This window comes from Acinetobacter sp. AOR01_HL (genome assembly GCF_027855455.1).
Taxonomy (GTDB): Bacteria; Pseudomonadota; Gammaproteobacteria; order Pseudomonadales; family Moraxellaceae; genus Acinetobacter; species Acinetobacter baumannii.
On the sequence record NZ_JAKTIM010000053.1, the window covers coordinates 1 to 102,956 of the forward strand.

90 protein-coding genes, 3 tRNA genes, 3 rRNA genes and 1 riboswitch are annotated in these 102,956 nt (G+C 40.1%); of the genes, 49 read left to right on the top strand and 47 right to left on the bottom strand.

Annotated elements, in window-relative coordinates:
• Positions 1–174: 174 nt before the first annotated feature.
• From MKL62_RS16670 to rrf, 5 genes are all read left to right on the top strand, one after another.
• Positions 175–1,711 (top strand): 16S ribosomal RNA (locus tag MKL62_RS16670).
• Positions 1,712–1,770: 59 nt separating this feature from the next.
• A tRNA-Ile gene (locus MKL62_RS16675) sits at positions 1,771–1,847 on the top strand.
• 55 nt (positions 1,848–1,902) lie between these two features.
• Positions 1,903–1,978 (top strand) — tRNA-Ala (locus tag MKL62_RS16680).
• A gap of 340 nt (positions 1,979–2,318) precedes the next feature.
• A 23S ribosomal RNA gene (locus tag MKL62_RS16685) occupies positions 2,319–5,211 on the top strand.
• A 185-nt stretch (positions 5,212–5,396) separates the two neighbouring features.
• Positions 5,397–5,511 (top strand): 5S ribosomal RNA (gene rrf, locus MKL62_RS16690).
• Together the 16S, 23S and 5S rRNA genes with 2 tRNA genes alongside form the textbook arrangement of a ribosomal RNA operon.
• Before the next feature lie 209 nt (positions 5,512–5,720).
• Here the strand turns inward: rrf and MKL62_RS16695 are convergent.
• The 3 genes from MKL62_RS16695 to MKL62_RS16705 all read right to left on the bottom strand — a co-directional run bounded on the left by MKL62_RS16695 (position 5,721) and on the right by MKL62_RS16705 (position 9,061).
• Entirely contained in the window at positions 5,721–7,094 is a 1,374-nt protein-coding gene (locus tag MKL62_RS16695; RefSeq protein ID WP_030423625.1) for a dihydrolipoyl dehydrogenase, read from the bottom strand.
• Positions 7,095–7,180: 86 nt separating this feature from the next.
• On the bottom strand, positions 7,181–8,374 hold the full coding sequence (locus tag MKL62_RS16700; protein WP_000779309.1) for a hypothetical protein: 1,194 nt from the start codon (positions 8,372–8,374) through the stop codon (positions 7,181–7,183).
• 351 nt (positions 8,375–8,725) lie between these two features.
• On the bottom strand, positions 8,726–9,061 hold the full coding sequence (locus tag MKL62_RS16705) for a protein tyrosine phosphatase family protein (protein ID WP_001293924.1): 336 nt from the start codon (positions 9,059–9,061) through the stop codon (positions 8,726–8,728).
• Between the two features lie 192 nt (positions 9,062–9,253).
• Here MKL62_RS16705 and MKL62_RS16710 point away from each other — a divergent pair, with 192 nt between their 5' ends.
• From MKL62_RS16710 to MKL62_RS16720, 3 genes are read left to right on the top strand one after another with little or no spacing between them, the layout of a single operon-like run.
• On the top strand, positions 9,254–10,150 hold the full coding sequence (locus MKL62_RS16710) for an alpha/beta hydrolase (RefSeq protein ID WP_000543478.1): 897 nt from the start codon (positions 9,254–9,256) through the stop codon (positions 10,148–10,150).
• Complete coding sequence (gene trxC / locus MKL62_RS16715) at positions 10,151–10,588, top strand: thioredoxin TrxC (RefSeq protein ID WP_000587649.1); 438 nt, start codon at positions 10,151–10,153, stop codon at positions 10,586–10,588.
• A 1-nt stretch (position 10,589) separates the two neighbouring features.
• On the top strand, positions 10,590–11,012 hold the full coding sequence (locus tag MKL62_RS16720; protein ID WP_005127942.1) for an acyl-CoA thioesterase: 423 nt from the start codon (positions 10,590–10,592) through the stop codon (positions 11,010–11,012).
• A 40-nt stretch (positions 11,013–11,052) separates the two neighbouring features.
• On the opposite strand, the gene MKL62_RS16725 is transcribed toward MKL62_RS16720, so the two are convergent.
• The gene (locus tag MKL62_RS16725; RefSeq protein WP_002046687.1) at positions 11,053–11,547 is read right to left on the bottom strand and encodes a DUF4442 domain-containing protein; all 495 of its coding nucleotides are present in this window, start codon (positions 11,545–11,547) and stop codon (positions 11,053–11,055) included.
• A 35-nt stretch (positions 11,548–11,582) separates the two neighbouring features.
• On the bottom strand, positions 11,583–12,071 hold the full coding sequence (locus tag MKL62_RS16730) for a YajQ family cyclic di-GMP-binding protein (protein ID WP_001138893.1): 489 nt from the start codon (positions 12,069–12,071) through the stop codon (positions 11,583–11,585).
• 91 nt (positions 12,072–12,162) lie between these two features.
• Between MKL62_RS16730 and MKL62_RS16735 the strand changes: the two genes are divergently transcribed.
• The gene (locus MKL62_RS16735; protein ID WP_000619820.1) at positions 12,163–12,477 is read left to right on the top strand and encodes a rhodanese-like domain-containing protein; all 315 of its coding nucleotides are present in this window, start codon (positions 12,163–12,165) and stop codon (positions 12,475–12,477) included.
• Positions 12,478–12,528: 51 nt separating this feature from the next.
• On the opposite strand, the gene mnmC is transcribed toward MKL62_RS16735, so the two are convergent.
• Genes mnmC through MKL62_RS16755 form a run of 4 tightly spaced genes read right to left on the bottom strand, consistent with a single transcriptional unit; the run spans position 12,529 to position 15,859 of the window.
• On the bottom strand, positions 12,529–14,400 hold the full coding sequence (gene mnmC, locus MKL62_RS16740) for a bifunctional tRNA (5-methylaminomethyl-2-thiouridine)(34)-methyltransferase MnmC2/FAD-dependent 5-carboxymethylaminomethyl-2-thiouridine(34) oxidoreductase MnmC1 (RefSeq protein ID WP_005127945.1): 1,872 nt from the start codon (positions 14,398–14,400) through the stop codon (positions 12,529–12,531).
• Between the two features lie 23 nt (positions 14,401–14,423).
• Entirely contained in the window at positions 14,424–14,903 is a 480-nt protein-coding gene (locus tag MKL62_RS16745) for an SH3 domain-containing protein (protein ID WP_001175201.1), read from the bottom strand.
• Positions 14,904–14,907: 4 nt separating this feature from the next.
• Positions 14,908–15,210 (bottom strand): YciI family protein, encoded by a 303-nt coding sequence (locus tag MKL62_RS16750; protein ID WP_001115787.1) that lies wholly within the window; start codon positions 15,208–15,210, stop codon positions 14,908–14,910.
• Between the two features lie 34 nt (positions 15,211–15,244).
• The gene (locus MKL62_RS16755) at positions 15,245–15,859 is read right to left on the bottom strand and encodes a septation protein IspZ (protein WP_000645707.1); all 615 of its coding nucleotides are present in this window, start codon (positions 15,857–15,859) and stop codon (positions 15,245–15,247) included.
• A gap of 44 nt (positions 15,860–15,903) precedes the next feature.
• Here MKL62_RS16755 and MKL62_RS16760 point away from each other — a divergent pair, with 44 nt between their 5' ends.
• The gene (locus tag MKL62_RS16760; RefSeq protein WP_005127949.1) at positions 15,904–16,755 is read left to right on the top strand and encodes a PHP domain-containing protein; all 852 of its coding nucleotides are present in this window, start codon (positions 15,904–15,906) and stop codon (positions 16,753–16,755) included.
• Between the two features lie 7 nt (positions 16,756–16,762).
• Here MKL62_RS16760 and MKL62_RS16765 read toward each other — a convergent pair whose 3' ends face one another.
• Together MKL62_RS16765 and radC are read right to left on the bottom strand one after the other, a co-directional pair.
• Positions 16,763–17,674 carry a bestrophin family protein gene (locus MKL62_RS16765; protein WP_000637023.1) on the bottom strand — a complete coding sequence of 304 codons (912 nt, stop codon included), beginning with the start codon at positions 17,672–17,674 and terminating at the stop codon, positions 16,763–16,765.
• Positions 17,675–17,736: 62 nt separating this feature from the next.
• Positions 17,737–18,456 (bottom strand): RadC family protein, encoded by a 720-nt coding sequence (gene radC / locus MKL62_RS16770; protein WP_085920667.1) that lies wholly within the window; start codon positions 18,454–18,456, stop codon positions 17,737–17,739.
• Between the two features lie 100 nt (positions 18,457–18,556).
• On the opposite strand from radC, the gene coaBC reads away from it, so the two are divergent.
• A complete protein-coding gene (gene coaBC / locus MKL62_RS16775) occupies positions 18,557–19,810 on the top strand; it encodes a bifunctional phosphopantothenoylcysteine decarboxylase/phosphopantothenate--cysteine ligase CoaBC (RefSeq protein WP_000006958.1) in 1,254 nt (417 codons plus the stop codon).
• A 63-nt stretch (positions 19,811–19,873) separates the two neighbouring features.
• Here the strand turns inward: coaBC and secF are convergent, their stop codons facing one another.
• The 7 genes from secF to queA all read right to left on the bottom strand — a co-directional run bounded on the left by secF (position 19,874) and on the right by queA (position 27,413).
• A complete protein-coding gene (gene secF / locus MKL62_RS16780; RefSeq protein WP_001984787.1) occupies positions 19,874–20,839 on the bottom strand; it encodes a protein translocase subunit SecF in 966 nt (321 codons plus the stop codon).
• A gap of 8 nt (positions 20,840–20,847) precedes the next feature.
• Positions 20,848–22,749 (bottom strand): protein translocase subunit SecD, encoded by a 1,902-nt coding sequence (gene secD, locus MKL62_RS16785; RefSeq protein ID WP_002061384.1) that lies wholly within the window; start codon positions 22,747–22,749, stop codon positions 20,848–20,850.
• A 51-nt stretch (positions 22,750–22,800) separates the two neighbouring features.
• Positions 22,801–23,130, bottom strand: a complete 330-nt coding sequence (yajC, locus tag MKL62_RS16790; RefSeq protein ID WP_000051669.1) for a preprotein translocase subunit YajC — start codon at positions 23,128–23,130, stop codon at positions 22,801–22,803.
• A 98-nt stretch (positions 23,131–23,228) separates the two neighbouring features.
• Positions 23,229–24,362 carry a tRNA guanosine(34) transglycosylase Tgt gene (gene tgt, locus MKL62_RS16795; RefSeq protein ID WP_000667229.1) on the bottom strand — a complete coding sequence of 378 codons (1,134 nt, stop codon included), beginning with the start codon at positions 24,360–24,362 and terminating at the stop codon, positions 23,229–23,231.
• Positions 24,363–24,537: 175 nt separating this feature from the next.
• Positions 24,538–25,107: a LemA family protein gene (locus MKL62_RS16800; RefSeq protein WP_002061425.1), complete on the bottom strand. Its 570-nt coding sequence runs from the start codon at positions 25,105–25,107 to the stop codon at positions 24,538–24,540.
• Between the two features lie 86 nt (positions 25,108–25,193).
• The gene (locus MKL62_RS16805) at positions 25,194–26,222 is read right to left on the bottom strand and encodes a hypothetical protein (RefSeq protein ID WP_005127950.1); all 1,029 of its coding nucleotides are present in this window, start codon (positions 26,220–26,222) and stop codon (positions 25,194–25,196) included.
• Between the two features lie 153 nt (positions 26,223–26,375).
• A complete protein-coding gene (queA, locus tag MKL62_RS16810) occupies positions 26,376–27,413 on the bottom strand; it encodes a tRNA preQ1(34) S-adenosylmethionine ribosyltransferase-isomerase QueA (protein WP_005127951.1) in 1,038 nt (345 codons plus the stop codon).
• A 182-nt stretch (positions 27,414–27,595) separates the two neighbouring features.
• Between queA and MKL62_RS16815 the strand changes: the two genes are divergently transcribed.
• The 12 genes from MKL62_RS16815 (at position 27,596) to rfbC (ending at position 40,601) form a co-directional block, all read left to right on the top strand.
• Positions 27,596–27,682, top strand: a tRNA-Leu gene (locus MKL62_RS16815).
• A 533-nt stretch (positions 27,683–28,215) separates the two neighbouring features.
• A complete protein-coding gene (locus MKL62_RS16820; RefSeq protein WP_000194111.1) occupies positions 28,216–29,484 on the top strand; it encodes a sensor histidine kinase in 1,269 nt (422 codons plus the stop codon).
• Between the two features lie 68 nt (positions 29,485–29,552).
• Complete coding sequence (gene glnE / locus MKL62_RS16825; RefSeq protein ID WP_004737041.1) at positions 29,553–32,303, top strand: bifunctional [glutamate--ammonia ligase]-adenylyl-L-tyrosine phosphorylase/[glutamate--ammonia-ligase] adenylyltransferase; 2,751 nt, start codon at positions 29,553–29,555, stop codon at positions 32,301–32,303.
• A gap of 24 nt (positions 32,304–32,327) precedes the next feature.
• Positions 32,328–33,254: a branched-chain amino acid transaminase gene (locus MKL62_RS16830; RefSeq protein WP_001046506.1), complete on the top strand. Its 927-nt coding sequence runs from the start codon at positions 32,328–32,330 to the stop codon at positions 33,252–33,254.
• 67 nt (positions 33,255–33,321) lie between these two features.
• The gene (locus tag MKL62_RS16835) at positions 33,322–34,209 is read left to right on the top strand and encodes a mitochondrial fission ELM1 family protein (protein WP_005127957.1); all 888 of its coding nucleotides are present in this window, start codon (positions 33,322–33,324) and stop codon (positions 34,207–34,209) included.
• A gap of 13 nt (positions 34,210–34,222) precedes the next feature.
• The gene (locus tag MKL62_RS16840; protein ID WP_000499405.1) at positions 34,223–35,032 is read left to right on the top strand and encodes a polysaccharide deacetylase family protein; all 810 of its coding nucleotides are present in this window, start codon (positions 34,223–34,225) and stop codon (positions 35,030–35,032) included.
• Positions 35,033–35,034: 2 nt separating this feature from the next.
• On the top strand, positions 35,035–36,018 hold the full coding sequence (locus MKL62_RS16845) for a glycosyltransferase (RefSeq protein WP_005127960.1): 984 nt from the start codon (positions 35,035–35,037) through the stop codon (positions 36,016–36,018).
• Positions 36,019–36,030: 12 nt separating this feature from the next.
• Positions 36,031–37,074, top strand: coding sequence for an ELM1/GtrOC1 family putative glycosyltransferase (locus MKL62_RS16850; protein WP_000193718.1), 1,044 nt, complete (start codon positions 36,031–36,033; stop codon positions 37,072–37,074).
• Between the two features lie 135 nt (positions 37,075–37,209).
• Positions 37,210–38,277 (top strand): dTDP-glucose 4,6-dehydratase, encoded by a 1,068-nt coding sequence (gene rfbB, locus MKL62_RS16855; RefSeq protein WP_270899795.1) that lies wholly within the window; start codon positions 37,210–37,212, stop codon positions 38,275–38,277.
• 2 nt (positions 38,278–38,279) lie between these two features.
• Positions 38,280–39,173 carry a dTDP-4-dehydrorhamnose reductase gene (gene rfbD, locus MKL62_RS16860; protein ID WP_000698332.1) on the top strand — a complete coding sequence of 298 codons (894 nt, stop codon included), beginning with the start codon at positions 38,280–38,282 and terminating at the stop codon, positions 39,171–39,173.
• On the top strand, positions 39,170–40,060 hold the full coding sequence (gene rfbA / locus MKL62_RS16865; protein WP_000054001.1) for a glucose-1-phosphate thymidylyltransferase RfbA: 891 nt from the start codon (positions 39,170–39,172) through the stop codon (positions 40,058–40,060). The genes rfbD and rfbA overlap by 4 nt, the downstream gene beginning before the upstream one ends.
• A complete protein-coding gene (gene rfbC, locus MKL62_RS16870) occupies positions 40,050–40,601 on the top strand; it encodes a dTDP-4-dehydrorhamnose 3,5-epimerase (protein ID WP_001195721.1) in 552 nt (183 codons plus the stop codon). The genes rfbA and rfbC overlap by 11 nt, the downstream gene beginning before the upstream one ends.
• Before the next feature lie 27 nt (positions 40,602–40,628).
• Here rfbC and MKL62_RS16875 read toward each other — a convergent pair whose 3' ends face one another.
• The 5 genes from MKL62_RS16875 to MKL62_RS16895 all read right to left on the bottom strand — a co-directional run bounded on the left by MKL62_RS16875 (position 40,629) and on the right by MKL62_RS16895 (position 45,697).
• Complete coding sequence (locus tag MKL62_RS16875) at positions 40,629–41,648, bottom strand: glycosyltransferase family 2 protein (RefSeq protein WP_000498151.1); 1,020 nt, start codon at positions 41,646–41,648, stop codon at positions 40,629–40,631.
• Between the two features lie 37 nt (positions 41,649–41,685).
• A complete protein-coding gene (locus MKL62_RS16880; protein WP_001170031.1) occupies positions 41,686–42,624 on the bottom strand; it encodes a CgeB family protein in 939 nt (312 codons plus the stop codon).
• Positions 42,624–42,842: a hypothetical protein gene (locus MKL62_RS16885; protein WP_001251491.1), complete on the bottom strand. Its 219-nt coding sequence runs from the start codon at positions 42,840–42,842 to the stop codon at positions 42,624–42,626. Before MKL62_RS16885 ends, MKL62_RS16880 begins: the two co-directional genes overlap by 1 nt.
• 141 nt (positions 42,843–42,983) lie before the next feature.
• Positions 42,984–44,762, bottom strand: a complete 1,779-nt coding sequence (gene aspS / locus MKL62_RS16890; RefSeq protein WP_000986451.1) for an aspartate--tRNA ligase — start codon at positions 44,760–44,762, stop codon at positions 42,984–42,986.
• Positions 44,763–44,932: 170 nt separating this feature from the next.
• Positions 44,933–45,697: a DUF4184 family protein gene (locus tag MKL62_RS16895; RefSeq protein ID WP_001116945.1), complete on the bottom strand. Its 765-nt coding sequence runs from the start codon at positions 45,695–45,697 to the stop codon at positions 44,933–44,935.
• A 135-nt stretch (positions 45,698–45,832) separates the two neighbouring features.
• Here MKL62_RS16895 and znuD point away from each other — a divergent pair, with 135 nt between their 5' ends.
• The gene (znuD, locus tag MKL62_RS16900; RefSeq protein WP_005127962.1) at positions 45,833–47,893 is read left to right on the top strand and encodes a zinc piracy TonB-dependent receptor ZnuD; all 2,061 of its coding nucleotides are present in this window, start codon (positions 45,833–45,835) and stop codon (positions 47,891–47,893) included.
• 75 nt (positions 47,894–47,968) lie between these two features.
• Positions 47,969–49,432 carry a phospholipase D family protein gene (locus tag MKL62_RS16905; RefSeq protein ID WP_005127964.1) on the top strand — a complete coding sequence of 488 codons (1,464 nt, stop codon included), beginning with the start codon at positions 47,969–47,971 and terminating at the stop codon, positions 49,430–49,432.
• A gap of 194 nt (positions 49,433–49,626) precedes the next feature.
• Here the strand turns inward: MKL62_RS16905 and MKL62_RS16910 are convergent, their stop codons facing one another.
• Entirely contained in the window at positions 49,627–50,073 is a 447-nt protein-coding gene (locus MKL62_RS16910; protein WP_001290061.1) for a hypothetical protein, read from the bottom strand.
• Positions 50,074–50,237: 164 nt separating this feature from the next.
• Between MKL62_RS16910 and MKL62_RS16915 the strand changes: the two genes are divergently transcribed.
• Positions 50,238–50,621 carry an RcnB family protein gene (locus MKL62_RS16915; protein WP_000743009.1) on the top strand — a complete coding sequence of 128 codons (384 nt, stop codon included), beginning with the start codon at positions 50,238–50,240 and terminating at the stop codon, positions 50,619–50,621.
• 37 nt (positions 50,622–50,658) lie between these two features.
• On the opposite strand, the gene MKL62_RS16920 is transcribed toward MKL62_RS16915, so the two are convergent.
• The 4 genes from MKL62_RS16920 to MKL62_RS16935 form a co-directional block, all read right to left on the bottom strand.
• Positions 50,659–51,141, bottom strand: coding sequence for a phosphate-starvation-inducible protein PsiE (locus MKL62_RS16920; RefSeq protein WP_001113293.1), 483 nt, complete (start codon positions 51,139–51,141; stop codon positions 50,659–50,661).
• A gap of 118 nt (positions 51,142–51,259) precedes the next feature.
• The gene (locus MKL62_RS16925) at positions 51,260–53,041 is read right to left on the bottom strand and encodes an acyl-CoA dehydrogenase C-terminal domain-containing protein (RefSeq protein ID WP_001123422.1); all 1,782 of its coding nucleotides are present in this window, start codon (positions 53,039–53,041) and stop codon (positions 51,260–51,262) included.
• 167 nt (positions 53,042–53,208) lie between these two features.
• Positions 53,209–55,011, bottom strand: coding sequence for an acyl-CoA dehydrogenase C-terminal domain-containing protein (locus tag MKL62_RS16930; RefSeq protein WP_001136744.1), 1,803 nt, complete (start codon positions 55,009–55,011; stop codon positions 53,209–53,211).
• A 289-nt stretch (positions 55,012–55,300) separates the two neighbouring features.
• Positions 55,301–55,681: a hypothetical protein gene (locus MKL62_RS16935; protein ID WP_000784269.1), complete on the bottom strand. Its 381-nt coding sequence runs from the start codon at positions 55,679–55,681 to the stop codon at positions 55,301–55,303.
• Positions 55,682–55,812: 131 nt separating this feature from the next.
• On the opposite strand from MKL62_RS16935, the gene baeS reads away from it, so the two are divergent.
• Together baeS and MKL62_RS16945 are read left to right on the top strand one after the other, a co-directional pair.
• Positions 55,813–57,471 (top strand): sensor histidine kinase efflux regulator BaeS, encoded by a 1,659-nt coding sequence (gene baeS, locus MKL62_RS16940; RefSeq protein WP_031945781.1) that lies wholly within the window; start codon positions 55,813–55,815, stop codon positions 57,469–57,471.
• A 19-nt stretch (positions 57,472–57,490) separates the two neighbouring features.
• On the top strand, positions 57,491–58,177 hold the full coding sequence (locus MKL62_RS16945) for a response regulator (RefSeq protein ID WP_000680578.1): 687 nt from the start codon (positions 57,491–57,493) through the stop codon (positions 58,175–58,177).
• Between the two features lie 63 nt (positions 58,178–58,240).
• On the opposite strand, the gene MKL62_RS16950 is transcribed toward MKL62_RS16945, so the two are convergent.
• Positions 58,241–59,683, bottom strand: a complete 1,443-nt coding sequence (locus MKL62_RS16950) for a protein adenylyltransferase SelO (protein WP_001160219.1) — start codon at positions 59,681–59,683, stop codon at positions 58,241–58,243.
• Positions 59,684–59,796: 113 nt separating this feature from the next.
• The gene (locus MKL62_RS16955) at positions 59,797–60,969 is read right to left on the bottom strand and encodes an acyl-CoA desaturase (RefSeq protein WP_000199593.1); all 1,173 of its coding nucleotides are present in this window, start codon (positions 60,967–60,969) and stop codon (positions 59,797–59,799) included.
• A gap of 208 nt (positions 60,970–61,177) precedes the next feature.
• On the opposite strand from MKL62_RS16955, the gene MKL62_RS16960 reads away from it, so the two are divergent.
• Positions 61,178–61,708 carry an META domain-containing protein gene (locus MKL62_RS16960; RefSeq protein WP_000701693.1) on the top strand — a complete coding sequence of 177 codons (531 nt, stop codon included), beginning with the start codon at positions 61,178–61,180 and terminating at the stop codon, positions 61,706–61,708.
• A 22-nt stretch (positions 61,709–61,730) separates the two neighbouring features.
• Here the strand turns inward: MKL62_RS16960 and MKL62_RS16965 are convergent, their stop codons facing one another.
• The 3 genes from MKL62_RS16965 to MKL62_RS16975 form a co-directional block, all read right to left on the bottom strand.
• On the bottom strand, positions 61,731–62,450 hold the full coding sequence (locus MKL62_RS16965) for a glycerophosphodiester phosphodiesterase (protein WP_001220098.1): 720 nt from the start codon (positions 62,448–62,450) through the stop codon (positions 61,731–61,733).
• 72 nt (positions 62,451–62,522) lie between these two features.
• Positions 62,523–63,101: a cob(I)yrinic acid a,c-diamide adenosyltransferase gene (locus tag MKL62_RS16970; RefSeq protein ID WP_000509981.1), complete on the bottom strand. Its 579-nt coding sequence runs from the start codon at positions 63,099–63,101 to the stop codon at positions 62,523–62,525.
• Between the two features lie 96 nt (positions 63,102–63,197).
• A complete protein-coding gene (locus MKL62_RS16975; RefSeq protein WP_000045373.1) occupies positions 63,198–65,069 on the bottom strand; it encodes a TonB-dependent receptor plug domain-containing protein in 1,872 nt (623 codons plus the stop codon).
• A gap of 36 nt (positions 65,070–65,105) precedes the next feature.
• A riboswitch (cobalamin riboswitch) is annotated at positions 65,106–65,312 on the bottom strand.
• 126 nt (positions 65,313–65,438) lie between these two features.
• On the opposite strand from MKL62_RS16975, the gene MKL62_RS16980 reads away from it, so the two are divergent.
• Genes MKL62_RS16980 through MKL62_RS16995 form a run of 4 tightly spaced genes read left to right on the top strand, consistent with a single transcriptional unit; the run spans position 65,439 to position 68,866 of the window.
• Positions 65,439–66,098: a phosphoribosylanthranilate isomerase gene (locus MKL62_RS16980; RefSeq protein ID WP_000083551.1), complete on the top strand. Its 660-nt coding sequence runs from the start codon at positions 65,439–65,441 to the stop codon at positions 66,096–66,098.
• A complete protein-coding gene (gene trpB, locus MKL62_RS16985) occupies positions 66,082–67,311 on the top strand; it encodes a tryptophan synthase subunit beta (protein WP_000372737.1) in 1,230 nt (409 codons plus the stop codon). Before MKL62_RS16980 ends, trpB begins: the two co-directional genes overlap by 17 nt.
• A gap of 9 nt (positions 67,312–67,320) precedes the next feature.
• Complete coding sequence (locus tag MKL62_RS16990) at positions 67,321–67,833, top strand: DUF1543 domain-containing protein (protein WP_001139541.1); 513 nt, start codon at positions 67,321–67,323, stop codon at positions 67,831–67,833.
• A 37-nt stretch (positions 67,834–67,870) separates the two neighbouring features.
• The gene (locus tag MKL62_RS16995; RefSeq protein WP_000364279.1) at positions 67,871–68,866 is read left to right on the top strand and encodes a DUF2804 domain-containing protein; all 996 of its coding nucleotides are present in this window, start codon (positions 67,871–67,873) and stop codon (positions 68,864–68,866) included.
• Between the two features lie 8 nt (positions 68,867–68,874).
• Here the strand turns inward: MKL62_RS16995 and MKL62_RS17000 are convergent, their stop codons facing one another.
• Positions 68,875–69,750: a metal-dependent hydrolase gene (locus tag MKL62_RS17000; protein WP_000991228.1), complete on the bottom strand. Its 876-nt coding sequence runs from the start codon at positions 69,748–69,750 to the stop codon at positions 68,875–68,877.
• 120 nt (positions 69,751–69,870) lie between these two features.
• Between MKL62_RS17000 and MKL62_RS17005 the strand changes: the two genes are divergently transcribed.
• From MKL62_RS17005 to MKL62_RS17025, 5 genes are all read left to right on the top strand, one after another.
• Positions 69,871–70,920, top strand: coding sequence for an AraC family transcriptional regulator (locus tag MKL62_RS17005; RefSeq protein ID WP_001155165.1), 1,050 nt, complete (start codon positions 69,871–69,873; stop codon positions 70,918–70,920).
• Positions 70,921–71,164: 244 nt separating this feature from the next.
• Entirely contained in the window at positions 71,165–71,968 is an 804-nt protein-coding gene (gene trpA, locus MKL62_RS17010; protein WP_000088561.1) for a tryptophan synthase subunit alpha, read from the top strand.
• The gene (gene accD / locus MKL62_RS17015; protein ID WP_001071168.1) at positions 71,965–72,861 is read left to right on the top strand and encodes an acetyl-CoA carboxylase, carboxyltransferase subunit beta; all 897 of its coding nucleotides are present in this window, start codon (positions 71,965–71,967) and stop codon (positions 72,859–72,861) included. The genes trpA and accD overlap by 4 nt, the downstream gene beginning before the upstream one ends.
• Positions 72,858–74,144, top strand: coding sequence for a bifunctional tetrahydrofolate synthase/dihydrofolate synthase (gene folC, locus MKL62_RS17020; RefSeq protein WP_005127966.1), 1,287 nt, complete (start codon positions 72,858–72,860; stop codon positions 74,142–74,144). The genes accD and folC overlap by 4 nt, the downstream gene beginning before the upstream one ends.
• On the top strand, positions 74,135–75,205 hold the full coding sequence (locus MKL62_RS17025) for an SPOR domain-containing protein (RefSeq protein WP_004833953.1): 1,071 nt from the start codon (positions 74,135–74,137) through the stop codon (positions 75,203–75,205). The genes folC and MKL62_RS17025 overlap by 10 nt, the downstream gene beginning before the upstream one ends.
• Before the next feature lie 19 nt (positions 75,206–75,224).
• Here the strand turns inward: MKL62_RS17025 and MKL62_RS17030 are convergent, their stop codons facing one another.
• The 3 genes from MKL62_RS17030 to MKL62_RS17040 all read right to left on the bottom strand — a co-directional run bounded on the left by MKL62_RS17030 (position 75,225) and on the right by MKL62_RS17040 (position 77,558).
• Complete coding sequence (locus MKL62_RS17030; RefSeq protein WP_000714606.1) at positions 75,225–75,803, bottom strand: dual specificity protein phosphatase family protein; 579 nt, start codon at positions 75,801–75,803, stop codon at positions 75,225–75,227.
• Positions 75,800–76,612, bottom strand: coding sequence for an MBL fold metallo-hydrolase (locus MKL62_RS17035; RefSeq protein WP_023060604.1), 813 nt, complete (start codon positions 76,610–76,612; stop codon positions 75,800–75,802). Before MKL62_RS17035 ends, MKL62_RS17030 begins: the two co-directional genes overlap by 4 nt.
• A 304-nt stretch (positions 76,613–76,916) precedes the next feature.
• The gene (locus tag MKL62_RS17040; protein ID WP_000175334.1) at positions 76,917–77,558 is read right to left on the bottom strand and encodes a peroxiredoxin; all 642 of its coding nucleotides are present in this window, start codon (positions 77,556–77,558) and stop codon (positions 76,917–76,919) included.
• Positions 77,559–77,965: 407 nt separating this feature from the next.
• On the opposite strand from MKL62_RS17040, the gene secA reads away from it, so the two are divergent.
• Together secA and MKL62_RS17050 are read left to right on the top strand one after the other, a co-directional pair.
• Positions 77,966–80,689, top strand: a complete 2,724-nt coding sequence (gene secA / locus MKL62_RS17045; RefSeq protein ID WP_000881342.1) for a preprotein translocase subunit SecA — start codon at positions 77,966–77,968, stop codon at positions 80,687–80,689.
• A gap of 130 nt (positions 80,690–80,819) precedes the next feature.
• Positions 80,820–81,263: a hypothetical protein gene (locus tag MKL62_RS17050; protein WP_000757176.1), complete on the top strand. Its 444-nt coding sequence runs from the start codon at positions 80,820–80,822 to the stop codon at positions 81,261–81,263.
• A gap of 66 nt (positions 81,264–81,329) precedes the next feature.
• Here the strand turns inward: MKL62_RS17050 and MKL62_RS17055 are convergent, their stop codons facing one another.
• Positions 81,330–82,640 (bottom strand): MFS transporter, encoded by a 1,311-nt coding sequence (locus MKL62_RS17055; RefSeq protein ID WP_000446415.1) that lies wholly within the window; start codon positions 82,638–82,640, stop codon positions 81,330–81,332.
• Positions 82,641–82,774: 134 nt separating this feature from the next.
• Positions 82,775–83,416: a PAQR family membrane homeostasis protein TrhA gene (trhA, locus tag MKL62_RS17060; protein ID WP_001984806.1), complete on the bottom strand. Its 642-nt coding sequence runs from the start codon at positions 83,414–83,416 to the stop codon at positions 82,775–82,777.
• Positions 83,417–83,542: 126 nt separating this feature from the next.
• Here trhA and MKL62_RS17065 point away from each other — a divergent pair, with 126 nt between their 5' ends.
• On the top strand, positions 83,543–84,754 hold the full coding sequence (locus MKL62_RS17065; RefSeq protein WP_025469988.1) for a class I SAM-dependent methyltransferase: 1,212 nt from the start codon (positions 83,543–83,545) through the stop codon (positions 84,752–84,754).
• A 12-nt stretch (positions 84,755–84,766) separates the two neighbouring features.
• Entirely contained in the window at positions 84,767–85,186 is a 420-nt protein-coding gene (locus tag MKL62_RS17070) for a GNAT family N-acetyltransferase (RefSeq protein ID WP_000278746.1), read from the top strand.
• A 29-nt stretch (positions 85,187–85,215) separates the two neighbouring features.
• Here the strand turns inward: MKL62_RS17070 and MKL62_RS17075 are convergent, their stop codons facing one another.
• The 5 genes from MKL62_RS17075 to MKL62_RS17095 form a co-directional block, all read right to left on the bottom strand.
• Positions 85,216–86,076 (bottom strand): patatin-like phospholipase family protein, encoded by an 861-nt coding sequence (locus MKL62_RS17075; protein WP_004739882.1) that lies wholly within the window; start codon positions 86,074–86,076, stop codon positions 85,216–85,218.
• Between the two features lie 15 nt (positions 86,077–86,091).
• On the bottom strand, positions 86,092–86,346 hold the full coding sequence (locus MKL62_RS17080; RefSeq protein ID WP_001280986.1) for a hypothetical protein: 255 nt from the start codon (positions 86,344–86,346) through the stop codon (positions 86,092–86,094).
• A gap of 164 nt (positions 86,347–86,510) precedes the next feature.
• Complete coding sequence (locus tag MKL62_RS17085; RefSeq protein WP_005127969.1) at positions 86,511–88,646, bottom strand: 3-hydroxyacyl-CoA dehydrogenase NAD-binding domain-containing protein; 2,136 nt, start codon at positions 88,644–88,646, stop codon at positions 86,511–86,513.
• A 20-nt stretch (positions 88,647–88,666) separates the two neighbouring features.
• On the bottom strand, positions 88,667–89,872 hold the full coding sequence (locus MKL62_RS17090; RefSeq protein ID WP_005127970.1) for an acetyl-CoA C-acetyltransferase: 1,206 nt from the start codon (positions 89,870–89,872) through the stop codon (positions 88,667–88,669).
• A gap of 171 nt (positions 89,873–90,043) precedes the next feature.
• A complete protein-coding gene (locus MKL62_RS17095) occupies positions 90,044–91,054 on the bottom strand; it encodes an AraC family transcriptional regulator (RefSeq protein WP_000085721.1) in 1,011 nt (336 codons plus the stop codon).
• 210 nt (positions 91,055–91,264) lie between these two features.
• Between MKL62_RS17095 and MKL62_RS17100 the strand changes: the two genes are divergently transcribed.
• The 6 genes from MKL62_RS17100 to MKL62_RS17125 all read left to right on the top strand — a co-directional run bounded on the left by MKL62_RS17100 (position 91,265) and on the right by MKL62_RS17125 (position 99,073).
• Positions 91,265–92,383, top strand: a complete 1,119-nt coding sequence (locus MKL62_RS17100) for a CaiB/BaiF CoA transferase family protein (RefSeq protein ID WP_005127971.1) — start codon at positions 91,265–91,267, stop codon at positions 92,381–92,383.
• Positions 92,384–92,538: 155 nt separating this feature from the next.
• The gene (locus tag MKL62_RS17105) at positions 92,539–93,771 is read left to right on the top strand and encodes a carbohydrate porin (protein ID WP_079377343.1); all 1,233 of its coding nucleotides are present in this window, start codon (positions 92,539–92,541) and stop codon (positions 93,769–93,771) included.
• A gap of 173 nt (positions 93,772–93,944) precedes the next feature.
• Entirely contained in the window at positions 93,945–96,350 is a 2,406-nt protein-coding gene (locus MKL62_RS17110) for a glucose/quinate/shikimate family membrane-bound PQQ-dependent dehydrogenase (protein WP_001075596.1), read from the top strand.
• Positions 96,351–96,516: 166 nt separating this feature from the next.
• Positions 96,517–98,160: a nitrite/sulfite reductase gene (locus MKL62_RS17115; RefSeq protein WP_000281766.1), complete on the top strand. Its 1,644-nt coding sequence runs from the start codon at positions 96,517–96,519 to the stop codon at positions 98,158–98,160.
• Positions 98,153–98,638, top strand: coding sequence for a DUF934 domain-containing protein (locus MKL62_RS17120; RefSeq protein WP_000935248.1), 486 nt, complete (start codon positions 98,153–98,155; stop codon positions 98,636–98,638). The genes MKL62_RS17115 and MKL62_RS17120 overlap by 8 nt, the downstream gene beginning before the upstream one ends.
• Before the next feature lie 81 nt (positions 98,639–98,719).
• Entirely contained in the window at positions 98,720–99,073 is a 354-nt protein-coding gene (locus MKL62_RS17125; protein WP_000457779.1) for a DMT family transporter, read from the top strand.
• A 42-nt stretch (positions 99,074–99,115) separates the two neighbouring features.
• On the opposite strand, the gene MKL62_RS17130 is transcribed toward MKL62_RS17125, so the two are convergent.
• The 3 genes from MKL62_RS17130 to MKL62_RS17140 form a co-directional block, all read right to left on the bottom strand.
• On the bottom strand, positions 99,116–99,559 hold the full coding sequence (locus MKL62_RS17130; RefSeq protein WP_001176580.1) for a VOC family protein: 444 nt from the start codon (positions 99,557–99,559) through the stop codon (positions 99,116–99,118).
• Between the two features lie 126 nt (positions 99,560–99,685).
• A complete protein-coding gene (locus MKL62_RS17135) occupies positions 99,686–100,861 on the bottom strand; it encodes a thiolase family protein (RefSeq protein ID WP_000129968.1) in 1,176 nt (391 codons plus the stop codon).
• A 108-nt stretch (positions 100,862–100,969) separates the two neighbouring features.
• Entirely contained in the window at positions 100,970–101,485 is a 516-nt protein-coding gene (locus tag MKL62_RS17140) for a GspH/FimT family pseudopilin (protein WP_000477151.1), read from the bottom strand.
• A gap of 381 nt (positions 101,486–101,866) precedes the next feature.
• Between MKL62_RS17140 and omp38 the strand changes: the two genes are divergently transcribed.
• The gene (omp38, locus tag MKL62_RS17145) at positions 101,867–102,928 is read left to right on the top strand and encodes an outer membrane protein Omp38 (RefSeq protein WP_005127972.1); all 1,062 of its coding nucleotides are present in this window, start codon (positions 101,867–101,869) and stop codon (positions 102,926–102,928) included.
• Positions 102,929–102,956 lie beyond the last annotated feature (28 nt).

The following is a 102,956-nucleotide window of genomic DNA, read 5'->3' on the forward strand; positions in this document are numbered from 1 at the left end:
ATCATTAAGAGAATTGAAGAACAACTTGTGTGGATTTTTACTGATTGATTAATCGAAATAATTTTCATTGATTGATTGGTTTAAATTACTCGAAGTTTATTTGAGCGAAATTTAAGTCAGTAATTGATGAGCCAGAATTGGTACCTTGTCTATAAATAAGGTGCAAAATGATTTTAACTGAAGAGTTTGATCATGGCTCAGATTGAACGCTGGCGGCAGGCTTAACACATGCAAGTCGAGCGGGGGAAGGTAGCTTGCTACTGGACCTAGCGGCGGACGGGTGAGTAATGCTTAGGAATCTGCCTATTAGTGGGGGACAACATCTCGAAAGGGATGCTAATACCGCATACGTCCTACGGGAGAAAGCAGGGGATCTTCGGACCTTGCGCTAATAGATGAGCCTAAGTCGGATTAGCTAGTTGGTGGGGTAAAGGCCTACCAAGGCGACGATCTGTAGCGGGTCTGAGAGGATGATCCGCCACACTGGGACTGAGACACGGCCCAGACTCCTACGGGAGGCAGCAGTGGGGAATATTGGACAATGGGGGGAACCCTGATCCAGCCATGCCGCGTGTGTGAAGAAGGCCTTATGGTTGTAAAGCACTTTAAGCGAGGAGGAGGCTACTTTAGTTAATACCTAGAGATAGTGGACGTTACTCGCAGAATAAGCACCGGCTAACTCTGTGCCAGCAGCCGCGGTAATACAGAGGGTGCGAGCGTTAATCGGATTTACTGGGCGTAAAGCGTGCGTAGGCGGCTTATTAAGTCGGATGTGAAATCCCCGAGCTTAACTTGGGAATTGCATTCGATACTGGTGAGCTAGAGTATGGGAGAGGATGGTAGAATTCCAGGTGTAGCGGTGAAATGCGTAGAGATCTGGAGGAATACCGATGGCGAAGGCAGCCATCTGGCCTAATACTGACGCTGAGGTACGAAAGCATGGGGAGCAAACAGGATTAGATACCCTGGTAGTCCATGCCGTAAACGATGTCTACTAGCCGTTGGGGCCTTTGAGGCTTTAGTGGCGCAGCTAACGCGATAAGTAGACCGCCTGGGGAGTACGGTCGCAAGACTAAAACTCAAATGAATTGACGGGGGCCCGCACAAGCGGTGGAGCATGTGGTTTAATTCGATGCAACGCGAAGAACCTTACCTGGCCTTGACATACTAGAAACTTTCCAGAGATGGATTGGTGCCTTCGGGAATCTAGATACAGGTGCTGCATGGCTGTCGTCAGCTCGTGTCGTGAGATGTTGGGTTAAGTCCCGCAACGAGCGCAACCCTTTTCCTTACTTGCCAGCATTTCGGATGGGAACTTTAAGGATACTGCCAGTGACAAACTGGAGGAAGGCGGGGACGACGTCAAGTCATCATGGCCCTTACGGCCAGGGCTACACACGTGCTACAATGGTCGGTACAAAGGGTTGCTACACAGCGATGTGATGCTAATCTCAAAAAGCCGATCGTAGTCCGGATTGGAGTCTGCAACTCGACTCCATGAAGTCGGAATCGCTAGTAATCGCGGATCAGAATGCCGCGGTGAATACGTTCCCGGGCCTTGTACACACCGCCCGTCACACCATGGGAGTTTGTTGCACCAGAAGTAGCTAGCCTAACTGCAAAGAGGGCGGTTACCACGGTGTGGCCGATGACTGGGGTGAAGTCGTAACAAGGTAGCCGTAGGGGAACCTGCGGCTGGATCACCTCCTTAACGAAAGATTGACGATTGGTAAGAATCCACAACAAGTTGTTCTTCATAGATGTATCTGAGGGTCTGTAGCTCAGTTGGTTAGAGCACACGCTTGATAAGCGTGGGGTCACAAGTTCAAGTCTTGTCAGACCCACCATGACTTTGACTGGTTGAAGTTATAGATAAAAGATACATGATTGATGATGTAAGCTGGGGACTTAGCTTAGTTGGTAGAGCGCCTGCTTTGCACGCAGGAGGTCAGGAGTTCGACTCTCCTAGTCTCCACCAGAACTTAAGATAAGTTCGGATTACAGAAATTAGTAAATAAAGATTGAGATCTTGGTTTATTAACTTCTGTGATTTCATTATCACGGTAATTAGTGTGATCTGACGAAGACACATTAACTCATTAACAGATTGGCAAAATTGAGTCTGAAATAAATTGTTCACTCAAGAGTTTAGGTTAAGCGATTAATCTAGATGAATTGAGAACTAGCAAATTAACTGAATCAAGCGTTTTGGTATGTGAATTTAGATTGAAGCTGTACGGTGCTTAAGTGCACAGTGCTCTAAACTGAAATGTTGAAGTTACTAACTTGTAGGTAACATCGACTGTTTGGGGTTGTATAGTCAAGTAATTAAGTGCATGTGGTGGATGCCTTGGCAGTCAGAGGCGATGAAAGACGTGATAGCCTGCGAAAAGCTCCGGGGAGGCGGCAAATATCCTTTGATCCGGAGATGTCTGAATGGGGGAACCCACCTACTTTAAGGTAGGTATTGCAACATGAATACATAGTGTTGCAAGGCGAACGAGGGGAAGTGAAACATCTCAGTACCCTTAGGAAAAGAAATCAATTGAGATTCCCTCAGTAGCGGCGAGCGAACGGGGATCAGCCCATTAAGTTATGTGTGTTTTAGTGGAACGCTCTGGGAAGTGCGAACGTAGAGGGTGATATTCCCGTACACGAAAGGGCACACATAATGATGACGAGTAGGGCGAGGCACGTGAAACCTTGTCTGAATATGGGGGGACCATCCTCCAAGGCTAAATACTCCTGACTGACCGATAGTGAACCAGTACCGTGAGGGAAAGGCGAAAAGAACCCCTGTGAGGGGAGTGAAATAGATCCTGAAACCGCATGCATACAAGCAGTGGGAGCACCTTCGTGGTGTGACTGCGTACCTTTTGTATAATGGGTCAGCGACTTATATTCAGTAGCGAGGTTAACCGTATAGGGGAGCCGTAGAGAAATCGAGTCTTAATAGGGCGTTTAGTTGCTGGGTATAGACCCGAAACCAGGCGATCTATCCATGAGCAGGTTGAAGGTTGGGTAACACTAACTGGAGGACCGAACCCACTGTCGTTGAAAAGCCAGGGGATGACTTGTGGATAGGGGTGAAAGGCTAATCAAGCCTGGTGATAGCTGGTTCTCCCCGAAAGCTATTTAGGTAGCGCCTCGGACGAATACCATAGGGGGTAGAGCACTGTTTCGGCTAGGGGGTCATCCCGACTTACCAAACCGATGCAAACTCCGAATACCTATGAGTACTATCCGGGAGACAGACTGCGGGTGCTAACGTCCGTAGTCAAGAGGAAAACAATCCAGACCGCCAGCTAAGGCCCCAAAATCATAGTTAAGTGGGAAACGATGTGGGAAGGCATAGACAGCTAGGAGGTTGGCTTAGAAGCAGCCACCCTTTAAAGAAAGCGTAATAGCTCACTAGTCGAGTCGGCCTGCGCGGAAGATGTAACGGGGCTAAAACTATGTGCCGAAGCTGCGGATGTATACTTTGTATACGTGGTAGGGGAGCGTTCTGTAAGCCGATGAAGGTGTGTTGAGAAGCATGCTGGAGGTATCAGAAGTGCGAATGCTGACGTGAGTAACGACAAAACGGGTGAAAAACCCGTTCGCCGAAAGACCAAGGGTTCCAGTCCAACGTTAATCGGGGCTGGGTGAGTCGACCCCTAAGGCGAGGCCGAAAGGCGTAGTCGATGGGAAAATGGTTAATATTCCATTACTTCTGTGTAATGCGATGAGAGGACGGAGAAGGCTAAATCAGCCTGGCGTTGGTTGTCCAGGTGAAAGGATGTAGGCATGTATCTTAGGCAAATCCGGGGTACTCTATGCTGAGATCTGATAGCAAGCTGTACTTGTACAGCGAAGTGGTTGATGCCATGCTTCCAGGAAAAGTCTCTAAGCTTCAGTTACACAGGAATCGTACCCGAAACCGACACAGGTGGTCAGGTCGAGTAGACCAAGGCGCTTGAGAGAACTCTGCTGAAGGAACTAGGCAAAATGGTACCGTAACTTCGGGAGAAGGTACGCTGTTGTTGGTGATGGAACTCGCTTCCTGAGCTGACGACAGCCGCAGAAACCAGGCCGCTGCAACTGTTTATTAAAAACATAGCACTCTGCAAACACGAAAGTGGACGTATAGGGTGTGATGCCTGCCCGGTGCTGGAAGGTTAATTGATGGGGTTAGCGTAAGCGAAGCTCTTGATCGAAGCCCCAGTAAACGGCGGCCGTAACTATAACGGTCCTAAGGTAGCGAAATTCCTTGTCGGGTAAGTTCCGACCTGCACGAATGGCATAATGATGGCGGCGCTGTCTCCAGCAGAGGCTCAGTGAAATCGAAATCGCTGTGAAGATGCAGTGTACCCGCGGCTAGACGGAAAGACCCCGTGAACCTTTACTGCAGCTTGACACTGAACTTTGACCTTACTTGTGTAGGATAGGTGGGAGGCTTTGAAGCTGGAACGCTAGTTCCAGTGGAGCCGTCCTTGAAATACCACCCTGGTAATGTTGAGGTTCTAACTCTGTCCCGTGATCCGGGACGAGGACCGTGTCTGGTGGGTAGTTTGACTGGGGCGGTCTCCTCCTAAAGAGTAACGGAGGAGTACGAAGGTGCGCTCAGCGTGGTCGGAAATCACGCGTAGAGTATAAAGGCAAAAGCGCGCTTAACTGCGAGACCCACAAGTCGAGCAGGTACGAAAGTAGGTCTTAGTGATCCGGTGGTTCTGTATGGAAGGGCCATCGCTCAACGGATAAAAGGTACTCTGGGGATAACAGGCTGATACCGCCCAAGAGTTCATATCGACGGCGGTGTTTGGCACCTCGATGTCGGCTCATCTCATCCTGGGGCTGAAGCAGGTCCCAAGGGTATGGCTGTTCGCCATTTAAAGAGGTACGCGAGCTGGGTTTAGAACGTCGTGAGACAGTTCGGTCCCTATCTACCGTGGGCGCTGGAAATTTGAGAGGATCTGCTCCTAGTACGAGAGGACCAGAGTGGACGAACCTCTGGTGTACCGGTTGTGACGCCAGTCGCATCGCCGGGTAGCTATGTTCGGAAGGGATAACCGCTGAAAGCATCTAAGCGGGAAGCCTACCTCAAGATAAGATTTCCCTAGGACTTTATGTCCTCTAAAGAGCCGTTCGAGACTAGGACGTTGATAGGTTGGATGTGGAAGCATAGTGATATGTGAAGCTGACCAATACTAATTGCTCGTGAGGCTTGACTATACAACACCCAAGCAGTTGTATATGAAGCATCAATCGATTCTTAAATATGCAAGACAACTTGATTTAGTTATACCTCTAGCTAAAATGAACAGATAAAGTAAGATTCAATTCAGCCCAGTCTGTTACAGATTTGGAAAACGCTTCGGCATCAAGTAAGACCTAAGCAAGTATCCATAAACAGTTGTGCTGGCGACCATAGCAAGAGTGAACCACCTGATCCCTTCCCGAACTCAGAAGTGAAACCTCTTAGCGCTGATGGTAGTGTGGGATTACCCATGTGAGAGTAAGTCATCGCCAGCTCATTATTCTAAACACCCCAATCTCAAAAGAGGTTGGGGTGTTTTTTTATATGGGAAAGGGGTAAAAGTGGCTAGGTAATAAAAATAAACTGTGTATTATCTAGCTGAACAAGCTTAGCCTCAATCAAGCAAAAATGTAGCACTCAACAGAAGAAGGCTTCTTGAAGTATAAAGAGCTAACTTTGCAAGAAAGCTCTCTTTTAATAATAATTATTTCAACTGCCTGCGAGCATGTTTAAGAGCAGTACGCAGGCCTTCTTCTAGTGTTGGATGATAAAAAGGTTTCTCTAAAATATCATTTAAAGTTAGCTCTTCTCCAATAATCCAGCTTAATAGATGAGCCATATGTTCTGTAGCTTCGGTAAATAACTCTGCACCAAGCAATTTCTGACTTTCTCGCTCTATATAAACTTCAATAGCACCCTTATTTTTCCCGAGTACGATAGCTCTACCTTGTCTTTCATAAGATGCTTCACCTGTAACAAAATCTACTCCATTATCTTTAAGTTGTTTATAATTTTGTCCCACAATTGCCATTTCTGGATGACTAAATACAATTCCTAAGGGAGGGAGGGTCTTAACTGCGTTTACCTGTGGATAATTTAAACAGTTATGAACAACTTTTTTACCTTCATGGGCAGCTTCATGTTGTAAAGGAGTAGAAGTGTATGCATCACCAGCAATAAAAATTGGATAGTTATCTAATTGTTTAGTTTTTGCATTTACAGGTAGTAATTTAATATCTTTAAAAGACTTATCAATATTTTCTAGCTTTAGCGTGTCAAGTAAGCTCGAACGACCTGTTGCAGATAACACGTACTCAGTTTGGATAGACTCCTCTTTTTCATTAATTTTATAATTCAAAATAACGCCATCAGAAGTAGACTTAACCTCAAGAGGCAATGTCTCAAATAAAAAATTTAACTCTTTACTCAGTTCTTCTTGAGCGAGTTGTTGTAGCTTAGGACTAGTAAATATCCCAATTCTTTTACTACGAGCGAATATAGTGGTTTCTACACCCAAGCGATGCATGGCTTGAGCAATTTCTAGGGCAATTACTCCACTTCCAATAATAGCGATAGACTTGGGTAGGGTGCTTAATTCAAATATTTGATCTGTAGTAATAAGACGATCACCTAATTCTTGTTTCCAAGTTTGATTATAATTAGGTGTAGAGCCTACTGCTAAAATAAAACTTTTTGACTGATATCGTTTACCATTTACTTCAATAGTTTTTGCATCAATAAAATAAGCTTTACCCGAAATTTTATGTTCAGTGGGCCATTGTTCGACATCTTTTAATGTGGCCTTAGTAAAACGATCACGTAAGGTTCTCACATGCTCCATAACCTGATCAGTATTAATATCTGCTGAAGCACTTAGCCCAACCTCTTGAGCATTTTGTATATCATGCATACGGTTTGCAGTAGAGATTAAGACTTTACTTGGCATACATCCTACACGTGCGCAAGTGGTATCCCAAGGGCCATCATTTATAATTAAAAGATTATTAGTGTATTTTACTGCTTCTTTATAAGCGCTAATACCAGCCGTACCCGCGCCAATGATAATAAGATCGAACATTCTTAATGGGCTGTTTTTTAGAGATAGACATATAGAATATATAGAAAAACCCTCCTAAGCAGAGGGTTTGTTTTGCTTATTTTGACTTAAAATGTAAATTTTTGCGCGAATGGTGATTTTAAGGTAGTTGAAACAACTCCATTTTGATTAGTAGATTGACCTTCAATACTTACGCCATTAATTACATGTTTAAAGTCTAAAGTACTTCCATTCAAATCTTGTTTAAAAGTAAAAATATTTTGTCCTTCTAAATAAATACTACCATTAAACTTCTGTATATTCGTCGTTGGAGCCTCATTCTCAACTCTACTTCCTTCAATACCAGTAATATTTGGTAAGCTTAATACTTGATTCTTACCTAATCTCACTCTATATGTTGCGTTATTCGTATTGCCAGGAGTTGAGTTTACAACAAATGATATTGGTTCTGCGAAAGGAACATTAGGATTATCATTGATAAGTACATTGAAACCAGAACCACCTTGGATTACATAGAGATCGCCATCAGTTGAGGTATTATCTTTATATACGCTCATTGCGCCTGTGGTAACTTCTTTTTCATTTGGCTGGCCTGTCTGTGGATCTTGGACCATGGTAGTTGTAGTAATTTTATAATCGCTTGTGGTTGAGTTAATTAAGACAAATCTTTTTTGTTTAGTTTGTTGAAGTCCCCATGACTGTTGGAATGGATATGCAAAGGCTCCAGTAATAGTCACATCCTGGAAGTTTTTATCCTTATTTTCATTCTCAAAAATATAAATTCTGGTATTAGATTGATATTCCTGTAAATTTGGAGAAATATTATCAGAAGCAAGCTTAATATTCTTTAAATCATCTGCTGTAATATCAAAATCCCAATCATTATAACCTGTAAGTAATGATTTAATTTCTTCACCTTTAAATACGTAGCAAGCGCGATAATCTGTAGTACTATTAATAAAACATTTTTCACGATAATGATCAGTATATTTAGTAAGGTCCACTTTTCTAATATCTAAAGTTAACTTGAGCGGGCCTTGTGCAAAAGTATCTAATGCATGATCGATATAACCTTTTGATAAGCTTTCATTATTAAGATCATATGCACCAAATAAATATTTTCCTTCTTGCTTTACACTATTTAAAACAGAATTGGCAAGTTCTTGATCGGTTGAAGGTGTAGTTGGTGTTGTCGTTGAACCCGAGTCTGAGTTTTGATTATAGTAGCCATCACCACCTCCACCACAAGCTGATAAGAAAACAGCTAAAGTAAGCCCACATACCCCTTGAGTAAGTTTCATCATTATCCCCATTAAAATGATAAGTTATTTAAAATAATTTTTAGTTTTACAAAATAACATATATTTCATGAGCTTGCTCAGGATATTTACATCAAGAAAATTTAATTAAATGCTTGTTCCCATACTTACCCCGACAGTAGGGCGTACTTGCATAGATGAACACGCGCTGAGAATAAGGCAGCTTACTAATAACAAAATCAATTTATTCATAAAATAACTAAGTAAATAAAAAGTGATTTCACAACTTTAGCTGAAGACTGTTTGTATATCTGTTGAATTGATGCAGTTGTATATATTTTTTTATTAAAAAAAAGCTCTATCTTTAAATAAAAATAGAGCTTATGAATTTATTTAATCGTCTAACAAATCCATTTGTTTGGCTAATTGATAAAGATTATTTGAACGGTTTCCAGTACGGCAGAACATGAGGACCGGTTTTGGAAGTTCATTATAGTGATTTGCAAAAGTACGAACATCAAGTTCAGTAATCTGGCCAGCTACAACAGGCTGATAAACATAATCTAGGCCAGCTTGGCGTGCTGCTTCTTCAATTTGAGCACTGGTAGGTTGTTCTGGACCACCTTCCATGTCAGGACGGTTATTAATAATAGATTTAAAGCCTTTTTCTACAACTTGACCCACATGTTCTGGGCCAATTTGACCTGCGAAACCAACATTCTCTGACATTTCGTCACTCCAAAATTTAATAAAACCTCTTATGCTGTATCATAGCATTAAGCTTAACCTGAGATACAAGACACTAAAACGTTGTTCCTACATAGATAAAATTTATGTAAAAGAACAGCTCTAGATTTTTAAAAGGCGATCAGGATGTTTTTTGTAAATTCATTACTTCGACCATAATGCCACGGAGCACATATGCACGCTTATACGGTTGAGCCTTTATATGTTCCATGTGATCAGGAAATGATCGCAGCTGACTTTTATATTCCAAAAACAAATAATAAATCTGCGGTAATTATCATGGCACATGGTTTTGCCGGATTGCGTCAATTCAAACTCATCCAATATGCCCAGCGTTTTGCTCAAGCTGGCTATGCGGTTATTTTATTTGATTACCGATATTGGGGCGGAAGTACAGGTAAGCCCCGAGAGATGATTTCTATCAACTCTCAACTAGAAGACTGGAAGACCATGATCCAATATGCTTCTACGTGTAAATTTATAGATAACCGAAGAATTGTATTGTGGGGAACATCCTTAAGTGGGGGATATGCTTTAAGCCTAGCTTCTGAATTAAAGAATATTCAGGCCATTATGGTACAAATTCCATATGTTGATGGTGCGGAAACAGCAAAATTATATCCACTACAGCGTTATCCCCAAGCTTTAAAGTTGTCGAGCCAAGATTATATGGGTTCAAAAATGGGCCTTAACCCTAAAAGGTTGCCTGTGGTAGATCAATATAAATTGTGCTTTATGCCAACAGCAGATAGCTATTATGGTTATTTATCGATTGTGAATCCGGATTATTACTGGAGTGGAGAAGTCCCGGCACGCGTGTTTTTTAATTTGATGCGTTATCGCCCAATTCAACTTGTACGTCAAATTAATATTCCAGTTTTATTTATTGCGGCTCAGCATGATTCTTTGATTCCAATTGAGTCTAGTCGTGAAGCTGCGACTAATATTGCTCCTTTTGTGAGTTATCATGAATGGGATATGAAACATTTTGATATCTATCACGGTTCATGGTTTGAAAAAGCAGTGACGACCCAATTAGAATTTTTACATCAGCATATAGGAGTGATGTAAATGATTATTGTATGTGCATCGTGCGGTGCAAAAAATAGAGTACCAGAGGAAAAACTTACCGCTCAACCGAGTTGTGGACAATGTCATCAGCCATTACTCCCGCTTGCGCCAATTGAGTTAAATGAACAAAACTTTAGCAACTACATCACAAATAGTGATCTGCCTATTTTGATAGATTTATGGGCAGAATGGTGCGGACCTTGTAAAATGATGGCGCCACATTTTGCACAAGTTGCAAAACAAAATCCACGTGTCATTTTTGCCAAGATTAATACCGAAGAGTCTCCTCGCTTAAGCCAAGCATTTAATGTGAGAAGTATTCCTACCCTTGTATTAATGAATAAAACCACAGAAGTTGCTCGAATGAGCGGAGCATTACGCGCGCCTGAATTGCAACAGTGGCTAGATCAACAACTTCAAACGAATTTCGGGAGCTAAGGTGTCAGAAGCTTATATCAAACCAGAAGGAATTTTATCCTTACAAACGATTGCCATGCCAGCAGATACAAACTGGAGTGGTGATGTGTTTGGTGGGTGGATCGTGTCACAAATGGACTTGGCTGGAGCAATTCACGCGGAGCGTTTTAGTCGTGGTCGCTGTGCTACGATTTCCATTAATCAGATGACCTTTTTGGTTCCGGTAAAAGTAGGCTTTGTCATTAGCTGCTATACCAAAATCCTAAAAGTGGGTAATACCTCTATTCAAATGCAAATTGAAGTTTGGGATAGCCATGATGACTCTCGTGCCCCAATTCGTATTACTGAAGGGGTCTTTACCTTTGTTGCAGTAGATGTAAAAGGCAACAAACGTCAGATTCCTGAGGAAGCGAAACAGAAATTTCTTATCTCTCAAGAATCGTAATAAAAAAGCCCAAATTTGAATTTGGGCTTTTTTTATATCTTTATTTCTTACGTTTAGGTAACCATGCCCATAACATTTGGCATTGAATTGGTTCATTACCAGCATCATCAATCACTGTAACTGGAATAATAAGTTCACCTTTCTCATGATCAGCAATATATTTTTGCTGTTCGGTAGAGAGAATCGCTGTTGCTGTTAAACCACCTTCAACCACTTTTAAATAATCAACATGTAATGATTTGATTAATAAAATACGGTTATCTGGAATATGTAAACCCGTTAGAAAACCTGTTGCAGTTTCTGCCAAAAGCGCCATAGCCGCAGCATGGACACCTTTAATATGGTTCTGCATATTTTTTTGATTTTCTAAGCGAACCGTCACATGGTTTACATCTACTTCCAGATAGCGAATGTTTGCTGTACCCACCATTGGCACAATGCGGCCAAATGCCTTACTCCAAAGCGTACTCCGAATACCTTTAGGGAATTTTGAAGTTGCTTTTACCAGTTTTAATAGACGATTGGATTGAGACATGGGATTACCTTAATTGGGAATGTCATGCTAAGACATTAATCTTTAAAGTTATTAAATTGTAATGGCAGACCAAATTGTTGTTCACGTAAAAAAGCCATCACTTGTTGTAAAGTGTCACGCTTTTTATCAGTTACACGGATTTTGTCGCCTTGAATAGATGATTGCACTTTGATGCCACTTTCTTTAATGGCTTTATTAATTTTTTTTGCTGTATCAGAGTCAAGGCCATCTTTTAGTTTAATCACTTGTACAAAATTTTTGCCTGATGCTGTTGCTTTCTGTGGGTCAAGCGCTTGCACATCAATTTTACGTTTATAAAAGTGATTTTCTAACATGTTATAAACTTGTTCACACTGGAAATCACTTTCTGTACTGATTTTTATCTCTTTATTTTTTTCATTTAATTCGATAGAAACATCATGACCACGGAAGTCAAAACGTGTTGCAATCTCTTTTTGAGTGTTTTGTACAGCGTGATTAACTTCAAATAACTCTAATTCAGAAACAATATCGAAAGAAGGCATAGTTTAGACCTTTACAAAGTGAAAGAATATTTGAGATGCTAAGAGGGTTTTCTTCATTTGCCAAGTGTTGTTTACATCAAAGGAGTGCACAATGATCCGTAAACAAGAAATTACAACATTTGAGTTCCCAGAAAATGCCGTTATCTGGGATGTCCGTGATTCAAGTGCTTATGCAGAAGGGCATGTTAAAGGTGCGGTAAGCCGCCCAATTAATGATTTAAATGCTGATATTTTGAACCAGGTCGCTGCGGATCAGCCGATTTATATTTTATGTGGTGGTGGTAGCAAAGCTCCTCGTGCAGCTGAGAAACTAGAAGGCTTAGATGCCTCGCGTGAATATGTCGTGCTGATGGGAGGGACGCGTGCAGCTCGTGACGCAGGTTTACCTCTAGAGCAGGGCGCATAAAAAAAGCACCTTCGGGTGCTTTTTTATTGGGACCAAATTTTCTCAAGTGCACTATTGAGATTTAAAATAAGGTTTCTTAGGTTTAACTTTCTTTTGAAAACGTTGGGCATCTAATTTCTGTAATAGGCTTTTGGGAACAGGACAAGCTTCACCTAAAATTTGGGCCACTAAAACTTCACTACAAAGCGGCGCAAATAAAAAGCCCTTTGAGCCTAAACCTGCAAAAGTAGAAATACGGCTTTCATTCTGCATTTTTCCCACAACTGGAAAATAATCTGGACTTTGAGCGCGAACTGATGCTCGTCCTTGCCATTGTTCGACTGGCGGTAATTGTTTTGCATAATGAGGAAAAACGCTGTGGATTAATTCAAAGTTATGCACATGGTCATCAAGCAGTACTTCTTGATCGTCTCGGTTTGGGTAGAAAGAAGCCCCTAGAATAAGTTCAGACGTATTCAGTTGCATACAATAACCGCCATAGCTATAGGCTTCGTTTAAAGGTAAGGTTGCAAAAGAATTATCAACCCAGCTCACCTGTCCACGTATAGGTTTTAATAGCGGATAATTTTCAAATAAAGCAGCACTTTCTCTGGCGCAGCACACCACGACATGATCAGCTTCTAAAGTAGTTTCATTACCACTTTTTAATTGAACTTTATTTTCAAAAGAAACAAATGTCGTGATATTGGCAATTTTCAGTTCAATACCTGGATGTTGCAAAATTTCATCACGTAATTGGTGCGGAGAAACTGCTCCAGCTTCGGTCAACAAAATATGTGGATAGTCTGATTCAAGTGAGCTTGTTTGCTGCGTGACAATATCAGCAGGATATTGATTAGTAAGATCGAGAAGATCTTGTGCATTTTTTAAAGCCATTTGCTGTATTTGAATGGGACGAAAGGCTTGAAAATTTTTATAGAAATTTAATGCATGTTGCCAGCTTAAAGTCATGAGATGCTCATGGCTTTGTTCAATTGGGCATAGTTTCGGATTAAGCAATGCCAACGGATTGCCAGAAGCACCTGATAACGGCACTGTACGCTCAAATAGAGTGACCTGATGCCCACGTTGAGCAAATGCCCAAGCTGTGCTTAAACCTGCAATCCCAGCGCCAATTACGGCGATACGCTGCTGAGTAAATTGGAAAGTATCTCTAACTGGTTCTAATAAAATTTCTTCACTTACAGGTGCTTTCCAAACGGCTTTAAGCATTTCCCGTTTATGCCCAAAACCGCGAGGACGAGTAATATCGACTCCGTGAGCCTTTAGCCCACGTTTGAGGATACCAGCTACACTAAATGAGGCAAAGGTAGTGCCATAGTCGGAAAGCCGAACAATATTATTTAAAACATTTTGTTCCCACATGTCCGGATTACAAGAAGGCGCAAAACCATCTAGAAACCAAGCATTCACTGCCTTCGTTTTTACCATACTTGGAAAAATATCTTGTGCATCTCCTAACCATAGGTCGATGCTGAAGCGCTCTTCTGGAAAACTTAAACGATGGCAGCCTGCAAGAGGGAAGGGATATTGCTCAATAAGTTGTTTGGAAAGCGGTCTAAGTTCATCCCATACATTTAAAGCACGAATGAGATCAGCTTTGCTTAAAGGAAACTTTTCGACGCTAATTGCATGTAAATGACTGTGGTTATTTGGACGTACTTGTTGCCATAGTTGCCAGAGCGCAAGAATATTTAAACCAGTGCCGAACCCGGTTTCTCCTACACTGAAATATTCAAAATCTTGTAAATTGGCTAATCGTTCTGATAGGTCATTGCCATTTAAAAATACATGCCGTGTTTCAAGCAGACCATTATCTTTAGAAAAATAGACATCACCAAATTGTTTGGAAATGGGAACTTCAATACCATCAATAGATTCCCAATCCAGCTCAGCAGTTTGTATACGGTTTGATTTGTTCATTCGGTTTAATAAGTCGCTCAGGATTACCACTGACGTCGACGTTTGGTGTAAACATAACTCGCAATAAAGAAGCCAAGCAGTACGCCACCTGCAAGAGTTACTGCGCCATATAAGAACATTTGAGCACTACGTTCACTTTGTAAAACTTGTACCTGAACAGACAAGTTATCGTTCTTTAGCTGCAATTCTTGGTTTTGTGCTAGCGCTTCAAGGTTTGCATGTTCTAGCTGTTTTAGACGAGATGCTTGATCTTGAACTAAAGCCTTAATTTTTGCATCTTGCTGTTGCTTGTTCTTTGCGATTTGTTCTGCTGTAAGCGGTTGTGTTGTGGTTGGTGCTGTTGTAGTCGCGGGTTTAGCTACAGTTGCAGAAGTAGGTGCTGGTTTAGCATTTTGTGTCGACGCTGCAGTTGGAGGCGTTGCTGGTGTCGCAGCAGGTTCAACTGCTCCGGCAGTTGAACATATCAAACACAAGCCAAGAAAGCTTTTGGTTGCAAGCTGCATGCGTTTACCCTTTTGGAAATGCTTTATTAAATGGTTTGACATCAACATGACTATAGATGCCTTCTTTCAAAAATGGTTCTTCTTTTAACCATTCATCTAAGGCTTCACGTGTATCAAACTCTACAATCATGGTGCTGCCATAGAAACCAGCTTGCGGGTCATTAGGGTCTTTTGGCATCGCTCCAGCAGCAACTAGACGACCTTCATCATCAAGTTTTTGCAAACGTTCGATATGTTGAGGACGTACTGCTAAACGTTTCTCTAGAGTTCCTTCGTTATCGGTACAGCTTAGAACAAAAAAAGGCATGTCATCGTATCTCTATAATCAATCCGAAACCACATTAAGCATCTGGTGACTTAAAATGTTTACGTAAAATAATGAACTGAATAATGATAAATGAAAACATGACAATCATGTCACCAAATGCAGTAAATTCGCCCCAATATTTTCCGCCGTGGAATAAAAACGCAAAGAAAACATGTAAACCAGACATCACGACAAACATAGCTGCCCAAGCAAAGTTTAAATTTTTCCAACCTTTTTCGCTTAAGGCTAAAATCGGATCAAATAAACGTTGAATAAGAGGCTTACGGTCTTTACCAAACCAAGGTGAAACTAAGAAAGCACCTGCAAAAACTAGATTCAAAATAGCGGCTTTTAAGCGGATGTAAAAATCATCGCTCAACATAAGGGTAATACCACCAAAAATGACTGTCATGAACAGCACAATCCATTGCTGTTTATCTAGACGGAACTTTTGCATGATGAACAACGCACCATACACTACCAGCATTGAAATAATTAAACCGGTAGTAGCGACAAGAATATTATTATTATCAACACCGCCAGCAGACCCGATCAGTTTGAGTAAAGGATGCTGTGTATCGGCTGGATCAACTGTCTTATATAAATAAAAGAAAATAATTAATGGAACAAAGTCCAGTAGTGCTTTCATGTTAGAGTATCTGATCAGGTTTGGTGAATGGCATAGTATAAAAGATGCAAGGCATAGATTTACATACACATAGCAATATTTCTGATGGAACTTTGTCTCCGGAATTGCTAGTGCAAGCTGCTGTCGATGTGAAGTTGCATACTTTAGCGCTAACCGATCACGATACGATGGATGGATTGCAGCGTGCAAGAAATGCTGCACAACCCCATGATTTGCAAATTATTTCTGGTGTGGAGATTTCAAGCCAGTGGTCACGACCAAGCACGAAAAAAAGCTATGGCGTACATATTGTGGCTTTAAATATGCAAGATGAAGCTCCAATTTTAGAAGCATTAGAACAACAAAAAAGAATTAGAGCACAAAGAGCAGAAGTTATTTGTGAACTATTAAAAAAGTGTATTGGCTTTGATATTTATCAAGATGTTCTCGATAAAGTTGAAAATCAACCAGACCGGATTACCAGAACCCATATTGCTAAAACCTTAGTTGAAAAGAATGTAGTAAGTCGTCCTCAACAAGCTTTTGATCGTTTTTTAAAAGAAGGGAAGCGTGCTTTTGTAAAGTTTGAAGGATTGAGTTTAAAAGAAACCATTGAGGTTATTCATAACAGTAAAGGATTTGCAGTTTTAGCTCATCCAACCCGTTATGATTTATCGGCTACAAATACCCGGTATTTGATTGAGATATTCGCAAGTTATGGTGGAGATGCAGTGGAGTTGCCGCCTCCTGTAGATCCTTTATCTACTCGCCAGATGATTGATCGTATGATTGACCAGCATCATTTGGCTATTTCAATTGGTAGCGATTTTCATGGTGAAAATATGCCGTGGATTAAATTAGGAAACACCCCTAAACCAGCGAGTAACCAGCAAGGCATTTGGGAGCGTTTTATCTAATCGCATTTTAGAGCAAGTTGTTATCTTGAGCTTGAATTGGAGGAGGTGTGGGCTTACCAAGTGTCCCCAAAAGCTCAATTTCGATACTACGTACCATTGCATCTAAAGGTAAATCATTACTTTGCGTGCCAAATGGTTCTTCAATTTCAGTACTTAAAGCATCAAGTCCTAAAAATGTATAAGCCAGAATTCCAACCAGTAAAGGCGTTGCTAAACCAAGCAAAGATCCTAAGCTAAACGGCAACATAAAACAGAAAAAATAAACAGTACGGTTAAGCAAAACTGAATAAGCAAACGGAATAGGAGTATTTGCAATACGGTCACAGCCAGTTTGTACGACACTTAGATCTGCAACATTCTTATTCATTTGAGCATAAATAATATCTGAAATTTCCCCTTCTTTAAGCGCTTGTAATAATTCCCATTGAATAAGGCTAAGCGTATATTGAGGTGCGTTATTTTGTTGGTAAAGTTGGGTAAGTGCTTGTTGGCTCATGCCACTGGTTTGTATTAGCTCGGTGGGGTTGGCTGTTTGACGGCGTAAACGGTCACGTAACACATTGGCGAATACAATAACGTGCTGAATGACACGTTCACGGCGGGCTTGAGTTAAAATCCGGCAGTCACGGTCGAAATGACGCGAAGTTGCAATCAGGACCCCCCATAATTTTCGGGCTTCCCACCAGCGGTCATAACATGCAGTATTCTTAAAACCTAAAAAAATAGAAAGTACGACACCAATTAAAGTAAAGCCAACTAAAGGAATTTCTGGAAAACGGTAGAGATTAATATATTCAACCCCACCAATGATTGCCGAAATCAGCATTACTACCCCTAAAGAGGGCAAAATTTTTGGTAATATCGTCCCTCGCCAAGAGAATAAAACTTTAAAAATACTGGGCTGTTCACGAACAATCATTTTATTTTAAACGTCGCTATTTTTGTTTTTGATATTCTAAGCTTAGTGATGCTTTGTCAATATCATTGAACGGCTATTGAAGTAGGGTTGAGCAGTTGTTGTTCAGCAAATGAAAAGCTACCTTCTGGCGAGATAATAAAATGGTCCAGCAGACGAATTTCAACAAGCTGACAGGCCTGTTCAAGTTGCTGTGTGAGTTTAATATCTTCAGGAGAGGGCTGTGGGGAACCAAATGGGTGGTTATGTGCTATTACTAATTGGCAAGCGTGCTGTTGTAAGGCATAACGTAAGGTTTGATTCACTGAAACAGCGCAGTGTTGAACTGAACCAAAAAATAACTTTTTAAAATGTAGTTTTCTCAACTCGGCATCTAAGCAAAGTACGGCAAAGACTTCTTGTTTTTCACCTTTTAATTCGTAACGCAAATAATCTAGAACTAAATGAGAAGAATGAAGGCTTAGCTCAGTCTGACTAAAATGATAGTCGAGATAACGCCGTCCAAGCTCTTTTACGGCCAGTAATTGGGAATACTTGGTAGCTCCAATACCATTAAATTGAGCTAATTCATTGTAAGATGCATCGAAAACAGCGTTTAGACTACCAAACTGTTGAATCAGTAAACGTGCGAGCTCTACTGCTGAATGTTGACGTGAACCTGAGCGAAGAAAGATCGCGAGTAGTTCAGAGTCAGAAAGGCTTTGAGGGCCTTGTTGTAATAACCGTTCTCTTGGCCGTTCTTGTTCTGGCCAATTTTTAATAGAAGTATTCATATTCCCCAGCAATATTCTGCTTAAAAATTTATTTTGTTTGCCCAATCAATCTTGGGTCTGCGCGTATTTAATGCTATTGTGAGCGCCACTGCAACAGAAAGGTATCCTGTTCGTGAGCTTTGATTTAAGTGTTATTCCTCATAAAAACATTGTTTTAGCTGTTACAGGTGGGATTGCTGCCTATAAGAGTGCCATTTTGGTCCGTCGTCTTAAAGATTATGGTTTTGACGTTCGGGTTGTGATGACGCACGGGGCTCAAGCATTTATTACACCTCTAACCTTTCAGGCTCTTTCAGGAAATCCTGTACATACCGAGCTTTTAGACCCTGAGGCTGAAGCTGGAATGGGCCATATTGAATTGGCTCGTTGGGCTGATTTATTACTGGTTGCTCCAGCAAGCTGTGACACATTAGCTAAGTTTGCTAATGGTTTGGCAGATGACTTACTCAGTACTTTATTTTTAGCAACTAAAGCGCCTGTGTGGGTCGCTCCTGCGATGAACCAGCAAATGTGGGCTGCAAAAGCAACTCAGCGTAATTTACAAACTCTGGTTGAAGATGGCGTGCATGTGATTATGCCAGATGCAGGGGAGCAGGCGTGTGGTGATGTAGGCTTAGGCCGTATGCCGGAACCGGAAGAAATTGCAAGGCAAGTGGCGGGTTATTTCCATCAAGCCCAACGTGCAATTGCTGAAAAATTTGGGTTGTTGGCAGGTAAGCGAGTTGTAATTACTGCCGGACCAACCCGTGAGGCGATTGACCCTGTCCGTTATATCTCAAATCATAGTACTGGAAAAATGGGCTTTGCTTTAGCTGCGGCATGTTATGCAGCAGGCGCAAAAGTTACGTTAATTGCTGGTCCCGTAAGTTTAGATACTCCAAACGGTGTTCAACGTGTAAATGTTGCTTCGGCTCGACAAATGTTAGATGTCAGTATGGAGTCGCTTGAGACTGGCTGTGACATCTTTATTGCGACGGCGGCTGTAGCTGATTATCGCGTCGCCGAAGTGGCAGAGCATAAAATTAAGAAAGCAGGGGATGAGCTGAATGTTTCCCTTGTAAAAAATCCGGATATTGTGGCAACGATTGCAGCTCAGGAAAAACGTCCATTTATGGTGGGCTTTGCTGCCGAAACGCAGAATGTTGAAGAATATGCAGCAGGGAAACTGGTTGCTAAAAAGCTAGATATGATTGCATGTAACGATGTTTCTCGTGCTGATATTGGCTTTGCTTCTGATGAAAATGCGATGACAGTATTTTTTGCTGAAAGTTACCATATGAAAAAACGTGAGTTAGAGAAAGCATCTAAGCAAGAAATTTCTCAACAATTGGTTGAAGCTATTTCGGATGCATTACGCCGTAAATAATTTTTGAACCAAATAAAAAAACCGCGAATAAATCGCGGTTTTTTTATAGTCTTATTTAGACAATCAAGGGATTTCATCTTCAAATTCAGGTTTGACCTGAACAATGAAGTCTTGACGGTTAAGACCACGCCATAAGGCAAATGCTGTACCGATATAAATCGAAGAGTAAGTACCGACAAAGACACCGACAAACATTGCAACAGAGAACCAGTGTAAGCCATCACCACCTAAGAACATCATTGCAAGTACTACGAGCAATAAGGTCATTGAGGTATGGATGGTACGGCGTAAAGTCTCAGTTAACGCAATATCAACGATTTCACGTGGAGTTGCACCGCGAATTTTACGGAAATTTTCACGGATACGGTCTGAAACCACGATGTTATCGTTAAGCGAGAAACCAATCACCGCAAGTACCGCAGCTAAAACTGTTAGGTCAAATGGCCATTGGAATAAAGCAAATGCACCAATAATGATGATGATGTCATGGAATAAAGACATCACGGCACCCATTGCGAGTTTGAACTCAAAGCGAATGGTGACATAGATCAACATTAAAATCAGCGCAAGTGCAACAGCACCAGCCGAACGAACATAAAGCTCGTTACCTACCTGACCACCTACAGAGTCCACTTTATGAACTTCTGCTGCATTGTTTGGCAATTGCACAGCTTTGGTAATCGCATTATTAAGATCTTCAACCTTAATATCTTGTACTGGCATGCGAACAAGTAAGTCTTTATTACTACCCAAAGTTTGTACTACAGCATCTTTAAAACCAGCTTTGTCGAGAGCCTGAATAACTTCTGCCTGATTTGCTGGCTGAGCATAGTTAAGCTCAGCTGAAACACCACCTGTAAAATCCAAACCTAAGTTAAGACCTTTGGTCGCAATAAAGAAAATGCTCGCTAAAGTAATAAGGATCGAGAAGATTGCTGCAGGTTTAGCAATCTTCATGAACGGGATGATTTTTGCATCATCCGGACGACCATATTGTTTTGAAGGCTGTTGAGTCACTTTAGTCATCATAGATCTCCTTAAATGCTCAACTTTTTCAAGTTACGGCGTTTACCATAAATGATTTGTACAATCGCACGCGTTACTGTAATTGCAGTAAACATTGAGCAAATAATACCGATCATTAATGTCACGGCGAAACCTTTAATCGGGCCAGTACCGATTGCAAACAGAATGAATGCAACAAGGAACGTTGTTAAGTTCGAGTCGAAAATGGTGTTATAGGCTCGATCATAACCCGCCACAATGGCCTGTTTAGGTGAGGCCCCCCAGAGCATTTCTTCTCGAATACGTTCACATATCAGTACGTTGGCATCGACGGCCATACCAATGGTAATGACGATACCCGCAATACCTGGTAAGGTGAGGGAAGCACCTATCCAAGACATAATGGTTAAAATCATTGCCAAGTTAAATACAAGTGCAAAGTTCGCGATTAAACCAAATAGACGGAAGAATACGACCATCCAGATTGCAACAAGCAAGAAACCGATTTGCGTTGATAGTACACCTTTATCAATGTTTTCTTGACCAAGGCTTGGACCAACAACACGCTCTTCAACGAAGTACATTGGCGCAGCTAAAGCACCGGCACGAAGCATTAACGCAAGTTCAGATGCTTCTTGAGGTGAACTTAAACCAGTAATACGGAAAGTTGAACCTAAAACGGCTTGAACGGTTGCGGCATTAATCACGACAGACTCGGTATATGGTGTACGAACTTCTGTTTGAGCACCAGTTTTTGGATCTGTAACGTAGCTAATCTTTTGTTTATTTTCGATGAACAATACCGCCATGCGTTTTCCAACTGCATTACGGGTTGCATCTGACATCAGCTTACCGCCAGCACTGTCGAGCGTAATATTTACTTCGGCACCACCAGAGTCTTGGCTAAAGCCAGAACTTGCATTTTGAACGCGTTCACCAGTCAAGATACGGTTACGTTGCAACAACAGTTGGCGACCACTATCTAAAGACTGATAAGCAAAAACTTCCGTACCCGGAGGTAACGGTTGACCATTATATTTACCCGTATATGGATCAATATATTGATCATTTAAGTCAGATACCAAACGGAATTCGAGGTTAGCAGTACGGCCTAAAACACGTTTAGCTTCTGCTGTATCTTGAACACCCGGTAATTCAACGACAATACGGTTGCTACCCTGACTTTGTACTAAAGCTTCTGCAACACCAAGTTCGTTAATACGATTACGTAGTGTTGTTAAGTTCTGATTAACTGCATAAGACTGAATTTCTTGACGACGTACATCAGTATAAGTGAGCTTTAAGATTGAACCTGTCGTGCTCGCTAATGCCTGTTGGGTATATTCATTACCATTACGGCGTAAAAAATCCATTGCTGCATCACGATCCGCATTGTCAGCAAACTGAACAGTGATCACATTATTATTTAACGCAAGATTGTTAAATTTAATTTTGTTTTCACGGAACTGACGACGCAAATCAGTGGCAGAGGTTTCCATACGTTGGGAAATGGCTTTGTCCATATCTACTTCAAGCAAGAAGTGGACACCACCACGTAAGTCCAAACCAAGTTTCATTGGTTTCGCCCCAATTTTTTGCAACCATTCTGGAGTTGTTGGTGCAAGGTTTAGGGCTACAACATATTGATCACCTAAGTCACGGCGTAATACTTCTTTTGCTTTCAATTGCGCTTCAGAAGAGCTGACACGCAAGAGAGCAGCATTATTTGTAAAAGTATTATCGTGGCTTGCAATATTTGCTGTTTTTAAAATTTGCTCTGCTTTTTGCACCACACTTTGATCAATTTGGGTACCAGCTTTGGCACCGGAAATTTGAACGGCGGGCTCATCCGGATATAGACTAGGCAGTGCGTATAATGTACTGACTACCAGAACAACCAGAATCAGTAAATATTTCCATGCAGGGTAACGCATTCGCTTTCTTCTTAAATGAAAAAGCCGTGCTAAAGCACGACTGTTTTATGATTAAAGGTTATTTAGAGTGCCTTCTGGTAATACAGAAATTACGCTGGCACGCTGAATTTTTACTTCTACACCACGGTTAAGTTCAACAACCGCATAGTCACCTTCAAGTTTAGTTACTTTGCCCATTAAACCGCCAGCAAAGACAACTTCGCTACCAACACCCAAGCTTTCGATTAAAGAACGGTGTTCTTTTGCACGTTTTGCTTGAGGACGCCAAATTAAGAAATAGAAGATTGCAACGAATACAACAATCATCAAAATGTTTGGTAAAAGGCCAGGGCTTTGGGCTGCTGCTGGAGCTGCATGTGCAGTAGAAATGAACAAGCTCATTTTAATTTCCTAAAGTTAAAAAATATGAGTCAGATACCTGACATAATCCTAATTCGTTTTGCAATTTACCTTGTCTTGAGGTTGAGCGCAAATCTCGCTTATTCATCGACAGGGCATGGTGGAACTTCTAATCCGCGGCGGGCATAAAAGTCCTGAACAAATTCATCAAAAGTGCCATTGTCTAATGCATCACGCATACCTTCAGTTAAACGTTGGTAATAACGTAAGTTATGAATGGTACCAAGCATAGACGCCAACATCTCTCCACACTTCTCAAGGTGGAACAGGTAAGCACGAGTAAAGTTCTTACAGGTATAGCAATCGCAGTGTGGGTCAAGTGGTCCTTGGTCATGACGATATTTACTATTACGAATACGTACCAGACCATCAGTGACAAAATAATGACCATTACGTGCATTACGTGTTGGCATTACACAGTCAAACATATCGACACCACGGCGCACCGCTTCAACGATATCTTCAGGTTTACCTACACCCATCAGGTAACGTGGTTTGTCATGCGGCATCTTGTTTGGAAGATAATCTAAAACCTTGATCATCTCTTCTTTTGGTTCACCAACTGACAAACCGCCAATTGCGTAACCGTCAAAGCCGATTTCAAGTAAGCCATTTAAAGACTCATCACGTAAGTCTTCATACATGCCGCCTTGAATAATGCCAAATAACGCATTTTTATTTTTAAGTTCATCGTGGTGATGAGCCTTACAGCGTTTTGCCCAGCGCAAAGAAAGCTGTAATGATTTTTGTGCTTCTTCATGTGTCGCAGGATAAGGCGTACATTCATCAAAAATCATGACAATGTCAGAGTTCAATACATGCTGAATTTCCATTGAAATTTCAGGCGATAAAAAGACTTTTGAACCATCAATCGGAGAACGGAAAGTAACACCTTCTTCCTTAATTTTACGCATAGCGCCAAGACTAAATACTTGGAAGCCGCCAGAGTCAGTCAAAATTGGCTTATTCCATTTAATAAAGTCGTGCAAGCCGCCGTGTTGCTTGATCACTTCAAGGCCCGGACGCAAATATAAATGGAAGGTATTACCTAAAATAATTTGTGCCTGAATATCTTCAATATCACGTGGCAGCATGCCTTTGACTGTACCGTAAGTCCCCACCGGCATAAAAACAGGGGTTTCAACAACACCATGTTCTAAAGTTAAACGACCACGACGGGCACGACCCGACTGACCTAATTTTTCAAACTTCATTTAAAAATCCTGAACAATAGCAAGCAATGCCGTAGGGCAGTGCAAGGGCGAAAAAACAGTTCGCTGCTAAAAAGAGGGCTATTTTCCTTGATTCTGCGACGTAGTTCTACTACTAAATGTAGCTGACTATAAAATCGGTCAAATTTCTGAGTGACCGATTGTCTTTTTATTTCGACTAAAAGTTCGGTTTATAGTCAAACTTGTTAGTAACCAAATTATCTCGAAAAGGACGAATTGTTTTTTTAGATAAAGTCATCGTATTGATAATATTATTTGGGAACACTTCAATCTGATTATTAAATACTTCGACGTTGCGGTTAAAAATGCTGATTGCCGCGCCGACATTTTCGTTTTGTTCCTGAATATCATCCATCATTTTGCTATAGAGCGTATCTGCTTTTAGTTCAGGATAGTTTTCAACCACGACATTTAGGCTGCGGATTAGCTCTTTACTCATTTTTTCAATCTGTTGTAATTGAGCAATATCAGTATGATCGACATTCAAACTTAGAATTTGCTGACGTAAAGCAGTTACTTGTTCTAAAGTTGACTTCTCGAACTGAGTATATTGATTGAGTGTGGTTTCTAGTGCTTCAAGTGTTTTTACTTTCTGGCGTTCGAAATTGGCAACCTCAGCCCAAGCGCGTTTGGTCGCATTGAAATAACGCACAATGTTATTGCGAATGTGGATGCCCCAAGCAATCAGTACAACGAAAATCCCCAAGAAAATGAATAAGCCTGTCATTTTTACTCCTCTTATTGTTATTCCCTCATTATGCCCTCTAACTTCTTATTTTTTTAATAAGTTGCCAGTTCAGCAGTACGAGAGATTTATTTAATTAAATTAAGCATGAATTGCTGAAATTTTTCATATTGCGGCATAGTCATGGTACGTAAGTGACCACGTAATGCGGGAATATCATGAATTTCACTACGTTTACTGGTGGTTTGAAAAAGATCTTGCTCACCGAGATAACATAATAGTTGCTCTTCATGATGATAAATTAAATCCCCGCTAAAATGTTGAAAAAAATCATGAAATTTTAAAGTTAGACTTGGACTCATTTCTTTAGCTAACTGGTACTGGTCGGTTCCGAAAATACTCAGTTCTTGGTTAATGAGAATGTCGCTACTTTGCCATTCGCTTAAGTAAGGCTCAAAAAAGCGAGAACGTTGATTACTTACAGCAATACCTAAAGCTGGCATTTGAAAAATAAAAGCGCCCCATAAGTCTTTATGAATCTCTTTTACTATTTGTTTATCGCTGTTCTGGTCTTGAAGAATAGGTAAATTATTTACATAGTGATATTTAAATAGCAGCACTTGATGATCTGTAATGCCGTCATTCCATGTTACTGAAGCAAACTCGGTAATTTCATTCGCTTCATTGCCTCGATTAAAAAGTGGAAAGTGTTGTTTTAATTTGCTTAAGACTAAAATGGGTTGGGCTTGTATTGGAAGATAAGCTGGTAACTGCTGAAACTTTAGGCCATAACGTAAAGCAGTCATACGCTGTTCTAAATAATGAATAACTTCAGTTAAAGGTTTTTGCGGTTCATAGAGCAAATAGGCGAGGAAACCAGATAAAAATGCCCATAATAGACTCCAAATATATTGAATATGAGGATGAAAAAAATATCCAAACAATAGCGTCGTAATACTGCAAATACTTAATAAATACGACAGGGTATTCACAAAACGAAGGTTATGATCTTCACGCCATGGATGTAACGCGTTTAAGAGTTCTTGATCTGTTTGTGACTTTTGTCCAGCATCCCAAAGTCGGGCAATATTACGAAAGACCTGTGTATTTTTTTTACGTCTTATATGAAGTGCTTGTTGTGCGGTATCAATTGGCATGAAGGTAATGAGTTGATTATCATAAATTGCTAACTCTAGATTATCTTTTAAATTGAAAGAGATAAATAGAAATACTAAGACTATTTTTATTTTAATTATAGATGCTGGGTTAAACCTCAAATTAACTAATAAGACTTAACCCAGCTTTAATCTTTAAACTTCTAATTTATCAATCAGCATTGCATCACCATAACTAAAGAAGCGATAGCGATCTTTAACGGCATGTTCGTAAGCAGCCAAAATATTTTCTCTATTTGACAATGCTGAAACTAACATGAGCAGGGTAGACTCAGGTAAATGGAAGTTAGTAATTAATCGGTCTACGATGCAGAACTCATAACCTGGATAAATAAAGATTTGCGTATCACCAGTCCATGCTGCGATTTTTCCGCCATGCGCTTGAGCTGCACTTTCTAAAGCACGTGTTGCAGTTGTACCCACAGCAATCACTTTATTACCGCGTGCTTTAGTTGCCAAAATTAAATCAATAGTTTCTTGAGGAACATCACACCATTCACTGTGCATGACATGATTCGTAATGTCATCAGTACGTACAGGCATAAAAGTACCTGCACCGACGTGAAGAGTCACAAACGTTTTCTTAACGCCTTTTTGGTCTAACTTTGCTAACAACTCTTCGTCAAAATGCAAGCTAGCTGTTGGGGCAGCTACACTGGCAATTTTTTCTGGGTTATGGAAAACCGTTTGATAGCGTTCAGTATCAATTTCTTCTGCTTCACGATTGAAGTAAGGCGGAATAGGTAACTGACCAGATTGCTCAAGTACAGGTAAAATTGGCTGTGAAAACTCAACGACAAATAAGTTTTCGTGACGGCCACGAACAATCACAGGAATATTGTCTGCACCGACAAAAAGCTCAGCTCCTGCTTTAGGCGAGTTACTTGCTTTAATATGGCAATACGCTGTGGTGTGGTTCAGCATACGCTCAACCAAAATTTCAATAGCCCCACCTGTGGCACGTTTTCCTTTCAGTCGAGCCTTCATGACTTTGGTATCGTTGAGTACCAATAAATCACCTTCTTCGAACAGATCAATAATATCTGTGAACATATGATCGTGATATTGGCCCTTAGCATCTAAATGCAATAAACGTGAAGCACTACGTGTTTCGAGTGGGTAACGGGCAATAAGTTCATCGGGTAGTTCAAAGGAAAAGTCAGACAGTTGCATATTTGAGAAAAAACACCGCAAAAATTGCGCCTAGTATAAACTTTTTCGCTTTTTAATGGCTGTGCTTCTGGCCTAAATCATGAAAAATGTTTAAATGATCTAAAAGTGAACGATAATATTCACTTAGGGTTTGACAAGTTTTGCAAACGCGCTAATATACGCAACACAAACATACTTCCTCTCCCGAGGTGGTGAAATTGGTAGACGCGGCGGACTCAAAATCCGCTGTCAGAGATGACGTGTCGGTTCGAGTCCGACCCTCGGGACCAAGATTCAGAATCTTTTGATTCTACGAAAACCCCTAAACTAACGGTTTAGGGGTTTTTTGTTGGATATAAAAAGTTCCTAGACTTTAAAAAATTGTGAACTACTTACTTTGGTTCCGAGGGTCGGGATCAAATCGTTTATAAATTTAGAGCTATTAAAGGTCTTTTAATTTTTCAATTTAAGAAGACTTTATTTAAATATGAAATGCATTTGATAAAAGCAAAATTTGAGTCGAAGTTAAGGTTTCATATTTATAAGATGATTTAAGTTAATTTTTATCTCTTTTTTAGCTAATTTTGACTTCCTATTTCTTATTACTTACAACTCTTTCTTCCAAAAAAATTGTTGTATTTTTCTAAAGCATACCCACTTTATGTATCTGAAAACCTTTAATTGAAACTTCACATTTCTATTTCGAAAAGAAAGTTGCTCTTTTAATGTACTGTGTTAAAGTTTGTAGTAGATCATAATGATTATAAGTACATTCTTCAAAAGAGCGGTTCCGACCAACAATGACAAAATCTGTGAGGCGGGCATGACACAGCGATTAGAACTACATCAGGTAGAGCAGTTAACAGCTTGTAAGATATCACTATTACTTGGATTAAATGCCGAGCAGAATTATATTGAGCAATTTTTCCGGTTTAGTCTTCGCCTGTTGAAGTGTCAAAAAGCTTTGCTTACTTTTAATCAGGAACCTTATTTTTGGCATCATTGCCCAGATGGCATGACTGCAATTTCCTTTAAACCTTCAAGACACCTAAAACAATGTTTTGCTAAACAACAGGTGATTCATCACAATCATCCTTCTTATCAAAATTTAATCAACTATTTAAAAGAGCTAAATATTGAATGTGGGCGTGCCTTAGCTGTCCATTTGGTGCAGCCTGACCAGACATCTATGGGATTTGCAGTTTTCTTCGATGACGATGAAAATTGTTTTGAAGATGATCAAATTCAGTTGCTTCTCGATTACTGTTCTAGTTTTATGCAACAAGTCGAGTTGAAGTTTAATTATGAAGAATTAAATGAACTCTATGAGCAGCAAGTCGCACTGAACTCGAGTAAAACAAAGTTCTTTTCTATTATTTCGCATGACTTGCGGGCGCCGTTTCATGGCTTATTAGGTTTCTCCGAAGTGTTAGCTAAAGAACGTGAAACACTGGATGAGTCGAGTATTCAAAACATTGCCGATTATTTATACGACACTTCTCAATCGACCTATAACTTACTTGAAAGTTTGCTGACATGGGCAATGGCCGAAGGTGGTCGCTTTGTTTATCACCCAATTAATTTTAAGCTTAGACAAGTGAGCAATATTGTTTGTGATGTGCTGCATACTTTAGCTTTAAAGAAAAATATTGAATTGGTAAATGCGGTTTCCGAAGATTTAAAAATCTATGCCGATATCAATATGATGACTTCCGTGATCCAAAACTTGGTGTCAAATGCATTGAAATTTACCGATGTTGACGGCTCTGGAAAAGTGTTCATTGAAGCAAAGCAGGTGGGTACAAATGTCGAAATCACTGTGCGTGATACAGGGCTTGGCATGACTGAACAGCAAATGGCAAATTTATTCCATCCGCGTATTACAGCAAGCTTTAAAGGCACCGCTGGGGAAAAAGGTGCGGGTTTAGGTTTGAGCTTATGTAAGCGTTTTGTCGAGATTAATCAGGGGAAAATTAGTGTAACTTCCCAAAAAGGAGTGGGAACGACATTTAAAGTTTTATTACCCTCTGCTCAAGAAGTTCCTGAACATCATATAGAACAACAAAATACATCTGAAGCAAAATTGGTTTAATCCCTTTTCCTACTACTACTTGAACTGCTATAACTAAAAAGAGAGTCTGAGGAAAAGAGCTTTTTTATATGAATGCGGAGCAGTTACAAAAAACATTGCGTGCCAGCCAATATGCTGAACAAGTTTTAGGGTTACATCAGGCTGTTTTAGAACAAGATTATCAAATAGATCAATTTGCTGCACCGCTCTCAACAGAACAAATTTACCAACTTGTAGACACCACGCTTGATGGAATTGGCGATGAAATAACGTGGATGCGTGCGCTTCGTATACTGCGCAGTCGTTTAATGTTTCGCTGGATCTGGCAAGATGCCAATCAACTGACGGATGTCGTTACACTTACTCGTGAACTTTCAGACTTTGCCGATGCAAGTATTTGTGCCGCAAAGGCTTTTGCTCGTGTTGCATTGGTTGCTAAACATGGCGAACCATTAAGTTATTCAGGCAAAGTTCAAGATTTGATTGTGGTTGCCATGGGTAAGCTTGGGGCACAGGAATTAAATCTATCAAGTGATATCGACCTGATTTTTGCCTTTGATGAGCAAGGCGAAACCAACGGTCGTAAATGTATTGATGTACAGCAGTTCTGTATTTTGTGGGGACAAAAACTTATTTATTTACTTGAACATATCACCGCAGATGGTTTTGTGTTTCGAGTAGATATGCGTTTACGGCCTTGGGGAGATGGCTCTGCATTAGCGATTAGTCATGCAGCTTTAGAAAAATATTTAAGTCAGCATGGCCGTGAATGGGAACGTTACGCATGGATTAAGGCACGCGTTGTCACGGGGGGTAAAGAAGGGCAAGACTTATTAGAAATGACACGTCCTTTTGTATTCCGCCGTTATGTCGATTACACCGCTTTTGCTGCCATGCGCGATATGAAAGCGATGATTGAGCGCGAAGTATTACGTCGGCATATTGAAGATGACATTAAACTCGGGGCAGGCGGTATACGCGAAATTGAGTTTATTGTTCAGGTGTTCCAGCTTATTTACGGCGGTTCTAAACGTGAGCTGCAAGACCGTCAATGTTTAGTCAGTCTTGAACATATTGGTGAGGCAGGCTTGTTAGAAAAACAGGCCGTACTAGAGCTTGAAGATGCTTACCTGTTTTTGCGCCGTGTTGAACATGCGATTCAAGCCTTGAATGATCAGCAAACGCAACTATTACCAGAAGAAACAGATTTACGAAAACGCATTATAGACACCTTGGGTTTTACGAGTTGGAATGAGTTTATTGATGTTCTGAACGAGAAACGCCAAAAAGTAAAAGTTCAGTTTAAGCAGCTCATTGAAGACACAAGTTCCAATGCAGCTACCGAGAACTTTGGACAGTTAGAGCAGCAGCTAGATGAAGTATTAGATGATAATGCAAAAAATTTAATTCATGAGTTCTGGCATGGTCATGCACTTAAAAAACTTCCTTCCAATGCTGTGCAGCGTTTAAAAACGTTTTGGCCCCATTTAATTGAAGCCATTTTACAGTCTGAACAACCACAAACTGCATTATTACGTTTAATGCCACTGATTGAATCAGTCATGCGTCGAACCGTCTATTTGGTAATGCTGATTGAAAGTAAAGGGGCATTACAACGCTTAGTAAAAATGGCGACAGTGAGCCCGTGGATTTGTGAAGAGTTAACGCAATATCCGGTATTGCTGGATGAGTTCTTGTCGATGGACTTTGAATTACCAAAACGTAAGGATTTGGAAGACTCATTACGTCAGCAATTACTTCGTATCGAAATTGATCAGGTTGAAGATCAAATGCGGGTACTTCGCCTGTTTAAAAAGAGTAATGTGTTAACGGTCGCTGCAAGTGATGTGTTAGCTGAAAGCCCTCTTATGAAGGTATCTGATGCTTTGACAGATATTGCAGAAGTCAGTGTTAATGCAACTCTTAATTTAGCTTATCAGACCGTAGCAAAGCGTCATGGTTACCCAAAAGATGTCGAGGGAAAACGTTGTTCACTCGATTATAAAGCCTTTGCTGTCATTGGTTATGGCAAGGTGGGTGGTATTGAACTGGGCTATGGTTCGGACTTAGATCTGGTCTTTATTCACTATCTAGATGAACAAGCCGACACGGATGGTACTAAGTCAATAACTGGTTTTGAGTTTGCCATGCGTGTCGCTCAAAAGTTTATGTCTTTAATGACCACTCAAACGCTTGATGGCCGCGTTTATGAAATTGATACACGTTTAAGACCTTCAGGTGAGGCAGGTTTATTGGTGACAAGCCTGAAAGCCTATGAGCATTATCAGTTGAAAAGTGCATGGCTTTGGGAGCATCAGGCATTAGTTCGTGCACGTTCTATTGCAGGTGATGAAGCGCTTTGCCAAAAATTTGAAATATTTCGCCGCGAGATATTGACTCAATCTAGAGATGAGGCTTATGTTCGTGAGGAAGTGCTGAAAATGCGTCAGAAAATGAAAGACCACTTAGGTTCATCTTCTGAACAAAAAAAACATGGTATTTTTCATTTAAAACAGGACGCAGGTGGTATCGTAGATATCGAATTTATGGCACAGTATGCTGTACTTGCATGGAGCGGGACGAAACCCGATCTCGCCCATTATTCTGATAATGTAAGAATATTAGAAGATGCTGCTAAAGCAGACTGCTTATCCAGTGAAGATGCCACAGCATTAATTCGAGCCTATCTTAGTGAACGTGCCGAAAGCCACCGCTTAGCCCTTGCGAATCAATCCATGCAAGTAAGCGCAGCGGACTGGCGTAGTACCCGTGCGGTCGTTTGCAATTTATGGCAAAGATTAATAGACCCAACCGCCTCGGTTGAGTTGGATAGTGAATGATTTTATAACAATTTGGAGTGTTCCATGAATTTGGCTGATCGTGATGGTTTTATTTGGCAAGATGGACAATTAATTGATTGGCGTGATGCAAAGATTCACGTTTTAACCCATACTTTACACTACAGTATGGGCGTATTTGAGGGTGTTCGTGCTTATGAAACTCCTAAAGGTACTGCAATTTTCCGTCTTCAAGACCACACAAAACGTTTGTTAAATTCAGCAAAAATTTATCAAATGAAAGTGCCGTATGATCAAGCAGCGCTTGAACAAGCACAAATCGATGTTGTTCGTGAAAATAAATTAGCTTCTTGCTATTTACGTCCACTGATCTGGATCGGTTCAGAGAAACTTGGTATTGCAGCAACAAATAACACTATTCATGCCGCTGTTGCAGCATGGGCATGGGGTGCATATCTTGGTGATGAAGCAATGGCGAAAGGTATTCGCGTTAAAACTTCATCATTTACTCACCATCATCCAAACGTGACCATGTGTAAAGCAAAAGCATCTGGTAACTACACGTTGTCAATTCTTGCTCACCAAGAAGTTGCACATTCTGGTTACGATGAAGCAATGCTTATGGATCCACAAGGTTATGTGTGCCAAGGTTCTGGTGAAAACGTATTCTTGATTAAAGATGGCGTTTTACACACTCCAGATATTGCTGGTGGTGCACTTGACGGTATTACACGCCAAACCGTGATGACGATTGCTAAAGATCTTGGTTATGAAGTTGTTGAGCGTCGTATTACGCGTGATGAATTCTATATTGCCGATGAAGCATTCTTCACAGGTACTGCTGCTGAAGTAACACCAATTCGTGAATACGATGACCGTCAAATCGGTGCGGGTTGCCGTGGCCCAATTACCACTGAAATCCAAAAGACTTTCTTTGATGCAGTTCAAGGTAAAAATCCAAAATATGAACACTGGTTAACTTACGTAAAATAAGTTAATCCGTTAACATGAAAAGGCGAACGTTGGTTTCGCCTTTTTATTTTTGGGTTAGGGAGCTTTTATGCATATTGTCTATGTCTCTGATGGTAAAGCAGGGCATCGCTCACAAGCTTTAGGCTTGTTTCAGGCGATGCAAAGACAGCAGGCAAATGCAACTTTTGAAGAAGTTTCTATTAATGACTTGCCTATTTTTTCTCTAATCAAAGCGCTTTTTTCTTCAAAAAAATCTCTATTTCAACAGGCACCCGATTTTATATTTGGTGTTGGAAGTCATACACATTTTCGTGTCTGGTTGCTCGGTAAAATTTTCAAAAAGGCTAAGACCATTATTTTAATGAAGCCAAATTTACCGACGGTTTGGTTTAATTATGCTGTGATTCCAGAGCACGACGGTATTCCTGCGAATAATCGAGTGGTTGTTACGCGTGGGGCATTAAATCCCATTCGTAATGAAAAACGCCATCAAGCTTCTAGAATTTTAATTGCATTAGGTGGTTCGTCAAAACGGCATCAATGGAACCAAGAAAAAGTATTATTAAGCGTGCAAAAGATTGTTGAGAATAATCCGGATGCTGAAATCATTCTAACGACTTCACGTCGAACCCCAGCAGAGTTTATTGATATTTTAAGACAACAAAGTTTTGCCCAGCATTTACAAATATTTCCGGTTGAGCAAACACCTCAAGGCTGGATTTTTGAAGAGATGCAAAAAGCAGAAGCTGTATGGGTAACAGAAGATAGCGTTTCTATGGTTTTTGAAGCACTTACTGCGGGTTGTCGCGTAGGGGTCATAGCAATCGATCGGTTGAAAGACGATAGAATTACGCACTCGATTGATCAAATGATAGAATCACAACTAATTTCACAGAATACTTGTGTCGTACAGTTGCCACAACCTTATGCTTTTAAAGAAGCAGACCGTGTGGCAACATATCTTTTAGCGAAATAATGAGTTTGGCATTGTGTTTTATATCCTGATTTTACTGGTCTTGCTTATTGTGTTATTTAGCTATAAGTATGCGTGGTGGAAGCCAGCAGTGGATTGGAATCGACCACGTGTATTGATGTATCACATGGTACGAGACCATATTAATGGTGCCAAATTTAATAAGCTTCGGGTCAAGCCCGCTGAGTTTGAAAAGCAAGTTGCCTGGATGAAAGCGCAAGGCTTCCATTTTGTAACGATGCACGAATTGCAAGAGAACTGGGGAAAGCACCCAGCCAAAACAGTTGCCATTACCTTTGATGATGGTTATTTAGACAACTTACAAAATGCTTATCCCATTTTAGAAAAATATCAGGCCAAGGCAACCATATATGTGGTGGTTGATCGTCATGATCGTGATTGGTCAACCTATAAAAAAGAACATCATAATAGTGGTGAACTCATGCGTGAGGCTAAGTTGAATGATGCTCAAGTCAAGCAACTGGCAGATAGCGAACTGATTGAAATTGGTTCACATACGTTAACGCATGCTAATTTAAACAAACTGGATGATACGGATTGTTTAAAAGAACTATCAGATTCAAAGCAGTGGCTTGAACAACTGATAGAAAAACCAGTAACCAGTTTTGCTTATCCATTTGGTATTTACTCAGACCGAGATGTTAAACTGGCAAAACAGTCAGGGTATAGCAATGCAGTGACCACAATGGAAGGCATTGATGATGAACAGCCGGACTTTATGCAACTACAACGTATTAAGATCAGCGGAAAAGATTCATTATTCGCCGTCAAGCTTCGTTTAAAACTTGGTACGCGTGAGGGCTAATCATGAAAATTACGCTTGTGATGGCAAGTGAAGAGGAAGGTGGCTTAGAAAAGCATGTACTTGAGCTGGCTGCTGGTTTATCACAAGCACATGAAGTTTCTTTAATTGCACATCAGAAATATCAAAGTCAGGTGGAAAGTTCGGTAAACTTTGTTGCTTTTGATATGAGTGGCAGTCGTTATAACCCGTGGACGAAGTATCTGCTAAAAAAAACAATATTGGGGACAGAACCACAAGTGCTACATGCTCATGCTTCTAAAACGGCCAAACTGTTGCAAGGCATGATTGCAGGTTTTGATTTCCCTTGTGTGGTGACTATCCATGGTGCAAAGAAAAAGATTGATTCTTACTTAGCATTTGATCATATCATTTGTGTGAGTAAGCGACTCGCGCAGATTGTGGGGCAGCCGGAAAAACTCAGTGTGGTCTATAATGGTATTTCTTTGAATATGCCTGCTCAATCATTTGTAAAAAATAGAAAATTTATTGCCATTGGACGTTTAAATGAAGTGAAAGGTTTCGATCTTTTACTGGCTGCTTGGCGGAACATTTCACACCAATTAACTATTGTTGGTGATGGTGAAGAACGAGAAAAGTTAGAGCAATTGATTCAAGAGTACCAATTAGCTGATCGGGTTCACTTGTATGGGTATAGCGACAATATTCACCCATTGATTACAGACCATGAGGCTTTGATTGTGTCTTCCTTGCGTGAAGGGGGGCCGTATACACTTGCTGAAAGTTTATTGCTTCAACGTCCTGTGTTAGGAACTGATGTCGGAATGATGGCTGAGTTTATTCCTGTTGAGTTTCTATGTGAACCAAATAATATTGAAGCATTGCAACAAGTGATTCAAAACTATTTGGATGTGGTAGCCCCTGAAGCAAGTTTTAAACAGGCTTATGCCTTGGCACAAGAACAATTGACTTTTACAAAAATGATCGATAATACGGTCAAAGTCTATCAATCATTGCTTTCAGCATAGGATGATGGATTGATGACACAACAAAAACCTTTCATCCTAGCGTTGACCGATGGTAAAGCAGGCCATGAAACTCAAACACAAGGAATAGTTCAGCTACTGAATCAACAACAAGATTATCAGGTGGAATGGGTTCAATTAAATCTACCTAAAAAATGGTTGTATCGTGTTCTCAAGTTATTGATCAAGTTTTCAATAAATACAGAGTGGTTACGTTATTTTCTTGACTCCCAAACCCTAAGTGCATTAGAGCAGAAACAGGTTGCTTATATTGTATCGGCAGGGGGAAACACTCTACTTGCCAATCTACTGCTCAAACAACATTTGCTCAAAGATCAGCCTGTAAAAAATCTGGTCGCAAGTTCATTACGGGGGATTCGTGCTGACTTGTTTGATGTGGTATTTACCATTCATGAGCAACAAGCCGTATTGCCTCATTATTTTTATTATCCAATTGCACCGAATAAAATGAGTGCTTTACCTCTAACACGTGAGCGGGCGCGGGAACATTTGGGTATTCAAAATGCTGAGCAAACGATTGCAATTTTGATTGGTGCTGACACTAAAACAGTAAAAATTGGTGAAGCGGCACAATGGGCAACTGTTTTACAGCAGGTTCGAAAGCAATATCCTACAGCGAGATTGCTACTGACAACATCACGAAGAACACCGATTACTTTTGAAAAAGAATTACAGCAGCTTGCTGAGCAGTACGGCATTTTTCAGCCTCATGACCAGTTAACATGGGTAGCACAAGGCCAAAACTGTGATATCAAAGATTATATTAAAGCAGCTGACTGGATTCTAACGAGTCCGGACTCGACTTCGATGGTGGCAGAAGTGGTCATGTCAGGAAGTAAGTTGCTGGTACTTTATGATGAGCAGTCCATGCAGGATGAACAGATTAAGCACCAATTAAAGTTTTTAGCACAGCAACATTGGCTATATTTATTAACTGTTTCAGATTCTTATCAAATCTCTCAGGTTGTTCAAGAGTTAGAGATGCAAGATCATACCAGCGAAATAACTCGGAAGTTAAATCGGGTTTTGGACAAATAAGTTTAGCTAAGTATTTATATTTTATTTTTTGTAATAATGGTCAAACTGCGTAGGGCTTTCTGAGGTTAACGCTAAATTAAATAGGAAATAGGTGATAAAATCCGTGACTAAGAAAATGGAGTTACATGATTTATTATGAAGTTCTTGGTTACTGGTGGTGCAGGTTTTATTGGTTCGGCGGTGGTTCGTCATATTGTTCAAAATACTGAACATGAAGTATTAAATGTCGATAAGCTCACTTATGCGGGAAATCTAGAGTCTTTAAGCTCTGTTGCCGATCACCCACGTTATCAGTTTTCTCAGACCGATATTTGTGACCGTACAGCTTTAGATGAATTATTTAAAAGTTTTCAACCTGATGTAGTGATGCATCTTGCTGCTGAATCGCACGTAGATCGTTCAATTTCAGGACCTTATGCTTTTATTGAGACCAACATTATTGGTACATACCAAATGTTGGAAGCAAGCCGTACTTATTGGTTAACCCTTGATGGTTCAAAAAAGGAAACATTCCGCTTCCATCATATTTCAACCGATGAAGTCTATGGTGATTTAGAAGGTACAACCGACCTATTTACCGAAACAACATCGTATTCACCAAGTTCACCATATTCTGCAAGCAAAGCCAGCTCAGACCATTTAGTCCGTGCATGGAACCGTACTTATGGTTTACCGGTGTTGGTGACCAACTGTTCAAATAACTATGGGCCATTTCATTTCCCGGAAAAATTGATTCCGCTTATGATTTTAAATGCTTTGCAAGCCAAGCCACTCCCTGTATATGACAATGGTCAGCAAATTCGTGACTGGTTATTTGTAGAAGACCATGCACGAGCACTCTTTACTGTTGCAACGCAAGGTGTGGTTGGGGAAACTTATAATATTGGCGGTCACAATGAAAAAGCCAATATCGAAGTTGTTCATGCGATTTGCACATTACTTGAAGAATTGGCACCGAATAAGCCGGAAGGTGTAGCACAGTACAAAGATTTAATTACCTATGTCAAAGATCGCCCAGGTCACGATGTGCGCTATGCAATTGATGCGACAAAAATTAAAAATGACTTAGGCTGGGTTCCGCAAGAATCGTTTGAGACGGGCCTGCGTAAAACCGTTGAATGGTATTTAAGTAATACTGAATGGGTTGCACACGTTCAAAGTGGCGAATATCAGTCTTGGTTAAACAAGCAATATCAAGGATAACTATGAAGATCTTATTGCTTGGAAAAAATGGACAAGTTGGGTGGGAGCTACAGCGAGCGCTTGCTCCTTTGGGCGAGGTAGTTGCATTAGACCGTCATGGTTTAAATGGTCTATCTGGCGATATGACTCAACCATCGGCAATTTTTGACACGATTGTGGCGCTAAAACCCGATGTAGTCGTTAATGCTTCTGCTTATACAGCTGTTGATTTGGCTGAAACTGAGCAGGATTCGGCTGATCTTGTGAATCATCAAACTGTAAAAGCTATAGCCGATGCATGTTTGCAAATTAAAGCTTTATTTGTGCATTACTCTACCGATTATGTTTTTGACGGGGCAGGTGAAACAGCTTTTGTTGAAACAGATGCAATTGCACCATTAAATGTCTATGGTAAAACCAAGGCATTAGGCGAACAGGCAATTGTTGAGAGTGGCTGTCAGCATCTAATTTTCAGAACATCATGGGTCTATGCAAGTAAAGGAAAAAACTTCTTGAAAACGATGTTGAACTTGGCTCAGCAACGTGAAGAGTTGTCGATTATTGATGATCAGATTGGTGCTCCAACTTCTGCTGAGCTAATTGCTGATATTACCGCACATGCTATTCCTCAAGTCGTAGCCGATGTGAGTAAAGCTGGTGTCTATCATTTGGTGGCGAGTGGTGAAACATCATGGTTTGGCTACGCAAGTTATGTATTTGAGCAAGCACGGTCATTAGGACAGGCGCTGATTGTACAAAAGGTTAATCCAATTCCAACAAAGGCTTACCCAACACCAGCAACCAGACCACACAATTCAAGATTGAACAACCAAAAAATACAGCATGTTTTTAAACTCTGTCTACCTAACTGGCAAGATGGTGTAAAGCGAACCATAGTGGAGCTATTAAATAAATGAGTCTCAAACGTAAAGGTATTATTTTAGCGGGTGGTTCAGGTACACGCTTACATCCAATTACCAAAGGTGTATCGAAACAGCTTTTGCCAATTTACGATAAACCAATGGTTTACTATCCATTGTCTGTATTGATGCTTGCCGGTATTCGTGAAGTCTTATTGATTTCGACACCAGAAGATTTACCCCAATATGAAAAACTGCTCGGTGATGGTTCTCAATTTGGTATTGAACTTACTTATAAAGTACAACCTTCTCCAGATGGTTTGGCACAGGCATTTTTAATTGGTGAAGAGTTTATTGGTCAAGATAATGTTTGTTTGATCTTGGGTGACAATATTTACTATGGTCAAAGTTTTGGCAAACAATTAGAAGCTGCGAGTAATCGAGAGCATGGTGCAACAGTATTTGGTTACCATGTGACAGACCCAGAGCGTTTTGGTGTTGTCGAGTTTGACCCAACTGGAAAAGTTCTCAGCATTGAAGAAAAACCATTAAAGCCAAAATCACCTTATGCCGTGACGGGTTTGTACTTCTATGACAATCGTGTTGTAGAGTTTGCTAAACAAGTGAAGCCATCTGCACGTGGCGAACTTGAAATTACTGATATCAATAATGCATATCTGAAAGATGGTTCATTGAATGTGGAGCTTTTAGGGCGAGGGTTTGCATGGTTGGATACGGGCACGCATGAATCGCTTTTAGAAGCAGGTCACTTTATCTATACTGTAGAAAAGCGTCAGTCATTAAAAGTCGCATGTTTAGAGGAAATTGGTTTCAATCAAGGTTGGATTAGCAAAGAGAAACTTTTAGAAAGTGCTGAAGCTTTGAAAAAAACAGAATATGGTCAATATTTGAAAAAAATCTGGGAAGAGTCAAATGCAGGTTGAAACGACTAAAATAGAAGGGCTTTTGATTCTACATCCAAATGTATTTGGTGATGATCGCGGCTGGTTTATGGAAAGCTTTAATCAGCAACGTTTTGCACAAGCACTTGAACAATTAAACTTGCCTGTTCCAACTTTTGTACAAGATAACCATTCATTGTCTCAAAAGAGTGTGTTACGTGGGTTGCATTATCAAAATGCACCTTATGCGCAAGGAAAACTGGTACGTGTTGTACAAGGTCGTGTTTGGGATGTTGCGGTAGATATTCGACCTGACTCAAAAACTTATGGTGAATGGGTTGGTGTTGAACTGAGTGCAGAAAATAAAACCATGTTTTGGATACCGGAAGGTTTTGCTCATGGCTTTATCGCACTTGAAGACAATACCCAGTTTTTGTACAAAACCACCAATTACTACAATAAAGAAAGTGAAGGCGCTATTATTTGGAATGATCCAACACTAGCGATTAACTGGCCTCTTGATGAGGTTGGTGAGGTGTTGGTGAGTGATAAAGATCAGATTGCAGATGCATTTAAAGCATAAAAAAAGAGGAGTTTATCTCCTCTTTTTTTATCGAGGCTGTTTCAATATTATTTTATATGGTGCGACTAAACAGGTTGATAAAATGAACTGAATAAGTAATTTGAGTATGTAAAAAGGGACAACATAAAAAGGTAGAGTCTGTAGTGCAGTGATACTCGTTGGAATAATTCGATCATAATAGCGACGACGAATTGCCAAAGAAGCATTTTTTCTCAATTCTTTAGATAAGCTCTGCTGGTTAATACAGTAAGCCTTTTTGGCTTCTGGATGTGTCTTGGAATAGTCTTTTAAGAATTGAGACATGCTTTGGCGGAGCAAAATCACTTGCCGTCTTACTTCAAAATGATCTTTTTTCTTTTTGGCTTGGGCAATAACACTGGTGTCATGGTAGCGGAAATAATTTAAACACTCATGCGTAAAGAAGATGTCACCTTGCGATACGATTTTTGCCCAAATTTCCCAATCACCAATAAAGCGTAGACTTGGATTAGCTCCACCTACATCGAAATAAGTCTGTTTTTTAAAAATGACACCACTGGCATTTGGAATGGTGTTTTGAGCATTTAAAAATCTTTCGATATATTCGAGACCATTCATTTCAAAATCATTTTCAAATAATTTTGAATCAACTTGATCAGTAAAATCTTTCCATGAACCCGTGACTTCACCTTGTGCATTCATTCGATGAGATTGGCTGTAGGCAAGAACAAGCTTAGGATTTTTTTCAAAATGAGGGACTAATTTTTCCAAAAATTGTAAGTCGGCAACATCATCAGACTCTGCAATCCAGATCAGATCGCCTTTTGCTAGATGCATGCCTTTGTTCCATTGGCAAAATGTTGAGCCTGAATTTTGTTCATTGATGATGCAATGTGAAACTTTCGGATGGCTTTTGTATTTCGCTAAAATTTCGGCACTATGATCGGGTGATAGATCATCTAAAAGAATCACTTCAAATTGCGAATAGCTTTGGTTAAGAATGCTCTCAATTCTGTCTTCTAAATATTGGTCATGGTTATAACTTGGAACAATAACACTAACAAACACGTGAGGGTGGCCTATACAAAATTAAAAAAGCTAAAACTTAAGCTTGAAGCAATAAGTCAACGACGGTCTCTATCCTATTTTTATAAGTATGACTCTGTTGAACTTTATACATGGCTGCTTCAGCGCTGATTATTGGATCTTTTAACTTCAATTGCAATTCTTGCGGATTCTCAAATGAAATAATTTCATTTTTGATATCAAAAGCATAGTTTAGATCTTCAACATACTCGCTTACCAAAATACAACCACAAGCCGGAGCTTCGAAACAACGCATATTCATACCTTGACGAATATTTTTCTTGTTAATGACATTCAAGATGTAACGATGCGTTCTGTAGAGTTCGGCAACTTCAGTCAAAGGAATATTGTGAGGGTGAACAATACTGTTTGATTTGCTGAGTTTATCCCATCCTTTCCCATAGACAGTGAGGGGAAGGGGAATCTGTTCAATGAGCTCTTGTCGATCAGGCGACCATGCGCCTACAAATAAAAGACGATCATCTTTTTGTTCATTGCTAGAAAAGAAGACATTTGGATTATAAGCAAGAGGCAGATAAATGGCATGATTTAGTCCCATTGCTCTCGCATCTTCGATAAAGCTAGAATCGGTAAAACAATATAAATCAATGACGTCTTTAGATTTTAATAAGCGTTCATCAAAAAAGTCACCAATCCAATGTGCTTTTTTGCATGGAAAGTCTGCCAAAACTTGCAGTAAATGATCATTAAAATAAAAAAGATCGGCAATGAGAATCAAATCTGGCTGAAACGTTTGCAGTTTCTTTTTGAGTAAATTTGCCGTATATATATCTTTGTTTGGTAATAGCTTTTTCAGAAACCGATCGGTGGTATTGTTATGATTTAAGGCAAAGCCTTGGATTTCATAATCAGGGCTTTGATGGGCAGCAGCAAGAATATTTTCGTACCACTGCAAAATACCGCTGCGTTTACCAATGATGAGCAGTTTCTTTTGCATTACTTTTTATCCGCATTACCTTTGAGCACCATATAAATCAGTGCAACAAAGATAAGTAATGCACCGACTAAACTGCTTACACAGAAATAAAGAATACGTTGGTTCGTCGTGAGGTTAAATAATTCATTCGCAAGGATGTAGCGCATGAAAAACCATTGTGCGAGGGAGAATACAATCACGACTAAAGCATGTCGACGTACATCTGGGCGCATAGCCATAAAGCTGACCTCTTAATTGAAAGCAGCTTATTATGCCACTGACGTGCTTTTTCGCAAAGCATAGCTTATAAAAACCGAATGTTTGTTTGAGACCGTCTAATAAAAAACCCTGCAATTGCAGGGTTTTTTATTAAAGAGCAATTAAGCTTCTTTCTTTTGTTGTTCACGTAAGCGGATGCCCAAGTCACGAAGCTGGTTTGCTTCAACAGGAGCCGGTGCTTGAGTAAGTGGACATTCAGCAGTTTTCGTTTTAGGGAACGCAATAACATCACGAATTGAAGTCGCGCCAGTCATAAGCATTACTAAACGGTCAAGACCAAATGCCAAACCACCGTGAGGAGGTGCACCGTAACGAAGCGCATTGAGTAAGAAGCTGAATTTTTCTTCTGCTTCTTCATCGGAAATACCAAGCGCTTCAAAAATCGCTTTTTGCATTTCTAATGTGTAAATACGAAGTGAACCACCACCAACTTCAGTACCGTTCAATACCATGTCGTAAGCAACAGAAAGTGCTTCGCCTGGATTGCTCTTCACATCTTCTACGCTAGATTTAGGTAATGTGAATGGATGGTGAACAGAAGTCCATTTGCCATCGTCAGTTTCTTCAAACATTGGGAAGTCAACAACCCAAAGTGGAGCCCATTCACAAGTCGCAAGGTTCAAGTCATGACCGATTTTGACACGAAGCGCACCCATTGCATCATTTACAATTTTAGCTTTGTCCGCACCAAAGAATACGATATCACCATTTTCAGCGCCAACACGTTCAAGCAATTGCATTACGATTGGTTCGATGAATTTAACGATAGGAGATTGAAGACCTTCAATTCCTTTTTCGATTTCATTGACTTTAATGTACGCTAAGCCTTTCGCACCGTAGATACCGACAAATTTAGTGTATTCGTCAATCTGACTACGTGTTAATGAACCTGCGCCCGGTACACGAAGTGCTGCAATACGGCCTTTAGGGTCTTTAGCTGGACCTGCAAATACTTTGAACTCAACTTCTTGCATTAAGTCTGCAACATCAACGAGTTTTAACGGAATACGCAAGTCTGGTTTATCAGATGCATAATCACGCATTGCTTCGCTGTATGGCATACGGCGGAATTTTTCAAATTTTACGCCAAGCAAGTCGTTAAATAATTTAACAGTCATGCCTTCCATCAAATCCATAATGTCATCGTCGTTTAAGAACGATGTTTCAATGTCGATTTGAGTAAATTCAGGCTGACGGTCAGCACGTAAGTCTTCATCACGGAAACATTTCGCGATTTGGTAGTAGCGATCAATACCACCAACCATCAACAATTGTTTGAACAATTGTGGTGATTGTGGAAGTGCATAGAAGCTACCATTTTGTACTCGGCTTGGTACTAAATAGTCACGCGCACCTTCAGGGGTTGCACGAGTTAAAATCGGAGTTTCAACGTCTAAGAAACCATGATCGTCTAAATAGTTACGAATCAAGTTGGTTACTTTAGAACGGAAGCGTAAACGCTCTAACATTTCTGGACGACGGATGTCCAAGAAACGATATTTTAAACGGTGTTCTTCAGACACATTAATTGTGTCGTCATTTAATGGGAATGGTGGAGTTTCAGATGCAGCAAGAACTTCGATTTCTTTGCCTAAAACTTCGATTTGACCACTCACCATATTTGGGTTTTCAGTACCTTCATAACGGCGACGAACACGACCTGTAATTTTTAATACATATTCAGAACGTGCTTTATCTGCAGTTGCAAATGCTTCTGGAGTATCTGGGTCAATAACCACTTGAACGAGACCATCGCGGTCACGCATATCAAGGAAAATAACACCGCCATGGTCACGGCGACGATGTACCCAACCGCATAATGTAACGGTCTGGTCGATTTGGGCTTCAGTTAAAGAGCCACAGTAATGAGTTCGCATCATGATGAAGATTATCCAAACTATATTGGCTGAAAAGACGGATGCGTAAACCGCGCACCGTCAAAAAAATAAGTTTTCGATTATGCCCTGTTGAATGGCATGCCACAAGAACTAGATCAAAAAACAGCTATAATTTAGCTAAAAATGAGCAATTTGGCAGCAACTTTAGCTATTTAGCCCATTCTTTGTTGTCGATCTAAAAATAAGAATAATAGACATCCCAAACTAAAAGTACTTAACCAACCTTGCATAAACTCATTAATAGAGCGGCCAGTAAAATAATAGGTATCAGAATGCCAAACCTCATGGGGAATATAACGGGCATAGTCCCAAAATGAAAATAAGCCTAAAAGTGTAGATAAAGTAAATAAACACCAAGCAAAAATTTTAATTTTATAATTTACTTTCCAATGCTGTTTATGGCGCTGATAGTAATGAATATTCATCCAGCCTAAAAAAGGTAATGCCAGAGCAGAAGAACCGAGTTGAAGAAGGCGATGCAATGGATAAGGGCGGCCAAACAAGTGAACAGTTTGCGATAAAAAGTCTTGAAATATAAAAGTTCTAAAGTCTGAGTGGGTAAGGCCATCCCAAATGAGATGTGTTGCTATACCAATGAGTAGAGCAATTATGATTCCAATAAAAAAGCTAAAAAAATGTCTAAAAGAATCTAGTTTTAAATCGTGTTGGATACCAAAAAAACGGTAAACCACAGGTCGGTAAAGTAAATACCAAATGGCAGAGAATAATAGCCCTAATGCAAGGTTAGGGTAGAAAAGCCCCTTCCATTGATGAGTCAGCATACCTGATTGCATTGTAAATAAGCGGTAAAGATCGGGCGTCATACTGCCAATTGCTAAGGCGGCAATGGGTAACGTGTTTCGGCTCAATTTAGCAAGTGGAGGGGCGATAACTGCATGGGAGATTGTAAAAGGCATTAGAAAAGAAAGCTTCTCACATCATCAAAAAGTTGAGTCTATCGAAACATGTCATTAGCGAATGTTTTTTATTGCAAAACAATTGAAATGTTATAATATAACAAAACAAAAGGCGTACGATTAGAGACTCACCTCATGTTGTTCTATAAAAATATTTTGACCTTATCCATTTTGGCTGCCATATCTATACCTGTATTTGCAGCAGAAAATGAAAATGTTGAGAAGTTAGAAACTATCCGCATCAAGGCGCACCCCCTTGAGCAAACTTCAAAAGATTTTGCAGTCGCAGATACTGTAGTTGACCAAAAGCATTTGACTGAAGGGGCCGCCACTATTGGGGATGCGCTTAATAGTGAGGTGGGGATTTATACGAATCAGTTTGGAGCTGGTTCAAGTCGTCCGGTGATTCGTGGCCAAGATGGACCACGTGTTAAAGTTCTTCAAAATTCATCTGAAAATGTGGATGTCTCAACTTTGTCTCCTGATCATGCTGTAACAGTAGATCCAGTTCTCGCAAAACAAGTTGAAGTGATTCGTGGGCCCTCTACTTTATTGTTTGGTGCTGGAACTGTTGGTGGTTTAGTCAACGTTATTGATAACAAGATCCCTACACAAATGCCTGAAAATGGTTATGAAGGACAAGTTGGCTTACGTTACAACACTGGAAGTGATGAAAAGCTGGCGAGTGCTGGGGTAACTGTAGGGTTGGGAAGCCAAGTTGCATTACGTGTTGAGGGGTTAACACGTGATGCGAATAACTATATTGCACCAAACTATATTCATGAAGGTGAAAAAGAGCGCCGTGTAGACAATACCTTTACACAAGGTGATTCAGTGAATGTGGGGTTGTCTTGGATTTATGATCGTGGTTATACGGGTATTTCTTATAGTAATCGTCGAGACCAGTATGGCTTACCGGGACATAGCCATGAATACGAAACCTGCCATTTAGATGATCTGAGCTTGCATTGTGGAGACCATGATCATGAAGAGGGTGAAGAAGCCCATGCCCATGAAGAACATGAGCACGAACATGGCGGCCCATGGATTGACTTAAAATCTGAGCGTTATGATTTTAAAACCGAGTTAAATGATCCATTTGCAGGCTTCCAAAAGTTACGTGCCCAAGCGAGCTATACTGACTATCAGCATGATGAAATTGAAGAAGGGACAATCGCGACTCGATTCCAAAACAAAGGTTATGATGGGCGTATTGAGTTAGTCCATAATCCTATTGCTGATTGGGAAGGGGTAATTGGTACCCAGTTAGGCCAACAAAAACTAAATTTAACTGGTGAAGAAGCATTTATGGCACCAACTACTACCAAAAAGTGGAGTGTTTTTGCTTTAGAACATAAACAATGGAAAGATGTTCATTTTGAACTTTCTGCCCGTGCAGATCAGCAAGAAATTGATGTAGACGATAATTCTAAACAAGATTTTGATGGTTCGGCATTTTCTTACGCAGGTGCTGCGAATTGGGAGTTTGCACCGAACTATAAACTCTCTTTTGTCGCTTCACATCAAGAGCGTCTGCCTCTTGCTCAAGAGTTATATGCAAATGGTGCCCATTTTGCGACCAATACTTATGAGTTAGGAAATGATCAACTCAGTAAGGAAAAATCAAATAATGTTGAGTTAGGTTTGCATTTTGATAATGACAAACTTGATTATCATCTTCATGTTTACCATAACTGGTTTGATGACTACATCTATGCGCAAACCCTTGACCGTTATAAAGACTTCCGTTTAGTTCAATACACTCAAGATAAAGCACGTTTCTATGGTGCTGAGGGTGAAATTGGTTATCAAATTACGCCAATGTACAAGATCAGTGCTTTTGGCGATTACGTGCGCGGTAAGATTGATGCCGAGGGTAACGCCCCACGTATTCCGGCTGGGCGTTTAGGTACTAAAGTTGATGCAGATTTTGGTGACGGTTTTAGTGGTTCTGCTGAGTACTATCATGTCTTTAATCAAGATAAGATTGCGGCTTATGAAACCGAAACAGAAGGCTACAACATGCTCAATTTAGGGGTAGCATACTCTGGACAATATGGTGCAAAAACAGATTATCGCGTTTATTTAAAAGCGAATAACTTGTTAGATGACACGGTTTATCAACATGCATCGTTCTTATCAAATATCCCGCAAGTTGGACGTAACTTTACCGTTGGTGTAGATTTTAGTTTCTAAGGCTTCAACACGAAACTAAACTTGAAAAATCAAGCCAAAAGACCTAATTTGAAACTATCAAGTTAGGTCTTTTTTATGCGTATTTTTCAGCGAATTCATCAAAAGTTAAATTGGTCAGGACGTCGTTATATGGCGGTCATACTTTGCGTTGTTGCTATTGCATATCTTGCATCGGCAATTTATCACACAGTGAAACCATTGCCGCAAGGAATTAACTTTAGTGGCAAGCTCAGACATGCCGATGTTAAATTTTTAGCCGATAAAACGTATATTGATGCGAATGGGCAACAACAGGTTGATCAGCACATCTTTGATGAAATCTTGAAAATGATTGATGAGGCAAAAACCACAATTGTGGTGGATATGTTCTTATTTAATTCAGAAGTAGGCGATTCAAAACTAAAGCAACGACCATTGATGCAAGAGCTCACTGATGCATTAGTGAGTAAAAAAAGACAAAACCCTCAAATTCAGGTTGTTATGATTACCGACCCGATTAATTCGGTATATGGTGGACTAAGCCCTGAACACTACCGTCAATTACGCCAAGCTGGTGTTGATGTCATCGAAACGAATCTGGCACCTTTACGTGCTTCAAACCCATTTTGGTCAGGCTTTTGGTACATCTGCTGTCAAAATATTGGCAATAATCCAGAGAAAGGCTGGTTACCCAACCCCTTTGGCGATGAAAAAATTACGCTACGTAGTTATTTGAACTTATTTAACTTTAAAGCAAACCATCGTAAAACTGTTGTCGTTGATACCGATACGGGTTGGAAGTCATTGGTGACTTCAGCCAATCCGCATGATGGTAGTTCGCGCCATTCTAATGTGGCATTGGTGGTAAATGGAGCCACAGCTGTTGATGTACTCCAAACCGAAGCTGCTGTTGCGCAAATGTCAGGAAGTAGTTCACCATCACTTATATTAGGCGATTTTGAAAAAGACGTTAGCAAGCCTCAAGTTCAAGTGCTAACTGAAGGGGCAATCTATGAAGCTGTATTAAAATTAATTAATACGGCTAAACCTAAAGAACATCTTGATTTAAGTATGTTCTATTTGTCTGAACGTAAGATTATTAAAGCTCTAAAAAGTGCCCAAGAACGTGGCGTTATTGTTCGTGTTTTACTCGATCCAAATAAAGATGCGTTTGGTAGACAAAAGAATGGTATCCCAAACCGTCAGGTAGCTTCAGAGTTACATGCTGCCGGCATTCCAATTCGTTGGTGTGATACTCATGGTGAGCAGAACCATAGCAAAATGATCTTAAAATATAATGCTCAACAAGCTGAGTTAATTGTAGGATCTGCCAATTTTACAGCCCGTAATTTAAAAAATTATAACCTTGAAACGGATATGTTGGTTGTAGGCAAAGTTCAAGATCAAGTCTTTAAAGACGCTCAGAATTACTTCAATACTTCGTGGTCAAACCTACAAGGTAGACAGATGAGCGTGGACTATGCGAAGTATGCCGATGAGTCTAAAGTGAAGTATTGGATTTATCGTTTTATGGAATGGTCAGGTTTATCGACTTTTTAATCACTATCTTGAAGTTTTCCAAAAAGTAGCAAGGTGATTGCCGACATGAATGTCGCCGTTTCACTGTGTTGCAGGGAAGCAACATCAGTGAAACAAAGGTTTTTGTCACTTTTGACCTCTCAAAAGTGAGGCATTAGCTTATACAAAAGACATTCAAATATTATTGTAAGTAAGGGCTGTGCCATAAGTCCGAGTTAAGGCGTAGGCGGAATCAATTGATCCAAAGCCTTATCATCTAACTTCTCTATTTCACTCAAATCCGTCTTAATTTTCCACTGCGACTCATCATCTACAGGATTCGGCAAACGCGCTTCAAGCCAATCACAAACCACATCTGGAGAAAACTCAGGGTGATTACACTGAATAACCCATGATAAAAAATCTTTTGCTTCACCATTCATGTAAGGTGGTGGAGATACAGGAAAGAATAAAGTAGGTAAACGCTCATTCGTCGACAGGTAATTTAAAACATGCCCGAGTTCTTGAACGGTTTGCCATGCGAGAGGGTGTTCTACATCAATACTGAACTTAAACCACCAAGCGTGTTCGCCATCTGCTCCATGAGCCATGATACGGGCTTCTTGTACACTTGGAACTTTGCAGAAAAATTGATGAAGACGTTCAAAACTGATTTCAGACACAGCAATTGACCTAGCTTGAAAAATGCTAATGGTAGCACAGATACAGATTCTTCATATTTTCTTTATAGTCATTACAAACAATATCAATCAAAGCCATTTTATTCATGGTTTCTCCTTGACTCTCTCTTAATCTAGCTTCAGATCAAGATAAAAAGGAATACACCATGAAAAAGCCTATTGTTCTCGTACTTTCAACATTAATGTTGGGTATGTCGGCAACTGCGATGGCCGATTCAAATCATCGTTGGGATAACTATCACGGTAAAGACCATAATCGCTATGAACAGCGTCATGATTATCGTTATGACCACCGCAATGATCATAGAGCTCCTGTTTGGTCACACTCTGAGCGTGGAAACCATTATGGCCGATATGTAGCCTTTAAGCGCGGTGATCGTATTCCTGTGGAATATCGTAATAGCCGTTATTATGTCTCAGACTGGCGTGCACATCGCTTATATGCACCACCACGTGGATACCACTGGGTGAAGACTCCTAACCAATACTTATTGGTTGACTCGAAACATCACATTTATCGAGTTCGTTAAACGTAAAATAAAAAATGGCCAGCTTAGGGCCATTTTTTTATGCCAACTCGTCATCTTGCGGTTGGGGTGTTTTTAAAGAAGTAGGTGTTTTTGAATGTTTTTCTTTCATAACAGATGGGTAGTGCCAAGAAGCAAAACGGACAACTAAAATAGAGAGAGCTAAAATAAGAATTGAGCCAGTAATAATGACTTGATCAAGGTCGGCTTTATGGTCATGTTGGATATCAGAAATAAGTAAACGTGTTAGGGCTGTAATGGCGACATAAATAAGAAAACGTACAGGCATATGATTGGTTTTAAAGTAAATCCCAACCATTGCCCCAAGTTCTAGGTAAATAAATAACAATAAGATGTCATCGATTGATGCATATTTTTTGACGGTCAGAATTTCAAAAACGGTATGAGCAGCAGACCAAGCAATCATACAGCCTATGATAAATAAGGCTAAATAATGAAAAGCCTCAACAGCATAATGTCCAAACCGATCAAGGGTTCTTTCAAACTTTTTGGGATCAGGCATAGTAAAATCTTTTTTAATATGAGAATGTTTAGAAATTAAACAAATTTTGTGCCAATGGAAATAGTAAATACAAAATAAAAAACGCCTGATTTTTCAGGCGCTTTTATAAAGAACTTAATTAAGCTTGATTGGTAAAGTAATCTTCACTAAAGCCCATAATTAAGTCTGAACCAGCTTTGATTTTAGCAATCCGTGCATCAATATCTGGCAAGATACGTTCAACAAAGTATTGAGCCAATGCAAGTTTGTTTTGGTAGAAATCACCAGATTTATCTTTAGCAGCGGCAGCAATTTTTGCAAACATATAAGAGAAGCTGAGTAGACCCACTGCATGTAAGTAATCAACAGCAGCAGAGTTCGGGAACTCTACATTTTCAGCAGCTTGCTCAATAATAAACTGAGTGATTGCTTCAATTTCAGTTGCAGCATCTAAAGTTGCATCTTTAATGAAGTTCAAGTCAGTGTCTAGGTCATTTGCAAAGTCACGAATTTCAGTGATGTATTCAGCAATGAATGCACCGCCACATTTAATGGTTTTACGACCAATTAAATCTTGAGATTGAACGCCGTTAGTTCCTTCGTAGATTTGAGCAATACGAAGATCACGGATACATTGTTCCATACCCCATTCACGAATATAACCGTGACCACCAAATACCATTTGAGCATCTAAAGTTGCTTGGAATGCTGTATCTGTGAGGTAAGCTTTTGCAATTGGAGTTAAAAGCGCAACACGGTCATTGGCTTTTTTCACGGCTTCTGCATCAGTTGAGAATTTAGTGATATCGAGTTGTTGACCTACATAGACTGCAAAGGCACGAGAAGCTTCGTTGTTTGCACGTACGTTTAACAACATACGACGTACATCGCCGTGGACTAAAATGCTGTCAGCAGGTTTGCTTGGTGACTGAACACCAGCTGCACTACGACCTTGTAAACGGTCAGTCGCGTATTGAGCAGCATTTTGATAAGCAAATTCAGAAGCACCTAAACCTTGAATACCCATTGATAAACGTTCGTAGTTCATCATAACGAACATGGCAGCAAGGCCTTCGTTTTCTTTACCAACGAGGTAACCTTTCGCACCATCAAAGTTCATCACACAAGTTGCAGATGCTTTGATCCCCATCTTATGTTCAATAGAGCCTGGACCAACATGGTTACGGTCACCTAAAGAACCGTCTTCATTTACAAGGTATTTCGGTACAATAAATAGCGAGATACCACGTGAACCAGCAGGAGCATCTGGAGTTTTAGCAAGTACCAAGTGAATGATGTTTTCTGCTAAATCGTTGTCACCGCCAGTGATGAAGATTTTAGTACCTGTAATGTTATAAGTACCATCTTCATTGCGCTCGGCTTTAGTTTTGATAATACCTAAGTCAGTACCGGCATGTGGTTCAGTCAAACACATGGTACCTGACCATTCACCTGAATAAATCTTAGGTAAATACGTTTCTTTTTGCTCTTGAGATGCGTAGCTACTTAAAGCCATACCTGCACCTACTGAAAGAAGTGGGTAGAGCATGAAAGATGGGTTTGTCGCGAATAACATTTCATCGGCAAGAACGGTAAGCATTTTTGGCATGCCTTGACCGCCCCATTCTTCATCTGCACCTAAGCCAATCCAACCACCTTCTGCATATTGACGAAATGCATCTTTAAAGCCAGCAGGAGTAAAGACTTCGCCGTTTTCGTAGCGAGCGCCTTCTTCATCACCAGTACGGTTTAATGGATGAGTCACGTTCTGAGCAAATTTAGCCATTTCTTCTAAAATTGCTTCAGCTGTTGCAGCATCTACATGAGCGAGTTTCTCATTAGCCTGCCAAAATTGTTCTGCTTTAAATACATCATTTAAGATGAATTTCATATCAGCTAAAGGAGCATTGTAAATTGGCATAATCGTTCACCTTTTTTGTGCACATCGGCCTGTGCTAGATATCCTGTAAAACGAAATGGATATTGAATTTAAAATCTAAATTTATCATTGATTTTATAAAAAAAGGACCGTCAAAACTGAGCAGTCCTTTTTTGGTTTTTAACATTGCATATCGCAACTAACTATGATTAGAAAGCGAAATGTTCAGCATCTAATGCCATCAATGGGTCTAAACCACCTGCGATAACATCTACATGAGAGCGTACACGCGGTAAAATTTTCTTGAAGTAGAAGCGAGCAGTAGTTACTTTCGCATTGTAGAAATCAACATCGGTTGTACCCGCAGCTAATTTCTCTTGTGCTACAAGCGCCATACGAGCCCATAGATAAGCTAAAGTAACGTAACCAGAGAAGTAGAGGTAATCTACAGCCGCTGCACCCACTTCATCCGGATTTTGCATTGCACGCATACCGATTTGCATAGTGAGATCGCCCCATTCTTTGTTCAGCGCAGCAAGTGGCTCAACAAATTCTTTCATGGCAGCATTGTCTTTATTTGCTTCTACAAACTTGTGAACAATCTTAGTGAAATCACGAAGCATTGCACCTTGAGTTTGTAAAACTTTACGGCCTAACAAATCAAGTGCCTGAATTTCAGTTGTACCTTCATACAAACAAGCAATACGTGTATCACGTACGATTTGCTCCATGCCATGCTCAGAAATGAAGCCATGACCACCGAACACTTGAACACCGTGCTTAGCAGATTCAGAACCTGTTTCAGTTAAGAATGCTTTTGCAATTGGAGTCAATAAAGACAAGATGTTGTCAGCAAACTTACGCTCTTCTTCAGTTTCGCCTTTTTCAACGATATCTGCATATTGAGCAAGTAAGTAAACAAGTGCACGACCACCTTCAGCAAACGCTTTTTGAGTTAACAGCATGTTACGAACGGCAGGGTGAACGATAATTGGATCTGCTTCTTTTTCTGGAGCTTTAGGACCAGAAAGTGAACGCATAGCTAAACGTTCTTTCGCGTAAGTTAAAGCACCTTGGAAAGAAGACTCAGATGCAGATAAACCTTGAACCGCAGTACCAATACGTGCTGTGTTCATGAAGGTAAACATACAGTTCAAACCACGGTTTTCAGGGCCAATTAAATAACCTTTTGCTTGGTCAAAGTTAATGACACAAGTCGCGTTACCGTGAATACCCATTTTGTGCTCGATTGAACCACAACGTACGGCATTACGTTCGCCTAGAGTTCCGTCTGCATTGACGTTGAACTTAGGAACGATGAATAACGAAATCCCTTTAGTTCCTTTTGGTGCGCCTGGTAGACGAGCAAGAACGATATGGATAATGTTTTCAGCCATGTCGTGTTCACCAGCAGAGATAAAGATTTTCTCGCCAGAGATTGCATAGCTACCATCTGCATTTGGTTCTGCTTTAGTACGGATAATACCTAAATCTGAACCTGCATGAGATTCAGTTAAACACATCGTACCTGTCCAAACACCTGAAACAAGATTTGGTAAGTAAGTATTTTTTTGCTCTTCAGAACCGTGATGTTCTAATGTACGTACTGCACCGTGAGACAAACCAGGGTACATACCCCATGCCCAGTTAGAGCTACCTACCATTTCTGAAATTGCGATACCTAAAGAGTTAGGTAAGCCTTGACCACCGTATTGTTCTTCTGCTGATAAAGACGGGAAGCCAAGTTCGATGTATTTTTGATAAGCTTCTTTAAAGCCTGTTGGTGTAGTTACTACACCATCATTCCAAGTACAACCTTCACGGTCGCCAACTTGGTTTAAAGGAGAAAGTTCATTTTCACAGAAGTCTGCCGCAGCTTCTAAATATTGATCAACCAATTCACGGCTTACGTTACCTTGAAAGTCTGGTAATTTTGCATAGTGTTCTTCAGCATTTAATAATTCATGCAAAACGAATTGCATATCACGTAAGGGCGCTTTGTATTGTGGCATATCGGGTTCCTCAATACTGGTGAAACCAGAGTTATAATCCTAATCTACGATAATGTGCCATAAGGCACCTTGAACTATTACATCGTGCAACAACTTGCATAACTGTACAAGCACCTCGGGGCCTTTACTTTGTGACTGCAAAGTCAAGAAAAAAATACTTGAACTATGTAAGTGCTTTGAGTGTAAACACTTTTGATGAAGTTTAGATGAGACAAATAGTCAAAATCGTAAATAGTTATGTATAAACAAAAGGCGCCTTCTGGCGCCTTTTGTTTTACTGTTTTTAGAATTATTTTGCTTGAGATGTTACTGGAGCAGGTGCATTGACTGGTGGTTGAGGACGTTTTGGCTCAAAGCGGAGGTTACATGTACCTTCAAGTGTTTTATCTCCAACTTGAACATTGACAGTTTGTCCAACAGCTTTACCTTCACATGCTTTTTGAATTTGCTCAAAACGAGCTTTACGCTCTGCACGGTGTTGTTCCCATGCTGCTTTTTGTTCAGGCGTAAATTCACGGTGTTTCATACGATGGTGGTGACCATCACGTGGGCCATCTTGCATCATGCCATGTTCTGGCTTAGGTGGTTGAGTTGTTGATTGACAAGCAGCCAAACTACCCATAGTTACAATTGCTGCACTGAATAATGCAATTTTAGCCGTCATTTTCATGGTTAAAACCCTTTAATGTTTGTTTTAAGATGGCTTAAAGATTAGATAATAAAGATGAAGAAACAATGGAGAGTTTTTCTTTTCGTTGTTGGTTACAATGCAAAATATAGAGTAAAAATGAGAGAGTGCTTTTGAACGTTCTACGTGTTCCCATAGCCTTGCGGTTATTTTTAACGGTCTTGCTTACCACGCTGTTAATTGCAACTGCAAGTTTGAGTGTTCTGCACTGGACGATGCAAAAGAACTTTGCCAAATATGTAGCCGATGTTGAAATGCAAAAGCTAGATCGGCTCATTACTAATCTGGGAAATGTATATACCGTTTATCATGATTGGGGGAATGCGATTCAGGCGCAAATCTTACAAATTGAAGGAACGGCAGCACCAGATGATTATGACCGTCTTTCCCAGTGGTGGTTACGGCGCCAATATGATATTGCCATTCAGCAGCATTCTTTCGATGAACACACTCTCATTAATATTTCTCCAGATGCGGGAACGGTAAATAAGAACTCTATTTTTAGTGATGAAGAACTACGTACGCTTGAGCAAAACTTACCTTCGGAATATCAACCGTTTGAAGGTTTAAGATTCCCGCTAAGTGCAAACCAGTTTCGTCCAAGCGATGATAAAAACAAATCAAAAAAAGGAAGCCTCAAAGACATTGAGACGCAAAATGGTAAGAAACGTTTTATTGCTTTACCAGACCGGCTGGGCTTAAGTTCTCGTTTATCTTTATATGATGCCAAACACCAGTTCGTAGTCGGTGAACCTCCATCTTCGGATCAGATGTCTTATCGCCCGATTATGGTCAATAGTCAGGTCGTAGGTTATTTAGGTCTAAAACCAGTTTTAGATAAAGAAGATGCATTAAGTATTAATTTCTTCAGTAATCAAAAGCGCTATTTACTTTTAATTTATGCCTTAACATTACTGTCGAGTTTAGTTGCAGCACTTTTAATGGCAACTTATTTTAAAAAGCCAATTCAGCGTCTATTAAATGCAACAAATGAGTTAACAAAAGGTAATTATCAACACCAAGTTGTGATTAAACGAAATGATGAGTTAGGTGATTTATCTACTCAATTAAATCATTTAGCTGAAATTTTACATCAGCATGAAGAATCACGACGTCAATGGGTTGCAGATACCTCTCATGAATTGAAAACTCCATTGGCTGTTCTGCAAGCGCAGATTGAAGCGATGCAAGACGGTATCCGAAAGGCAACACCTGAACATCTTGATGCCATGATGCGACAAGTTTCGAGTTTAAAGAAATTGACACAAGATTTGGCAGACTTGGCTCAGGCTGATGCTCAACAACTTAAATGTTATTTGAGTTCGGTTAATCCTTGGGAAGTTATACTGCAAGAAGTTGAAAATTTCAGACCTAAACTCGAACAAGCAGGGTTAGAAATTGAGGTGGAAGGTGAAGGCGCTTCTTTATTGTTAGACCGTGATCGATTTAAACAAATTATTGTTAACTTGATCGGTAATAGTATTCGCTATACCGAAACAAGTGGAAAGATTCATATTCATACAAATCAAACGCCTCAGGAGTGGACTTTATATGTTGATGACAGTCCATTTGGTTTAAGTGATGAGCAATTATCACGTTTAGGTGAACGTTTTTATCGTGTCGATGATTCGCGTACGCGTAGTACAGGTGGAACAGGACTAGGCTTAGCTTTATCTTGTAAAATTGCGCAGGCGCTTGGTGGTACACTCAGTTTTGAACACTCACCATTAGGTGGTTTACGTTGTGTACTGACCTTTAAAAAGCAGAGTTAAATAAAAGGAAAAATGGCCCATGAAACATATTATGTTGGTTGAGGATGAAGTCGAGTTAGCGCATCTGGTGCGTGATTATCTTGAGGCTGCTGGATTCGAAGTAAGCATGTTTCATGATGGTCAGGATGCTTACACGAGCTTTCAACAACGTAAACCTAATTTAATGATTCTGGACTTAATGGTTCCAAGAATGGATGGTTTAACGATTTGCCGTAAGGTACGTGAACAGTCAGATTTACCGATTATTATGGTGACGGCACGTACCGAAGAAATTGATCGTGTCTTGGGTCTAAACATGGGGGCAGATGATTATGTGTGCAAACCTTTTAGTCCAAAAGAACTGGTTGCTCGTGTACAGGCCGTTTTACGCCGTTTAGAACGTAAGGCTGAGCCAGAGCAAAATGATTCTTTCCGTATTGATAAAGCACAGCAAAGAATTTGGTATCAACAAAAATCTTTAAGTTTAACTCCAACAGAATTTCGCCTACTTGAGTTATTTTTAGAACATGTGGGGCAAGTTTATTCACGTGCACAATTATTAGATCATATTAATCCGGATAGCTTTGATGTTGCAGACCGAGTTATTGATAGCCATATTAAAAACTTGCGTCGAAAAATCACGGAAGTGGCCGAAACTGGTAACCGTCATGAGTGGATTCAAGCTGTTTATGGAGTAGGTTACCGCCTCGAATATCCAGAAGAATAATTGCTTAGAAAAGTTATGCTGTGGATAACCACAATGTTATCCACAGAAAATGTGGATAAAAAATTAAGAAGAACAGCTCACCGCTACATCAGGTACATCGCTTGGTAACGGACCTAAATCTTCCGGTTTTTCCAAATCTGGTTGTCTTGTATAGGGATGGTTGAGTAGCTTAAATAAGCGGTCAACCTCACTAAAATCATCTCGCTCCGCTGCCTCAATAGCTCGCTGTGCCATATGGTTACGTAAGATATAAATTGGATTTACCTGCTGCATGTTTGCGTCAAGCTCATCAATATCTTGATATTCACGGATGTTTTGATACTGCGTAAGGAATGCATCAAATTGTCGAATATCAAGGCAGTCATCACGTAAGGCTTTGTATTCTTTATTTTGAAGGCGAATGAAGCTTTGGGTGTAATCGAGCTGCTCCGCTTGCAGAATACGCAAAAAGCTTAAGCCGCATTCAGTACTGTCTTTATGAAAATGAGGAAGCCCCATTTTTTTGCACAATCCAGTGGTGTAGTGCTCAATAAAGGTGGGCTCAAACTCTTCTAAGCAAGCAGCTAATTCTTCTTTGAATTGCTCTTTTTGTTCAGGTTCAGCAAGTGGAATAAGATTATTTAACCAAGTCCATAAGTTCCAGTGCGCAATACTCGGTTGGTTTTGATAGGTATAACGCCCTTGGTAATCGGAATGGTTGTTAATCCAGTTTGGACGGAAACGTTCCATAAAACCGTATGGACCAAAATCGAGTGTAGAACCCGTAATATTTAAGTTATCGGTATTCATCACACCATGAGCAAAACCGACTAGCTGCCATTTGGCGATCATAATGGCTGTATTTCTAATCACAGCTTTAGCAAAAGCTAAAATAGGTTGCTCTTCTTGTTGGCATTCTGGATAGTGCCATTCAATACATTTTTGAGTGAACTCGGCCAATAGCTCAGGTGCATATTGATTGATCCATTCAAAATGGCCTAAACGGATATGACATTCAGATGTTCTAAGTAACATTGCGCCAGGTTCTAGCTTTTCACGCTGTACACCTTGAGTGGAGCTTGTAAAACCTACTGCGTGACTAGAAGCAACCCCTAAAGCATTTAAAGCATGTCCTGCTAAATATTCACGAATAACAGAGCGTAAAACTGCTCGCCCATCTCCCATACGCGAATAGGGCGTAGGGCCTGCACCTTTTAAATGTAAATCTATGGTTTGGCCTTTTTTATTAAGAATCTGCGCAATGAGTAAGCCACGTCCGTCGCCTAGTTGACCGGCCCATTGTCCAAACTGATGGCCTGCATACACCATAGCCAAAGGCGGGAATTCCGAGAAGGTACGCTGACCACTGCAAATTTCTACCCAAGCCTGTTTTTCTTCATCTGTCCATTGTAACTCTTCGGCTAAAGCTAAATTAAAGTGTCCAGTCTTTGCACCACGAAGCGGAGAAGGTTGCTGGATATGAAAAAGCTTAGGATTGAGTGATGAATAAAGCGGATTAAATTGCATAGGCTGGACTAAATATTTGAGGCAAAATTCACTATACCATAGTTAAAAACAAGCCAAAAAAATAGCACCTGCAAAGTATGGCTCTACAGGTGCTATTTCGGGATAAAGACGTATTAGTCTGGTACGACGTTTGTGTTCTTTTTAATGTTACGCATTAAAGTTTCTAAACACTCACGGTGATGACTCAAACGATGTTCAAGCAATTGGAAATCAACTTTTAACTTATGATCCATTTTGTGAATCTTTTCAGCCATTGCTGCTTTCTTTGCTTGTAACTCTTGTTCTTTGAGTTTCGCCCAGTCATTTAAAGTATGCGTAAATGCTTCATACTCTTGAGCAATACGTTGCTTCATTTGACTAATGTCGGCATTTACATCATGACCATAAATAGCCAAGTCTTGTTCAGCATATTTAAACTTCATTGCCAATTCTGCTTTTTTAATATTAAAGCTTGGAATACGACGTAGGTTCTTTGCTAAACCAATCTTAGAGCATGTCCAGATTAGCCATTTTGTTGGATCATATTGCCACCATTTCACACCATTACGATAGTCGTACTGAAAAATATGGTGATAGTTGTGGTAACCCTCGCCCCAAGTTGCAATCGCTAACCAGAAGTTATCACGTGCTGAGTTTTCATCGGTATAAGGACGTTTACCGAACATGTGGCAAAGTGAGTTGATGAAGAATGTAACTTGATGACTAATGATTAAACGTAATAGACCACCAAGAAGTACAACACCCCATAAATCGCCAGTTGCCCAGCCAACCAAACCTAAAATACCAACGTGAACTGCTACGACCATCAAGGCGTAGTATTTATGTTGGAACATCACCAGTTTGTCATTGAGTAAGTCTGGTGCATTTTTAAAATCTGGTTCAGATGGAGAATGATCGCGGATCATCCAGCCCATATGGGCATACCAAAAGCCACGTTCAATTGAATATGGATCTTCATCTACATCGTCGACATGACGGTGATGGGTACGGTGACCAGATGCCCAAAACAGAATACTGTTTTGTACAGCAAATGTGCCGCCAATCATTAAAAGAATTTTAAGTGGTAACGACGCTTCATAAGCACGGTGTGCCCAAAGACGATGGTAACCAGCAGTAATCCCCATGCTACTTAAAGCTAAAAGAAAAAATAAGCTTACCCATGCGCTTACACTAAAATCATAATAATACGCATAAATCGGGATTATGATTGCAGCAAGAATTGGTAAACCAATTAAGGTAATGCTAGCGGTCCAGTTAATTGGGGCCTTGAGTGGGGCGGAAGTCATATCCGGCAGCGCTCCTAGAAACCTTGTCATACAAGGTAAAAAGACAAATCGACATAGCAAAACCAATCTTCAAGATATATTGCTATTTTGCACATCATATTAGCACGTGCTTAGTGAGAATCACTAGCATTATTGTACAGATGTATTGAAAGAACCGTAACAGAATTAAACCATGCCTGACAACATTTCAGATAGGAGAAGTTGTGTAATGAAAATACAGCGATTGAGAAAAAAGAATAGCATTGATATTGCAAGGAAATTGCCATTGAAATGTCTTTTCATCGCAATCAGCCTTGTATTGGCAGCATGTCAAAGCACGCCGCAACCAAATAATCACAAAGGCCAAGTAAAACCAACACATCGTGTACAAACGCCAGTTGTGAAAAAGAAAGTGAGTCCAGATGGTGTTCAAGATATAGATTGGCAAATTACCCAGATAAATGGTCATAAGGCAAAATTCTTTAACCAGTGGCCGACTCTTTCATTGAACTCTACAGTCAAAACAGTAACTGGTCATACAGGATGTAATCGTGTTTTTGGGCGATACACTTTTGATTTCAGCCAAAAGAAACTTGATATGGAAGTTAACGCAGGTCATTCGAGTTGTGATGGCGCGTTGGCTCAAGAAGCAGAATTGGTCGATTCTTTACAACGTATTAAACGCTTCCAGTTAGTAGGTAATACCTTATATCTACTTGATCAAAGCGGTCAGCGTTTGATTCAGGCCGAGAAAAAATAAAAGGTGGTCAGTACCACCTTTTTTATATTTGAAGAGTTTCAAGCATTGTGGTTGGAATATCTGTAATTAAGCCCTGAATATCTAAATCCCGTAGTCTTTTTGCTCTTTCTACATCGTTCACTGTCCAGACACTAATGTTCAGACCAGCTTGATGCGACAATTGAATCATTTCATCTGTTGCAAGTTGATCATGCCAGCCAATATGACAGCACCCATATTGATGAGCAAGTTCAATCGCCGTTGCTCCAACCGGAAGTTCAACTAATAATCCGCGTTTAAATTGAGAGTTGATATCACGTAAAGCGGTTAGAATTTGAAGATCAAAACTTGTGATGGTCACGACTTTCTCGAAACCTTGTAACTCAGTCTCAAGCTTTTGAATTAACTTTTCTGCTAATGCCATATCTCTTACAGCTTTAACTTCAACTTCAATATGATCAAAGTTATCAAGTAAATTTAAAACGCCTGTAAGAGTAGGGGTTGGTTCAGAGGTTGGCCAGTTAGGCCAATTTTGACGATGATCAAATGATAATGCTTGAGCCAATGTTGATTGCTCTACAATTTGGTCGGCACCTGCCGTGCGCAAAAAATTATCATCATGAATAACGACCAACTCTTGATCTTGCAGCTGACGAATATCAAATTCGACACCACGAATACCTAAATTTTTAATGTGCTGAAAACCGCCTAATGTATTTTCAGGAGCTTCTTGGCGTGCACCACGATGACCAATAATGCGCATAGATTTCTATTGTCCGTTCTTTTTGATAATGATCTCTTTAAAAGTAGAGATCATTCTTAACTTAATCTATTTTTAAATCATCTCATTAATATTTTTTTGCCAAAGGACTTCTTGTCCACCTTCAGCACGCTGTAAAGCACGCGATGCGACAAATAACCAGTCAGATAGACGATTTAAAAGTTGAAGGGCAGTGGCTTGAATATTTTGATCGCGAGTTTGTACTGACATGAGTGATCGCTCTGCACGACGACAAACGGCACGGGCTTGATGGGCATAACTGCAAGATAAAGAACCAGATGGCAGAATAAATTCTTTTAGCATAGGCAAATCTTCATTCATACGGTCAATTTCTTTTTCAAGAAATTCAATACAAACGGGCTGAAGCAAATTGTAATTTGGAATACAAACTTCGCCGCCTAAGTCAAAAAGCCAGTGTTGAATCAGACTCAAGCTTTTGTCCCAATCAGCTTTATTAGCCACTTGGCTATCTGTGATTTGAGCACGAAGTACCCCAATAATGGCGTTTAGTTCATCAACATCACCAAGTGCCGCAATTCTTAGATCATCTTTAGCAACACGAGAGCCATCGCCTAAACCTGTGGTACCTGAATCGCCTGTGCGTGTATAGATTTTGCTTAAACGGTGTCCCATGATAGATATCCTGAACATAAAAAAGGGGATAATGTCGGTCAGAACATTACCCCGAAACTGGAGTTAAGAAAATATTTTTATAATCAGATTGAGAAATTAATAACGGAAAGTTACACCAACAGAAGCTTGGCGGCCACCGTTGATATACCAGTATTCCGGAGAGAATGAAGATTGAGCATTATATGCAGTGTTATAACGTACATCACCAATATTCTGGATGTTCGTAAATAACTTTATATTTGGATTCATATTCCAAAAAGCATTTAAATCAACAGTTGCATAGCCTGGAACTTTAACTGAGTTTTCAATATTTTGTGCGTTTGCTTTAGAGCGAGAGACTAGAGAAGCATTCACCCCATAAATACCATCATCATAGCCTGCAGTTAAAGTATATGTTTGACGGGGACGATAAGGGACATCTATGTCTTTATCTTTATCTCTAGCTTCTACATAAGCGTATTCAGCATTAACAAAGATATTATCCTTAGACCACTTTAGACCTATTTCACCACCTTTCATATCAGCTTTATTTAAGTTGATATATGTTGTTCTACCATTTATAGCACCATAACTAATTAAATTTTTAACATCTGTATAGTAGCCAGAAAGATAGGCAGAAATACCATAATTAAATTTCTGATCTATACCAATTTCATATGACTTGCTTTCTTCAGGTTTTAGATCAGGGTTACTATAAAAATCATAGCCATAAGAGCCATATAGATGTTCAAGGGTTGGTGCTTTGAATGCAGTACCAATGTTAGTGTAGATACTTGTTAGAGGAGAGATTTGATAACGAATTGCAGCTTGTCCAACTGTATGTGTACCAAACCAATCATTATCTTCAACTCGGACACCAACCTGAGTATGAATACCATTATCGTTATATTGATGTTGTAAATAATAACCTGTAGAGCTGATATCTCTTACAGCTTCAGGAGATGAGCTAGCATCATATTTTGATCGATTGTATGTAACACCCGCTAAAATATTCTGATTTGGTACAAAATTCCATTTGGCATTTATGTCCCCTTCATCAGAGGTTGTATTAAAGTGGCTTTGATAAATTATTTGTTCGATTTTATCAAGATAGTGAGAATAACGTGCATTTAAGACTAAATCAGAAGAAGCCTTATAACTAGCCAGCCAATTTACTAGACGATTTTCAAAATTACGTTTTGCATTGTTCGTTGAATAGTTCGTAGTATAGTTATTCGTACCTTGATTTTGGTCAATTGCTAAGCTTGTGTTAATTACATCATTACTATAACCAATTTTTGCATTATATCCTTTTTGGTCAAATGCTGCTTTTTCACTTCTATCTTGTATATTGATAATACTAGTACCATCAGTTTCCATCCGTTGACCACCGATACTTGCATAAAAACCACTGTCATCTACATAATCGGCATTTACAAGTGTTTTATAAGTACGGTTTTCACCATACACACCTGTTAAACTTGCTCCAGATTTTGTTGGATTATTGGAAATTAATTGTACTACGCCACTAATAGCATCTGAACCATATTGAACAGATGCTGGGCCTTTTAAAATTTCGATTTGGTCTACATCTGATAGGTTAATAAATTCAGGTGAAACAGGGCCTAAGCCATTTTGAGTATTTAAGCGAGCGCCATTTTTTAATAATAATGTTGAGCCCGTTTGTCCACCGCGTAAAGATAGGTCTGTGAGCTGACCAACGCCACCAGATTGTTTTATATAAATAGATGCATCTTTTTGTAATACATCAGATAAATTTAAAACAGGATTTTTTTCAATTTCTTCTTTAGAAATTACAGAAATACGCGCTGGAACTTCACTTGCTTTTTCAGCACTTTTTGAAGCAGTGATAACAATTGGGTCAAGCTGAGTTGCATCTGTTGCATCTTCAGCAAAAATAACAGGTGAACACCCCATCGCAATAGCGATAGCCCCTACCAGACGAGTAGGTTGAAAAGATTTAGACATAACATGCTCCATACATTCACCCCACGTGAATGATCGGGTAGATAGATGAAACAAGTAGGTCTCCGGACTTCAGCGCCATAATTCATTTATGGACATATTCACCTTCCCACACTACTGCAGTGGTGTAAGTCGATTTCGACTTAAAAAATATGCTTTACATTGTTACCGTTGCGGGGGCAGTGCCGGACTTTCACCAGCTTCCCTAAAGCATGAATTGCTTACACTTGCTTCCATTTGAACGCAGTATAAAGTGCCGAATTACTTCGTACAATGTCATTTAAAGCAATTCCCTGAGAACTTTTACGCAAGGGGCAAAAATTGCATTACAATGGCGCTTATTTTAAGAAATGGTTGTAGTTTAAGCAGCTCATGAGCCAATCAAACCAAAAACGTACACGAGCAAAAATCTGTGGAATTACTCGCAAGCAAGATGTTCAGGCAGTAGTTGCAGCGGGAGCAGATGCGATAGGCTTTGTTTTTTTTCCGCCGAGTCCAAGAAATGTAACAGTTGAACAGGCAGAAGAATTAGCAAAACTCGTTCCGCCTTATGTACAAATGGTGGGTTTGTTTGTAAACGCGAGTGTTACTGAAATTCAGGATATACTTGATTGTGTTCCCCTAGATGTATTACAACTACATGGCGATGAAACTCCAGAACAATGTCAGGAAATAGCGCGTCATTGTAAACGTCGCTGGTATAAAGCGATTCAGGTTAAACCTGATCTGGATGTAATTGCTGAAATTCAAAAATATCAGGCAGCTGGTGCCAGTGCTGTATTGCTCGATGCGTGGCATCCTGAGCTTAAAGGGGGCACAGGACATCAGTTTGACTGGTCTAAATTCCCGAAACTTGATATTCCATTAATCTTGGCAGGTGGTTTAACCCCTGACAATGTCATTGACGCTATTCATACTACCGGTGCTTTTGCAGTAGATGTGAGCGGAGGCGTAGAGTCCGCAAAAGGTATAAAAGACCAACAACTCATTGAACGATTTATGCAAGGAGTCCAACGTGGATCAGCAAAATAATGTGATTGACTATACCCAATTCCCAGATGCAAATGGGCATTTCGGTATCCATGGCGGACGTTTTGTGTCAGAAACTTTAATGGCGGCATTAGAAGATTTGGAAAATCTCTATTCCCGCATGAAAAATGATGAACAGTTTTTGGCAGAATTCGACCGTGACCTCGCCTACTATGTAGGTCGTCCTAGTCCACTTTATTATGCTGAGCGATGGTCAAAAGAGTTAGGTGGTGCGCAAATTTACCTTAAACGTGAAGACTTGAACCATACAGGCTCACACAAGGTAAACAACACGATTGGTCAGGCGTTATTGGCAAAGCTTTCTGGTAAAAAACGTATTATTGCCGAAACTGGTGCAGGGCAGCATGGTGTAGCAACAGCAACAATTGCAGCACGTTTAGGTCTTGAATGTGTTGTTTATATGGGTGCTGAAGACGTTAAGCGTCAAGCGATGAACGTTTACCGTATGCGTTTGTTGGGTGCAACAGTTGTACCTGTGCAAAGTGGCTCTAAAACATTAAAAGATGCCATGAACGAAGCGATGCGTGACTGGGTAACCAACGTTGATACAACATATTATGTGATTGGTACAGTTGCAGGCCCGCATCCTTATCCTCAACTTGTTCGTGACTTCCAGTCAATTATTGGTCGTGAAGCGCGTAAACAGATTTTGGAGCAAGCGGGTCGCTTACCAGATGCATTAGTTGCCTGTGTTGGTGGCGGTTCAAATGCAATGGGCTTGTTCTATCCGTTCTTAAATGATGCCAGTGTAAAAATGTATGGTGTTGAAGCCGCTGGTTTTGGTATTGAAACTGGTAAACACTCTGCGCCGTTAAATGCGGGCCATGTGGGTGTATTACATGGTAACCGTACTTATTTAATGAGTGATGAACAGGGCCAGATTATTGAGACACACAGTATCTCGGCGGGCCTTGATTATCCGGGTGTTGGCCCTGAACATAGCTTCTTGAAAGATATGAAGCGTGTAGAGTACGTTCCAATTAACGATACAGAGGCTCTTCAAGGTTTCCGTGACTTAACCAAAATCGAAGGGATTATTCCTGCGCTTGAAAGCTCGCACGCGATGGCGTATGTCTCTAAGCTTGCACCGACGATGTCTAAAGATCAGATTATTATTGCGACTGTTTCAGGCCGTGGCGATAAAGACTTAATGACAGTTGCACGCATTGATGGCGTAGAAATGGTCGAGATGTAAGAGGATACAATGCCAAGCTTGTTTATGGTGATGTTGGGCGGGCGTCATGCACGTGCTAATACAGAAGTTCATGATGTGGTCATGGCTGTAGGAGATACTTTGGAAGAAGTTTATCCTCAACTTAAACAAGCTTGGTTTGGTGAGGCTCAAGGATTACATATTGATGCTTGGGCTAAGCTCTCAGGAGTTAGTTCTCAAGGACAGAACTATCAAATTCATTTTACAGATGCTGCTCCACAACCAGATGATTTAAAGTTATATTTAATTAATCTAGGTGGATATAATGCACGTGAATTCGGTGAACTTCATCGTTATGAGTTTGTGGTGGCACCGAATGTGGTAGTTGCCAAACAATTAGGTAAACAATTTATAGATCGGCAGTGGCAAAAAGCACATACAGACCGGGTCATTGATATTGATGACTGTTTAGCGATAGATTGCGTGGCAGGCCGTTATATTCATTTAATAAAAGGCGATTTTGCTGCAACAATTTGGGAAAATACATATTTGACTGTGGGATAGGTCATTTGAAATCTAATATTCATATGGAAGTGGGTAAATGGATTTAATTCAAGAAAATGGACAGCCTCGTTATGGGCGTTTTGAATCTGTACCGTCCACCATTCATGTCCAACGTTATATTTATAAAACTCCTTATGGCAAAGTCCTAAAAGGCTGGCGCAAACAATTAAAATATAAGAAATTTAAATTTTGTGGCATTCAACATAAACATTATAGTATTGGTTTGGCAATTGCAGATATTGGCTGGGTCGGACACGGTTTTTTCTATATCTATGACCATGAAACAGGGCAAGTCATTGAGTGGAATGCTATTCAGCCGTTAGGTCACAAGACGTATCTTGATGAACAGCCTTTGTTTAATCAAAGTTATTTTTCTAAATCGCCTTATCAGTTTGATATTCAGCATGCCAATGGTGTGCGATACATTCGGGTAACTAAATATGGGGAAATTTGTCTGAGCGCCCGTATTTTCTGCGCCGGAACAGATATTTTAAGCTTGTGTACACCAACAGGTATCAATGGTTGGACCTATACCCAAAAGCAGACCACTTTGGCTGTAGAGGGAATGTTCATTAATAAGCAAAATCAAGTTGTACAATTTGATGAAAAGACATTTGCTTCACTTGATGATACTTGCGGATTTTTACGTCCTGAAACAGCTTGGTTCTGGCTCTCATGTAACTTCTGGGATGAACAGGGGCGTCGTATTGGGTTAAATTTGGCCTCTGGTGTTAATGAAAGCTTTGGTAATGAAAACTGCCTATGGATTAACGGAGTTTTATTTCCGCTCACAGACGTTTTATTTGAAAAAGTAAATGATGAACTTTGGCAAATTAGTTCTCTAGATCAAAAACTTAATCTACAAGTGCATATTGGGTGGTGCCGATATGAAAATATAAACTTAAGAATGATTGGCAGTCAGTTCAATCAATGGCAAGCTAAAATTAGCGGCACGATTGAGCATGAGACAACCGATATAATCAATTGCAAAGAACAATACGGTTTACTAGAACAACATTATGCAAAATGGTAACAAGCAGGTTATAAACCTGCTTGCCAAAATGCTTCACCCGCTGCAATAGGGTCATTTGTCTTTTCGAGTGTTTCAATCCAAACAGGATACTGACGAATAACAGGATGCTGGCTTGGATGAAAATCTTTTTTAAACCAATCCATATATTGTTTTTTCATAGCTGTTAATGTGCCATTTTTGCCAAAGAACCAAGGTAAACCTTTAAGGTTCATCAAAAGTCTTTCTCTTGGACTGAAGCCATCACATTTCAACATGATGTTGGTGCGATAGAGTGTAAAGCCAAACATCAGTACGGTCGTAAGAACCAAGACAAAACGACGAGTCGACTCAGGAACTTCACCCACCTGTTTCATGACATCAAAAGCTACATCGCGGTGTTCCATCTCTTCAATCGCATGCCATGCAAACAAAGCTCGAACATAAGGATGAGCGTTTTCTAAAGTTTTTTTATGGCTATAAAAGGTTTCTGCCATTAACGCTGTTAAATGTTCAGCGGCAGCGGTCATGGCAATATTATATTGTGGTGAACGTTTTGTTAGTTCAAAGCGGAAAATCTTTTTAAGGGTGGTTGTGAACTGGTCAACAGGCATGCCTTGCTCTTTCATGAGCTGATTCATTTTGTCATGTGCAATACCGTGTTGAGCTTCTTGTTTAATAAAATCCGCAACTCGTTTTTGTAGTTCAGGGTCATCAATTTTATCGCGGAACATACGCACACATTCAATGAAGTAACGCTCTCCATCTGGAAAGGTTAAGCTGAGTGCATCAAACATACGAGTTAAAAAAGGGTCATTGTTAAACCAAAAGCGAGGTGCTTCGTTTAAATGAAAATCGAGATCTTTACGAACTACTGGTTCGACCTGATAAGAAACATGTGCGTTCATCTTTTATTTCTCGCAACTATAACCTTTTCATTAGTATGTCGCGATTGATCGGCTTTGTTTTGACAGTTATCGCCAATTTTTATACAGTTTGCGACAAAATGGCAGTAAAAAGGACGCGCCATGCAAGAATTTACTATCTCAAATGGTTACTTCTACCTTTGGAATACGTATTTAAAAGAAAAAGGAATAGATTGGCAGACACTTAATTTAAGTGAAATTCAAACACGCCAAGTCCAAAATATTTTATCTGCTTCTATAGATGCTCAATCTTCTTTAGACCTTTTTATTGAACTTTTAGAGATAACTGAAACGCGATTACATGTGACTAATTTGGCTTTAGAGATGGCAGCCTGTATTACCCCTGCCAACTTTGGGGTCTTGGGTTATATGGCGTCCAGAAGTGATACCTTAGGTCAAGTGGTGGAGTATATTGCAAAGTTTCATCGTTTGGTCATTGATGGTGCACAGGTTGTCCCTATACAAATTGAACAGGATGCCTCCAAAATTCGCCTATATTGGCCTTTGGTCGACGACAGTAATATTCTACTAAGTGAGCTGACCTTGGCTGCAATGGTACAGCTTGCTAAACAGATTGCCCCTGTACATGAGTTTCTTTTACAGCATGTAGAGTTCGTACACCGAGCACGTGGGGCAGTAGTTCACTATCAACGTTTCTTTCAGTGCAAATTGTCATTTGAGCGGCCTTACTATGCATTAACTTTTGCAAGTGAAAGTTTAAATGTTCGCCCTCAACATGCAGACCCAACTTTAGTGCAACTTTTGGTGAAACAAGCTGAAGAAGCTTTGGTTCAGCGGAAAATACATGCCGATTTAGTTCAGCAAATACATTGGATCGTACAGGAATACTTTAAGCATAAGCAGCAAGCGCCCAAAATAGAAGATATTGCCATCGAGCTGAATGTTTCTGTTAGAAGCTTGCAGCGCCAATTACAGGCATTAAACACTTCATTTAAATTAATTTTAGATGCTGAGCGTATGAAACGTTGCGAGATATTGTTAAGTCAAAATGAAAGTCTGACTGCAATTGCCGACCAGTTGGGTTATTCGGATCAGTCTGCACTAGCAAGAGCATATAAAAATTTAACAGGGCAAACATTATTAACTCGAAAAAAGCAATTACAGCTCATCCAGAAAAATGCAACGAAATAGAATTTTGGATGCTTTTTTGCTCAATTTGTAAATCAATAATGGCCCAAAAATAGGAAGCTTTGATCATTGAGAAAAGTTTCAAAATATTGATAAATGTACGCCATGGGTTGTATGAATCATACAATCGAATATCGCCATAACGTTAGACCTGTTCAATGAACAAAAAATAGCGTTAAAATGCGGTGTTCTTGTATTTCTACAAACAACTCCTCAATTTTAAATAATTCAAGGAAAGCACAACCCTATGTCACGTCTTGCCACCCGTTTTGAAAAGCTGCAGTCCCAACAACGTAAAGCGCTTGTATCTTATGTCATGGCGGGTGATCCACAGCCACAAGTAACGGTGCCGTTACTTCATAAAATGGTTGCGGCAGGAGTAGATGTCATTGAGCTTGGTTTACCATTTTCAGACCCGATGGCTGATGGTCCGGTAATTGCACTTGCTGCTGAACGCGCACTTGCGGCTGGGACGAACACCTTAGATGCGTTGAACATGGTAAAAGAGTTTCGTGAGCAGGATCAGGAAACACCTGTAGTTTTAATGGGTTATCTTAATCCTGTTGAAGTGATTGGTTACGAGAAGTTTGTTTCTTATGCGAAACAATGTGGTGTAGATGGCTTATTACTTGTGGACTTACCACCGGAAGAGTCAAAAGAATTTGGTGCAATCTTGAAACAACATGATATGGACCAGATTTTCTTACTTGCACCAACTTCAACTGATCAACGTATTCAACACGTAGCGAATCAGGCAAGCGGGTTTATCTACTATGTTTCACTCAAAGGTGTAACAGGTGCAGCGACTTTGGATACTTCTGAAGCGGCTGCACGTATTGAAAAAATCAAAGGTATGACTAACGTTCCAGTTGGCGTTGGTTTCGGAATTAGTGATGCTGCTTCAGCGAAAGCGATGGGTAGTGTTGCAGATGCCGTGATTGTAGGTAGTGCTTTCGTTAAATCTTTTGCAACGTTGGCAGCTAATGAAGCTGTTGAACAGACGGTGAATAAAGTCAAGGAGCTTCGAGCAGCGCTCGATGAGTTAGTATGAATCAAGAAGTGAAATCAGGGAAAGTTCTTAGCCCTTCGACGCCATGGACACAGCGTCCAGTTCCAGGTATTGAAGTTGCAGATGAGCAACAGACTCTCAAAGCAACATTTACTGAGCCAACTATTGAGTGCCCTGAATGTCATGCTTTAGTGACACGTACAGCAATATCTTTTAATGCGTATGTATGTCCACAGTGTGACGAACACTTACGAATGAAAGCTCGCGATCGCTTAAACTGGTTCTTCGACAATGTTGTGGCTGAATTAGGTCAAGAGTTTAGCGCGAAAGACCCATTAAAGTTTGTTGATAGCAAACCGTATCCAGATCGTATGCGTGAAGCGCAAACTAAAACTGGTGAAACGGAAGCTTTAATTGCCATGCAAGGTAACTTAAATGGCGTAGATATGATTGCATGTGCTTTTGAGTTCGACTTTATGGGCGGCTCAATGGGTACTGTAGTAGGTGACCGTTTTGTTAAGGCAGCTGAACTTGCAATTGAAAAACGTCAGCCATTAATCTGCTTTGCAGCTTCTGGTGGTGCACGTATGCAAGAAGGTATGTTGTCACTTATGCAAATGGCGCGTACTTCTGCTGCAATCCAAAAATTAAAAGATGCAGGCTTACCTTATATCGTGGTGTTAACACATCCGGTATATGGCGGTGTAACAGCTTCTTTAGCAATGTTGGGTGATATCCATATTGCAGAACCTAAAGCAATGATTGGCTTTGCCGGTAAGCGTGTGATTGAACAAACTGTACGTGAAACACTAGAAGAACCGTTCCAACGTGCAGAATATCTGCTTGATCATGGTGTGGTCGATCAGATTGTTCATCGTCATGCTTTACGTGATACTGTATCTCGTCTTGTATCAAAATTGATGAACTTACCTTGAAACAACAAGCTCCACTTTCAACAGACTCTTTAGATACATGGCTCAATTATTGGAGCCATGTTCACGTTACAGGGATCGATCTTGGTCTGGAACGTGTTATTCCCGTAGCAGAAAAATTAGGCGTGACTAAACCCAACGCCAAAGTTTTTACTGTTGCTGGAACAAACGGGAAAGGTTCAACCACAACAACGCTTGCGTCTATATTAAAAGCACAAGGGTACAAAGTTGGGTTGTATCAATCACCGCATATCTATCGTTTTAACGAGCGAGTCAAATTAGGTGGAGTTGAAGTTGATGACCAAAGCCTGATTGATGCTTTTGTACAAGTTGATCAGGCTCGTCGCGAATGTGATTTAAGCCTATCTTTTTTTGAAGCAACCACTTTGGCTGCTTTTGTTATTTTTAAACAGCAACAATGCGATGTATGGGTTCTTGAAGTCGGTTTAGGTGGGCGTCTTGATGTTGTCAACGTCATTGACCCTGATATCGCCGTGATTACCAATATTGGTCTTGACCATACAGATTGGTTAGGCGATACCATCGAAAAAATTGCTTTTGAAAAAGCAGGTATTATCCGACCTCATATTCCTGTCATTTTTGCAGGTGAGCAATCTTTACCTCAAGCGATTCAAGATAAGGCAAATAGCTCACAAGCCACGCTATACGCGATTAATAGAGATTATTTTTATAAAATCGCCGATGATGGAAAACATTGGTATTTTGCAAGTGAAGGAACCACTTTAAGGTTGCCGCTTGGTACACTTGCAATCGAGAATATTGCGGGAGCAGTTGCGGCCGTATTAAATAGCGGACTTGAAATCTCGCAACTAGCGCTAGAGGAGGGCATTACAAATGCCCGCTTGGCTGGACGCTTCGAAGTGCGCCAAGTTAATGGAAAAACCATTATTTTTGATGCCGGACATAATCCTCATGGTGTTGAATTTTTGTTAAAGCAATTGCGAAATTTCTTAGAATACAATAAACAGTACACAGAAGTTGTCGCAGTATTTTCAATGCTGGCAGATAAAGATATAAAATCAGTAGTCGATTTGTTGAAACCTACTGTTTTACATTGGAAAATTGCTGAGTTGAATGTGCCGCGTGCTGCACCGATTCAGCAATTGAATGACGCCCTGCAAGGCCAGACAATACAACAATTTGGCAATATCAAAGAGGCTTTTAAATCAGCGCTTGAGCAAACAAATAACAATCAGCTGATTTTAGCCTGTGGTTCGTTTCATACTTTAGAAGCGATTTGGGAGTATTTGGAAGAATGTCAATGAATAACAAACAACGCTGGATGGGTGGCGTTGTTTTATTAGGTGGTGGTGTTTTATTGGCAGCATTACTTCTAAAAGGAAATGAAGAAATAAAACAGGTAGATGTTCAACCCCAAACTTCAACATCACCGAAATTACAAGCTAAGCCAAAGCAATCAGCACAAGAAGGGCAGATGGTACAGCTACAGCCACTTGCAGTTGATGTTGAAACAGAAAAACGTCTTCTTGAAGAACAGCGCCGTTCTCGTGAAAAAGCTGTAGCAGAACAAGAGGCTCGTGCTGCCGAATTCTTGGCTATGCAACAACAGGCAGAAGCGGATGCAGCTCGTAAAGCTGCTGCTGAATATGCCGCGATTAATGCTCGCCGAGCTGCTGCACAAGAAAGTTCCGATAATATTCCTCCTGAAGTCGCGGGTAGTGAGAATAAGGCAAAAGGGCAGCAAACTGATACAAAAAAGTCAGTAGATCTGGCTAAAGCGGATGCAGATAAAAAAGCTGCTGAAGCGAAACGCTTAGCTGAGGCGGATAAGAAAGCAGCTGAGGCAAAACGTCAGGCAGAAGCAGACAAGAAAGCAGCAGAGGCTAAACGCCAAGCAGAAGCAGATAAGAAAGCAGCTGAAGCGAAACGTCAGGCAGAAGCGGATAAGAAAGCAGCAGAGGTGAAGCGCCAAGCAGAAGCTGACAAAAAGGCTGCTGAAGCGAAACGTCAAGCAGAAGCAGACAAGAAAGCAGCTGAAGCGAAACGTAAGGCAGAGGCCGAGAAAAAAGCTGAAGCAGAGAAAGCACGTGAGTTGCTTGAAAATGGTGATAAAAAATGGATGGTACAAGTTGCATTGGCTGCTAACCAAGCAAATGCAGATGCTGTAGTCTCTAAATTACGTGCAAAAGGCTATAAGGTTACGACGAGCCCAACCAGTAAAGGTATCCGTATTATGGTTGGTCCTGCAAAAGATAGAGATACGGCAGATACTACACGTAAGAAAATTACTTCTGACGCCAGTTTAAATATGAAGTCAGCTTGGGTGATTGACTGGGTGCCTTTAGATCAGCGTAAGTCAGATTAAATTTTATTCTGAAATCTAATTAAGATGGATTCGACAGTTGCTGTTGAATCCATTTTACATTTTCAGGGGTAAATAAACGGTCAATATTCTTCCAAATAATATGATAACCATAACCCCCTTGTTTCATTTCTTTCACTGCATCATCAATTGCCCAGTTTTCAAAAATAATTCGATACATGGCGACGCTGGCCCCTGTACGGTCTGAACCATGATAGCAATGTAGTAAAACACGTTGATTATTTTGCTTGGCAAGTTGGATTTGCTGCATAACTTCTAATAAATCTTGTCGATCAATTGCCCATGTATTAATCGGAATATGAACAAGATTAAAGTTTTCATTTTTAAAGACTAAATCATCTGATGCTTTGGCTCTTAAGTTAATAATAGTCCCAATTTGATGGTGTTTTAATTCGGGAATCATTGCTGCATCGGGCTGTTCACTCCGGAAAACATCATTGCTAATTTGATAAAAATTATGAGTTTGAGAAACTAAGGTTCCCCAATCGTGAGGTCTGTGCTCATGGGCAATACTTTCGTGTTGCATACACCCTTGAAGGCTTAAACAGACTGCAAATGCAATGAGCGAAAATTTTTTCATGTTTGGTACCGCCGAAGCTCATGGGGGTCATGTGCACAAATGATCTCAATCGTTGGCTCATGTTGAGCCAGATGCTGTAATTTTTTTAGGTTAATAAGACGCTTTTCATTGTCTTCTGCAAATGTCTTTTCTAGAAGGCTAAGGGATCTTAATTTATTTGCTGGATTTAGCTCTAGGTGTGAGTAGTAAGCATCTCCACAAAATAATAACCATTGATTTTGTTGTTTTATCGCAATACCACAATGTCCGGCAGAATGGCCCAATAATGGCACCATTAAAATTTCATCTTGAAATAGGGGGAAACCTTTTACTTTTTCAAGGTTAAACCATTTTTCACCTTGTTGATACTCAACAAAGTTCCAGTACCGATGTTGTTTATATTGATTAGTTCTATAACGAAGCTTGCCTTTAAAATTAGGCAGTTGCGCAGCATTGTATTCAGTGGCTAGCACATGGACAGTGGCGTGGGGGAAGTCTGAAATTCCGCCTGCATGGTCAAAGTCGAGGTGAGACACAAAAATGTGCTGTACATCTTTAGGATGGAAACCCAGTTTCTGAATTTGTTGGATAGCACTGAACTCAAGATTCGGTTCAATTTTCCCCAATCGTTTGACTAAAGAACCAAGGCGCTGTTGCATGTGTAGATAATCTTGTAGGCCAAATCCGGTATCAATCAGTACAAGGCCTCGATCAGTTTCTACCAAAAGACAATGACAAACAATTTCAGCTTTCCAGCCTTTCTGCCCAAATAAAGGTGCACATACAGGGCACATACTGCCGCATTTTAAATGATGAATTTTATGGATCATGATTTTTGTTTTTTGCACAAACTCTTGGGAAGTTATAACTGATCTCAACACTAAAAACCATGTGTATTCATTAATGTAAAAAAAGCCATCGGGTGAGATGGCTTTTGAGATGGAAATATTTGCTCACTTACGTGAGCTGACTGACTTAGAATTTTTTTAATATTTGCCTACGCACTTTGCTTGTCTTGCAGGGGACCTTTCAGACGCTTGCCTACGCACTGCGTTTGTCTTGTAGTCAACTTTTCAGATGCTTGCCTACGCACTGCGTTTGTCTTGCACTTCGATTAACGCCTTGTTAAAGGCTTTAATCTTGCTCAGGCTGTGGCGTAAGGCGTAAATAAGGTTTCACCGCAGTATAACCTTTAGGGAAGCGTTGTTTAATTTCCTCTTCATCTTTTAAAGAAGGGACAATGACAACATCTTCCCCTTGTTGCCAGTTTGCTGGTGTAGCCACTTTATGCTTATCGGTTAATTGTAATGAGTCAACAACACGTAGGACTTCATTAAAATTACGACCAGTCGAAGCAGGGTAGGTGATGATTAAACGAACTTTTTTATTTGGGTCAATAATCACTAAAGAACGGACAGTAAGGGTTTCACTGGCATTCGGATGAATAAAACCGTATAGCTCAGATACTTTGCGGTCTTTGTCAGCAATAATTGGAAAATTGACTGTAGTATTTTGAGTTTCATTAATGTCATTAATCCAGCCTTTGTGGGACTCAACATCATCTACAGATAAAGCAATTGCTTTAACATTACGTTTTTCAAATTCATCTTTTAGTTTTGCTGTATAACCCAATTCAGTTGTACATACTGGCGTATAGTCGGCCGGGTGTGAAAATAAAATGCCCCAACTATCACCTAGAAAATCATAAAAATTAATAGTGCCTTCGCTTGATTCTTGTTGAAAATCAGGGGCTGTGTCGCCTAATCGTAATGTCATGATAAATCCTCAATTGCTTAAAATTTGTTATATGTTGAAATGACTATGCCGCAATTTATTTATTATTAAAATTATTGTTTTTATATTTTATTATGAACTTTTTATATAAGTGTAAATATATATGACCAAAACATATGAATTTATGGGCTGAATCAATGTAACTTTAAGATAAATTTGCTAAATTAGATTTCTCGGAAGTTGTGCTCAATAGATGAGCATTAATGTCGAGTTTTTAGGTGCCAGATGCTTTAAAGGGGCTTAGAAAATGGGTAAAACCATTTGTCTAATGATCAGATTTTTTTTATGGGTTTTGTGCAAACCCCTTGTACTTCAAATTTCTGACACCATAATAAACGACTGAGAAAAAATTTATTCATTTGACCAAGCAAGATTTAGAGAGTTTATCCATGTTGGCAAGTCTGATCGGAGGTATCTTCGGTACAAAAAATGAGCGTGAACTCAAACGCATGCGCAAAATTGTTGAGCAAATCAATGCGCTCGAGCCGACGATATCAGCTTTAAGCGATGCAGACTTATCTGCAAAAACTCCAGAATTCAAACAACGTTATAACAATGGCGAAAGTTTAGATAAGTTACTCCCTGAGGCGTTTGCAGTTTGTCGTGAGGCAGCAAAACGTGTAATGGGCATGCGCCACTACGATGTCCAGTTAATTGGTGGTATTACCTTACATGAAGGCAAAATTGCCGAAATGCGTACCGGTGAAGGTAAAACCCTTATGGGTACTTTAGCGTGTTACTTAAATGCATTAAGTGGTGAAGGCGTTCATGTCATTACTGTAAACGATTACTTGGCACAACGTGATGCTGAGTTAAACCGCCCTTTATTTGAATTTTTAGGTCTAAGCATTGGTACAATTTATTCAATGCAAGAACCAGCAGAAAAAGCAGCTGCCTATCTAGCTGATATTACCTATGGTACCAATAACGAATTTGGTTTTGACTACTTGCGTGACAACATGGTGTTTTCTTTAGCAGAAAAGAAACAACGTGGTTTGCACTATGCCATTATCGATGAAGTCGACTCAATCTTGATTGATGAGGCGCGTACGCCATTAATTATTTCTGGTCAAAGTGAAGATTCTTCACACCTCTATACTGCCATCAATACGATTCCACCAAAATTACGCCCGCAAAAAGAAGAAAAAGTTGCCGATGGCGGACATTTCTGGATTGATGAAAAGCAGCGTTCAGTTGAAATGACTGAAATTGGTTATGAGACTGTAGAACAAGAACTTATTCAAATGGGTTTGTTAGCCGAAGGCGAAAGCTTATATTCAGCTACAAATCTAAACCTCGTTCACCATGTTTCTGCGGCTATTCGTGCGCACTTCCTATTCCAACGCGACGTTCACTATATTATTCATGACGGTGAAGTCATTATTGTGGATGAGCATACTGGCCGTACCATGCCGGGCCGTCGTTGGTCAGAAGGCTTACACCAAGCAGTTGAAGCGAAAGAAGGTTTGGCTATTCAACCTGAAAACCAGACTTTAGCAACAACTACTTTCCAGAACTATTTCCGTCTTTATAAAAAGCTTTCAGGTATGACAGGTACTGCCGATACTGAAGCTGCGGAAATGAAAGAAATTTATGGTCTGGACGTCGTTATTATTCCGACACACCGACCTATGATTCGTAATGACCAGAACGATTTAATCTACTTAAACCGTAATGGTAAATATAACGCGATTATTCAAGAAATTATGAATATTCGTCAGCAGGGTGTTGCACCGATTCTTATTGGTACGGCAACGATTGAAGCCAGTGAAATTCTATCGTCTAAATTGAAGCAAGCTGGTATTCATCATGAAGTTTTGAACGCAAAACAACATGAGCGTGAAGCAGACATTATTGCTCAGGCAGGTAGCCCGAATGCAGTAACAATCGCAACAAACATGGCCGGTCGTGGTACAGATATTATCCTTGGGGGTAACTGGAAAGCGAAACTTGCCAAACTTGAAAATCCTACCCCTGAAGATGAAGCGCGTCTAAAAGCGCAATGGGAACAGGACCATGAAGATGTATTGCAAGCAGGTGGCTTGCACATTATTGGTTCTGAACGCCATGAATCACGCCGTATTGACAACCAGTTACGTGGTCGTGCGGGCCGTCAGGGTGACCCTGGCGTTTCTCGTTTCTATTTATCTCTTGAAGATGACCTCATGCGTATTTTCGCAGGTGACCGTGTCGTTGCCATGATGCGTGCAATGGGGCTTAAAGAAGATGAAGCGATTGAACACAAAATGGTAAGCCGTTCTATCGAAAATGCGCAGCGTAAAGTTGAAGCACGTAACTTCGATATTCGTAAAAACTTACTTAAATATGATGATGTGAATAATGAACAACGTAAGATCATTTATTCACAACGCGATGAAATCCTAGCTGAAAATACTTTACAAGAATACGTTGAAGAAATGCATCGTGAAGTCATGCAGGCGATGATTGCTAACTTTATTCCACCAGAGTCAATCCATGACCAATGGGATGTGGAAGGTTTAGAAAATGCTTTACGTATTGATTTGGGTATTGAGCTACCAGTTCAAGAATGGCTAGAACAAGATCGACGTCTTGATGAAGAAGGCTTGGTTGAACGCATCAGTGATGAAGTGATTGCGCGTTATCGTCAGCGCCGTGCACAAATGGGTGATGAATCTGCAGCAATGCTTGAGCGTCATTTCGTTTTAAATTCTCTTGATCGCCATTGGAAAGATCATTTGGCTGCAATGGATTATTTACGTCAAGGTATCCACTTACGTGGCTATGCGCAAAAAAATCCTGAGCAGGAATATAAAAAAGAAGCATTTAACTTATTCGTGAACATGCTGGGTGTAATTAAAACTGATGTTGTAACTGATCTGTCTCGCGTACATATCCCAACACCAGAAGAGCTTGCAGAAATGGAAGCTCAACAGCAGCAACAAGCAGAAGCAATGAAGCTTTCTTTTGAACATGATGATGTGGATGGATTAACAGGTGAAGTGACCGCTTCTCAAGAAGCACTTAATGATTCGGCTACTGAACAACAAACGTTCCCTGTACCTGAAAGTCGTAATGCTCCATGTCCATGTGGTTCTGGTTTGAAATATAAACAGTGTCACGGCAAAATTTAATTTGTGTTATAAAAAAAGCAGAACGATTGTTCTGCTTTTTTTTCGTTTGTAGTAAGCCTGTGAATAATGTTTGCAGTTTTAAGCATTAAATGCTATTTACTTCTCATCCAGAGTGTATGTTGGAAAGACAATGAAAAAAGTATTACAACCTTTATTTTTAACTGTTCTTGCTGTGCCAAGTTTTGTTTTCGCAGCAGAAACAGCTTCAGCCCCTCAAACCACAACGGTTGATAAAGTACTTGCGGCAAAAGGCCCAACTTCGGCTCAGGCTGTAGTGAAACAAGAAAATACGACGGTGATTAGCCCTCGTACAGGTATTCGTTACACATTGGGTAACACGGGTAATCGCCCAATCATTTTACAAACTGCTGCGATCGCTCCAGCAAACTCTGCAAATATTAACCGTATTGTTGCAAGTAACCCAGCTCTATCTCCAAAGAGCCAAGAAAAAGCAAAAGTTGCATTAATTGGTGAAGCTGCTGTTGCTGGTGCGGCAGCAGTTGCAGCGAATAATGTAACTACCCCGGCTGTACCAAACAGTGTTACACCTGCAAATCCTGCATCATTGAACTAAGTTCTATATATAAAAAAGCCGGTCAATTTTGAACCGGCTTTTTTATATCAGGGTGTTTGAAAATATTTAAATCTGATTATTTACATCTACATTTTTTGTTTCGCGTATTAATAAAAACGCGATTAATGATAAAAGTGATGCTGCTGTAAGATAATAACCAACTGCATATAAACCATATGTTTCAGCAAGTTTAGTTGCAATAAGCGGTGCAAAAGAAGCACCAAAAATACCAGCCAAGTTAAACGTTAAAGCTGAACCCGTATAACGTACTGAGGTTGGGAAAATTTCTGAAAGGACAGTACCAATTGGACCATAGGTCAAGCCCATAATTGCTAAGCCAGTACACAAGAACAAAAACACAATGAGTGTATTTCCAGACTCTAACATACTAGAGAAAAACAGTCCGAAAATTGCAGCAGCAATACATACACCAATAGAAGTAGCTTTACGGCCAAATTTTTCTGCAAAAATGGCAGAAAGAGGGATAAAGGCTGCAAAGCAAAGGGTTGCAAACAATTGAAGTTCTAAGAACTCACCACGCGCATAGCCTAGTCTGGTTGTTCCCCAGTTAAGTGCGAATACTGTAGTTAAATAAAACACAACGAAGGTACAGATTGCTGCAATCGTACCGAGAATAAGTTTGCCCGTGTGTTTTGTCACCACTTCTTTAAATGGAATATTAACTTCTTTTTGCTTATCTAAAACCTTCTGGAAAGCAGGGGTCTCATGAAGTTTTAAACGAATGTATAAGCCAACAATAACCAAGACAGCACTTGCAATAAAAGGAATACGCCAGCCCCATTGCATGAATGCTTGCTCAGGAATAGCAGCGCTTAGAAGTAAAAATGAACCAGTTGCTAAAATAAAACCGATAGGTGCGCCAAGTTGAGGGAACATGCCATACCATGCACGTTTGCCTTCAGGTGCATTTTCTGTAGCAAGTAAAACAGCACCACTCCATTCACCACCTAAGCCTAATCCTTGTCCTAAACGGCATAAGGCGAGCAATAACGGTGCGACAATTCCAATCTGAGCATAGGTTGGTAATAAGCCAATACATACGGTTGAGATACCCATAGTGAGCAATGCTGCCACCAATGTTGCTTTACGACCTATACGATCTCCTAAATGCCCAAATAGTGCTGCACCGATAGGACGGGCAATAAAGGCGATTGCAAAAGTTGCAAGTGATTGTAAGACTGCGGCACTACCACTACTGGCAGGGAAAAATAGGTGTGGAAAAATGATAACGGCAGCAGTTGCATAGATATAAAAGTCGAAGAACTCAATGGTTGTACCGACTAAACTTGCAAACAAAACCCGTGTTTTCGAATTGGTGGCTACTACAGGAGCAGCAGTCGCAGAGGTTGACTCCATATAAGTCCTTATATCAGTTAAAATTTATTTTTAATTTACTATTCTCTTTAAAGGCATATTTTTCTTAAAAGAATAGCGTGAAAGAACATCATCCATGACTCTTTCAGGATCACTGAATATGAGTGAAAAATGGACTAAACAACGTACCAATAGATAGCAAGAAAGTGTGCACCTGCACCTAAAAGCACAAAAATATGCCATATCGCATGGGTATATCTTACCTTTTTTAACGCGTAAAACAATGCTCCAACGGTGTAAGCTAAACCTCCAGTAATCAATAACATCAAAGTATCTTTGCTTAAATAGGTTCGCATATCATCCATTACAAAAACGGCAAGCCAACCCATAAGAACATAAGCAAGTAGCGAAATTTTCTGAAAACGGTGAATAAAAACTAACTTGAAAAGTGTACCAATTGCAGCAATGCTCCAGAGCGCAATAAGTAAAATATGAGCTTTTTGTGTAGGTATAGCAATGCTTAAGAACGGGGTATATGTTCCAGCAATTAAATAATAAATAGCCGTGTGATCGAGTTTTTTATACCAGTAACGTAAATTTTGTGTTTGTGCAAAATGATAGAGAGTCGAGCTAGTAAACACGAGAATTAAGCTAAAAGCATATACCCATAAACCTATCCACTGGGCAGTGGAAAGATAAGATCCTTTTATAATTAAAAAGACAGAGGCAATTACTGCCATAACCACACCAGCGCCATGGCTGTAGGCATTAAAAAGTTCTTCTTTTGGGTCGTAGGTTTCTAACACCGATTTACTCATAAGTTTATTTTTTGATTAAAAATACAAATGTATAGAAATACAAAACAGTCGTAAAGTTATTTTATTTTTAATCCTATACCCTTTAAACTTTCACTTTATATGAGTCACCATTTTTTAGGTATATCAGTGTCGGTTTTCTCCTTTGAGCAAGAACAGCAATTCTTTCATGAAATCAAACAAATGCTTGATCAGCAGACTTTTGAGCGTTTGATTTTGAGCCAATATAAAGGAGAGTTGTCACAGCTGGAAAAAATTACTTTCCGTGTTGTGGAGCTACATGGAAAAAAACAACTTTCCGCGCTATATCATTATAGCACCCAAGATGTGACTAAAAATTATTCATTCGAAGATGGCTTAGAACAGATTGCAGCACTGATTACGCAATGCAAACAAGCGAATTTATTTTCAACGCATCAAGAAATCCAGCTTAAAAAAAATAAGAAAAAAGCCATGCTTAATATGGGTAAAAAGCAAAGCATGACTACCGCTCCAACTGTACAAGCGCATGATCGTGAGAAACAGCGTTATGTACAGCAGAGTAGTGCATTTTTAAAAGAGCTGGGTATTACTGATGAGAAAGCTCAAATCATTCCAAGCATGGCTCGTAAATGGAAGCAGATTAATAAATTTATCGAAATTTTTGAGAGCGCATATGAGCAGATTGATGCTGAGCAAAAAGAGTTAAATATTGTCGATTTTGGTTCAGGAAAAGGTTATTTAACTTTTGCTTTGTATGATTATTTACAAGAACAACAAAAGATTCCGCTCATTACGGGTGTAGAGCTGCGCCGTAACTTAGTGGAGTTTTGCCAGAACGTTGCAGAAAAAGTACATTTTAATCATTTAGACTTTTTTGAAGGTGACGTTCGTAGTTATCAGCCGGAAAAGCTGGACGTTATGATTGCTTTACATGCATGTGATATTGCGACTGACTTTGCTATCCATACGGGAATTCGCTTAAATGCTTCGATGATTATGTGTGCGCCGTGCTGTCACAAAGAGTTGCGTCCACAACTACGTAGCCCTGAAGTTTTACAACCCATGCTACAGTTTGGTATTCATGCGGGACAACAAGCCGAGATGTTGACCGATACCTTACGTGCGTTACTTTTAAAAGCATATGGTTATGAAACTAAAGTTTTTGAGTTTGTATCGCTTGAACACACCAGCAAAAATAAAATGATTTTGGCGACTAAACGCAAAAACGTGACACAACCTGATGCCAAGATTATGGCTCAAATTCAAGCATTGAAAGAAATGTATGGAATTAAAAAACAGACTTTGGAATTGTTATTACAAGACCAGTTGCCGATCGAAAATATTGGCTGCAAATGCTAGGAAGGTGAGTGGATGTATAAAGTTATAGCGGGTAGTTGGACGCAGTTTGAGGAAGATGCAAAATACATCCGTGAACAAGTCTTTATTCAAGAGCAAGGCATTGCACCCGAAGATGAATGGGATGATTTTGACAGCACCGCTATGCACTTTATGGTGTATGACAAAGAGCAGCCTATCGCTACAGCACGTTTGTTGCCACAGCATAGCGTAGGGCGTGTTGCTGTTTTAATGCTTTATCGAAAGCAGGGTATAGGTAAAATTCTAATGCAGCATATTATTGAATATGCGCGCCAACATAAATTGCCTTATTTAAAGCTTTCCGCGCAAACCTATGTGACGGCTTTTTACGAAGCTTTAGGTTTCAAAGTGCAGGGTGAAGTGTACCAAGACTGTGGTATTCCACATATTGATATGACTTTAGCGTTAAGTTGAGATTCCTTTTTAGAAATCTCAACTTTGAACTACTTCATCGCATTCCAGTTTTCGATGGCTTGTAAGCCTGTTTCCAAACCAACTTCATAACTGTAACGAAGCTTTTTCGGATTTGTCGTTAAACGCCCTGCCATATTTTTAAGAGGCGGTGGACATACCTCTAAAATTTGCTGTTCTGGGTTACTGCTACGAACAAATTCAACTGAAGCATTATAACGGGCACAGCGGTTACGCAAACTATTTGCAAAACCATAATGGTGTTTAAAAGCATATTTCGCAAGGAATTGGTCGCCTCGGCTACTGGCTTTAAAATAGTTCTTCGGACGAGTACGTAAAACTAATAGCTTTTTGACACCACTTTGCTGAGCCGCCCAGCGAACGGGTAGAGCATCTGCAACGCCGCCATCAAAGTAGGGTTCACCCATAATATCGACGGGATGACGAGTTAAAACCGGAATTGAGCTAGAAGCACGCAGTGCATTTAGCAAATTATCTTTACCAGCACGAAGATACTCAGCATGACCAGTTTTAGCATGCGTCAATACCATATAAAAATCTGGATTTTTGGCAAAAAGGCTCTGTTGATCGAGAGGATGTTCTTGCTCGCCAATTTCCCACATCCATTTTAAATCGAGTAAATCACCACCTTTAAAGAAGCGTTTGTAATCGATAAATTCAGGACGTAGTGAATGATCAATATAGAAGGTTAAGGTGCGACCCTGTTGGCCTGTCAGGTAGTTAGCTACATTGGTCGAACCAGAAGATACGCCTACATATAAATCAAAAGGGTTGAACCGTTGTTGTAGAAAAGCATCAAGTACACCACTGGTAAAGGCACCACGCATGCCTCCACCTTCTACAACCAGTGCATTGCGAGAAAAATCTGTCATTTGAAAAATATCTGATTACTGATGTGAATGCTGATGTTCTTGCATGTCCATTTCAGGCATATTGTCATGCTGAGTTTGCTGATCTGTTGATTTCTCAGCTTTTTGCTGCATTTCATGCTGTTGAGCTTTGCGTTGTGCTCCTGGCATATAGTCAGGCTCATTACTCATTGCTAAATAGAAAAAGCCAAGGAAGATCGCACTTAAAACACCGACGATTAGAACAAATTTCCAGCCTAAAATTGCTGATTCGGAAGAATTTTTATCGGACATAAGGATATCTCGAATGTGCTGTAGAAGCACAGAAATGAAGTCTATTTATAGCATATTTAGGTATAAGGCTGAAATCTTAAAGGTTATAAAGAAAAACCCATATAAATAAAATATATTTATATGGGTAAGGTTTATGCAATTTTTAAATATTCAAGAGCGCTAACTTATTGAATATTTTGCTTCTGCTCAGCTTTAGTTTTTAGTAACGTTGGGGGCGTGAAGCGCTCACCATATTTGGCAGCCAACTCTTCGGCACGTTTTTGTGCTTTATCAATCCCATATTGATTTAAGAATTGAATCGCTCCTCCCGTCCACGGGGCATAACCAATTCCAAAAATAGAACCGACATTGGCATCAATCACTGACTCTAATACCCCTTCTTCGTAACAACGTAGGGTATCTAAGGCTTGTACAAACAAAATACGGTTAATCATATCTTGCTCGGAGATATCATGATCTTTTTGCCAACGGTTTAAGCCTTCCCATAGGTGCTTTTTGCCATTTTCAGGATAATCATAAAAACCTGCGCCAGCAGCTTTACCTTTACGGTTTAATTCATGAATCATGGTATGAATCACTTCATCTACCGGTGTTTTCGGTAACTCTTTGCCTTCAGCTTGTAGTGCCTTACGCGTTTCACTTGCAACATGCTCCGTTAAAGTTAAAGACACTTCATCTTGAATCGCAAGTGGTCCTACCGGCATGCCCGCTTTCAGTGCTGCCATTTCAATACGCGCTGGATGGACGCCTTCTGCAAGTAATCGCATACCTTCTTGAATAAAAGTACCAAACACACGACTAGTAAAGAAGCCACGGCTATCATTGACAACGATTGGTGTTTTTCCAATTTGCTGTACAAAGTCGTAGGTTTTAGCAAGTGTCTCTGCGGAGGTGTTTTTACCTTTAATAATCTCAACCAACTGCATTTTGTCGACAGGGCTAAAGAAATGTAGTCCAATAAATGCTTTATCATCCTTGCTTGCTTGCGCTAAACCTGTAATCGGTAGGGTGGATGTATTTGATGCCATTACACCATTAGGCGCTAAGTATTGTTCAGCTTCTTGAGTGACTTTCGCTTTGAGCTCTTGGTTTTCAAATACGGCTTCAATAATCAGGTCACAACCTTGTAAGTCTTCAGCAGAAGCTGTGGCCGTAATGAGCGATAAAATCTGATCACGTTTTTCTGCCGTCATGCGGCCTTGTGAAACACGTTTATCTAGCAATTTCTGAGAATAAGCTTTGCCTTTTTCAGCATTTTCAACAGATACATCTTTAAGAATAACAGGAATGCCTTTAATTGCAGTGGCGTAGGCAATACCGGCACCCATCATGCCCGCACCCAACACGCCTACTTTAGTGGCTTGCCATTTTGCAATATCGGCAGGACGGCTAGCACCCGACTTAATTGCATTTAGGCCGTGCCAGAAAGTGCCAATCATATTTTTAGAAATTTGGCCTGTTGCTAGTTGAGTAAAGTAGCGAGACTCGATGCGCAAGGCGGTATCGACATCAACTTGAGCACCTTCAACTGCGGCAGCCATAATCGCTTCAGGAGCAGGGTAGCAGCCCTTGGTTTTGTCTTTTAACATGGCTGGTGCAATGGCAAGAACTTGTGCAACTGCCGGAGTTTTTGGATCGCCACCCGGAATTTTATAACCCTTCACATCAAAAGGCTGTTGAGATTTTGGATTGGCTTTGATCCAAGCAATCGCTTTATCTAAAAGTTCTTGTTCATTTTCAGCTGTGTCATGAATTAAGCCTAAAGATTTTGCTTTATCGACACCGAACTGCTTACCTTCCATTAAAAATGGGAATGCATTTTGAAGACCAAGCAGACGGACCATACGTACAATACCACCGCCGCCCGGTAGTAAACCTAAGGTAACTTCTGGTAGGCCAAATTTACTTTTCGGGTCATTGATTGCAATACGGTGATGGCAACTTAATGCGATTTCCCATCCTCCGCCCAGTGCCGTGCCATTCAATGCTGCAACCACGGGAATCCCTAGTGTCTCAATCGTTCTTAGATGACCTTTTAACTTCTCAACCATATTGAAAAAGTCAGTTGCATGCTCAGGTTGAACTTGAATCAGTTCATCTAAATCACCACCAGCAAAGAAAGTTTTTTTTGCTGAGCGAAAAATAACACCTGAAAGTTCTGTTTCTGCTTTAAGTTTCTGGGTGACCTCATCAAGCGAGTCACGAAACTCGGCATTCATGGTATTTGCAGACTGACCAGTTGAATCAAGTGTCAAGATGACAATATTGTCGGCATTTTTTTCGTATTGAATTGCACTCATCTTTATATATCCCTAAATTTTTATACACGTTCAATAATGGTGGCAATACCCATACCACCGCCGACACAGAGCGTTGCTAAACCGCGTTTTTTATTTTGACGTTCAAGCTCATCAAGTAATGTACCCAAAATCATGGCACCGGTTGCTCCTAAGGGATGGCCTAAAGCAATCGCACCGCCATTTACGTTGACTTTTTCAGCAGGCACATTGAGCTCATTAATAAAACGCATCACGACAGCTGCAAATGCTTCGTTGACTTCAAATAGGTCAATATCATCAATTGTTAAACCAGCTTTTTCCAAAGCTTTGCGTGCGGCAGGGGCAGGGCCAGTTAACATGATGGTTGGGTCGGTACCGACTAGGGCAGTCGCCAAAACTTTAGCGCGTGGTTTTAAGTTTTGTTCTTTCACTGCTTTTTCTGAAGCCAGTAAAACGAGAGCTGCTCCATCGACAATACCTGATGAGTTACCGGCATGATGAATATGATTTACTTTTTGTGCTTCTGGATATTTTTGTAGGGCAACAGCATCAAAGCCCATTTGCCCCATCATTTCAAAACTTGGGTTGAGTTTTGCAAGACCTTCAAGTGTGGTATTGCCTTTAATAAATTCATCTTTTTCTAAAATCACAACACCTGCGTGATCTTTAACTGGCACAACTGATTGATCGAAATAACAATTTGCTTGAGCTGCCGCTGCTTTTTGTTGTGACTTTACGGCAAAATTATCAACATCTTCTCGGCTATAGCCATCTAAGGTTGCAATGAGGTCAGCGCCAACACCTTGTGGAACAAAAGATGATTTAAGGTTGGTTTCCGGATCTAACGCCCACGGTCCGCCATCAGAACCCATTGGGATACGTGACATTGATTCAACGCCACCAGCAACCACTAAATCTTCCCAACCAGAACGAACTTTCATGGCTGCCATGTTGACCGCTTCTAAACCTGAAGCACAAAAGCGGTTAATTTGCACACCTGCAACATCATCATTCCAGCCCGCTGCAATCGCTGCTGTTTTGGCAATATCACCGCCCTGATCACCAATTGGTGTGACGCAGCCCAGAACAATATCATCTACTTTAGATGTATCGAGGTGATGGCGTTGCTGTAATTCGTTTAATAGAGTGGTGAGTAATGTGATTGGTTTTACTTCGTAAAGAGAGCCGTCTTTTTTTCCTTTTCCGCGTGGTGTGCGAATGGCGTCAATAATATAAGCCTCGCTCATAACAGTTCCTTTTTTTATTACTTAAACTTTGTCGTGTTTTTGAGTGTACTGTTTTTAAGAGGGAGTGCAATGACGATAAGCGCACCAGTCAGGTGATGATTTTTGCCAATGGCGATACAAAAAAGCCCAAGTTGAACTTGGGCTAAATGTGAAACTAAAGAGATTTAAGAATCAATGGTAACCATGGAGCTGGCGATATAGACCGGGAGTAACACCAGTCCACTTTTTAAATGCACGGTGGAATGTACTGGTTTCACTAAAACCAACTTGCTGAGCAACATCTTCAAGTGTTAATTCAGGATTGAGTAATAAGTGAATCGCAGCATCTCGGCGTAAAGCGTCTTTCACGCCCTGATAGCTTTTACCTTCGGCAGCTAGGCGGCGGCGTAAAGTTTGCGGAGATAAATACAACATTGATGCAACGTCATTGAGCGTTGGCATTTCTTCACCAATTTGGCTTTTGAGTACTTCACGAATACGTGAAGTCAACGAATTGGTGTTTTTGAATTTTACTAAAAGCTGAGCAGGGGCTGCTTTTAAGAATTCTTCTAATGTTTTTTCATCTTGGCGAATTGGCAAATCAAGATAATCAGCCGCAAAGGTTATTTCGGTACGCGGTGCGTCAAATTGCATAACCGGCGCAAAGAATAAAGCGTCATATTCATCTGCATGTGCAGGACGTGGATAGCTAAAATGAACACGTTCTAATGGTAAGCGACGTTCAATCAGCCATGATGCCAATCCATGCCAGATCATGAGCATACTTTCAGTAATGAAATGATCCGGATCTAATGTTTTTGGAATGAGAGGTACTAAACGTGCTTCGTGTTTGTCACGCTCCAGCGTTACTGACCATTCATCACCAAATAATTTGTAAAATTGAGATGAAAGTTCAAGGGCTTGGCCCAAGGTTTTTGCATGAATAATCAACTGACACATAATGGCAAAAGTGCCCAAACGACGCGGTTGTACATCGAAACCAACGTGTTCGTCTTGTGTGACCATCCATAACATTTTTATAAAACGGGTATATTGTTCTGGTGAGATTCGAGCTTTAGGTTGACGTAATAGTTCCGCTTCGATACCCACATGTGAAAGTAACGTCTCGACATCCATGCCAAGGCGCTTTACGCCTGTCAAAGCCGCATTCACGAAGTGGATGCTAATCGTATCGCGACTCATATTGAATCCTTCAGTCTCTTTGATGTTCACTTTAAATTGACCTAAATGACCGTCTAAAAAAATAAATTGGCGATTTACAACAGTGTAAAAGCACTTTTTACATGTTAAATTGCCGAAATGATCAAGGTAAATGGCTGAACATGACATTGTTTTAGAATATTTGCTTAACTAATATAAAAGAAAATTCGAATAATAGTGGTTAAAAAAACGATGACGACTGCATTAAATGGACTTAAAGTTCTCGATTTCTCGACGCTCTTACCTGGACCTTTCGCCACAATGTATTTAGCCGATATGGGGGCAGAAGTCATCCATATTGAATCTCCATCACGTCCAGATCTCATTCGGATTATGCCGCCCTATGCAAATGGGCAGGCGACTGCACATAGTTATCTAAATCGAAATAAGCAGTCGATTGTTCTCGACTTAAAAGATGCTGCAAGTATTGATCTGATTAAAGCCAAGATTTCTGAGTTTGATATTGTGATTGAGCAGTTTCGGCCAGATGTCATGCGCCGTTTAGGGCTGGACTATGCCACCCTTGCAGAAATTAACCCGCGTTTAATTTATTGTTCAATTACAGGTTATGGCCAAACTGGAAGTTATAAAGATCGGGCTGGGCACGACATTAATTATTTAGCTTTAGCTGGTATTGCTGGGTATAGCGGCCGACAAGATAGCGGTCCGCCACCGCTTGGTATTCAGGTTGCCGATATTGCTGGTGGTTCATTACATGCAGTCATTGCGATCTTGGCTGCTGTAGTTGAACGCAGCCGTAGCGGTATAGGTCAATATATTGATATTTCCATGACGGACTGTGTTGCAAGTCTAAATAGTATGGCAGCTTCAGCCACGCTTGCCGCACAAGTTGAACAGGCGCCCGAGCAGGGGATGCTCAATGGGGGGATTTTCTATGACTATTATATGACGCAAGATGGCCGTTATCTTTCTATCGGTAGCCTTGAACCACAATTTATGGCAGGTTTGTCTGCGGCATTAGAATTACCTGTGTTATTACAAAAAGGTGCGTCATTAGATGAGCAAGATCGACAGGAAGTTAAGCAAGCCATTCAAGAAAAAATTAAAGCCAAAACATTCAAAGAATGGCATGAAATTTTTGCAAATCTCGATGTTTGTGTAGAACCCGTATTGAGTTTAAGTGAGGCTTTAAATTCACCGTTAGCACAACAACGTGGATGGATTGTGAATGTTCCTTTGCAAAATAATACGCCAGATACAGAACCACAAATTGCATGCCCAATTAAGTTTTCACGTTCGCAAATGCGATATTCCTTTGTAGGTCAAAAACTTGGCGAAGGGCAGTGGTGAGGTTAAGGGGCTATTTCTTATACAGTATGTATTGAAATTATTATCTGAATAATCAATTGATTAACATTTTGAATAATTTCTTTACATAAAATTAGCGTAACCTTTATAAACAAAGACATAAAAGGTTCGTAAACATGAAAACGCATAAATCTTTGATGGTTTCCTGTTTATCCGTTTTATCAATTACTCTTTTTGTTCAGCATGCACAAGCTGCTGCTGCATTTGACCCAAATGGTTCTTGGATGTTGGGTGATTGGAACGGGCAACGTACAGCGTTGCAAGCACAAGGTTATGATTTTTCTTTTGGATATACCGGTGAATATGCCGGTATTTTAGATTCCAAACAAACATCTACACACGGTAGTGCTTATACAGGGCAACTTGCTTTAGGTTCTCATTTGGACCTAGGTAAAATTTTAGGGTGGCAAGATACAGAAGCTCAAATCACATTAACTTATCGTGATGGGCAATCGCTTTCTGAACATTCTCCAGCATTGGCTGGGCACCAAAGTTCTGTTCAAGAAGTGTGGGGCCGTGAACAAACTTGGCGTTTAACAGATTTATGGATCAAGAAAAAATTCCTTGATCAGAAGTTAGATGTTAAAGTGGGCCGTTTTGGTGAGGGTGAAGACTTTAATAGTTTTGACTGTGATTTCCAGAACTTGGCACTTTGTGGTTCACAAGTGGGTAACTGGGTAGGCGATCAGTGGTATAACTGGCCAGTTAGCCAATGGGCAATGCGTGTCAAATATAACTTGCAACCTGATTTATATACACAAGTGGGTGTATATGAATATAACCCTGAAAACTTGGAACGTGGCAAAGGCTTCAACCTAAGTACAGATGGTTCTCACGGTGCAATTATTCCAGCAGAAGTAGTTTGGTCACCTAAACTAGGTGTGCAAAGCATGCCTGGTGAATACCGTTTAGGTTATTACTATAGTACTGCCGATGCCAAAGAAATTGCAGATTCAACTAAAACATCTCATAAGCAAGGTGTTTGGGTAACTGCAAAACAGAAATTATTCCAGCCAGCTGATCAAACTGACCGTGGTTTAACAGGGTTTGTGAACCTGACTTTCCACGACTCAGATACCAACAAAGTTGATAACATGCAAAATATAGGCTTAGTCTATAAAGGTTTGCTGAATCAACGTCCTCAAGATGAGTTGGCACTTGGTGTTGCTCGTATCCATATCAATGATGATTGGAGCGATGTTCAAGCCAAAGAATACGACACCGAATATAATACCGAGCTTTACTATGGTATTCATGCCACTAACTGGCTAACTATTCGTCCAAATGTGCAATATGTTCGTCATGTTGGTGCATTAAAAAATGGTGATAACACTTGGGTAGGCGGTATTAAGTTCTCAACTGCATTCTAAGTAATTATTCCGAAAACGGATTGTCGAGGGTTAAATCATTGATTGAAGTATCCTGACCTTCCGTTTTTTTCTTTATGCCTGAATTTTGTTTTAGACGTATTGGTGATGTCATTTTTCTATAAGTTTTTTGGCACATCTTTCCGATAAAAATGATGATTGATAAGAGGTGGTTTATGAATCAACCTTCTTCAAGATCAGGTTTAACGACTTTTACCGTAATTATTATTGGGTTATTGGCGTTATTCCTGCTAATTGGAGGTATTTGGCTCGCTACACTAGGCGGTTCAATTTACTATATTGTAGCTGGAGTCTTACTTCTCATTGTTGCATGGCAACTCTACAAGCGCGCTTCTGCTGCTTTGTGGGTTTATGCCGCATTAATGCTAGGTACTATTATCTGGAGTGTCTGGGAAGTTGGAACAGACTTTTGGGCGCTTGCACCACGTTTAGATATTTTAGGTATTCTTGGTTTATGGTTATTGGTTCCGGCTGTAACTCGTGGAATCAACAACCTTGGATCAAGTAAAGTTGCCTTATCTTCAACTTTAGCAATTGCAATCGTGTTGATGGTTTATTCTATCTTCAATGATCCGCAAGAAATTAATGGTGAAATCAAGACACCTCAACCAGAAACTGCTCAAGCCGTTCCAGGTGTTGCAGAGAGCGACTGGCCTGCTTATGGTCGTACTCAAGCTGGTGAACGTTATTCTCCATTGAAACAGATTAATGACCAGAACGTAAAAGATCTGAAAGTTGCCTGGACATTCCGTACTGGTGATTTCAAAACAGATAATGACTCTGGCGAAACAACCAATCAGGTTACACCAATTAAAATTGGTAATAACATGTTTATCTGTACGGCTCACCAGCAATTAATTGCGATTGACCCAGCTACAGGTAAAGAAAAATGGCGTTTTGATCCGAAGCTTAAAACGGATAAATCGTTCCAGCATTTAACTTGTCGTGGTGTAATGTATTACGATGCAAACAACACAACTGAATTTGCGACAAGCTTACAAACTAAAAAGTCGACTTCAACTCAATGTCCACGTAAAGTCTTTGTTCCAGTCAATGACGGACGTTTAGTTGCTGTAAATGCTGACACAGGTAAAGCATGTACTGACTTTGGTCAAAATGGTGAAGTGAATTTACAAGAATTCATGCCATATGCTTATCCAGGTGGTTATAACCCAACATCTCCAGGTGTTGTTACTGGTTCAACAGTGGTTATTGCCGGTTCAGTTACCGACAACTATTCAAATAAAGAGCCATCAGGTGTTATCCGTGGATATGACGTAAACACTGGTAAGCTTCTTTGGGTATTTGATACTGGAGCAGCAGATCCAAATGCAATGCCAGGTGAAGGTACAACCTTTGTTCATAACTCACCAAATGCTTGGGCACCTTTAGCATACGATGCCAAACTTGATATCGTTTATGTTCCAACAGGTGTAGGTACTCCAGATATCTGGGGTGGTGACCGTACCGAGTTGAAAGAACGTTATGCAAACTCTATGTTAGCGATTAACGCTTCAACAGGTAAATTGATTTGGAACTTCCAGACAACCCATCACGATTTATGGGATATGGACGTACCGTCACAACCATCTTTGGCAGATATTAAAGATAAATCTGGTAAAACTGTTCCAGCAATTTATGTCTTGACCAAAACAGGTAATGCCTTTGTTCTTGATCGTCGTAATGGTCAGCCAATTGTTCCTGTAACTGAGAAACCAGTTCCACAAACAGTTAAACGTGGACCACAGACTAAAGGTGAGCATTATTCAAAAACTCAGCCATTCTCTGATTTGAACTTGGCACCACAAGATAAATTAACTGATAAAGACATGTGGGGTGCCACTATGCTTGATCAGCTTATGTGTCGTGTGTCTTTCAAACGCCTCAATTACGATGGTATTTATACGCCACCATCTGAAAACGGTACTTTAGTTTTCCCTGGTAACTTAGGTGTGTTTGAATGGGGCGGTATGTCAGTTAACCCTGACCGTCAAGTTGCTGTAATGAACCCGATTGGTCTGCCATTCGTGAGTCGTTTAATTCCTGCTGATCCAAACCGTGCGCAAACTGCAAAAGGTGCGGGAACTGAGCAGGGTGTACAGCCAATGTATGGCGTACCTTATGGTGTTGAAATCAGCGCATTCTTATCTCCACTTGGTTTACCTTGTAAACAACCTGCTTGGGGATATGTTGCTGGCGTAGATTTGAAAACTCATGAAGTCGTTTGGAAAAAACGTATTGGTACAATTCGTGACAGTTTACCGAACTTGTTCCAGTTACCAGCTGTAAAAATTGGTGTTCCTGGTTTAGGTGGTTCTATTTCTACTGCAGGTAATGTCATGTTTGTTGGTGCAACTCAAGATAACTACATCCGTGCGTTTAACGTAACGAATGGTGAGAAACTTTGGGAAGCGCGTTTACCAGCAGGTGGACAAGCAACACCAATGACTTATGAAATTAATGGAAAACAATATGTTGTAATTATGGCCGGTGGTCATGGTTCATTTGGTACAAAAATGGGCGACTATTTAGTGGCTTATGCATTACCAGATAACAAATAAAAGTTTGCTATCAAAAAAGCCCGGATTTATCTGGGCTTTTTTTATGTCAATTTAGATTAAAGCTTATCAATAAAACCGTTATTAAATATGCAAAAAAAGCATTTTATTGATGAATAAAAGCTCGCTATGCTATCCGCCTTAATAATGAATCTACTAGCCATACGCCATGTATTTATATACCGATTTCGATCAGCAGCTGATTAATCAACGAGTTGCTCAGTTCCGCGATCAGACAGAGCGCTATTTAGCGGGCAAACTTTCTGAAGATGAATACCGCCCATTACGTTTGCAAAATGGTTTATATGTGCAACGTTATGCACCAATGCTACGTATTGCTGTGCCGTATGGCTTAATGAACTCAAAACAATTACGTAAAATTGCTGAAGTATCAACTCAATATGACCGTGGCTATGCACACGTATCTACGCGTCAAAATATTCAGCTAAACTGGCCTGCACTTGAAGATGTGCCAGAAATTTTAGCTGAACTCGCAACTGTACAAATGCATGCCATTCAAACCAGTGGTAACTGTATTCGTAACACGACTACTGACCAGTATGCAGGTGTAGTTGCTGGTGAAATTGCTGATCCACGCCCAACATGTGAATTGATTCGTCAGTGGAGTACATTCCACCCAGAATTTGCATTCTTACCACGTAAATTTAAAATTGCCGTTTCTGCACTTGAAGAAAAAGACCGTGCAGCAACAGCATTCCACGATATTGGTGTGTATATCGTGCGTAATGAAGCAGGCGAGATGGGCTACAAAATCATGGTGGGTGGTGGTTTAGGCCGTACTCCGATTATTGGTAGTGTCATTCGTGAGTTTTTACCACGTGAAGATTTAATTGCTTATTTAGAGGCAGTTTTACGTGTTTATAACTTACATGGCCGTCGTGATAATAAATATAAAGCGCGTATCAAAATCTTGGTTAAAGCATTAACGCCTGAAGTATTTGCACAGAAAGTTGAAGCTGAATTTGAACACACACGTGAAACATTAAAAATTCAGCCAGAAATCTTGAAAAAATTAGACGAAGAGTTCACGCCGTTTGATTATCAAGATTTAGAAGATGAAGACTTTACAGCTTTATTTGCTGAGCATCCAAAATTCAAACAATGGTTCAATATCAATACGCATGCACATAAAGTAAAGGGCTATCGTATTGTTACGATTTCTTTAAAACGTGCAGGCATCGCACCGGGCGATATGACCACTGAAGAAATGAACTTCATTGCAGATCTCGCTGATAAATATACGTTTGGTGAACTTCGTACGACTCACGAACAAAACATTGCTTTAGCAGATGTACCTCAAAAAGATTTGTTCGATGTATGGCAAGCGCTTGAACAACACAACATGGCTCGTGCGCATATCGGCTTTATTACCGATATTATTAGCTGCCCAGGTGGTGATTTCTGTTCACTTGCAAATGCGAAATCAATTCCTATTGCTGAAGCGATTACACGCCGTTTTGAAGATTTAGATAAAGTTTATGATCTTGGTCATTTAGACTTAAATATTTCTGGCTGTATGAATGCTTGTGGTCACCACCACGTGGGTAACATCGGTATTTTAGGTGTAGATAAAAAAGGTGCTGAGTTCTATCAAATTACCTTAGGTGGTAATTCAGACCATGATGCTTCCATTGGTGACATCTTAGGACCATCATTTGCAGCAGAAGCCGTGCCTGATGTCATTGAAGAAGTATTAAATACGTATCTTGATTTACGTACCGAAGGTGAGCGTTTCGTTGATACATATCGCCGTGTAGGAATTCAACCATTTAAGGAGCGTGCATATGCTTAATACAGCTCTACCTGTGCTTTATAAAGATGGCACGATTGCAGATAATACTTATCAAATCATTGCTGAAGATGGTGTGATTCCTCAAGGTGACGTTGTTTTAACAACAGCTCAACTCGATCAATTAGCTAACATTCAAGGTAAAAAAGCTTTGTATGTGACCGTAAATGATTCACCTGAAGAGCACACATTTCCATTAAGTGAACTTGATGCAATCTTCATTGAGTTCGCAGGTTTCGGAGATGGGCGTGGTTATTCATTCGCTGCATTATTACGTCGCCAAGGTTTCCAAGGTGAACTACGTGCAACAGGTGATGTATTTAAGGATGTCTTAAATTATTTAAAACGTTCAGGTTTTGATAGTTTTGTCATTAAAGAAGGTAAAGATGTGCAAGAAGCTGCTGCTGGTTTGCAAGACTTTACCCATCCTTATCAAGCTTCAACAGCTGTGCCAAAAGCAAGTTATCAAACTGGTGCTTAAATAGCTTCTAAGTGAAAAGGCTGAACTCAGGTTCAGCTTTTTTTATAAATAATTTTTTAATAACTGAATTGAAGAATAAGAATGTTCGCTTTAATTTCAAAAATAAATCCTGGTGCTTTGTGGTTAATATTCGCTATTGTGACGGATGTACTTTCAACCTTTTATTCAGCTAAAGGCAATGGATTAGTTAATAAAACTGCTCAGGGAATTGCTCTAGTTTTGTATATTATCTCTTTTGCATGCGCTGCTATTGCTTTGAAATATATGCAAGCTGGAATTTTATATGTGTTGTGGTCTGGGGTGGGGGTATTGGCGACCGCTTTTCTCGCAAAGATTTTTCTTGGGCAAAACATTGATGTCGCAGGATGGATTGGGATTGGTTTTATTACAGTCGGCTTAATGATTATTGCGCAATACTCTAATATCGATGTTTAAAGCCCTTATAGAAACACTGAGATCTCTATAAGGGCTAAAGAATTAAGTATCTAACTGGCAGTTAACCATCCATTTGACACCAAATTGATCAGTAAAAGCACCGTATAAAGCGCCCCAGAACGTTTTTTCTAGTGGCATTTCAATTTTGCCATTTACAGATAAGGCATCAAAAAGTTGCTTTGCCTTTTCTTGCTCATCTTTTTCAAGGTTAATTGCAATGTAATGATTATTGCCCTGAGTAAATACACTATTTGGTGTACAGAATTGATCAATGACATCTGATGCCATGAGTACAGTGTATTCGTTAATCGGCAGGGAAACATGAAGCACTAAATTTTTTTGAGCTTCCGATAACGTGACACCGTCATGAGGCGGCATATCGCTATAGCGGCTCAGCATGGCAAATTCACCGCCGAATACTGATTTATAAAAATTAAAAGCTTGCTCTGCCTGGCCTTGAAAATTGAGATAGTGATTGAGTTGCATTGTTATTGTCCATTGTTGTTTTCATTTAGAAGAATAAGTTAAAACGGAAAAGAGATTTTGTGGGTCATTTTTTGTAGTTTTTTCATAAAAAATCCCACCGAAGTGGGATTTTAAAAAAGGTTTTAATTAAAGAATTTCGATGGCAACAGCTGTTGCTTCCCCACCGCCGATGCAAAGAGCAGCGACACCCTTTTTACCACCAGTACGTTTAAGCGCATGAATAAGCGTAAGAATAATACGAGAGCCTGTCGATCCTACAGGATGACCAAGTGCACATGCTCCACCATGAATATTGACTTTTTCTGGATCAAGTTTGAAATCATCAATTGGACACATCGTTACCATAGCAAAAGCTTCATTAATTTCCCAAAGGTCAACGTCCTGAGCATTCCAACCTGCTTTTTTAAGTACTTTTTCAATAGCGCCAACAGGAGCAATTGTAAATTCTGAAGGATGTTGAGAATTTGACGCAGTGGCTATGATTTTTGCAAGTGGTTGTAAGCCGCGCTGTGCTGCAACTTCACTCGATGTTAAAACTAGTGCAGAAGCACCATCAGAAATTGAACTCGCGTTTGCAGCAGTAATTGTACCGTCTTTTGCAAAAGCTGGTTTAAGGGATGGGATTTTATCAATCTTGGCATTTAAGGGTTGTTCATCCTGATCGACAATGACATCACCTTTACGGGTAGAAACAGTAACAGGTACAATTTCATCTTTGAAGTAGCCTTCAGTAATCGCAGTTTGAGCACGTTTTAAAGAACGAATTGCAAAGTCATCCATTTGCTCACGGGTATAACCGCGTGTATTTGCCATATCTTGAGCAAATGAACCCATTAAACGACCAGTTTCAGCATCTTCTAAACCATCAAAGAACATATGGTCTTTAATTTCACCGTGGCCCATACGGTATCCCGCACGTGCTTTGGGTAAGACATAAGGCGCATTGGTCATCGACTCCATACCACCGGCAACTACAATTTCAGCACTTCCTGCTTTAATCATATCAGCCGCTTGCATTACCGCCTTCATACCTGAACCACAAAGCTTATTAATTGTCACAGCTCCTGTTGAATCAGGTAAACCTGCTTTACGCATGGCTTGACGAGCAGGGCCTTGCTTTAAACCCGCTGGTAGTACGCAACCCATAATGACTTCTTCGACATCTGTAGGCTGTAAACCTGCTCGTGCGATTGCTTCTTTAATTGTTACCGCTCCTAATTCAGGAGCAGTTAGTCCTGATAGTGATCCTTGAAAACCACCCATAGCAGTACGAGCACCATTAACAATTACGATGTCAGTCATTGTTGTAATCTCCGATTGTTCTTAATCTCAAAATAAGAAATGTTTAAAACCTAAGCAGTATATTGCAAAATGAAGAACGGGTTAGCTTCTGCATTAGACTGTAGAGTTCTAACAATTTTTAAGCTCTTCTAAGCGCACATGGCCCATTTTGCTAAGAATTAATTTAAAGTTTTTAAGCTGGTCATAAGAACAATAGATAAAACTGCCATTCGACTCGATGGGTAGTCCAGAACTACCTTGAAAAATAATACTATTTTGTTTTTTTCCAAAACGTTGTAATTTCATAGAACCGTAGTGATGGTTAAGATCTATAGAGGTCAATAATTCTTCATTTAAATCATGCTGTAGATTACGGTTATTATCTACAAAGCTGATTACGCGGTTATCCCAATTCGTATTGCAGACCAATTGATCAGAACTTGGACAAAGAACAACATTCTTATGCCTAATAATTGCGTCATATTTGGCTTTTTGTATATGAATTGTGAGTATGCGCGGCGTATTTTTTAGTTCTACAGATGCCATAAATTGATGGTATAAAGGAATGGCTATAACTGACATAATCACAAGAATTACGAGTGTTATAGTGAGCTCAACTATAGTAAAACCAGGAGATTTAAACATTAAAAAACCTTAATATATGTATAAATAGAGCAATTTTATGTTTTCTGACAATGATTTATATTATTTTTTATAATGAGGAAACACAAAATTAAATAAGGGTTATCAGTCGGCTAGAATACTGGTAAAATCACGGCAAGCGAAACAAAGAAGTTGTTCATATTTGCTAGTTGGGTAAAAAATTACCGAATTACAACGGAAATTGTAAGTAATTTTGTCAATAATTTACTTGATTAAAATTATCAAGCACTTGGAAAGTCTATCAAGTGTTTGTATGATTCAAATGTGAATAGCTTAAAAATAATACTGGGGTAAAAAAATATCTCAGGGGCCAATAAATTTAGGCTGAGCTTGAACAACAATTGTTATCTCTGGAGGATATCCATGAAATTGAGTCGTATTGCACTTGCTACTATGCTTGTTGCTGCTCCATTAGCTGCTGCTAATGCTGGCGTAACAGTTACTCCATTACTGCTTGGTTACACTTTCCAAGACAGCCAACACAACAATGGTGGTGACAAAGGTAGTCTAACAAATAGCCCAGAACTTCAAGACGATTTATTCGTTGGTGCAGCTCTTGGTATCGAGTTAACACCATGGTTAGGTTTTGAAGCTGAATATAACCAAGTTAAAGGTGATGTAGACCCAAATTATGGTGAATACAAACAAAAACAAATCAATGGTAACTTCTATGTTACTTCTGATTTAATTACTAAAAACTATGACAGCAAAATCAAACCTTATGTATTGTTAGGTGCGGGTCATTATAAATATGATTTTGATGATGCTCGTTTAGCTTACCATGATGGTGAAGAAGGTACTTTAGGTAATGCGGGTATTGGTGCTTTCTGGCGCTTAAATGACGCTTTATCTCTTCGTACAGAAGCGCGTGGTACTTATAACTTTGATGAACAATTCTGGAACTATACAGCTCTTGCTGGCTTAAACGTAGTTCTTGGTGGTCACTTGAAGCCTGCTGCTCCTGTAGTAGAAGTTGCTCCAGTTGAACCAACTCCAGTTGCTCCACAACCACAAGAGTTAACTGAAGACCTTAACATGGAACTTCGTGTGTTCTTTGATACTAACAAATCAAACATCAAAGACCAATACAAGCCAGAAATTGCTAAAGTTGCTGAAAAATTATCTGAATACCCTAACGCTACTGCACGTATCGAAGGTCACACAGATAACACTGGTCCACGTAAGTTGAACGAACGTTTATCTTTAGCTCGTGCTAACTCTGTTAAATCAGCTCTTGTAAACGAATACAACGTTGATGCTTCTCGTTTGTCTACTCAAGGTTTCGCTTGGGATCAACCGATTGCTGACAACAAAACTAAAGAAGGTCGTGCTATGAACCGTCGTGTATTCGCGACAATCACTGGTAGCCGTACTGTAGTAGTTCAACCTGGTCAAGAAGCGGCAGCTCCTGCAGCAGCTCAATAATTTGAGTTCTTGAACAGTAAAAAAGCGA

Bases quoted from the DNA above. Each gene is read 5' to 3' on its own strand.
- MKL62_RS16735 (WP_000619820.1), top strand. From the start codon at position 12,163: ATGATCCGTAAACAAGAAATTACAACATTTGAGTTCCCAGAAAATGCC.
- MKL62_RS17005 (WP_001155165.1), top strand. From the start codon at position 69,871: ATGCAAGAATTTACTATCTCAAATGGTTACTTCTACCTTTGGAATACG.
- MKL62_RS17030 (WP_000714606.1), bottom strand. From the start codon at position 75,803: ATGAAAAAATTTTCGCTCATTGCATTTGCAGTCTGTTTAAGCCTTCAA.
- rfbD (WP_000698332.1), top strand. From the start codon at position 38,280: ATGAAGATCTTATTGCTTGGAAAAAATGGACAAGTTGGGTGGGAGCTA.
- MKL62_RS16805 (WP_005127950.1), bottom strand. From the start codon at position 26,222: ATGCCAATTGATACCGCACAACAAGCACTTCATATAAGACGTAAAAAA.
- MKL62_RS16950 (WP_001160219.1), bottom strand. From the start codon at position 59,683: ATGCAATTTAATCCGCTTTATTCATCACTCAATCCTAAGCTTTTTCAT.
- MKL62_RS16800 (WP_002061425.1), bottom strand. From the start codon at position 25,107: ATGACAGGCTTATTCATTTTCTTGGGGATTTTCGTTGTACTGATTGCT.
- MKL62_RS17035 (WP_023060604.1), bottom strand. From the start codon at position 76,612: ATGATCCATAAAATTCATCATTTAAAATGCGGCAGTATGTGCCCTGTA.
- MKL62_RS17050 (WP_000757176.1), top strand. From the start codon at position 80,820: ATGAAAAAAGTATTACAACCTTTATTTTTAACTGTTCTTGCTGTGCCA.
- MKL62_RS16695 (WP_030423625.1), bottom strand. From the start codon at position 7,094: ATGTTCGATCTTATTATCATTGGCGCGGGTACGGCTGGTATTAGCGCT.
- MKL62_RS17025 (WP_004833953.1), top strand. From the start codon at position 74,135: ATGTCAATGAATAACAAACAACGCTGGATGGGTGGCGTTGTTTTATTA.
- tgt (WP_000667229.1), bottom strand. From the start codon at position 24,362: ATGAAGTTTGAAAAATTAGGTCAGTCGGGTCGTGCCCGTCGTGGTCGT.
- mnmC (WP_005127945.1), bottom strand. From the start codon at position 14,400: ATGAACAAATCAAACCGTATACAAACTGCTGAGCTGGATTGGGAATCT.
- MKL62_RS17095 (WP_000085721.1), bottom strand. From the start codon at position 91,054: ATGAGTCGCGATACGATTAGCATCCACTTCGTGAATGCGGCTTTGACA.
- MKL62_RS16930 (WP_001136744.1), bottom strand. From the start codon at position 55,011: ATGCCACAATACAAAGCGCCCTTACGTGATATGCAATTCGTTTTGCAT.
- MKL62_RS17140 (WP_000477151.1), bottom strand. From the start codon at position 101,485: ATGTTTAAATCTCCTGGTTTTACTATAGTTGAGCTCACTATAACACTC.
- MKL62_RS17100 (WP_005127971.1), top strand. From the start codon at position 91,265: ATGACGACTGCATTAAATGGACTTAAAGTTCTCGATTTCTCGACGCTC.
- MKL62_RS16885 (WP_001251491.1), bottom strand. From the start codon at position 42,842: ATGGCTATGCGCCCAGATGTACGTCGACATGCTTTAGTCGTGATTGTA.
- MKL62_RS16935 (WP_000784269.1), bottom strand. From the start codon at position 55,681: ATGAAAATGACGGCTAAAATTGCATTATTCAGTGCAGCAATTGTAACT.
- MKL62_RS17090 (WP_005127970.1), bottom strand. From the start codon at position 89,872: ATGAGCGAGGCTTATATTATTGACGCCATTCGCACACCACGCGGAAAA.
- MKL62_RS16955 (WP_000199593.1), bottom strand. From the start codon at position 60,969: ATGACTTCCGCCCCACTCAAGGCCCCAATTAACTGGACCGCTAGCATT.
- yajC (WP_000051669.1), bottom strand. From the start codon at position 23,130: ATGAGCTTGTTCATTTCTACTGCACATGCAGCTCCAGCAGCAGCCCAA.
- secA (WP_000881342.1), top strand. From the start codon at position 77,966: ATGTTGGCAAGTCTGATCGGAGGTATCTTCGGTACAAAAAATGAGCGT.
- MKL62_RS16765 (WP_000637023.1), bottom strand. From the start codon at position 17,674: ATGATTGTTCGTGAACAGCCCAGTATTTTTAAAGTTTTATTCTCTTGG.
- MKL62_RS16755 (WP_000645707.1), bottom strand. From the start codon at position 15,859: ATGAAAGCACTACTGGACTTTGTTCCATTAATTATTTTCTTTTATTTA.
- MKL62_RS17110 (WP_001075596.1), top strand. From the start codon at position 93,945: ATGAATCAACCTTCTTCAAGATCAGGTTTAACGACTTTTACCGTAATT.
- MKL62_RS16925 (WP_001123422.1), bottom strand. From the start codon at position 53,041: ATGCCAATTTACAATGCTCCTTTAGCTGATATGAAATTCATCTTAAAT.
- MKL62_RS16970 (WP_000509981.1), bottom strand. From the start codon at position 63,101: ATGGGACACCGTTTAAGCAAAATCTATACACGCACAGGCGATTCAGGT.
- MKL62_RS17040 (WP_000175334.1), bottom strand. From the start codon at position 77,558: ATGACATTACGATTAGGCGACACAGCCCCTGATTTTCAACAAGAATCA.
- MKL62_RS16995 (WP_000364279.1), top strand. From the start codon at position 67,871: ATGGATTTAATTCAAGAAAATGGACAGCCTCGTTATGGGCGTTTTGAA.
- MKL62_RS16705 (WP_001293924.1), bottom strand. From the start codon at position 9,061: ATGTCAGAGAATGTTGGTTTCGCAGGTCAAATTGGCCCAGAACATGTG.
- MKL62_RS16845 (WP_005127960.1), top strand. From the start codon at position 35,035: ATGAAAATTACGCTTGTGATGGCAAGTGAAGAGGAAGGTGGCTTAGAA.
- secD (WP_002061384.1), bottom strand. From the start codon at position 22,749: ATGCGTTACCCTGCATGGAAATATTTACTGATTCTGGTTGTTCTGGTA.
- MKL62_RS17055 (WP_000446415.1), bottom strand. From the start codon at position 82,640: ATGGAGTCAACCTCTGCGACTGCTGCTCCTGTAGTAGCCACCAATTCG.
- omp38 (WP_005127972.1), top strand. From the start codon at position 101,867: ATGAAATTGAGTCGTATTGCACTTGCTACTATGCTTGTTGCTGCTCCA.
- MKL62_RS16725 (WP_002046687.1), bottom strand. From the start codon at position 11,547: ATGTCTCAATCCAATCGTCTATTAAAACTGGTAAAAGCAACTTCAAAA.
- MKL62_RS17120 (WP_000935248.1), top strand. From the start codon at position 98,153: ATGCTTAATACAGCTCTACCTGTGCTTTATAAAGATGGCACGATTGCA.
- MKL62_RS16980 (WP_000083551.1), top strand. From the start codon at position 65,439: ATGAGCCAATCAAACCAAAAACGTACACGAGCAAAAATCTGTGGAATT.
- MKL62_RS17080 (WP_001280986.1), bottom strand. From the start codon at position 86,346: ATGTCCGATAAAAATTCTTCCGAATCAGCAATTTTAGGCTGGAAATTT.
- MKL62_RS17105 (WP_079377343.1), top strand. From the start codon at position 92,539: ATGGTTTCCTGTTTATCCGTTTTATCAATTACTCTTTTTGTTCAGCAT.
- trhA (WP_001984806.1), bottom strand. From the start codon at position 83,416: ATGAGTAAATCGGTGTTAGAAACCTACGACCCAAAAGAAGAACTTTTT.
- aspS (WP_000986451.1), bottom strand. From the start codon at position 44,762: ATGATGCGAACTCATTACTGTGGCTCTTTAACTGAAGCCCAAATCGAC.
- MKL62_RS17130 (WP_001176580.1), bottom strand. From the start codon at position 99,559: ATGCAACTCAATCACTATCTCAATTTTCAAGGCCAGGCAGAGCAAGCT.
- MKL62_RS17125 (WP_000457779.1), top strand. From the start codon at position 98,720: ATGTTCGCTTTAATTTCAAAAATAAATCCTGGTGCTTTGTGGTTAATA.
- MKL62_RS16850 (WP_000193718.1), top strand. From the start codon at position 36,031: ATGACACAACAAAAACCTTTCATCCTAGCGTTGACCGATGGTAAAGCA.
- MKL62_RS17115 (WP_000281766.1), top strand. From the start codon at position 96,517: ATGTATTTATATACCGATTTCGATCAGCAGCTGATTAATCAACGAGTT.
- rfbC (WP_001195721.1), top strand. From the start codon at position 40,050: ATGCAGGTTGAAACGACTAAAATAGAAGGGCTTTTGATTCTACATCCA.
- MKL62_RS16760 (WP_005127949.1), top strand. From the start codon at position 15,904: ATGCAAGGCATAGATTTACATACACATAGCAATATTTCTGATGGAACT.
- MKL62_RS16920 (WP_001113293.1), bottom strand. From the start codon at position 51,141: ATGCCTGATCCCAAAAAGTTTGAAAGAACCCTTGATCGGTTTGGACAT.
- MKL62_RS17085 (WP_005127969.1), bottom strand. From the start codon at position 88,646: ATGAGTGCAATTCAATACGAAAAAAATGCCGACAATATTGTCATCTTG.
- MKL62_RS17135 (WP_000129968.1), bottom strand. From the start codon at position 100,861: ATGACTGACATCGTAATTGTTAATGGTGCTCGTACTGCTATGGGTGGT.
- MKL62_RS17075 (WP_004739882.1), bottom strand. From the start codon at position 86,076: ATGACAGATTTTTCTCGCAATGCACTGGTTGTAGAAGGTGGAGGCATG.
- rfbB (WP_270899795.1), top strand. From the start codon at position 37,210: ATGAAGTTCTTGGTTACTGGTGGTGCAGGTTTTATTGGTTCGGCGGTG.
- MKL62_RS16830 (WP_001046506.1), top strand. From the start codon at position 32,328: ATGAATTTGGCTGATCGTGATGGTTTTATTTGGCAAGATGGACAATTA.
- MKL62_RS16750 (WP_001115787.1), bottom strand. From the start codon at position 15,210: ATGCCTTTTTTTGTTCTAAGCTGTACCGATAACGAAGGAACTCTAGAG.
- MKL62_RS17000 (WP_000991228.1), bottom strand. From the start codon at position 69,750: ATGAACGCACATGTTTCTTATCAGGTCGAACCAGTAGTTCGTAAAGAT.
- MKL62_RS16895 (WP_001116945.1), bottom strand. From the start codon at position 45,697: ATGCCTTTTACAATCTCCCATGCAGTTATCGCCCCTCCACTTGCTAAA.
- MKL62_RS16965 (WP_001220098.1), bottom strand. From the start codon at position 62,450: ATGCGCATTATTGGTCATCGTGGTGCACGCCAAGAAGCTCCTGAAAAT.
- glnE (WP_004737041.1), top strand. From the start codon at position 29,553: ATGAATGCGGAGCAGTTACAAAAAACATTGCGTGCCAGCCAATATGCT.
- MKL62_RS16820 (WP_000194111.1), top strand. From the start codon at position 28,216: ATGACACAGCGATTAGAACTACATCAGGTAGAGCAGTTAACAGCTTGT.
- MKL62_RS16905 (WP_005127964.1), top strand. From the start codon at position 47,969: ATGCGTATTTTTCAGCGAATTCATCAAAAGTTAAATTGGTCAGGACGT.
- MKL62_RS16730 (WP_001138893.1), bottom strand. From the start codon at position 12,071: ATGCCTTCTTTCGATATTGTTTCTGAATTAGAGTTATTTGAAGTTAAT.
- accD (WP_001071168.1), top strand. From the start codon at position 71,965: ATGAATCAAGAAGTGAAATCAGGGAAAGTTCTTAGCCCTTCGACGCCA.
- queA (WP_005127951.1), bottom strand. From the start codon at position 27,413: ATGCAACTGTCTGACTTTTCCTTTGAACTACCCGATGAACTTATTGCC.
- MKL62_RS16835 (WP_005127957.1), top strand. From the start codon at position 33,322: ATGCATATTGTCTATGTCTCTGATGGTAAAGCAGGGCATCGCTCACAA.
- MKL62_RS16710 (WP_000543478.1), top strand. From the start codon at position 9,254: ATGCACGCTTATACGGTTGAGCCTTTATATGTTCCATGTGATCAGGAA.
- trxC (WP_000587649.1), top strand. From the start codon at position 10,151: ATGATTATTGTATGTGCATCGTGCGGTGCAAAAAATAGAGTACCAGAG.
- MKL62_RS16880 (WP_001170031.1), bottom strand. From the start codon at position 42,624: ATGCAAAAGAAACTGCTCATCATTGGTAAACGCAGCGGTATTTTGCAG.
- MKL62_RS16945 (WP_000680578.1), top strand. From the start codon at position 57,491: ATGAAACATATTATGTTGGTTGAGGATGAAGTCGAGTTAGCGCATCTG.
- MKL62_RS16745 (WP_001175201.1), bottom strand. From the start codon at position 14,903: ATGCAGCTTGCAACCAAAAGCTTTCTTGGCTTGTGTTTGATATGTTCA.
- rfbA (WP_000054001.1), top strand. From the start codon at position 39,170: ATGAGTCTCAAACGTAAAGGTATTATTTTAGCGGGTGGTTCAGGTACA.
- znuD (WP_005127962.1), top strand. From the start codon at position 45,833: ATGTTGTTCTATAAAAATATTTTGACCTTATCCATTTTGGCTGCCATA.
- secF (WP_001984787.1), bottom strand. From the start codon at position 20,839: ATGATGACTAAAGTGACTCAACAGCCTTCAAAACAATATGGTCGTCCG.
- MKL62_RS16960 (WP_000701693.1), top strand. From the start codon at position 61,178: ATGAAAATACAGCGATTGAGAAAAAAGAATAGCATTGATATTGCAAGG.
- MKL62_RS16975 (WP_000045373.1), bottom strand. From the start codon at position 65,069: ATGTCTAAATCTTTTCAACCTACTCGTCTGGTAGGGGCTATCGCTATT.
- MKL62_RS16915 (WP_000743009.1), top strand. From the start codon at position 50,238: ATGAAAAAGCCTATTGTTCTCGTACTTTCAACATTAATGTTGGGTATG.
- trpA (WP_000088561.1), top strand. From the start codon at position 71,165: ATGTCACGTCTTGCCACCCGTTTTGAAAAGCTGCAGTCCCAACAACGT.
- MKL62_RS16990 (WP_001139541.1), top strand. From the start codon at position 67,321: ATGCCAAGCTTGTTTATGGTGATGTTGGGCGGGCGTCATGCACGTGCT.
- MKL62_RS17070 (WP_000278746.1), top strand. From the start codon at position 84,767: ATGTATAAAGTTATAGCGGGTAGTTGGACGCAGTTTGAGGAAGATGCA.
- MKL62_RS16700 (WP_000779309.1), bottom strand. From the start codon at position 8,374: ATGAAACTTACTCAAGGGGTATGTGGGCTTACTTTAGCTGTTTTCTTA.